108 protein-coding genes, 1 tRNA gene, 1 other RNA gene and 1 pseudogene (2 of these 111 cut by a window edge) are annotated in these 112,615 nt (G+C 65.7%); 38 read left to right on the top strand and 73 right to left on the bottom strand.

Annotated elements, in window-relative coordinates:
• Both hisD and hisC read left to right on the top strand, forming a co-directional pair.
• Positions 1-964 carry the 3' portion of a histidinol dehydrogenase gene (gene hisD / locus TK90_RS01845; protein WP_012981791.1) on the top strand. The gene continues 341 nt to the left of window position 1, outside the view, so the window shows 964 of its 1,305 coding nt (coding positions 342-1,305); its start codon lies beyond the left edge, outside the window; the stop codon is at positions 962-964.
• On the top strand, positions 961-2,058 hold the full coding sequence (gene hisC, locus TK90_RS01840) for a histidinol-phosphate transaminase (protein ID WP_012981790.1): 1,098 nt from the start codon (positions 961-963) through the stop codon (positions 2,056-2,058). Before hisD ends, hisC begins: the two co-directional genes overlap by 4 nt.
• Before the next feature lie 50 nt (positions 2,059-2,108).
• Here the strand turns inward: hisC and TK90_RS01835 are convergent, their stop codons facing one another.
• From TK90_RS01835 to aceE, 26 genes are all read right to left on the bottom strand, one after another.
• Positions 2,109-2,378 carry an HPr family phosphocarrier protein gene (locus TK90_RS01835; RefSeq protein ID WP_012981789.1) on the bottom strand — a complete coding sequence of 90 codons (270 nt, stop codon included), beginning with the start codon at positions 2,376-2,378 and terminating at the stop codon, positions 2,109-2,111.
• A complete protein-coding gene (locus TK90_RS01830) occupies positions 2,350-2,775 on the bottom strand; it encodes a PTS sugar transporter subunit IIA (RefSeq protein WP_012981788.1) in 426 nt (141 codons plus the stop codon). The genes TK90_RS01835 and TK90_RS01830 overlap by 29 nt, the downstream gene beginning before the upstream one ends.
• Before the next feature lie 4 nt (positions 2,776-2,779).
• Complete coding sequence (rapZ, locus tag TK90_RS01825; protein WP_012981787.1) at positions 2,780-3,664, bottom strand: RNase adapter RapZ; 885 nt, start codon at positions 3,662-3,664, stop codon at positions 2,780-2,782.
• A complete protein-coding gene (gene hprK, locus TK90_RS01820; protein WP_012981786.1) occupies positions 3,665-4,696 on the bottom strand; it encodes an HPr(Ser) kinase/phosphatase in 1,032 nt (343 codons plus the stop codon).
• Positions 4,697-4,763: 67 nt separating this feature from the next.
• On the bottom strand, positions 4,764-5,234 hold the full coding sequence (locus tag TK90_RS01815; RefSeq protein WP_012981785.1) for a PTS sugar transporter subunit IIA: 471 nt from the start codon (positions 5,232-5,234) through the stop codon (positions 4,764-4,766).
• Positions 5,235-5,238: 4 nt separating this feature from the next.
• A complete protein-coding gene (gene hpf, locus TK90_RS01810; RefSeq protein WP_012981784.1) occupies positions 5,239-5,577 on the bottom strand; it encodes a ribosome hibernation-promoting factor, HPF/YfiA family in 339 nt (112 codons plus the stop codon).
• 2 nt (positions 5,578-5,579) lie between these two features.
• Entirely contained in the window at positions 5,580-7,073 is a 1,494-nt protein-coding gene (locus TK90_RS01805; protein WP_012981783.1) for an RNA polymerase factor sigma-54, read from the bottom strand.
• Between the two features lie 58 nt (positions 7,074-7,131).
• A complete protein-coding gene (gene lptB / locus TK90_RS01800) occupies positions 7,132-7,860 on the bottom strand; it encodes an LPS export ABC transporter ATP-binding protein (RefSeq protein ID WP_012981782.1) in 729 nt (242 codons plus the stop codon).
• Between the two features lie 50 nt (positions 7,861-7,910).
• Complete coding sequence (gene lptA, locus TK90_RS01795; RefSeq protein ID WP_018175359.1) at positions 7,911-8,390, bottom strand: lipopolysaccharide transport periplasmic protein LptA; 480 nt, start codon at positions 8,388-8,390, stop codon at positions 7,911-7,913.
• A 37-nt stretch (positions 8,391-8,427) separates the two neighbouring features.
• A complete protein-coding gene (gene lptC, locus TK90_RS01790) occupies positions 8,428-8,991 on the bottom strand; it encodes an LPS export ABC transporter periplasmic protein LptC (protein WP_012981780.1) in 564 nt (187 codons plus the stop codon).
• A complete protein-coding gene (gene kdsC / locus TK90_RS01785) occupies positions 8,988-9,527 on the bottom strand; it encodes a 3-deoxy-manno-octulosonate-8-phosphatase KdsC (protein ID WP_012981779.1) in 540 nt (179 codons plus the stop codon). The genes lptC and kdsC overlap by 4 nt, the downstream gene beginning before the upstream one ends.
• Positions 9,527-10,504 carry a KpsF/GutQ family sugar-phosphate isomerase gene (locus TK90_RS01780; RefSeq protein WP_012981778.1) on the bottom strand — a complete coding sequence of 326 codons (978 nt, stop codon included), beginning with the start codon at positions 10,502-10,504 and terminating at the stop codon, positions 9,527-9,529. The genes kdsC and TK90_RS01780 overlap by 1 nt, the downstream gene beginning before the upstream one ends.
• A complete protein-coding gene (locus TK90_RS01775; RefSeq protein WP_012981777.1) occupies positions 10,501-11,478 on the bottom strand; it encodes a calcium/sodium antiporter in 978 nt (325 codons plus the stop codon). Before TK90_RS01775 ends, TK90_RS01780 begins: the two co-directional genes overlap by 4 nt.
• Positions 11,479-11,581: 103 nt before the next feature.
• Positions 11,582-12,529: an AEC family transporter gene (locus tag TK90_RS01770; protein ID WP_012981776.1), complete on the bottom strand. Its 948-nt coding sequence runs from the start codon at positions 12,527-12,529 to the stop codon at positions 11,582-11,584.
• A gap of 43 nt (positions 12,530-12,572) precedes the next feature.
• Positions 12,573-12,956, bottom strand: a complete 384-nt coding sequence (gene trxA / locus TK90_RS01765; protein ID WP_012981775.1) for a thioredoxin — start codon at positions 12,954-12,956, stop codon at positions 12,573-12,575.
• Positions 12,957-13,012: 56 nt separating this feature from the next.
• A complete protein-coding gene (locus tag TK90_RS01760; RefSeq protein ID WP_012981774.1) occupies positions 13,013-13,621 on the bottom strand; it encodes an LON peptidase substrate-binding domain-containing protein in 609 nt (202 codons plus the stop codon).
• Entirely contained in the window at positions 13,618-14,256 is a 639-nt protein-coding gene (locus TK90_RS01755) for a flavin prenyltransferase UbiX (protein ID WP_012981773.1), read from the bottom strand. Before TK90_RS01755 ends, TK90_RS01760 begins: the two co-directional genes overlap by 4 nt.
• Complete coding sequence (gene mpl / locus TK90_RS01750; RefSeq protein ID WP_012981772.1) at positions 14,253-15,656, bottom strand: UDP-N-acetylmuramate:L-alanyl-gamma-D-glutamyl-meso-diaminopimelate ligase; 1,404 nt, start codon at positions 15,654-15,656, stop codon at positions 14,253-14,255. Before mpl ends, TK90_RS01755 begins: the two co-directional genes overlap by 4 nt.
• Positions 15,653-16,165: a hypothetical protein gene (locus TK90_RS01745; RefSeq protein ID WP_012981771.1), complete on the bottom strand. Its 513-nt coding sequence runs from the start codon at positions 16,163-16,165 to the stop codon at positions 15,653-15,655. The genes mpl and TK90_RS01745 overlap by 4 nt, the downstream gene beginning before the upstream one ends.
• Entirely contained in the window at positions 16,162-16,947 is a 786-nt protein-coding gene (locus TK90_RS01740; protein WP_012981770.1) for a VacJ family lipoprotein, read from the bottom strand. The genes TK90_RS01745 and TK90_RS01740 overlap by 4 nt, the downstream gene beginning before the upstream one ends.
• A 317-nt stretch (positions 16,948-17,264) precedes the next feature.
• Complete coding sequence (locus TK90_RS01735; protein ID WP_012981769.1) at positions 17,265-19,268, bottom strand: phosphate/phosphite/phosphonate ABC transporter substrate-binding protein; 2,004 nt, start codon at positions 19,266-19,268, stop codon at positions 17,265-17,267.
• 1 nt (position 19,269) lies between these two features.
• Positions 19,270-20,493 carry an argininosuccinate synthase gene (locus tag TK90_RS01730; RefSeq protein ID WP_012981768.1) on the bottom strand — a complete coding sequence of 408 codons (1,224 nt, stop codon included), beginning with the start codon at positions 20,491-20,493 and terminating at the stop codon, positions 19,270-19,272.
• Between the two features lie 58 nt (positions 20,494-20,551).
• Complete coding sequence (locus TK90_RS01725; RefSeq protein WP_012981767.1) at positions 20,552-21,499, bottom strand: OmpA family protein; 948 nt, start codon at positions 21,497-21,499, stop codon at positions 20,552-20,554.
• A gap of 6 nt (positions 21,500-21,505) precedes the next feature.
• The gene (gene lpdA, locus TK90_RS01720; protein WP_012981766.1) at positions 21,506-23,290 is read right to left on the bottom strand and encodes a dihydrolipoyl dehydrogenase; all 1,785 of its coding nucleotides are present in this window, start codon (positions 23,288-23,290) and stop codon (positions 21,506-21,508) included.
• Positions 23,291-23,309: 19 nt separating this feature from the next.
• Positions 23,310-24,734: a dihydrolipoyllysine-residue acetyltransferase gene (aceF, locus tag TK90_RS01715; RefSeq protein ID WP_083767884.1), complete on the bottom strand. Its 1,425-nt coding sequence runs from the start codon at positions 24,732-24,734 to the stop codon at positions 23,310-23,312.
• Positions 24,646-27,309, bottom strand: a complete 2,664-nt coding sequence (aceE, locus tag TK90_RS01710) for a pyruvate dehydrogenase (acetyl-transferring), homodimeric type (RefSeq protein ID WP_012981764.1) — start codon at positions 27,307-27,309, stop codon at positions 24,646-24,648. The genes aceF and aceE overlap by 89 nt, the downstream gene beginning before the upstream one ends.
• A 274-nt stretch (positions 27,310-27,583) precedes the next feature.
• Here aceE and rnt point away from each other — a divergent pair, with 274 nt between their 5' ends.
• On the top strand, positions 27,584-28,270 hold the full coding sequence (gene rnt / locus TK90_RS01705) for a ribonuclease T (RefSeq protein ID WP_012981763.1): 687 nt from the start codon (positions 27,584-27,586) through the stop codon (positions 28,268-28,270).
• Between the two features lie 235 nt (positions 28,271-28,505).
• Here rnt and grxD read toward each other — a convergent pair whose 3' ends face one another.
• From grxD to TK90_RS01660, 10 genes are all read right to left on the bottom strand, one after another.
• Positions 28,506-28,835 (bottom strand): Grx4 family monothiol glutaredoxin, encoded by a 330-nt coding sequence (grxD, locus tag TK90_RS01700; protein ID WP_012981762.1) that lies wholly within the window; start codon positions 28,833-28,835, stop codon positions 28,506-28,508.
• Between the two features lie 81 nt (positions 28,836-28,916).
• The gene (ychF, locus tag TK90_RS01695; protein ID WP_012981761.1) at positions 28,917-30,011 is read right to left on the bottom strand and encodes a redox-regulated ATPase YchF; all 1,095 of its coding nucleotides are present in this window, start codon (positions 30,009-30,011) and stop codon (positions 28,917-28,919) included.
• Entirely contained in the window at positions 30,008-30,619 is a 612-nt protein-coding gene (gene pth / locus TK90_RS01690) for an aminoacyl-tRNA hydrolase (protein ID WP_012981760.1), read from the bottom strand. Before pth ends, ychF begins: the two co-directional genes overlap by 4 nt.
• Positions 30,620-30,651: 32 nt before the next feature.
• Complete coding sequence (locus tag TK90_RS01685) at positions 30,652-31,338, bottom strand: 50S ribosomal protein L25/general stress protein Ctc (RefSeq protein ID WP_012981759.1); 687 nt, start codon at positions 31,336-31,338, stop codon at positions 30,652-30,654.
• 122 nt (positions 31,339-31,460) lie between these two features.
• Positions 31,461-32,417 carry a ribose-phosphate diphosphokinase gene (locus TK90_RS01680; protein WP_026148173.1) on the bottom strand — a complete coding sequence of 319 codons (957 nt, stop codon included), beginning with the start codon at positions 32,415-32,417 and terminating at the stop codon, positions 31,461-31,463.
• 91 nt (positions 32,418-32,508) lie between these two features.
• Positions 32,509-32,633, bottom strand: a non-coding RNA gene (locus tag TK90_RS14560) — RtT sRNA.
• Between the two features lie 33 nt (positions 32,634-32,666).
• Positions 32,667-32,741, bottom strand: a tRNA-Gln gene (locus TK90_RS01675).
• A 636-nt stretch (positions 32,742-33,377) separates the two neighbouring features.
• Positions 33,378-34,268, bottom strand: coding sequence for a 4-(cytidine 5'-diphospho)-2-C-methyl-D-erythritol kinase (ispE, locus tag TK90_RS01670; protein ID WP_012981757.1), 891 nt, complete (start codon positions 34,266-34,268; stop codon positions 33,378-33,380).
• Positions 34,265-34,870: a lipoprotein insertase outer membrane protein LolB gene (gene lolB, locus TK90_RS01665; protein ID WP_041444138.1), complete on the bottom strand. Its 606-nt coding sequence runs from the start codon at positions 34,868-34,870 to the stop codon at positions 34,265-34,267. The genes ispE and lolB overlap by 4 nt, the downstream gene beginning before the upstream one ends.
• Before the next feature lie 44 nt (positions 34,871-34,914).
• Entirely contained in the window at positions 34,915-36,633 is a 1,719-nt protein-coding gene (locus tag TK90_RS01660; protein ID WP_017925988.1) for a tetratricopeptide repeat protein, read from the bottom strand.
• A 262-nt stretch (positions 36,634-36,895) separates the two neighbouring features.
• Here TK90_RS01660 and hemA point away from each other — a divergent pair, with 262 nt between their 5' ends.
• The 4 genes from hemA (at position 36,896) to TK90_RS01640 (ending at position 41,446) form a co-directional block, all read left to right on the top strand.
• Complete coding sequence (hemA, locus tag TK90_RS01655) at positions 36,896-38,194, top strand: glutamyl-tRNA reductase (protein ID WP_012981754.1); 1,299 nt, start codon at positions 36,896-36,898, stop codon at positions 38,192-38,194.
• Positions 38,191-39,276 carry a peptide chain release factor 1 gene (gene prfA, locus TK90_RS01650; RefSeq protein ID WP_012981753.1) on the top strand — a complete coding sequence of 362 codons (1,086 nt, stop codon included), beginning with the start codon at positions 38,191-38,193 and terminating at the stop codon, positions 39,274-39,276. Before hemA ends, prfA begins: the two co-directional genes overlap by 4 nt.
• Positions 39,277-39,282: 6 nt before the next feature.
• Positions 39,283-40,134 (top strand): peptide chain release factor N(5)-glutamine methyltransferase, encoded by an 852-nt coding sequence (gene prmC / locus TK90_RS01645; protein ID WP_012981752.1) that lies wholly within the window; start codon positions 39,283-39,285, stop codon positions 40,132-40,134.
• A 91-nt stretch (positions 40,135-40,225) separates the two neighbouring features.
• Positions 40,226-41,446, top strand: a complete 1,221-nt coding sequence (locus TK90_RS01640; RefSeq protein WP_012981499.1) for an ISL3 family transposase — start codon at positions 40,226-40,228, stop codon at positions 41,444-41,446.
• A 56-nt stretch (positions 41,447-41,502) separates the two neighbouring features.
• On the opposite strand, the gene TK90_RS01635 is transcribed toward TK90_RS01640, so the two are convergent.
• The gene (locus TK90_RS01635) at positions 41,503-41,862 is read right to left on the bottom strand and encodes a hypothetical protein (protein WP_012981751.1); all 360 of its coding nucleotides are present in this window, start codon (positions 41,860-41,862) and stop codon (positions 41,503-41,505) included.
• A 163-nt stretch (positions 41,863-42,025) separates the two neighbouring features.
• Between TK90_RS01635 and TK90_RS01630 the strand changes: the two genes are divergently transcribed.
• Positions 42,026-42,775, top strand: a complete 750-nt coding sequence (locus TK90_RS01630; RefSeq protein WP_012981750.1) for a molybdopterin-synthase adenylyltransferase MoeB — start codon at positions 42,026-42,028, stop codon at positions 42,773-42,775.
• Position 42,776: 1 nt separating this feature from the next.
• Here TK90_RS01630 and TK90_RS01625 read toward each other — a convergent pair whose 3' ends face one another.
• From TK90_RS01625 to gatC, 5 genes are all read right to left on the bottom strand, one after another.
• The gene (locus TK90_RS01625; protein WP_012981749.1) at positions 42,777-43,193 is read right to left on the bottom strand and encodes a hypothetical protein; all 417 of its coding nucleotides are present in this window, start codon (positions 43,191-43,193) and stop codon (positions 42,777-42,779) included.
• A gap of 100 nt (positions 43,194-43,293) precedes the next feature.
• Positions 43,294-44,190 carry an Hsp33 family molecular chaperone HslO gene (gene hslO, locus TK90_RS01620; protein ID WP_012981748.1) on the bottom strand — a complete coding sequence of 299 codons (897 nt, stop codon included), beginning with the start codon at positions 44,188-44,190 and terminating at the stop codon, positions 43,294-43,296.
• Positions 44,191-44,208: 18 nt separating this feature from the next.
• The gene (gatB, locus tag TK90_RS01615; RefSeq protein WP_012981747.1) at positions 44,209-45,642 is read right to left on the bottom strand and encodes an Asp-tRNA(Asn)/Glu-tRNA(Gln) amidotransferase subunit GatB; all 1,434 of its coding nucleotides are present in this window, start codon (positions 45,640-45,642) and stop codon (positions 44,209-44,211) included.
• 10 nt (positions 45,643-45,652) lie between these two features.
• Positions 45,653-47,104, bottom strand: coding sequence for an Asp-tRNA(Asn)/Glu-tRNA(Gln) amidotransferase subunit GatA (gene gatA / locus TK90_RS01610; RefSeq protein WP_012981746.1), 1,452 nt, complete (start codon positions 47,102-47,104; stop codon positions 45,653-45,655).
• 67 nt (positions 47,105-47,171) lie between these two features.
• Positions 47,172-47,459 (bottom strand): Asp-tRNA(Asn)/Glu-tRNA(Gln) amidotransferase subunit GatC, encoded by a 288-nt coding sequence (gatC, locus tag TK90_RS01605; protein WP_012981745.1) that lies wholly within the window; start codon positions 47,457-47,459, stop codon positions 47,172-47,174.
• 142 nt (positions 47,460-47,601) lie between these two features.
• Between gatC and TK90_RS01600 the strand changes: the two genes are divergently transcribed.
• From TK90_RS01600 to rnd, 5 genes are all read left to right on the top strand, one after another.
• Positions 47,602-48,648, top strand: a complete 1,047-nt coding sequence (locus tag TK90_RS01600) for a rod shape-determining protein (protein ID WP_012981744.1) — start codon at positions 47,602-47,604, stop codon at positions 48,646-48,648.
• A gap of 128 nt (positions 48,649-48,776) precedes the next feature.
• A complete protein-coding gene (mreC, locus tag TK90_RS01595; RefSeq protein WP_148216240.1) occupies positions 48,777-49,709 on the top strand; it encodes a rod shape-determining protein MreC in 933 nt (310 codons plus the stop codon).
• Positions 49,706-50,197, top strand: a complete 492-nt coding sequence (gene mreD, locus TK90_RS01590) for a rod shape-determining protein MreD (protein ID WP_012981742.1) — start codon at positions 49,706-49,708, stop codon at positions 50,195-50,197. Before mreC ends, mreD begins: the two co-directional genes overlap by 4 nt.
• Positions 50,198-50,296: 99 nt before the next feature.
• Complete coding sequence (locus TK90_RS01585; RefSeq protein WP_012981741.1) at positions 50,297-50,599, top strand: DUF1244 domain-containing protein; 303 nt, start codon at positions 50,297-50,299, stop codon at positions 50,597-50,599.
• Positions 50,592-51,770: a ribonuclease D gene (gene rnd, locus TK90_RS01580; RefSeq protein WP_012981740.1), complete on the top strand. Its 1,179-nt coding sequence runs from the start codon at positions 50,592-50,594 to the stop codon at positions 51,768-51,770. The genes TK90_RS01585 and rnd overlap by 8 nt, the downstream gene beginning before the upstream one ends.
• Before the next feature lie 30 nt (positions 51,771-51,800).
• On the opposite strand, the gene TK90_RS01575 is transcribed toward rnd, so the two are convergent.
• On the bottom strand, positions 51,801-52,238 hold the full coding sequence (locus tag TK90_RS01575; RefSeq protein WP_012981739.1) for a hypothetical protein: 438 nt from the start codon (positions 52,236-52,238) through the stop codon (positions 51,801-51,803).
• A gap of 28 nt (positions 52,239-52,266) precedes the next feature.
• On the opposite strand from TK90_RS01575, the gene TK90_RS14555 reads away from it, so the two are divergent.
• On the top strand, positions 52,267-52,857 hold the full coding sequence (locus tag TK90_RS14555; RefSeq protein ID WP_012981738.1) for a SprT-like domain-containing protein: 591 nt from the start codon (positions 52,267-52,269) through the stop codon (positions 52,855-52,857).
• Positions 52,858-52,884: 27 nt separating this feature from the next.
• On the opposite strand, the gene waaA is transcribed toward TK90_RS14555, so the two are convergent.
• From waaA to TK90_RS01560, 3 genes are read right to left on the bottom strand one after another with little or no spacing between them, the layout of a single operon-like run.
• The gene (gene waaA / locus TK90_RS01570; RefSeq protein ID WP_012981737.1) at positions 52,885-54,150 is read right to left on the bottom strand and encodes a lipid IV(A) 3-deoxy-D-manno-octulosonic acid transferase; all 1,266 of its coding nucleotides are present in this window, start codon (positions 54,148-54,150) and stop codon (positions 52,885-52,887) included.
• 13 nt (positions 54,151-54,163) lie between these two features.
• Positions 54,164-54,709 carry a D-glycero-beta-D-manno-heptose 1,7-bisphosphate 7-phosphatase gene (locus TK90_RS01565; protein ID WP_012981736.1) on the bottom strand — a complete coding sequence of 182 codons (546 nt, stop codon included), beginning with the start codon at positions 54,707-54,709 and terminating at the stop codon, positions 54,164-54,166.
• The gene (locus TK90_RS01560; RefSeq protein WP_012981735.1) at positions 54,706-55,305 is read right to left on the bottom strand and encodes an SIS domain-containing protein; all 600 of its coding nucleotides are present in this window, start codon (positions 55,303-55,305) and stop codon (positions 54,706-54,708) included. Before TK90_RS01560 ends, TK90_RS01565 begins: the two co-directional genes overlap by 4 nt.
• Before the next feature lie 280 nt (positions 55,306-55,585).
• On the opposite strand from TK90_RS01560, the gene waaF reads away from it, so the two are divergent.
• The 6 genes from waaF to TK90_RS01530 all read left to right on the top strand — a co-directional run bounded on the left by waaF (position 55,586) and on the right by TK90_RS01530 (position 61,305).
• On the top strand, positions 55,586-56,629 hold the full coding sequence (waaF, locus tag TK90_RS01555) for a lipopolysaccharide heptosyltransferase II (protein WP_026148170.1): 1,044 nt from the start codon (positions 55,586-55,588) through the stop codon (positions 56,627-56,629).
• Complete coding sequence (locus tag TK90_RS01550; RefSeq protein WP_012981733.1) at positions 56,629-57,765, top strand: glycosyltransferase family 4 protein; 1,137 nt, start codon at positions 56,629-56,631, stop codon at positions 57,763-57,765. Before waaF ends, TK90_RS01550 begins: the two co-directional genes overlap by 1 nt.
• On the top strand, positions 57,762-58,625 hold the full coding sequence (gene rfaP / locus TK90_RS01545) for a lipopolysaccharide core heptose(I) kinase RfaP (protein WP_012981732.1): 864 nt from the start codon (positions 57,762-57,764) through the stop codon (positions 58,623-58,625). Before TK90_RS01550 ends, rfaP begins: the two co-directional genes overlap by 4 nt.
• Positions 58,622-59,458: a lipopolysaccharide kinase InaA family protein gene (locus TK90_RS01540; RefSeq protein ID WP_012981731.1), complete on the top strand. Its 837-nt coding sequence runs from the start codon at positions 58,622-58,624 to the stop codon at positions 59,456-59,458. The genes rfaP and TK90_RS01540 overlap by 4 nt, the downstream gene beginning before the upstream one ends.
• 114 nt (positions 59,459-59,572) lie before the next feature.
• Positions 59,573-60,277 carry a lipopolysaccharide kinase InaA family protein gene (locus tag TK90_RS14550; protein ID WP_168021570.1) on the top strand — a complete coding sequence of 235 codons (705 nt, stop codon included), beginning with the start codon at positions 59,573-59,575 and terminating at the stop codon, positions 60,275-60,277.
• The gene (locus TK90_RS01530) at positions 60,274-61,305 is read left to right on the top strand and encodes a glycosyltransferase family 9 protein (protein ID WP_012981729.1); all 1,032 of its coding nucleotides are present in this window, start codon (positions 60,274-60,276) and stop codon (positions 61,303-61,305) included. The genes TK90_RS14550 and TK90_RS01530 overlap by 4 nt, the downstream gene beginning before the upstream one ends.
• Here TK90_RS01530 and TK90_RS01525 read toward each other — a convergent pair.
• The 5 genes and pseudogenes from TK90_RS01525 to TK90_RS01510 all read right to left on the bottom strand — a co-directional run bounded on the left by TK90_RS01525 (position 61,302) and on the right by TK90_RS01510 (position 66,025).
• Positions 61,302-62,495: an O-antigen ligase gene (locus TK90_RS01525; protein WP_012981728.1), complete on the bottom strand. Its 1,194-nt coding sequence runs from the start codon at positions 62,493-62,495 to the stop codon at positions 61,302-61,304. The two genes, TK90_RS01530 and TK90_RS01525, sit on opposite strands and share 4 nt — an antisense overlap.
• Before the next feature lie 4 nt (positions 62,496-62,499).
• Positions 62,500-63,696, bottom strand: coding sequence for a glycosyltransferase family 4 protein (locus TK90_RS01520; RefSeq protein WP_012981727.1), 1,197 nt, complete (start codon positions 63,694-63,696; stop codon positions 62,500-62,502).
• 63 nt (positions 63,697-63,759) lie between these two features.
• The gene (locus TK90_RS15330; RefSeq protein WP_244406385.1) at positions 63,760-64,443 is read right to left on the bottom strand and encodes a glycosyltransferase; all 684 of its coding nucleotides are present in this window, start codon (positions 64,441-64,443) and stop codon (positions 63,760-63,762) included.
• Positions 64,444-64,929, bottom strand: a pseudogene (locus TK90_RS15480) (hypothetical protein); the annotation flags it as partial.
• A gap of 256 nt (positions 64,930-65,185) precedes the next feature.
• The gene (locus TK90_RS01510) at positions 65,186-66,025 is read right to left on the bottom strand and encodes a glycosyltransferase family 2 protein (RefSeq protein ID WP_012981725.1); all 840 of its coding nucleotides are present in this window, start codon (positions 66,023-66,025) and stop codon (positions 65,186-65,188) included.
• A 204-nt stretch (positions 66,026-66,229) separates the two neighbouring features.
• Between TK90_RS01510 and msbA the strand changes: the two genes are divergently transcribed.
• Complete coding sequence (msbA, locus tag TK90_RS01505; RefSeq protein WP_012981724.1) at positions 66,230-68,008, top strand: lipid A export permease/ATP-binding protein MsbA; 1,779 nt, start codon at positions 66,230-66,232, stop codon at positions 68,006-68,008.
• Positions 68,009-68,027: 19 nt separating this feature from the next.
• Here the strand turns inward: msbA and TK90_RS01500 are convergent, their stop codons facing one another.
• Positions 68,028-68,693 carry a serine/threonine protein phosphatase gene (locus tag TK90_RS01500; RefSeq protein WP_244406384.1) on the bottom strand — a complete coding sequence of 222 codons (666 nt, stop codon included), beginning with the start codon at positions 68,691-68,693 and terminating at the stop codon, positions 68,028-68,030.
• Positions 68,694-69,173: 480 nt separating this feature from the next.
• Between TK90_RS01500 and TK90_RS01495 the strand changes: the two genes are divergently transcribed.
• The gene (locus tag TK90_RS01495; RefSeq protein WP_012981722.1) at positions 69,174-70,142 is read left to right on the top strand and encodes a lysophospholipid acyltransferase family protein; all 969 of its coding nucleotides are present in this window, start codon (positions 69,174-69,176) and stop codon (positions 70,140-70,142) included.
• A gap of 7 nt (positions 70,143-70,149) precedes the next feature.
• Positions 70,150-71,274, top strand: a complete 1,125-nt coding sequence (locus tag TK90_RS01490) for a glycosyltransferase family 9 protein (protein WP_012981721.1) — start codon at positions 70,150-70,152, stop codon at positions 71,272-71,274.
• Here the strand turns inward: TK90_RS01490 and TK90_RS01485 are convergent.
• The 7 genes from TK90_RS01485 to glnE all read right to left on the bottom strand — a co-directional run bounded on the left by TK90_RS01485 (position 71,241) and on the right by glnE (position 79,866).
• Positions 71,241-71,987 carry a 3-deoxy-D-manno-octulosonic acid kinase gene (locus TK90_RS01485; protein WP_041444132.1) on the bottom strand — a complete coding sequence of 249 codons (747 nt, stop codon included), beginning with the start codon at positions 71,985-71,987 and terminating at the stop codon, positions 71,241-71,243. The genes TK90_RS01490 and TK90_RS01485 overlap by 34 nt on opposite strands.
• Before the next feature lie 2 nt (positions 71,988-71,989).
• Positions 71,990-72,910 carry a Kdo hydroxylase family protein gene (locus TK90_RS01480; RefSeq protein ID WP_012981719.1) on the bottom strand — a complete coding sequence of 307 codons (921 nt, stop codon included), beginning with the start codon at positions 72,908-72,910 and terminating at the stop codon, positions 71,990-71,992.
• Between the two features lie 15 nt (positions 72,911-72,925).
• Positions 72,926-73,879: an ADP-glyceromanno-heptose 6-epimerase gene (gene rfaD / locus TK90_RS01475; protein WP_012981718.1), complete on the bottom strand. Its 954-nt coding sequence runs from the start codon at positions 73,877-73,879 to the stop codon at positions 72,926-72,928.
• An 88-nt stretch (positions 73,880-73,967) separates the two neighbouring features.
• Positions 73,968-75,401, bottom strand: coding sequence for a bifunctional D-glycero-beta-D-manno-heptose-7-phosphate kinase/D-glycero-beta-D-manno-heptose 1-phosphate adenylyltransferase HldE (hldE, locus tag TK90_RS01470; RefSeq protein WP_012981717.1), 1,434 nt, complete (start codon positions 75,399-75,401; stop codon positions 73,968-73,970).
• A gap of 76 nt (positions 75,402-75,477) precedes the next feature.
• Positions 75,478-75,702, bottom strand: a complete 225-nt coding sequence (locus tag TK90_RS01465) for a zinc-finger domain-containing protein (RefSeq protein WP_012981716.1) — start codon at positions 75,700-75,702, stop codon at positions 75,478-75,480.
• Between the two features lie 302 nt (positions 75,703-76,004).
• The gene (locus tag TK90_RS01460; RefSeq protein WP_012981715.1) at positions 76,005-76,925 is read right to left on the bottom strand and encodes a branched-chain amino acid transaminase; all 921 of its coding nucleotides are present in this window, start codon (positions 76,923-76,925) and stop codon (positions 76,005-76,007) included.
• Positions 76,926-76,938: 13 nt separating this feature from the next.
• Positions 76,939-79,866, bottom strand: a complete 2,928-nt coding sequence (glnE, locus tag TK90_RS01455; RefSeq protein WP_012981714.1) for a bifunctional [glutamate--ammonia ligase]-adenylyl-L-tyrosine phosphorylase/[glutamate--ammonia-ligase] adenylyltransferase — start codon at positions 79,864-79,866, stop codon at positions 76,939-76,941.
• Between the two features lie 138 nt (positions 79,867-80,004).
• Between glnE and TK90_RS01450 the strand changes: the two genes are divergently transcribed.
• The 5 genes from TK90_RS01450 to TK90_RS01430 all read left to right on the top strand — a co-directional run bounded on the left by TK90_RS01450 (position 80,005) and on the right by TK90_RS01430 (position 90,087).
• On the top strand, positions 80,005-81,042 hold the full coding sequence (locus TK90_RS01450; protein ID WP_012981713.1) for a Fe(3+) ABC transporter substrate-binding protein: 1,038 nt from the start codon (positions 80,005-80,007) through the stop codon (positions 81,040-81,042).
• 127 nt (positions 81,043-81,169) lie between these two features.
• A complete protein-coding gene (locus TK90_RS01445; RefSeq protein ID WP_012981712.1) occupies positions 81,170-82,939 on the top strand; it encodes an iron ABC transporter permease in 1,770 nt (589 codons plus the stop codon).
• Position 82,940: 1 nt separating this feature from the next.
• Positions 82,941-84,056: an ABC transporter ATP-binding protein gene (locus TK90_RS01440; protein ID WP_012981711.1), complete on the top strand. Its 1,116-nt coding sequence runs from the start codon at positions 82,941-82,943 to the stop codon at positions 84,054-84,056.
• Positions 84,057-84,151: 95 nt separating this feature from the next.
• Positions 84,152-85,942: an autotransporter assembly complex family protein gene (locus TK90_RS01435; protein ID WP_012981710.1), complete on the top strand. Its 1,791-nt coding sequence runs from the start codon at positions 84,152-84,154 to the stop codon at positions 85,940-85,942.
• Positions 85,939-90,087 carry a translocation/assembly module TamB domain-containing protein gene (locus TK90_RS01430; protein ID WP_012981709.1) on the top strand — a complete coding sequence of 1,383 codons (4,149 nt, stop codon included), beginning with the start codon at positions 85,939-85,941 and terminating at the stop codon, positions 90,085-90,087. Before TK90_RS01435 ends, TK90_RS01430 begins: the two co-directional genes overlap by 4 nt.
• A 31-nt stretch (positions 90,088-90,118) precedes the next feature.
• Here TK90_RS01430 and TK90_RS01425 read toward each other — a convergent pair whose 3' ends face one another.
• The 5 genes from TK90_RS01425 to TK90_RS01405 form a co-directional block, all read right to left on the bottom strand.
• Positions 90,119-90,619 (bottom strand): thioredoxin fold domain-containing protein, encoded by a 501-nt coding sequence (locus tag TK90_RS01425; protein WP_012981708.1) that lies wholly within the window; start codon positions 90,617-90,619, stop codon positions 90,119-90,121.
• A 189-nt stretch (positions 90,620-90,808) separates the two neighbouring features.
• Positions 90,809-91,450, bottom strand: a complete 642-nt coding sequence (locus tag TK90_RS01420; RefSeq protein ID WP_012981707.1) for an OmpA family protein — start codon at positions 91,448-91,450, stop codon at positions 90,809-90,811.
• Between the two features lie 412 nt (positions 91,451-91,862).
• A complete protein-coding gene (gene groL / locus TK90_RS01415) occupies positions 91,863-93,521 on the bottom strand; it encodes a chaperonin GroEL (RefSeq protein WP_012981706.1) in 1,659 nt (552 codons plus the stop codon).
• Between the two features lie 51 nt (positions 93,522-93,572).
• Positions 93,573-93,863 carry a co-chaperone GroES gene (groES, locus tag TK90_RS01410; protein WP_012981705.1) on the bottom strand — a complete coding sequence of 97 codons (291 nt, stop codon included), beginning with the start codon at positions 93,861-93,863 and terminating at the stop codon, positions 93,573-93,575.
• Between the two features lie 135 nt (positions 93,864-93,998).
• Positions 93,999-94,484, bottom strand: a complete 486-nt coding sequence (locus TK90_RS01405; RefSeq protein ID WP_012981704.1) for an FxsA family protein — start codon at positions 94,482-94,484, stop codon at positions 93,999-94,001.
• Between the two features lie 190 nt (positions 94,485-94,674).
• Here TK90_RS01405 and TK90_RS01400 point away from each other — a divergent pair, with 190 nt between their 5' ends.
• Genes TK90_RS01400 through TK90_RS01375 form a run of 6 tightly spaced genes read left to right on the top strand, consistent with a single transcriptional unit; the run spans position 94,675 to position 100,780 of the window.
• Entirely contained in the window at positions 94,675-95,229 is a 555-nt protein-coding gene (locus TK90_RS01400; protein ID WP_012981703.1) for a thioredoxin family protein, read from the top strand.
• 8 nt (positions 95,230-95,237) lie between these two features.
• Positions 95,238-96,632 (top strand): TolC family protein, encoded by a 1,395-nt coding sequence (locus TK90_RS01395; protein WP_012981702.1) that lies wholly within the window; start codon positions 95,238-95,240, stop codon positions 96,630-96,632.
• A gap of 39 nt (positions 96,633-96,671) precedes the next feature.
• A complete protein-coding gene (locus TK90_RS01390; RefSeq protein ID WP_012981701.1) occupies positions 96,672-97,499 on the top strand; it encodes an efflux RND transporter periplasmic adaptor subunit in 828 nt (275 codons plus the stop codon).
• A 13-nt stretch (positions 97,500-97,512) separates the two neighbouring features.
• A complete protein-coding gene (gene cutA / locus TK90_RS01385; RefSeq protein WP_083767882.1) occupies positions 97,513-97,860 on the top strand; it encodes a divalent-cation tolerance protein CutA in 348 nt (115 codons plus the stop codon).
• The gene (dsbD, locus tag TK90_RS01380) at positions 97,848-100,217 is read left to right on the top strand and encodes a protein-disulfide reductase DsbD (protein ID WP_012981699.1); all 2,370 of its coding nucleotides are present in this window, start codon (positions 97,848-97,850) and stop codon (positions 100,215-100,217) included. The genes cutA and dsbD overlap by 13 nt, the downstream gene beginning before the upstream one ends.
• A complete protein-coding gene (locus tag TK90_RS01375) occupies positions 100,214-100,780 on the top strand; it encodes a TlpA disulfide reductase family protein (RefSeq protein WP_012981698.1) in 567 nt (188 codons plus the stop codon). The genes dsbD and TK90_RS01375 overlap by 4 nt, the downstream gene beginning before the upstream one ends.
• Here the strand turns inward: TK90_RS01375 and TK90_RS01370 are convergent.
• Complete coding sequence (locus TK90_RS01370) at positions 100,777-101,655, bottom strand: carbohydrate kinase family protein (RefSeq protein ID WP_012981697.1); 879 nt, start codon at positions 101,653-101,655, stop codon at positions 100,777-100,779. The two genes, TK90_RS01375 and TK90_RS01370, sit on opposite strands and share 4 nt — an antisense overlap.
• A gap of 116 nt (positions 101,656-101,771) precedes the next feature.
• Here TK90_RS01370 and TK90_RS01365 point away from each other — a divergent pair, with 116 nt between their 5' ends.
• Positions 101,772-102,182: a nuclear transport factor 2 family protein gene (locus TK90_RS01365; protein ID WP_012981696.1), complete on the top strand. Its 411-nt coding sequence runs from the start codon at positions 101,772-101,774 to the stop codon at positions 102,180-102,182.
• On the top strand, positions 102,182-102,619 hold the full coding sequence (locus TK90_RS01360; RefSeq protein WP_012981695.1) for a nuclear transport factor 2 family protein: 438 nt from the start codon (positions 102,182-102,184) through the stop codon (positions 102,617-102,619). Before TK90_RS01365 ends, TK90_RS01360 begins: the two co-directional genes overlap by 1 nt.
• A gap of 27 nt (positions 102,620-102,646) precedes the next feature.
• Here the strand turns inward: TK90_RS01360 and TK90_RS01355 are convergent, their stop codons facing one another.
• The 6 genes from TK90_RS01355 to TK90_RS01330 all read right to left on the bottom strand — a co-directional run bounded on the left by TK90_RS01355 (position 102,647) and on the right by TK90_RS01330 (position 108,195).
• Positions 102,647-103,189, bottom strand: a complete 543-nt coding sequence (locus tag TK90_RS01355; RefSeq protein ID WP_012981694.1) for a shikimate kinase — start codon at positions 103,187-103,189, stop codon at positions 102,647-102,649.
• A gap of 103 nt (positions 103,190-103,292) precedes the next feature.
• Positions 103,293-105,413, bottom strand: coding sequence for a type IV pilus secretin PilQ (pilQ, locus tag TK90_RS01350; protein ID WP_168021583.1), 2,121 nt, complete (start codon positions 105,411-105,413; stop codon positions 103,293-103,295).
• A gap of 31 nt (positions 105,414-105,444) precedes the next feature.
• Positions 105,445-105,987 (bottom strand): pilus assembly protein PilP, encoded by a 543-nt coding sequence (locus TK90_RS01345; RefSeq protein ID WP_012981692.1) that lies wholly within the window; start codon positions 105,985-105,987, stop codon positions 105,445-105,447.
• Entirely contained in the window at positions 105,987-106,568 is a 582-nt protein-coding gene (locus tag TK90_RS01340) for a type 4a pilus biogenesis protein PilO (protein WP_012981691.1), read from the bottom strand. Before TK90_RS01340 ends, TK90_RS01345 begins: the two co-directional genes overlap by 1 nt.
• Entirely contained in the window at positions 106,568-107,131 is a 564-nt protein-coding gene (locus TK90_RS01335; protein ID WP_012981690.1) for a PilN domain-containing protein, read from the bottom strand. Before TK90_RS01335 ends, TK90_RS01340 begins: the two co-directional genes overlap by 1 nt.
• Complete coding sequence (locus tag TK90_RS01330; protein WP_012981689.1) at positions 107,128-108,195, bottom strand: pilus assembly protein PilM; 1,068 nt, start codon at positions 108,193-108,195, stop codon at positions 107,128-107,130. Before TK90_RS01330 ends, TK90_RS01335 begins: the two co-directional genes overlap by 4 nt.
• Before the next feature lie 143 nt (positions 108,196-108,338).
• Between TK90_RS01330 and TK90_RS01325 the strand changes: the two genes are divergently transcribed.
• Both TK90_RS01325 and TK90_RS01320 read left to right on the top strand, forming a co-directional pair.
• On the top strand, positions 108,339-110,711 hold the full coding sequence (locus tag TK90_RS01325) for a penicillin-binding protein 1A (protein WP_012981688.1): 2,373 nt from the start codon (positions 108,339-108,341) through the stop codon (positions 110,709-110,711).
• Positions 110,711-111,340: a hypothetical protein gene (locus TK90_RS01320; protein ID WP_012981687.1), complete on the top strand. Its 630-nt coding sequence runs from the start codon at positions 110,711-110,713 to the stop codon at positions 111,338-111,340. The genes TK90_RS01325 and TK90_RS01320 overlap by 1 nt, the downstream gene beginning before the upstream one ends.
• A gap of 21 nt (positions 111,341-111,361) precedes the next feature.
• Here the strand turns inward: TK90_RS01320 and hemE are convergent, their stop codons facing one another.
• Together hemE and TK90_RS01310 are read right to left on the bottom strand one after the other, a co-directional pair.
• A complete protein-coding gene (gene hemE / locus TK90_RS01315) occupies positions 111,362-112,420 on the bottom strand; it encodes a uroporphyrinogen decarboxylase (protein WP_012981686.1) in 1,059 nt (352 codons plus the stop codon).
• An 8-nt stretch (positions 112,421-112,428) separates the two neighbouring features.
• A protein-coding gene (locus tag TK90_RS01310; RefSeq protein ID WP_012981685.1) for an FAD-dependent oxidoreductase crosses the window boundary here: on the bottom strand, positions 112,429-112,615 show its 3' end. The gene runs 1,217 nt beyond the window's last position; only the last 187 of its 1,404 coding nucleotides appear in the window; its start codon lies off the right edge, out of view — the gene reads right to left on this strand; its stop codon occupies positions 112,429-112,431.

The raw sequence follows: 112,615 nt of genomic DNA, 5'->3' as shown, positions 1-112,615 counted from the left end.
CGAAGACGGAACGGTGCTCGGCCAGCGCGTAACCGCGCTGGATTCCGTTGGCCTGTATGTGCCCGGCGGCAAAGCGGCCTACCCCTCCTCCGTGCTGATGAACGCGATACCGGCGAAGGTCGCCGGTGTGGAACTGCTGGTAATGGTTGTGCCCGCCCCGGGCGGCGAGCTGAACGATCTGGTGCTGGCCGCCGCCGCGGTGGCGGGCGTCGATCGCGTCTACACCATCGGCGGCGCCCAGGCGGTGGCCGCGCTGGCCTACGGCACCCAGACCATCCCGGCGGTGGACAAGATCGTCGGCCCCGGCAACATTTTCGTCGCGGCGGCCAAGCGCGAGGTGTTCGGCACGGTCGGGATCGACATGATCGCCGGCCCCTCGGAGATCCTGGTGGTCTGTGACGGTGAAACGGACCCGGACTGGATCGCGGCCGACCTGTTCTCGCAGGCCGAACATGACGAACAGGCCCAGTCCATCCTGCTGTCCTGGGACGAGGCCTTTCTCGACCGCGTGGCCGAGGCGATGGACCGCCTGCTGGCCGAAATGCCACGCGCCGAGATCATCCGCACCAGCCTCGACAAGCGCGGGGCACTGGTGAAGGTACGCGACTCCTCCGAGGCCATCGCCGTCGCCAACCGCATCGCCCCGGAACACCTGGAGCTGTCCGTGGCCGACCCGCAGGCCATGCTGGACGCCGGCCTGCGCCACGCCGGCGCGATCTTCATGGGGCGCTACACCTCCGAAGCCCTGGGCGATTACTGCGCCGGGCCCAACCATGTGCTGCCAACCTCGCGCACCGCACGCTTCTCCTCGCCGCTGGGGGTGTACGACTTCCAGAAGCGCTCGAGCATCATCCACTGTTCGGCCGAAGGCGCGGCGAAGCTCGGCCAGACCGCCGCCGCCCTCGCGCACGGCGAGGGGCTTACCGCCCACGCTCGCTCCGCCGAACTGCGCGGCGGGCAATGAGCCTGCCGCACGAAAGCCGCAGCCCGGACGCCCTGATGCGCCCGGAAGTGCTGGCGCAGCCGGCCTATCAGGTGGCCGATGCCACGGGTCTGATCAAGCTGGACGCGATGGAGAACCCGCATCCCTGGCCTGGCGCGCTGGAAAACGCCTGGCTGGACGCCCTGCGCGAGCCGCAACTGAACCGCTACCCGGATGCCGGGGCACGCGAGCTGGAGAAAAAGGTGCGCGCGGCCCACGGCGTGCCCGAAGCGGCCGGACTGCTGTTCGGCAACGGCTCCGACGAGCTGATCCAGATCCTGATTATGGCGGTCGCCGCCTCCGGCCGTCCGGTCCTCGCGCCCGAGCCGACCTTCGTGATGTACGGCGTGCTGGCCCGGGCAATGGGCGTGCCGTTCATCGGCGTCCCGCTGAACCGCGATTTCACCCTGGACCTCGACGCGATGCATGCCGCCCTGTCCGAGCACAACCCGGCGGTCGTCTTCCTGGCCTACCCGAACAACCCGACCGGGACCCTGGACGACGCGGCCGCGGTGCAGGCGATCGTCGAGGCCAACCCCGGCGTCACCGTGGTCGACGAGGCCTATGCCCCGTTCGCCGCCCACAGCTTTCTGCCGGAGGTCGGCCAGCACGACGGACTGATGGTGATGCGCACGGTATCGAAGCTGGGGCTGGCCGGCGCGCGGCTGGGCTATCTTGCCGCCTCCGCGGGCTGGATCGATGCGCTGGACCGGCTGCGCCTGCCGTACAACATCAACACACTGACCCAGCGCTCGGTCGCCTTCGCCCTGGACCACCGCGAGGCACTGGATGATCAGGCACGCGGCATCATCGAGGAACGCGGGCGTTTGTCCGACGCACTCGCGGCAAACGACGGCGTCGAACACGTGTTCCCGAGCCAGGCGAATTTCATCCTCTTTCGAGTGCGCGAGGGACAGGGGCATGCGAGCTTCGCGGCCCTGCGCGACGCCGGGATCCTGATCAAGGATGTCGGGCGGGCCCATCCCCTGCTCGCCGACTGCCTGCGCGTCACCGTCGGCCGCCCCGACGAAAACGACGCATTCCTTGCGGCCCTGCGCAACGCCCTATCCGGCTGAAGCCTGATTCCCGAGGCTGGGCCTCGAACAGGCGTGGAGGATGGAGGGGGCTAGGCGTCCTCGCCGAAGCGGTTGGCGACGAGTTCGGTGAGGGCGTCGAGGGCCTCTTCGGCATCCTCGCCGTCGGTGGTAATGGTGACCTCGGAGCCCTGCGCCGCCGCCAGCATCATCACCCCCATGATGCTCTTGCCGTTCACTTCCTGGGCGTTCCGGGAGACGGTCACATCGGACGCGTACTGACTGGCCAGACTCACAAACTTGGCCGCCGCACGCGCATGCATCCCCAGACGATTAACGATGGGGACTTCGCGCTGCGGCATCCGAACACTCCTGGTCACAAAGAAGGATGCCATCGTGCCCGCCGGACAGGGCCTTGTTGACCAGTTCCGTCAGTGGCAGATGGCGGTAGTTCAGCACACGGATCAGCATCGGCAGGTTGATCCCGGCGATGACGCGAGCGTTCGCCCCCCGCGCCACGCGGCTGGCCACATTAGAGGGGGTAGAACCGAACATGTCGGTCAGAATGAGCACACCGGAGCCGGAATCCAGCTCTCCGAGGCGCGCCCGCGCCCGCGCCAGCACCTCGTCGGGGTCGTCATTCTGCGACATCGCCATGGACTCGCAATCCTCGGGCAGGTCGCCCAGCATGCTGCGGGCCGTTTGCAGCAGGGTGTCGCCGAGGTTTTGATGCGTGATCAAGATCAGACCAACGCCCATGGACTCACTCCGATTCGAGGGGCAGGGATAGCTCGCGGTGACGGGTGCTAACAGTAACATGTTCGCGCCCGCGCCAGGCAGCCGCCAGCCGCTCCACGAGATAAACCGAACGGTGGCGACCGCCGGTACATCCGATCGATACGGTCACATAGCTGCGGTGATCCTGACGAATACGCGGAACCCATTGCTCGAGGAATCCCTGGATCCCGTCGTACATCTCTTCGACCTCGGCGTGGCCCGCGAGAAACTCGCAAACCGCGGCGTCGCGTCCGGTCAAGGGCGCGAGATCGCGCTCGTAGTGCGGGTTGGGCAGGCAGCGCACGTCGAACACGAAGTCGGAGTCCAGCGGTGCCCCGTGCTTGAACCCGAATGACTGAAACAGCAGCGACAGGCGCTCCTCGCCCAGCAGCCCGACACGGTCGCGCAGGGTGCGCGCGAGGTCGTGCATGGACAACCGGGAGGTATCAACGGTCAGATCGGCCTCGGCCGCGACATGCCCGAGCCAGTCGCGCTCGCGCTCGATCGCATCGACCAGCGGGACGCCGTCGCGCGCCAACGGGTGTCGCCGGCGTGTCAGGTGGTAACGGCGCAGCAGAACCTCGCTGGAGGCCTGCAGGAACATCACCTCGACCTGCAGCCCCTTGCCCCTGAGTTCGCGCAGCAGGTCGGCAAAGCCCTCCAGCGCCGCCAGCCCGCTGCGGACATCCACCCCGACTGCCAGATGCCGGTCTTCGTCCGCGTCGTAGTCACCACTGCGGACCTGTTCGATCAGTCCGGGCAGTAGCGGCAGGGGAAGATTGTCGACGCAGAAATAGCCGGCGTCCTCCAGGGTGTGCAGGGCGACCGTCTTGCCGGAACCCGACAGACCACTGACCAGCAACAGTCGCATTCAGCCCTCCGGGTCCGGGTTGGGGACCGTGGTGGCGGGGATCGCACGATGGTAGGGCGGCTCCTCGGGCTCACCGCTCATCTGCCGGCGCTGGCGCGCGCGCAGGTCGTCCCCGGCAACGTAGCCCTGCATGTGCAGCATGTGGTTGCGTACCGCCGCCTCGATCATCACGGCGATGTTGCGCCCCGGCGCGACCGGCAGGCTGATCAGCGGGATGCGCAGTCCGAGGATGTCGATCTCCCCGCGGCGGCCGTTCAGGCGGTCGTCCGGCACCGGCGAGGGCTCGTTGTGATCACGCAAGTCGATGATCAGCCGCAGGTATTTGCCGCCCTTGATCGCGGAGTCCCCGTACATCGCGCGGACGTTCAGCACCCCCAGGCCGCGGACCTCGAGCAGGTCCTGCAGCAGGGCCGGGCAGTGCCCACGCACGATATCCGGGGCGATACGGGCGAACTCCGGCGCATCGTCGGCAATCAGCCGGTGCCCGCGCGAGATCAGCTCGAGCGCCACCTCGCTCTTGCCCACGCTGGAGGCCCCGCTGATCAGCACGCCAATGCCGAGGATCTCCATGAACACGCCATGGCGCACCTCGAAATGGGCCAGCCGCTGCTGCAGGAAATAGCGCAGCAGGGAGATAATCTCGTGGCTGCTGGTCGAGGAGCACAAGATCAGCGGCAGCTGCTCATCGGGGACGTCCGGCATCTCCGAGAACGGGCAGGTGTCCTCGGCGAAGATCACCGCGGTCGTCCCGGTGCGGGCCATCTCCAGGATCAGTTGCTCGCGCTGATCATCGCTCAGCCGCGCGATATAGCGCGCCTCGAAATCGCCGATCACCTGGATACGGTTAGGCCGGATCAGGTTGAGGTGCCCGGCGAGGGGCAGGTCGTCGCCGTCACCGCCGACCAGGTTGCGATCCGGTGCGACCTGCTCGCCGTGTACGTAGCGCAGATCCAGGCGATTGCCCATCGCCTGGATCAGGACCTCTACGGTGATGTCGCGCGCGATGCCGCCCTCTCCCAGTGCCTCGTTCATGCACGAATCTCCGGCAGTGCTGGCACGGGGCGTCGTAAGAGAGAAAGTACTGCCGGGAGAGCCATGTTCAGGCGTCGCCGAAGGCCCGGGTCAGTTCGCGTTCCAGGGCGTCCGCGTCGCCGGCACGGCGCAGCGAGGCGATATTGTCGGGCTGCGAGAGACCGCGAGCCAGCTGCGCCAGCAGGTCCAGGTGCGCGCTGGTCGCCGCCTCGGGCACCAGCAGTGCGATCAGGATGTCCACGGGTTCGTGGTCCATGGCGTCGAAGTCGACCCCCTGGTCCAGCCGCAGGACCGCGACCCGGGGGGCATCGAGCTCGGCCAGACGCCCATGCGGGATGGCCACGCCATGCCCCAGACCGGTGGAGCCAAGCTTCTCGCGGGCAGACAGGGCCTCGAAGATGGCCCCGCTGGCCGGGCCGGCGGACTCCTCGCCGCCGACGGCCAGCAACTCGGCCAGGGTCTCGAGCGCCCGTTTCTGGCTGGAACACTCGGGCTCCAGCCGGATACGGGCGCGGGTGATCAGCTCGGCAATGGTCATTGCGTTAAAGGGCCTGTTCGCGGTTGCGCTGGGCACCCTCGGCGCGGTGATGGTCCTTGACCTTTTCCTTGTGCTTGATCAGCTGACGATCCACCTTGTCGATCAGGCCATCAATCGCCGCATACATATCCTCGTGACTGGCTTCGGCGTGGATGTGATTGCCGCTGACCTGGAGATTGGCCTCCGCCTTGTTGTTCAGGTTCTGGTTTTTCTCGTGGGTCAGCACCACATGCACGTCGATCACTTTGTCGAAGTGGCGTTCCAGCTTCGCGAACTTTTCGTTCACGTAGTCGCGCAGGGCGTCGGTGATATCGACGTGATGGCCGGTCAGGTTGATCTGCATGGTCAGGCTCCTTTTTGCTTGGTTCCACTGGGCATACTCGCCATCTGCCGGCGTTCGCTGGAAGACGGTATGTGCATAGCCTCGCGGTACTTGGCCACGGTGCGTCGGGCCACATTAATGCCCCGATCCGACAGGATCTGGGCCAGTTTTGCATCACTCAGTGGCTTGTTCGGGGTCTCGCCACCAATCAATTCCCGAATCATGGCACGGATCGCGGTCGCCGAGCATTCGCCGCCATCGGCTGTGCCAACATGACTGGAAAAGAAGTACTTGAACTCGAATACCCCACGCGGGGTGTGCATGTATTTCTGTGTAGTCACCCTCGAGATGGTCGATTCGTGCATCTCCAGGGTCTCGGCGATATCGCGCAGGATCAGCGGTTGCATGGCAACCTCACCATGCTCGAGAAACCCCTGCTGGCGCACGACGATGGCCTGGGCGACCCGCAGCAGGGTGTCGTTCCGGCTGTGCAGGCTCTTCAGGAACCAGCGCGCCTCCTGCAACTGATCGCGCATAAACGCGCTATCACGCGCATCGGAGACCTGCCGCACCATGCCCGCATAGAGATCGTTGATGCGAATGCGCGGCGCAATCTCCGGGTTCAAGTCCACGCGCCAGCCATCGCGGTCATGGCGGACATAGACATCCGGCACCACATATTCCGAAGTGGACTCGCTGATCTGGGCACCGGGCCGCGGATTCAGGGTGCGGATCAGGTCCAGCGCCCGCGCCAGCTCGTCCGGGTCGCGCACGCCGGACTGGCGCTGCAGGGCTCGGTAGTCCCGCTTGGCCAGGCTCTCCATGCCGTTTTCCAGGATGGCTCGAGCCGCGTCACGCGCCGGGGCATCCGGCGCCAAATGGCGCAGCTGGATCTCCAGGCACTCGCGCAGGTCCCGCGCACCGACGCCCAGCGGGTCGCACTGCTGAATCCAGTGCAGCACCGCCTCGACCTCGTCGACCCCCACGGGCTCGTCTTCGCCCTGGCTGATCATCTCCGCCAGCGCCTCGAGTTCACTGTCCAGATAGCCGTCCGGGCTGATCGCGTCGATCAGCGCCGCCCCGATCCGTTGGTCTCGTGGGGTCAGGTGGCTCAGATGCAGCTGCCAGAGCAGGTGGTCCTGCAGGCCCTCGTCCTCGCCGTCGGAGGTATTCTCCAGCGGGTCGCGGTCGTCCAGGCCGCGTGGGCTCGGGGCGGGCTCGTAGATGTCGTCCCAGCGACTGTCGGTGCTCAACTCCTCGGGGATCACGTCATCGCCAGCCGTGTCGGCCTGCATGCGATCCCCGTCGACCCGTTCGCCCCCTTCCTCCGGGCGCTCGGGCGGGGCCTCCTCGCCCTCGTCCTCCACCTGCTCGAGCATGGGGTTGCTTTCCAGCGCCTGCTGGATCTCCGCCTGCAACTCCAGCGTGGAAAGCTGCAGCAGACGGATCGCCTGTTGCAGCTGCGGGGTCATCGTCAGCGTCTGCCCCAGCTGCAGATTAAGCCCGGGCTTCAGCATCGCGGTTTGAGGTCCATGGTGACCATCAAGATCATCTTAAGGAAACACTGATCAATGTTCACAGTCGAAAGTTTTCTCCGAGATACACGCGGCGCACCTGGGGGTCGTCCAGCAGCTCCTGCGGGGTCCCGGCGCTCAGGATGCGGCCCTCACTAAGAATATAGGCCCTGTCGCAGATTCCGAGGGTCTCGCGCACGTTGTGGTCGGAAATCAGCACACCGATCCCGCGCTGGGCCAGATGCCCAATCACGGCCTGGATATCACCCACGGAAATCGGATCCACGCCGGCAAACGGTTCGTCCAGGCAGATAAAGCGCGGGTCACCGGCCAGTGCCCGCGCGATCTCGGCGCGACGACGCTCGCCCCCGGACAGGGCAATCCCAGGGCTGTGGCGCACGGTCTCCAGCTGGAACTCCTCGATCAGGGCATCGCCGATGCGGCGTCGCTCGTGGCGGTCGAGCTCCGAGCGCAGCTCCAGCACCGCCTGCAGGTTGTCCCAAACACTCAGCCGACGGAAGATCGAGGCCTCCTGCGGCAGGTAGCCCAGCCCGGCTCGGGCCCGCGAATGAATCGGGGCCCGGGTGATGTCCCGGTCACCCAGCGTGATGCGGCCACGATTGGGCCGGATCAGGCCGACCAGGCTGTAGAAACAGGTGGTCTTGCCTGCGCCGTTCGGTCCCAGCAGGCCCACGACCTCCCCTGGTGCCAGATCGACGTCGACACGATCCAGCACCGTACGCTTGCCATAGCGCTTGGTCAGCTCGCGGCCGGTCAGATAGCCGGCCATCGGCGCAGATTCGCCACCGGCCGCGGCGGGCGCGCTGGTGTCGAGCTCGTTCATTCGTCGTCTTCGCGGGGCTGGATCCTGATACGTACACGCTCGTCATCGGCCTCGCCACGCTCGGCCTCGATCACATCCGTCTCCAGGTCGTAGACGATGCGCTTGCCGCGCGCTTCCTCGGCTGCCGTGATCACATGCGCCTGGTCGGTCAGGATCACCCGGTCCTCGTTCAGCAGGTAGTCGATGCGCAGCGCGGTGGCGATGCGCATCTCGCCCGTCTCCGGGTCCGGGGACTCCAGCCGCGCGGGCTCGCCGTGGGCCTCCATCTCGTAAGGGCGTCGATCGCGGCTGCGCACATAGACCTTGTCGGCCTCCAGTGTCATGTCCCCGCGAATCACCACCACATCACCGGTATAAGTGCTTACGCCCCGCCGGTCGTCCATCTCCGCACGATCGGCGGTAATCTCCACCGGCAGGGGCTGCTGCTGGGCAATGACCGGCGCGGCCAGCAGCAACAAGGCACTGCCCAGCAGCACGGACCATCCGGCCCGGGCGAGCGACGACCCACCACGTTCAGTCATTTGCGGCTTCCTCCTCGCCCGACTCGCTGTAGAGCGTGTACACGTCATGGAACAGCTCTATGGTATCCCCTCGCGAGTCGACGCGCAGACCCGTTCCCCGCTGGAAAAGGCCAGGCTGCTCCAGCGTCGACGGGGCATCGGAGGTGGCGATCATGGTGTCGGTCGCCACCGTCACATCGGCGGATTCAATCACCGTGCGCACGCGCTCGCCACGCTCGGGCTGCACCCCCCGCGTGGGGCCGATCAGGTCCAGGATCTCGTCCATCGGTCGGTGCAGCGCCTCGGGCGCAGTCCAGTGCCATTCGATACCGCCGGCGTCAAAGATATCCAGGTCGGGGTCGTCGATCAGTTGAGGGCCGTCACGGCCAAACTCGCGCAGCCGCGTCCCGCGCAGGCGGTGACTCAACTCGCCGTCCTCGCCAGTCGCGTGCAGCGTGAAGCCCTCGATCTCCAGCGTCACCTCGCCCTCCGGCTCGTGCTCGCTGGCAACAGCGCCGGCCACCAGCGCCGCCATTGGCAACAGGATCAGCGCCACCGGTCCGGCCACCCACTTCATCCGTCGACATACTCCGCGAACAGGGCCTCCAGCCGCCCCTGGGCCGCCAGCAGGCCCTCGCAGACCTCGCGCACCGCGCCGCGACCGCCGGGGGCCTGCGTAACCCAATGTGCATGCTGCAATACCAACGGGTGGGAATCCGCCACCGCGATGCCGAGCCCCACACGGCGCATCGCTGGCAGATCAACGATGTCGTCGCCCACGAAGGCGGCCTCGTCGGGCGCATGGCCGCTCTGCTCCAGCAACTCGTGCAGTGCGGCCCCCTTGTCGCGCCGCCCCTGCACCAGATGCTGCACACCGAGGTCCCGCATGCGGTGCTCGACCACCCCGGAGGTGCGTCCGGTCAGGATCGCGACCTCCAGCCCTCCGTCCAATGCCAGACGGATGCCGTGCCCGTCGCGCGAATGAAAGGCCTTGTACTGCTCGCCGGCATCTCCCATGAACAGGCTGCCATCGGTCAGCACGCCGTCGACATCCAGGATCAGCAGACGCACCGCCGCCTGGCGGCTGTGCAGGGCCTCGTCGTGACGGTCCATCAGGCCACCCCCGCGCGCAGCAGGTCGTGCATGTTCAGCACCCCGACCAGCCTCTGGTCGTCATCCACCACCGGCAGGGCATTGATCCGCTTGCTCTCCATGGTCTCCAGCGCCTCTACGGCCAGCCACTGCGGACGGGCGGCATGCCCGCCACGCGTCATCACCTGGCCGATGGTCAGCGCCTCCAGGCTTTCGCCACGATCCAGCGTGCGCCGGAGGTCGCCATCGGTAAACACACCGAGGATATGCGCCTCGGGATCGGCGACGATCACCAGCCCCAGCCCCTTGCGCGTAATCTCGAACAGGGCGTCCTTCAGCGGGGCCTCGGGACCCACGCGCGGGATCGCGTCACCGGTATGCATGATGTCCGCGACATGGACCAGCAACCGCCGCCCCAGTCGGCCGCCGGGATGCGAGCGGGCAAAATCGTCGGCGGTAAAGCCGCGCGCATCCAGCACCGCGACCGCCAGGGCATCGCTCATCGCCAGCGCGGCCGTGGTGCTGGAGGTCGGGGCCAGGCCCAGCGGGCAAGCCTCGCGCTCGACCGAGACATCCAGGTGCACGGTGGCATCCTGCCCCAGCCGCGACCCGGGATTGCCGGTCAGCGCGATGAGCGGTACGTCCAGCCGCCGGATCAACGGCAGGATGGTCAGCAGCTCGTCGGTCTCGCCGGAATTGGACAGGGCGATCACCACGTCGTCACGGGTAATCATGCCAAGATCGCCGTGGCTGGCCTCGCCGGGGTGGACGAAAAACGCCGGGGTCCCGGTGGAGGCCAGGGTGGCCGCCAGCTTGGAGCCGATATGGCCGGACTTGCCCATGCCGGTCACCACGACCCGGCCGCGGCATTCGAGGATGTGGCGACAGGCCTCCAGGAACGCATCGTCCACGCGGTCGGCCAGTCGACGCACGGCCTCGGCCTCATCGTTCAGGACCGCCAGGGCCAGCTTGCGAGTGGTATCAGGATTGAAATTCATGCGGTTGCCGTCATTCCGAGATGGACAAGGTAGCCCGCGAACACCACGAGCAGAAGCCCCCCCTGCCAGCGCCGCAGCTGGCTGCCTCGCGCCAGGGCAAAGACGAACAGCGTGGCGGTCATGCCGAGCATCACCGGGTAGTCGCGGACCAGCACCTCGGGCTCGATCGCCAGCGGCGCAATCAGCGCGGGGACTGCCAGCACGGCCAGCAGGTTGAACAGATTGGAACCGATCACGTTGCCGATCGCCAATCCCGCCTCGCGGCGAAAGGCCGCCACCAGGGAAGTCGCCAGTTCCGGCAGGCTAGTCCCGATGGCCACGATGGTCAGGCCAATCACCAGGTCACTGATGCCCAGTTGCTCCGCAATCCCCACCGCGCCCCAGACCACCAGCTGGCTGCTGGCAATCAGCAGCGCCAAACCAAGCCCCAGCCAGCCCAGGGCGCGACCGGTAGAGGTGGTCGCCGGGATGGCCTCGACCATGCCACGCACCTCTTCAGGCGCCTCGGCCGGATCCAGCGCCTGCGCACGCCGCGCGATATGGATCACCCAGGCGGTCACCAGCAGCAACCCCGAAATCAGAAGCCCGCCCTCCAGGCGGCCCAGCTCGCCGTCCAGCAGCAGAAACAGGACAGCCAGACTCACCCCCATCAGGATCGGTAGCTCGCGGCGCACCAGGCCGTGCCCGATAACGAGCGGCGCCACCAGCGCCGCCATCGCCAGCACCAGCCCGATATTCGCGATGTTCGAGCCGATCGCATTACCCACCGCGAGGCCCGGGTTGCCCTGCAGCGTCGCCAGTACGGACACGACGATCTCCGGGGCCGAGGTACCGAAGGCGACAATGGTCAGCCCGACCAGCAGCGCACTCACGCCCACGCTGCGCGCGAACGCCGAGGCACCGAACACGAAGCGGTCGGCACTCCAGGTCAGCAGGACCAGACCGGCGATGACCGCAATAACGGGAAGGACCATCAGCGAGTGCCAGGACCTGAGGTGGGTAGAGCGGGGTGTCTCTTCACCCGCCAATTGTAGCCGATCGCTGTAACCGATCGCCGAGCCCGACCCGCGCGCACTGTCACCCCCCAGGGATCAGATACCCGGCGATGGCGAACCACAGCGGGAGTGTCACCAGCGACAGCGCCGTCGTCAGCGTGACCGCGGCCGCATACAGGCCGGTATCGAGCCGGAAGCGATCACAGAACACGAGCCCCAGGACCATCGCCGGCATCGCCGCCTCGAGCACCGAACCAATCCCGGGCACACCCTCCAGCCCGACCCACCAGACCAGGCCGAGCGCGAACAGCGGTGCGATCAGCAACTGGATGACGGACACCATCACCAGGGGGCGCAGATCGCGGCCGCGGAAACGGTCGAACACCAGCGCCAGCCCCAGCGAGAACAGCATCAGGGGGGCGACCGAGTCAGCCAGGAAGCCGAGCCAGGTATCCAGCCAGGTCACCAGCGGCAGACCGGCCAGGTTCAGCGCCACGCCCAGGACCGCCGCCCAGATCGAGGGGACAGCGACCAGCCCGCGAATGGCCCCGCCGCCGCCATACAGCCGGACCGCCTCCGGGTCCCCGTAACGCCTGGCCAGCAGGATCCCCAGCGTCAGCACCAGGGGCAGGCAGGCGAACAGGTCGTACTGGATCGCCACCGCCCGGCCGGCATCGCCGAACAGACTGTCGAGTACGGGGAGCCCCAGGTAGGTGGCATTCGGCCAGGCCGCGGCCAGCAGCATCGCCCCGACCGCCGCGCGTTCTGCCAGGCAAAGTCGGCAAGCGAGCAGGGTCACAGCCACCATCGCCAGCACGGTCGTGCCGGCCACCAGGGCGATGCGCAGCGAGTCGAGTCCCAGGGGGGCGGTCCACAGCACCTGCAGCACCAGCGCGGGCAGCAGCAGGTAGTAGACCAGGGTGGTGAGCACCCGGCGGGCGGTGTCGGCGTCCAGCCCGCCGGGGCGCAACAGGCGCCAGACGACGCCCGCAACGATGAGCGCCCCCATCTGGGTCATGACCGTCAGCATGGGGGCGCTCGTTTAGGACTATAGGTTTCGCGTCAGAAGGTAATCAGGCCTGGCCAGCCTGCTGCTCCTGCTGCTGGCGTTCGACGTCGGCACGCACCTGGTCCATGTCCAGCTCGCGCACCTTGCCCAGCACCTCGTCCAGTTGCCCGGCGGACAGCACGCCCGGCTGGGAGAAGACAATGATCTGCTCGCGGAAGATCATCAGCGTCGGGATGGAACGGATCTGGAACGCCCCGGCGATCCCCTGTTCCTCGTCGGTGTTCACCTTGGCGAAGACGACGTCGGAATGCTGCTCGGAGGCCGCCTCGAAGGTCGGGGCGAACTGCTGACACGGGCCGCACCAGGGGGCCCAGAAGTCCAGAATGACAATGTTGTTGCCGGTGATCGTGGATTCGAACGTATCCTGCGTGAGTTCCTGAACGGCCATGATGGCGGGCTCCAATGAAAGTGTGTGCGAAACCTTAACAGCCCCGCCGCAGGGTTTCAGGATTTCGATGCCGCGAGCATGGCCGCTCGCAGGCGCTCCAGGCGCTCGATCGGGTCGTCCGCCTCCAGCAGCTGCTGCTTGATCTCGAGATCGATCGGCAGCAGCTCCGTCAGCCGTCCGACCACCCAGGAGGAATCGTCAAAACGACGCTCCAGGTGTGACCAGGGCGTGCCGAGCTGGTCCAGCAGCCGCTCGAGCAGATCCGCCAGTGAGGCATAGTCCACCGGCAGGCTGACATCGGGGCGCTCCTGCAGAGGCTCGACCTCCGCCAGCCAGAGGCCGTCCTCGGCGCGGCGCGGGTTGTGAAGCTGGTGGCGACGCTCGCCCTTGACGAGGATCCCGAGCAGGCCGTCCGGCCGCTGGTCCCAGTCGACGATCGCGACCTCGGTCCCGATCGGGTGGAAGCCGACGGACGGGTCCGTCTCCGCCTCCGGACGAGGCGCACCGGACTCGGTGTCCGGCTCGATCGCGACGATCACGAAGCGGTCATCCTCGCGCAGGCAGCGGCGCACCATGTCGAGATAGCGCGTCTCGAAGATCCGCAGCGGCAGCAGCCCCTCCGGAAACAGCACGGTATTCAGCGGGAACAGTGGCAGAGTTGTCATGCCGGGCCCTCCGGCGGCAACGACGCCTCGCCCCAGCGCGGGCCCAGGGCATGTTCGATGTCCAGATGGTCCAGTACTCGCGCCACCATGAAATCAACCAGATCGTCGATGGATTGCGGCCGATGATAAAAGGCCGGGTTGGCCGGCATGACCACCGCACCCATGCGCGCCAGGCGCAGCATGTTCTCCAGGTGGATCTCGGAGAACGGCGTCTCGCGTACCACCAGCACCAGCCTGCGCCGCTCCTTGAGCACCACATCCGCCGCGCGTTCGATCAGCCCGCGCGAGGCCCCGGTCGCGATGGCCGATACGGTCGCCGTAGTGCAGGGGCAGACCACCATCGCCTCAGGCACCGCCGAGCCGCTGGCCACCGGTGCGGTCCACTGCTCCGGGCCATAGCAGCGGATCTGTCCATCGGCAGCCCCATGACGCTCGGCGAAAAAGCGAGCGATCTCGGCCGGACGCCCGGGTACGTCGAGATCAGTCTCCAGCCCCAGCACCACTTGTGCCGGTTTCGACAGCATCAGATGCACCTGCACCCCCGCCTGTACCAGGCACTCCAGCAGGCGCAGCCCGTAGGGCGCGCCGGAGGCACCGGTCAGGGCCAGGGCGATCGAACGCGGCTTTCCACTCATGCGGGGGTCCCCGAGGGTTCACGTGACTGCAACCCGGCGATCAGGCGCTGGTGCAGGCCATCGAAACCACCATTGCTCATGATGACCAGCGTATCGCCAGGGCGTGCCGTGGCAAGAATCCCCTGCAACAGGGATTCGATATCACGCGCCACGGCCAGCTGTCCGCCGAGCTGTCTCTCCAGGTCGTCGGTGGACCAATCGATATCCGGGGCATGATAGAGGTGCGCCGCGTCCGCGCGCTCCAGGGCCGCCCCCAGGGCCTCGGCATGGATCCCCATGCGCATGGTATTGGAGCGCGGCTCCAGTACGGCAATCAGCCGTCCACCGGGCACGACCCGGCCCCGCAGGCCTTCCAGGGTCAAACGAATCGCGGTCGGGTGATGGGCGAAGTCGTCGATCACGCGGATCCCGTCGATCTCGGCGCGCAGCTCCTGACGCCGGCGCACACCGCGGAAGGCCGGCAGGGCCGCGATCCCCGCGGCCAGCGGTACCCCGGCATGGCGGGCCGCCCCGAGCGCGGCCAGGGCATTGGACAGGTTGTGCTGCCCCGTCATCTCCCAGGCCACCCGGCCCTGGACGACCCCGTTGACCAACACCTCGAACTCCGAGGCATCTTCATTCAGAGGCCGTGCCGCCAGGGCCACCGTATCCCCGGTGTCCGGGTCGGTCGTGATGCGCTCCACCGGCGTCCAGCAGCCCATCTCCAGCACGCGCTCCAGCGCGGCATCGCACGCGGGCAGCAGGATCAGGCCCTGCCCGGGGATGGTTCGGACCAGGTGATGGAACTGACGCTCGATCGCGGCCAGGTCCGGATAGATGTCCGCGTGATCGAACTCGAGATTGTTCAGCACCAGGGTGCGCGGTCGGTAGTGGACGAATTTGGCTCGCTTGTCGAAGAAGGCAGAGTCGTATTCGTCCGCCTCGATCACGAAGAAGGGGGCCTCGCCCATCCGCGCGCTGACACCAAAGTTGCCGGGCACGCCCCCGATCAGGAATCCCGGGCTCAGCCCGGCATGATCCAGGATCCAGGCCAGCAGGCTCGCGGTGGTGGTCTTGCCGTGGGTACCAGCCACCGCCAGCACCCAGCGGTCATGCAGCACATGCTCGGCCAGCCACTGCGGTCCGGAGGTATAGCTCAGACCGCGATCCAGCAGGCTCTCGACAATCGGCATGCCGCGGGTCATCACGTTGCCGACAACCACCGGGCCCTGTTCCGGCAGAGTCGCCGGGTCGTGACCCTCGTGATAGGCAATACCGGCCTGTTCCAGCTGCTCGCTCATCGGCGGGTACAACTTCTGGTCGGAACCGGTCACGCGGTAACCCCGCGCCCGCGCGAGTTGCGCCAAGCCGCCCATGAAGGTTCCGCCGATTCCGAGGATGTGCAGGTGATCCGCGCTCACGACAAAACTCCAAGGGCCGTCTGGGTGACCACGCTGGAGACCACGACATAGCCCAGCGCCATCAGCATCCCGACCAGGCGGCTGCCCAGTTCCAGTGCCTGCTGCAGGATATGGCCGAACACCAGCAGCAACCAGGCCACCAGCGTCAGCAGGGCTAGCAGCGCCCCGGTGGAGACCTCTTCCGGATCGGCCGGGGCATCGATCAGCATCAGCAGCGCCATCAGCAACCCCAGCAGGGCGCCGGTACCGGCCATTGCCGTAAAGGTCTGGCGCCAGCGATCGGGCACGCCGCCCAGACGCAACACCACGACGATGAACAGATAGAGCACGGCCAGGTCGAGTACGTTCAGGATAAGCGCCTGACTCGTGCCGTACATCGGGATGCCCACCGCCATGCCCGTGACCAGGGCGATCCCGAGCCAGAAGATCAGCGTACCGCCGTCGGCGGGAAGATCCTGCGGCCCGCGCCGCAGCCGCAGGATGTCCAGCATGGTCCAGAGGCTGTTCAATCCGTACCCTCCTCGGCCTCCATCGCCTCCAGTGCTTCGAGCTCGTCGAGTTCGTCCAGCATCTCGGTGGCACGTTCGTCCGATGCCCCGCGGACCAGGAAGTCGCGGCGTTGCAGATAGGCCTCACGCAGCGCGATGTAGCGGTCGTCGGATAGCTGCGCCAGCATGCGTTCGGTCGGGATCAGCCCGGCGCGCATATCCACCACGTCCAGCGCCATCAGGCCCACCCACCAGCCGGTGTGATCGCTGCGCAGGTTGGTGTGATAGAGGGGGTTGGTATAGCCGTCCACCAGACGCGCCGGAGCATCACGAGCCGTGCTGGGCCCCAGCAGCGGCAGTTGCAGATAGGGCCCGCGGGCCACACCCCAGGCCCCCAGGGTCTGACCGAAGTCCTGATTGTTCTTCTCGAGCCCCATGGGCGAGGCGACATCGATCAGGCCGAGCAGCCCGAAGGTTGTATTGAACATGATGCGCCCAGTATCGGAGGCGGCATCCTCCAGGTTGCCCTGCAACAGATTGTTGAACAGGACGGTGAAGTCATTGAGGTTGGAGAAGAAGTTGCCCACCCCGGTCTGCACCGGCTGCGGCAGACGCCGGTACTGTACCGCGGTCGGACGCAACAGGGCCTGGTCAAAGTCGTCATTGATCTCGAACACCACCCGGTTATACGACTCCCAAGGGTCGTCCGGATGACGATCCTCGCTGGGTACGCTCGCACAGCCGGCAAGCCCCAGTACCATCAGGGCCGCGAGCCCTATGCGCAAATGGGAGAAAACAGACATACGATTCCTTTTTCGTCGCGCCCGACCCAGGGAAACACTGATGAATGTACACGCTCGCGCTCGAGTCGCTTTTGCGTGCGAACAAGGCGCGGTGACTGCCGTGCAGTCATTCTGCACAAGGGAGCCGCAACGCCGTGCGCGCGCAAAAGCGGCCGAGCCCCTGCTTTCAATGGTTTGCGGGGTTGGCACCCCAGGTTCCCCAATCCTGCGTTGCGCCGCTTACGGGTAGAACCACTACCCGCCGCACGACGCGCCTTGTCTCGGAAAACCTGGGGTGCCAACGCGAGTGTGTACATTAATCAGTGTTTCCCTAGGCGTCAGGAACCGGTAATGGGGTGAATATCCGCCTTGCGCGCCACGCCAACCTGGCCGCGGCCCTCGCTCTTGGCGCTGTAGCAGGCCCGATCGGCCGCCACGAAGGCCGCATCCACGCCGGCCAGGCCCGCGCCCAGCTGCACCACGCCCACGGAAGCCCCAATGGTGACGTCCCGCGCCTCCACCTGCAACGGGCGGTCCCCCAGGGCACTGCAGATCCTCTGGCCGAGGATGCGGGCCTGTTCGGCGTCAGTATCAAAGGCCACGACGGCGAACTCGTCGCCGCCGATCCGGGCCACGGCATCGCGCGACCGCGTCAGCTGCCGCAGGATCGTCCCCACGCGGCGCAACAACTCGTCACCAACCTGATGCCCGTGACGATCATTGACCGCCTTGAAGTAATCCAGATCCACCAGTACCAGGCTCGCTACCGACGAGTATTCACGGGCATTGTCCATCGCGCGCTGCATCTCGCGCTCGAATGCGCGCCGGTTCAACAAACCGGTGAGCGGATCGTGACTCGCTTCATGCACCAGCCGATCCACCAGCTCGCGCTCCTCGGAGATATCGGCCAGCACCAGCAGGGTGCGCACCGAACTGCCCGCCACCGGGTCCAGCGCCGTGCGGTCGATACGCACGATCCGCTCCTGGCCGCTCGGGGTCACCAGCCGGGCCTCGGTATGCTCCCCCAGATTTGCGGCGAGTGGCTCGGATCGCTCTGCACCCAGCGGCCGATCCGTCCCCATCTCGCGCAGGTCCAGGACCTGCTCCAGGGTGCAACCCAGTGCCTGCAGGCGGACCAGCCCCGCCATCTGCTCGGCCGCAGGGTTCATGTAGACGATCCCGCCACGGGCGTCCAGCGTGATCACCGCATTCGGGATCGCACACATCGCCCGGCGCAAGTTGTGCCCGGCGATGCGCATGCGGGCATGCACTCGCAGCACATACAGGAGAATCGCCGCGATGCCTGCCGCCAGGACAGCGAGCAGCACCGCCAGGTTGTCGCGCGCCCATCGCAGCACGGCGAACGGCTCGGGGGCGTAAAGCCCCACGCCCAGGTCGTACATCAGGCCCTGCACATCCTCGTAGGAACGCGGCGCGGACCAGCCCGCAATCCCGGCCGCCTGGCTCACCGGGTGCTCGGCATCCAGCGCCAAAATGGCGCGCAGCACGGCCTGCGCGATCTCGGCATCGAGATCGCCGCGCATTGCCAGCGGCCACTCCGGGTACAGGCGGGTGGAGGTTCGGTAGGGGAAGCGGGGCACGGCCCGCTCGCCGATCAGGCGCACTTGTTCGACCCGTGGGTCGCCCTGCTCACGCAGATCTTCGAGGATCCCGGTGCGAAAGGTCGCGGCATCCACCTCGCCCGCCAACAACAGATCCAGTCCCCGGGAGACCGGGAAGCCCGTGAATACCACGCGATCCAGATCGTCCTCGACATCCAGCCCGGCCGCCTGCAGTTCGCGCCAGGCCATCCACCAACCGCCGAAGGCGTCGGGGTGGACCGCGGAGATCCGCTGCCCGACCAGGTCACCGAGCTCGACCAGGTCCACACGGCCCTCGCGCGCGACGATCACGGCGCCAAAGCGGTCTTCCTCGCGTCCAACTTCGGCCGGGAGCATGGTCGCGATACGGGAGATACCATGACGCTGCTCCAGCATCACATAGGAGCCGGGGTTGGTCAGCACCAGATCGAAGCGGTCCTCGGCCGCCCCTGCTTGCAGGGCATCGTTGTCGACCGGCAACAGGCGGACCTGAATGCCCTCCAGCGTCTGCTCCAGGTACTCGGCGAAAGGCGTCCACTGCTCGCGCGCGGCATCCTCGCCCCGGTGCGCGAGCACCGCGAAGATCAACTCGCGCTCGGCCGCCTCGGCCTTCGCACCCGCAGGCGTTGCCAGCAGCGCGCCAAAGAACAGCCCCCACAGCAGAACGACACCCCCGAGACCGCCCCTGCCGAACCAGGACAGGCAGCCTGGCGATCGCCGGAAGTACGCACGCGGGCTCATCTCATATGGGCTTCCGATTGCGGCTGGCGGCGATGCGCAGACGCAGTGCGTTCAGGCGAATGAAGCCCTCGGCATCCTTCTGGTCGTAGGCGCCGGCATCGTCTTCGAAGGTGGCGATCGCGTTGTCGAACAGGGTGTCCTCGGAGCGGCGGCCGGCGACGATCACGTTGCCCTTGTACAGGCGCAGGCGCACCTCGCCGTTGACCACGCCCTGGGTGTCATCGATCGCGGCCTGCAGCATGCGCCGCTCCGGGCTCCACCAGTAGCCGTTGTAGATCAGGCTGGCGTAGCGCGGCATCAGCTCGTCCTTCAGGTGCGCGGCCTCGCGGTCCAGGGTGATCGACTCCAGCGCGCGGCGCGCCTTGAGCAGGATGGTGCCGCCCGGGGTCTCGTAGCAGCCGCGCGACTTCATGCCGACATAGCGATTCTCGACGATGTCCAGACGCCCCACGCCGTGGGCCCCGCCGCGCTCGTTGAGTTTCGCGAGCAGCTCTGCGGCGCTCATGCGCTCGCCGTTGATCGAGACCGGGTCGCCCTTCTCGAAGCCGATGGTCAGCGTCTCCGACTCGTCCGGCGCCGCCTCCGGGGAGACCGACCAGCGCCACATGTCGTCCTCGGCCTCGGTCCACGGGTCTTCCAGCGGGCCGCCCTCGTAGGAGATGTGCAGCAGGTTGGCATCCATCGAGTACGGCGACTTGGTGCCCTGCTTCTTGTAGTCCACCGGGATGTTGTGCTGCTCGGCGTAGGCCATCAGGCGCTCGCGCGAATTCAGATCCCATTCGCGCCAGGGCGCGATCACCCGGATCCCCGGCTTCAGCGCATAGGCGCCGAGTTCGAAGCGCACCTGGTCGTTGCCCTTGCCGGTCGCGCCGTGGGCAATGGCGTCGGCGCCGGTCTCCTCGGCGATCTCCACCATGCGGCGCGCGATCAGCGGCCGCGCGATCGAGGTACCCAGCAGGTATTCGCCCTCGTAGATCGTGTTCGCACGGAACATCGGGAACACGTAGTCGCGCACGAAGGTCTCGCGCAGGTCTTCGATGTAGATCTGCTTGACTCCCAGGGCTTCGGCCTTGGCGCGGGCCGGCTCGACCTCCTCGCCCTGGCCCAGATCGGCGGTGAAGGTGATCACCTCGCAGCCGTACTGATCCTCCAGCCATTTGAGGATCACGGAGGTATCCAGGCCACCGGAATAGGCCAGCACGACACGGGAAATCTTCGAACTCATGGGAATACCAATCCTTCTTTCTTCTTGAGAGTTATAGTCGGTTTTGTGACGGGCTTCACTACCAGCCCGCGGAGCCTGGCACGCCGGGGGCCGACTCCGGCACCGCCTGCGGCTCGGTCTCGGTAGCGGTTTCCGCAACGGAAGATGGCCCGGCTGCGGCATCTGCCCCGCCCAGCCACCAGATATCCACCCGGCGCGAACCCTCGCGCTCGCCGTCCGCCTCCGGGTCGACGCCACCGGCCTCGACCGTCAATCCATCACCCGGCACACCCGCCTCCACCAGCGCCGCGCGTACGGCCTCTGCGCGCTGGCGGCTCAGACGCTCGTTCAGCTCGCGCGGGCCCTCGGCGTCGGTCAGCCCGACCAGGCGCACCCGCGGGCGTTCTACGGTGCGCAGGGTCTCGGCCGCACGGGCGACGGTCTCGCGCCCCCTGGAATCCAGTTCGCGGCTCCCGGTTGCGAAGTACACCGACCAGCGATCCAGCGCCCCGACATCCGGCCCTTCTGCCCCGGTGTAGCAGGCCTCGAAGGCCTCGGCGCGCTGGGCAAAACGGATGCCGCGAAAATGCACCGCGTCCTCGGCACCGGGGAAATCGATCCGCACGTCGTGGCCCACCAGAAGGCGGGCCTTGAGCGCCTGAACCTGTGCGTCCGGAACCCGGAAGCGATCCGGCCTTTCGGCGCGCATTTCGAGATCCAGGGGCGACTTCGGACTCGCCCCCAGCCACTCCGGGGCACCGGTGCGCAATCGCGCCGTGGCGCCCTCGGGCATTGCGTAGGGTGCATGCCAGAAGGCGCGAAGGGCCAGGCCTGGCTGAGTCTCGAAGCGCAGCGTACCGCCGTGACGAACGCCCTGCTCGATGCGGCAGGCATCGTCCAGCTCGATTACCTGCCAGTCGCTGCGCTCCAGCGATTCCCGGTGGGGGACCACCCCCGCCTGGGCCACTCCGTGCGTCAGCCACAGCCCCCCGACGAACAGGGGAAGAACATGGCGCAGCACGGACATGCGGTACTAGCGCTTCTTTGGAGGCAGGATATCGGTGATCGAGCCGTGCGCGACCTCGGCGGCGAAGGCCACCGTCTCGCTGAGGGTCGGGTGCGGATGCACGGTCAGGCCGATATCTTCCATCTCGGCGCCCATCTCCAGCGCCAGCATGGCCTCGCCGATCAGGTCGCCGGCGGACGGGCCCACGATGCCGGCCCCGATCACGCGCCCATCGGCATCGAACAGCAGCTTGGTCATGCCGTCCTCGGCGCCCAGCGCGATCGCGCGGCCGGAGGCGGCCCAGGGGAACACACCCTTGGTGTACTCGATGCCGTCGGCCTTGGCCTGCTCCTCGGTCACGCCCATCCAGGCGACTTCCGGGTGGGTGTAGGCCACCGACGGGATCGCGCGGGCGTCGAAGTGCACCTTGTGCCCGGCGATCACCTCGGCCGCCACCTTGCCCTCGTGGGTCGCCTTGTGCGCCAGCATCGGCTGGCCGACCACGTCGCCGATGGCGAAGATGTGCTCGACGTTGGTGCGCTGCTGGCTGTCGACCTCGATGAAGCCGCGCTCGCTCACCTGCACGCCCGCCGCCTCAGCGTTGATCTTCGCGCCGTTCGGGCTGCGCCCCACGGCGACCAGCACGCGGTCGAAAGTATCATCTTCCGGCAGGCCCTTGGCCTCGCCCTCGAACTGGCAGACGATCCCGGCCTTGGTGGCCTTGGCCTCGGTCACCTTGCTCTTGAGAAAGATGTTCTCGAAGCGCTTCTTCGCGCGCTTCTCGAACGGGCGCACGATGTCGCGGTCCGCGCCCGGCATCAGAGTGTCGGACAGCTCGACCACAGTCACCTTGGTGCCCAGCGCCTCGTACACGCAGGCCATCTCCAGGCCGATGATGCCGCCGCCGACCACCAGCATGCGTTCCGGGATCTCCGCGAGATCCAGGGCATCGGTGGAGTCCATCACCCGCTCGTCGTCCCAGGGGAAGCCGGGCAGCTTGATCGCCTGTGAACCGACCGCGATGATCGCGTGCTCGAAGCCGATCACCTCGCGGCCGCCATCGCCCTCGACCGCGATGCTGTTGGCACCGACAAACTCGCCCGCGCCCTGTACCACGCGCACCTTGCGCTGCTTGCACAGCTGCTTGAGCCCGCCGGTCAGCTTCTTGACCGCGTTGCCCTTGTAGCCGCGCAGCCCGTCCAGGTCGATCTCCGGCTCGCCGAACTTGATGCCCAGCGCGGCGAAACGCTCGGCCTCGTGCAGCACCTCGCCAGCGTGCAGCAGCGCCTTGGACGGGATACAGCCAACGTTCAGGCAGACCCCACCGATCTGCGGGTAGCGCTCGACCATCACCACGTCCAGCCCAAGGTCCGCCGCGCGAAAGGCGGCGGTGTAACCGCCGGGGCCGGAGCCCAACACCAGCACCTGGCACTGGCTGTCGGTGTTCGGGTCGGCGGCCGCCTTGGGGGCCGCCGCCTTTTTCGACTCACTCGCGGCGCCGGACTCCGCCTTCGCGGATTCGGCCTTTTCGCCGCCGGACGCCGGCGCATCCTCGCCGCCCGCGGCCTCACCACTGGCCTCGAGATCCAGGAGCTTGCTGCCCTTGGACACCTTGTCTCCGACCTTCACATGCAGCTTCTTCACCGTGCCGGCCTCGGGGGCAGGCACGTCGATGGTCGCCTTGTCCGACTCCAGCGTAATCAGCGGGTCTTCCGGCGCGATCTCGCTGCCCGGCTGTACCAGGACCTCGATGATCTCGACGTCCTTGAAATCCCCGATATCCGGGACCTCGATGGTCTTCGTCTGGCTCATCCAGTCACTCCGGTTGCGATTACAAAAGCATGCGGCGCATGTCGGACAGCAATGCGCTCAGCGTGGTGGCGAAGCGGGCGCCCAGGGCACCGTCAATCACCCGGTGATCGTACGACAGCGCCAGCGGCAGGATCAGGCGCGGCTCGAACTCCTGGCCATTCCAGACCGGCTTCATGCTGGAGCGCGACACGCCGAGGATCGCGACCTCGGGGGCGTTCACGATCGGGGTGAACTGGGTGCCACCGATCCCGCCGAGGCTGGAGATGGTCAGGCAGCCGCCCTGCATGTCCGCGGGCTTGAGCTTCTTGTCGCGGGCGCGCTGGGACAGGTCCATCAGCTCGGAGGCGATGTCCACCAGGCTCTTGCGGTCGACGTCGCGCACCACCGGGACGACCAGACCGTCCGGCGTATCCACGGCGATGCCGAGGTTGTAGTACTGCTTGATGATCAGGTTCTCGCCGGTGGCATCCAGCGAGGCGTTGAAGCGCGGATACTGCTTGAGCGCGGAGACCACGGCCTTCATCAGGAACGGCAGGAAGGTGACCTTCACGCCCTTCTTCTCGTACTCGGCCTTCAGCGACTTGCGGAAATCCTCGAGTTCGGTGATGTCAGCCTCGTCGAACTGCGTCACGTGCGGGACAGTGACCCAGTTGCGGTGCAGGTTCTTGCCGGTGAGCTTGTTAATCTTCGACAACGGCTGGGTCTCGACCGGGCCGAACTCGGAGAAGTCGATCTCCGGCATCGGCTCCACGCCCAGGCCACCGCCGGCGCCCTGGCTCAACGCACGCTTGACGAAGCCCTGCACGTCCTCGCGCAGGATGCGCCCCTTGCGTCCGGAACCCTCGACCTTGGCCAGGTCCACGCCCAGCTCGCGCGCGAACTTGCGCACCACCGGCGAGGCATGCGCCTTGCGGAAGGCCGACTCGTCACGGATGTGCTCGGTGGGCGACGGCCGCGGGTCGGCCCGGTCGGCGGCTTTCGGCGCCTCGGACGGTTTCTGCTCCTCGGCCTCGGGGGCCGGTTCGGCCGGCGCTTCCTCCTTCGGCGCTTCCTCCTTGCCGGAGGCCTCCTCGGCGGCGCCCTCGTCGGAGGGCTCCAGTTCCAGGATCGGGTCGCCCTCGTTAACGCGGTCGCCAGCCTTCACCTTCAGCGTCTTCACCGTGCCACCCTGCGGGGCGGGGATCTCGATGGAGGCCTTGTCGGATTCCAGCGTGATCAGCGGGTCCTCGGGGGAAACGGTGTCCCCCGGGCTGACGATGACCTCGATGATCTCGACGTCCTTGAAGTCGCCGATATCCGGGACGTGCACAGTAGTCGTGTTGCTCATGTCTGCTCCTGCCTCGGGTCCGGCGGCCTCAGGCCTGCAACGGGTTGGGCCGTTCGACGTCGATCTTGTACATCTTGATCGCGTCGGCCACGGTCTTGACCTCGACGGTCCCGGCATCGGCCAGGGCCTTCAGGGCCGTGACCGCGATGTGGTAGCGATCCACCTCGAAGTGGCGGCGCAGCGCGGCACGGGTATCCGAGCGGCCGAAGCCGTCAGTGCCCAGCACGCGGTAGTCGGCCGGCACAAAGGCACGGATCTGGTCGGCATAGGCCTGCACATAGTCAGTCGCGGCGACCACCGGCGCATCCGAACCGCCCAGGCATTCCTCCACCCAGGACGTGCGTGGCTTGGCCTCCGGATGCAGGCGCGCATGGCGCTCGGCATCACGGCCGTCGCGTGCCAGTTCGTTGAAGCTGGTCGCGCTCCAGACCTCGGCGGCCACGCCGAAGTCCTGGTCCAGCAGTTCGGCGGCGGCCATGGCCTCGCGCAGGATGGTGCCGGAACCCAGCAGGCGCACCTTCTTTTTCTTGCGGCCGCCGGCCTGCAGACGGTACAGCCCGCGACGGATGCCTTCCTCGGCGCCCTTCGGCATGGCCGGCTGCGGGTAGTTCTCGTTCATCACGGTGATGTAGTAGAAGACGCTTTGCTGCTCCGCGTACATACGGCGCATGCCGTCCTGCACGATCACCGCCAGCTCATAGGCGAAGGTCGGGTCGTAGGCGATGCAGTTGGGCACGTTGGCGGCCATCATCAGGCTGTGGCCGTCGTCGTGCTGCAGGCCCTCGCCGGCCAGCGTGGTACGCCCGGCCGTCGCCCCCATCAGGAAGCCGCGGGCACGCATGTCGCCGGCGGCCCAGATCAGGTCGCCGATACGCTGGAAGCCGAACATCGAATAGAAGATGTAGAACGGCACCATCGCCACGCCATGCGTGGAATAGGACGTGGCCGCCGCGATCCAGGAGGACATGGAGCCGGCCTCGTTGATCCCCTCTTCCAGGATCTGGCCCTTCTTGTCCTCCTTGTAATACATCACCTGGTCCTTGTCCTGCGGCTCGTAGAGCTGGCCGACCGAGGAGTAGATCCCCAGCTGGCGGAACAGCCCTTCCATGCCGAAGGTACGCGCCTCGTCGGGCACGATCGGGACGATGTTCTTGCCGATCTTCTTGTCGCGCGCGAGCAGGGTCAGCAGGCGCACGAAGGCCATGGTGGTGGACATCTCGCGCTCGCCGGAGGCCTCCAGCAGACCGTTGAAGGCGTCCAGCCCCGGGATCTCCAGCGGGGTGGCCAGCGGGCGACGCACCGGCAGGTAGCCACCGAGGTCCTTGCGCCGCTCGTGCATGTACTTCATTTCTTCGGAGTCGGGGTCCGGCTTGATGTACTCGGCCTTCTCCACCTGCTCGTCGGAGAGCGGGATGTTGAAGCGGTCGCGGAACTGCTTCATGTCGTCCGCGTCCATCTTCTTCTGGCTGTGGGTGCGGTTCTGCGCCTCGCCCGCCGATCCCATGCCGTAGCCCTTCACGGTGTGCGCGAGGATCACGGTCGGCTGGCCCTTGTGCTCGGCCGCCGCCTTGTAGGCCGCATAGACCTTGACCGGATCATGGCCGCCGCGGTTGAGGCGCCAGATGTCCTCGTCGGACATGTTGGCCACCATGCGCTTGAGCTCGGGGTACTTGCCGAAGAAGTGCTCGCGCACGTAGGCGCCGTCGCGCGACTTGTAGTTCTGGTAGTCGCCGTCGACCGCCTCCATCATGCGTTTCTGCAGCAGCCCGTCGGTGTCCTTGGCCAGCAGCGGGTCCCAGTAGCGCCCCCACAGCACCTTGACCACGTTCCAGCCGGCGCCGCGGAAGATCGCCTCCAGCTCCTGGACGATCTTGCCGTTGCCGCGCACCGGACCGTCCAGACGCTGCAGGTTGCAGTTCACCACCCAGGTCAGGTTGTCCAGCTTCTCGCGCGAGGCCAGCGTGATCGCGCCCAGGGTCTCCGGCTCGTCCACCTCGCCGTCGCCGACAAAGCTCCAGACGCGACGGTTCTCGGTCTGCGCCAGGCCGCGATCCTGCAGATAGCGCATGAAGCGCGCCTGGTAGATGCTCATGATCGGGCCCAGGCCCATGGACACGGTCGGGAACTGCCAGAAGTCCGGCATCAGCCACGGGTGCGGATAGGACGAAAGCCCCTTGCCATCCACCTCGCGGCGGAAGTGGTCCAGCTGCTCCTCGGTCAGGCGACCTTCCATGAACGCGCGGGCGTAGATCCCCGGCGAGGAGTGCCCCTGGGCAAACAGCAGGTCGCCACCATGATCGTGCGACGGGGCATGCCAGAAGTGGTTGAAGCCGACGTCATAGAGCGTCGCGGCGGATGCAAAGGTCGCGATATGCCCGCCCAGCTCGGCCGAGACGCGGTTGGCCTTGACCACCATCGCCATCGCGTTCCAGCGGATATAGGAACGGATGCGGTGCTCCACCGCGCCGTCGCCCGGATACTCGGGCTCCAGGTGCGTGGGGATGGTGTTCACGTAGGCGGTATTGGCCGAATACGGGAGGTAGGCCCCGCTGCGGCGCGCCTTGTCGACCAGACGTTCCAGCAGGGCGTGCGCCCGTTCGGGGCCGTCGGTCTCCAGCACGGAGGCCAGGGCGTCAATCCACTCCTGGGTCTCCTGCGGGTCGATATCGTGTTCGGTCGCGTTCGGGTCCATGCGTCTACCCCTGAAAACGGGTTGGGAATCAGGATGCCATCACGGCTCCAGGCCACCGGGCGGGCGGGCATTTGCTACCATGCGCCGGTGTTGGGCGGGCATAAAAGGCGCAAGTATCCCGACTGTGCCGCCAACAGGTCAAGCGAAAGCCGCCTATGGCGCCGATCTTCGGGGAAATCTGCGGTAAAAGCCGCAAACATCAAGAAAGCCCGCCCTTGTGCCGCCAACACCCGCGAATACCGCCCGCCGCCCCCATTCAGGACCGAGTACACCGATGGCCGAACCCGTCCAGCTGGACCCGCAGCACCGCCCCATGGCAAACCGATTTCGCGGCTTTCTGCCCGTCGTCGTGGATGTCGAGACCGGGGGCTTCGATTGCCGCCGCCACGCCCTGTTGCAGGTGGCGGCCGTATTCCTGCGCCGCGACGAAAACGACCACCTGGTGCGCGACCGCACCGTCAGCCTGCATGTGCGTCCCTATGAAGGGTCGGAGATGGATCCGAAGTCGCTGGAGGTGAACGGGATCGACCCCTACCACCCGCTGCGCGCGGCCTACCCCGAAGATCAGGCCATGGGCCGGCTGTTCAGCGAGGTCCGGCGGGAGGTAAAGATCAACCACTGCAAGCGGGCGATCCTGGTCGGGCACAATGCCCACTTCGATCTCGGCTTCGTGCATACCGCCGCCGAGCGCTGCGGGATCAAGCGCAACCCGTTCCACCCATTTTCCAGCCTGGACACCGTGTCCCTGGCCGCATTGGCGTTCGGCCAGACGGTCCTGGCACGGGCGGCCGATGCCGCAGGGCTCGGATGGGATGCGGAGGCCGCCCACAGCGCGGCCTTCGATGCGGAAAAGACGGCGGACATCTTCTGCCAGATCGCGAACCGCTGGCAGGACGGGGTCGGAGTGCCGCAGAACGCCCTGCGCCTGCCCGACCCGGAAGAGCTGCCGCCGGGGAGCTGACGGAAACACTCGCCCCGCGACCATCCCTGAAGATCGCCACGGCGCTGCGCACCTCGCGATGACACAGCCCCAACCCCGTCATTGCGAATCCCGAACGGGGCGAAGCAATCTCGCAACGCTGGCACGACAGCGGGATCCGGTGGTTGCATCAGGGGGTCGCAACGGCCCCTTGCGGGGCCTCGCGATGACGGTTTTAGGGTGTGTGGCAGCCCTTCGGGCTGCCACACCGCGTGCTTTAACTCGCGGCGCGCTTGGCGTGGGCCTCGTCGACCGCCTTTTTCAGTTCGCCGCTTTCGAACATCTCGAGGGTGATGTCGCAGCCACCGATCAGTTCGCCATCCACATAGACCTGCGGGAAAGTCGGCCAGTCGGCGAAGCGCGGCAGGTTCTGCATGACTTCCTGATCCGCGATCACGTTCACGTAGGCAAACTCCTGCTCGCAGCGCTTGAGCGCTTCGACCGCGCGGCTGGAGAACCCGCACATCGGGAACTGCGGCGTGCCCTTCATGAAGATCACCACCGGATTGTCTTCCACCTGCTGGCGGATGCGGTCCATTACGTCCATCGAAGTACTCCCAAAGATTCGGTGCAAAACAGGGCGGGCACCAGCGGCACCGCGCCCGATCATCAATTCGCAGTGTAATGCTCAGACATTGAAGCGGAAATGTACCACGTCACCTTCGTGCATTAGGTATTCCTTACCCTCCAGGCGCCATTTCCCGGCGTCCTTCGCACCCTGCTCGCCATTGTTCGCGACGAAGTCGTCATAGCCCACCACTTCGGCTCGGATGAAGCCGCGCTCGAAATCGGTGTGGATGACGCCCGCGGCCTGCGGCGCGGTGGAACCCCGACGTACGGTCCAGGCGCGGACCTCTTTCTCGCCGGCGGTAAAGAAGGTCTGCAGGTCCAGCAGCCGGTAAGCGGTACGGATTACCCGATCCAATCCTGGCTCCTCAAGCCCCAGATCGGCCAGGAATTCGACCCGTTCCTCTGGGTCCAGCACGGCGATCTCCGCCTCGATGGCTGCACAGACGCTGACCACCTCGGCGCCCTCCTCGGCCGCCTTGGCCTGCACCGCCTCGACCATCGCGTTGCCGCCGGCCAGCGAAGCCTCGTCGACGTTGGCGATATACATTAACGGCTTGATCGTCAGCAGGTGCAGATCATAGAGCAGGCGCCGCTCGTCCTCGTCCAGATCCTGGGCCCGCGCCGGGACCCCCTGATCCAGGCCGGCCGCGACCTTCTCGGCTGCCTTCAGCTGCGCGATGGCCGTCTTGTCCTGCGACTTCGCCGCGCGCGCCAGGCGGGTCAGCGCCTTGTTGGCGGTTTCGAGGTCCGCCAGCATCAACTCGGTGCTGATGGTCTCGATATCGGCCAGCGGATCGACCTTGCCGGCCACATGCACGATGTCGTCGTCCTCGAAACAGCGCACCACCTGGGCGATCGCATCCGTCTCGCGGATATGGGCCAGGAACTGGTTACCCAGCCCCTCGCCCTGCGCGGCACCGGCCACCAGACCGGCGATGTCGACGAACTCCACCGTCGTGGCCAGCGTACGCTCGGGCTTCACGATCTCGGTGAGTCGCGCCAGGCGCGGATCCGGCACCTCCACCACTCCCACGTTCGGGTCGATGGTGCAGAACGGGTAGTTCTCCGCGGCGATCTCTGCGCGGGTCAGGGCATTGAACAGGGTCGACTTGCCGACATTCGGCAGGCCGACGATCCCGCACTTCAGGCTCATCGGGTTTCCTCGGATGTTGCGTGGGCCGCCTTCGACCCGCCGCCATGCAGATTGCGTACAGCCTCGTCCCAGCGCCCGGCAATCAGCGCCGGCACCTGGTCCAGCGCGGCATCGATGGCATCCTCGATCGCACGCGCATCGTCCCGACCGGGACGGTCCAGCACGAACGGGACGACGTCGTCGCGGTGCCCGGGGTGACCGATACCCAGACGCAGACGCGCATAGTTTGGCCCGCCCATATGGCGATGCAGGTCGCGCAGACCATTGTGACCGCCATGCCCGCCGCCCATCTTCAGGCGCGCGACACCGGGGTCCAGGTCGAGCTCGTCATGCACCACGAGAATCTCTTCCGGCGCAATACGATAGAAATCCGCGCACTTGCGCACCGGGAGACCACTCTTGTTCATGAAGCTCATGGGCTTGAGCAGCCAGCAGTCGCCCTCGGGCAGGGTCAGCCGCGCCCCTTCGCCATCGAAGCGGCTCTCGCTACGGAACTCGGTGGAATAGCGCCGAGCCAGGGCATCCACAAACCAGAAGCCCGCGTTATGCCGGGTCTCGGCATAACGCGGGCCCGGATTGCCCAGCCCGACGATCAGGCGAATCGCCATGGGTCAGAAGGGCTCAGGAATGGCCGTGAGGCTTATTCCTTGTCCTCGGACTCGCCTTCGTCGCCGGAGGCTGCCTCTTCGCCACCCTCGGCCTCGGCGGCTTCGACTTCCTCGCCGTCTTCCTCTTCGGCCTTCGCGGCACGCGGGAGCAGGACACTGACCACGGCGTAGTCGTAGTCATCGCCATGCATCAGGGCCACGCTCTCCACACCCTTCGGCAGTTTCAGCTCGGAGATGTGGATGGTGTCACCGACGTCCATCTCGGCCACATCGATGTCGATGGACTCGGGCAGGTCGCCCGGCAGGCACTCGACTTCGATGTCGTTCAGCATACGGCTGACCATGCCACCACCCAGCTTCACGCCCTTGCACTCTTCCTCGTTGTGGAAGTGCAGCGGCACATGCACGCGGATCGGCTGGTTCGCGGACACACGCAGCAGGTCAACGTGATAGATGGTCGGCTTGAACGGGTGACGCTGCACGTCGCGCAGGATCGCCTTCTCGCTCTTGCCATCCAGCTTGACCGTCAGGATGTGCGAGTAGAACGCATCATGCTTCAGGTTGTGCACCATCGCGTTGTGGTCGAGGGTGATCGGCTGCGCGTCATTCTCGCCACCGTACAGGATGGCGGGCAGCTTGCCGGCGCGACGCAGGCGGCGGCTCGCACTCGATCCCTGCTCGTCCCGCTTTTCGGCTTCAATGGTAAAACTCATGCTCATCGTTGCTTTCTCCAAATGAACACGCCTCATCCGCGACCAGATGAGGCGTGAGGTTGGGGGACAATCCCCCGAAATCGTGGCGCCAGTATCGCCTTGCGCCCAGGGCGTCAGCCCACAACGCGTCAATCTACAAACAGCGAACTGACCGACTCCTCGCGGTTGATCCGGCGAATGGTCTCGGCCAGCATCTCCGCCACTGACAGCTGCCGGATCTTCGCACAGGCCTGGGCATTCGGCTGCAGGGCCAGGGTATCAGTCACCACCAGCTCGTCCAGCGCCGAACCGTTAATGTTATCAATTGCCGCACCAGAAAGCACGGGGTGCGTGGCATAGGCGCTCACCGACGCTGCACCGTGCGCCTTCAGGGCCTTGGCCGCCTGACACAGCGTGCCGGCAGTATCCACCAGGTCGTCGATGATGATGCAGGACTTGTCGCGCACATCACCGATGATATGCATCACCTCGGACTCGTTCGCACGCGGACGGCGCTTGTCGATGATCGCCAGATCGGCATCGTCCAGGCGCTTGGCGATCGCGCGCGCGCGCACGACACCGCCGACGTCCGGCGAAACCACGGTCAGATTGCCGGAGACGTGCCGCCAGACGTCGCCCAGCAGCACCGGCGAGGCATAGATGTTGTCCACCGGGACGTTGAAGAAGCCCTGCACCTGATCCGCATGCACATCGATGGTCAGCACGCGATCGGCACCCACCGCCTCGATCATGTTCGCGACCACCTTGGCCGAGATCGGCACCCGCGCCGAGCGCACCCGGCGGTCCTGGCGGGCATAGCCGAAATACGGGATCACGGTGGTAATACGGCCAGCCGAGGCGCGCCGCAGCGCGTCCACCATGATGACCAGCTCCATGATGTTCTCGTTGGTCGGTTGCCCGGTCGGCTGGATCAGAAAAACGTCGCGCCCGCGAACGTTCTCCAGGATTTCGACCTGCACCTCTCCATCGCTGAAGCGCCCCACAATCGCCTTGCCCATCGGCAGGCCCAGGTGCTCGGCGACGCTCTGCGCCAGGCGGGGGTTCGCGTTCCCCGCGAAGACCATCATTCGGCTCTTGTCGACCACGGTTTTTTCCGGTCTGGGTGGTGCGGAACGGGCGGCCAAGCCGCCTGACTCCAACAATGGACCCCGGCTTGGCGTCGGGGCTTGTAGTGTATGGCTGGGCTGGCAGGATTACGGCGCTTCGCGCCGCCCTTCGGGCCGCCGCCTGCAGTGGCGCTCTCTCGCGGCTGCGCCGCTCGAGTCGAACCCGGTTCTCATCCTGCCGGCCCTTTGGCCGGTGCCGCGGCGCCGAGCGCCGCGGGTTTCGTTGTATGGCTGGGCCGGCAGGATTCGAACCTGCGCATGACGGGATCAAAACCCGTTGCCTTACCGCTTGGCTACGGCCCAATTACTCGTTGTTGCCTGCCTCGACCCTGCCCGGGTCCCGCTTCCGGAACCGATGGCGGATCGGCTGCCGCCGATCCGGGCCGGCAGGATGATGGCGCTACGCGCCACCCTTCGGGCCGTCACCTGCGGCGACGGTCGGTCGCGGCTGCGCCGCTCGCGTCGAACCTGCGCATGACGGGATCAAAACCCGTTGCCTTACCGCTTGGCTACGGCCCAATTGCTCGTTGTTGCCTGCCTCGACCCTGCCCGGGTCCCGCTTCCGGAACCCATGGCGGATCGGCTGCCGCCGATCCGGGCCGACAGGATGATGGCGCTGCGCGCCACCCTTCGGGCGCCACCTGCGGTGGCGTGCTCTCGCGGCTGCGCCGCTCGGGTCGAACCTGCGCATGACGGGATCAAAACCCGTTGCCTTACCGCTTGGCTACGGCCCAATTGCTCGTTGTTGCCTGCCCCGACCCTGCCCGGGTCCCGCTTCCGGAACCCATGGCGGATCGGCTGCCGCCGATCCGGGCCGGCGGGATGATGGCGCTGCGCGCCACCCTTCGGGCGCCACCTGCGGTGGCGTGCTCTCGCGGCTGCGCCGCTCGGGTCGAACCTGCGCATGACGGGATCAAAACCCGTTGCCTTACCGCTTGGCTACGGCCCAATAACTCGTTGTTCGGCACCCTCGGCGGCGCCCCTGCCCGGGAGCCACTGCCGCAGGGGCGAGACATTCGTCAGCGACGTCACCCAGCTCCGCCACGGTCTGGGCTGTGCGGCCTGCGCCTGGCGGGCGGCGGCCTTGTTCGGGAACATCCCGAATATACAGCCCCCGGTGCCGCTCAGCCGCGCGCGCTCCGTTTGCCCGCCCATCCAGTCCAGCGCCTCGCCAATGGCGGGGTACTGCCGGCGAACCAGCGGCTCGAAGACATTACGAAAGCGCGCGGCATCGATTTCGGGCGAAATTGTCTCGGCGGGACAGTCGCGTGTCAATTCCGCCGCGCCAAAGATGGGGCCGGTGGCGACCGAAACCCCGGGGTCCAGCAGCAGCAACCAGGCCAGATCGGGCTCCACCGGCACCAGGCGATCCCCCACGCCTTCGGCCCAGGCCGCCCGGCCGCGCACAAACACCGGCACATCGGCCCCCAGTCCCAATCCGATCGCGGCCAGCTCATCCTCCGACCGCCCGAGGTCGAACAGATGGTTCAGTGCCACCAGCGTGGTCGCGGCATCGGAGCTGCCCCCACCCAGGCCGCCCCCGATCGGGATGCATTTATCGAGGTGCACCCGCACGCCAAACGGTGAACCGGCGGCATCCGCCAGCGCCCGCGCGGCACGGAGGCACAGGTTGTTGTCCCCGTCGACTCCCTCGGTCGACATTTCGAATCGCCCCCGCTCCAGCGGTTCGAAACGCAGCGAATCCGCCAGCCCGACAAACTGAAACACGCTCTGCAGCTCATGGTAACCATCGGGACGGCGCCCCGTGATATGCAGAAATCGGTTGATCTTGGCCGGCGCAGGGAAGGCCACATCGAAATCGCCGTTCATCGCGTCGCCATGTGCCAGTTGGCGATTCGCACGCGCAGTTCCACGCCCTCGCGCTCGAGGTCCATGCGCACCGGCAGCGCCATGCCGTCAACCTCATCGAACTCGCCGAACTCGATCACCCAGCCGGACTGCTCGATGCGCCGGGGCAAGCCGTCCTCGTCCGTCTCGAGATCGTAATCGGCGCCCGGCGCGAGCAGACCTCGCACCCAGTAGCGCATGCCGGACACCGGTATCGACTCGTTCGTCAGGTAGGCGACCAGGGCATCCGGGTCCTCGGCCTGATACTGCTCGCCGGCCCGTGTCACCAGCACCGCGGGTTGATCCGGGGCCAGCGTCAGGCGGCCACCCCCGCGCCCCATCGGGCCGGACAGGTCGAGGACATGGCGCTCCTGCTGCACGCGCCAGTTCAGCTGCGCGGACCAGTACTCCGTCTCGGTGGAGAGCCCCAGACGGGCCGCCAGGCGCCACTCGTCAAAGGCTTTCACGACTTCGGCGCGCTCGTCGAAGGCCTGCCGTGCAGCGGGATCTTCAGTACGGGGCATTGGGGCCGTACAACCGATCAGCACCAGCGCCACGACGACACCCGACACCCAGCGGGTCACTCCCGCCCACGAGGGCGCACGGGACTCTGGGGATCCAGACAACATCACTCGAGGAGTTCGTCACGCACCCGCAGCAGGCGCTCGTGATCCGGCTCGCGCTCCAGCGCCGCCTCCAGAATGGAGCGTGCCTCGTCGCGTTCGCCCCGCTCCCAGAGCACCACGGCGAGGTTGCTCGCGATCTCGCCGTCGTCGGAGAGATCGTAGGCGCGACGCAGGAAGTCCTCGGCCTCGTCCAGCCGCCCGAGGCGATAGAGGACCCAGCCATAGCTGTCGATGATCGCTGCGTCGTCGGGCTCCTGCGCGTAGGCCCGTTCGATCAGGTCCAGCGCTTCCTCGTAGCGGTCGGTGCGGTCCGCCAGCGTATAGCCCAGCGCATTCAGCGCGGCGACGTTCTCCGGATCGTTGTCCAGGATCGCGCGAAAATCCGCCTCGGCGGCCTCGATGTCATCCTGGCGCTCGTGCACCAGGCCGCGCATGTACAGCAACCGGGTATCGCCGGGGAACTGCACCAGTCCCCGATTCAGGCGTTCGCGCGCCGCCGTGTACTCGCCCTTTTCACGCAGCAGGTTCGCCTCGCCAACATAGGCACGTCGGGCAAGCTCGGTATCCGGACCCTGCTGCATCTGCTCGAAGCGCTCGCGCGCGGCCGACTCGCCCTCGATCTCCAGCGTCATGCGCGCCGCGCGCAGGCGGGCATCATCGGCGTGGCCGCCACCCCCGACCCGCTCGTAGGCCTGGCGCGCGCCTTCCGGGTCGTCTTCCATCTCGTGCAGCCGCCCCAGGTAGTAGGCAATGTCGTCCTCGCGCTCGCCCAGGGCGTCCAGACGCTCCAGATAGGTCCGGGCCGGCCCCAGTTGTTCGGCCTCGAGGTTCATCAGTGCCAGGGCCAGCAGCAGCTGCACATCCTCCGGGTCCTGCTCGACCAGGCGGTCCATCTCTTCGCGCGCCATCTCGCGATCATCGTGCTCCGCCAGCATACGGGCATAGCCAAAACGGGCCTCGCGGCTCTCCGGATGGTTGGCCACCGTCGCGCGCAGCTCCTCCAGCGCCTCGTCGGACTGCCCCGCCTCGTCCAGGGCGCGGGCGCGCAGCAGCCGCAAAGACACGGATTCCGGGAAGCGCTCCACACCCCGCGCGGTCGCCTCCAGTGCCGGATCGCCGGGCGCGAAGCGCAGTGCCGCCTCGGCAAATACGCGATGCACACCAACGTCGTCCTGACGCTGATCCGTCAGCTTTTCCAGGGCCTCCAGCGCGGCCTCGCGGTTGTGTGTCTGCCCGACAACCGCGCCAAGCGCCGCGTAGGGGTCTCCACCCTGCACGGCCTGCAGGTCGATCACCGTTCCCATTTGCTCGGCAGCCGGATCCGGCTGCCCGAGGTCCAGACGCAGCACCGTGGACAACTGCAGGGCATCCAGGCTCTCCGGTGCCAGCTGGCGCCAGCGCTCGGAAGACTGCAGGGCCTGGTTGCGATCCCGGGCGAACAGCGCAATGCGGGTGGCCCGTTCGGCGATGGCCGGGTCGTCGCTGAGCAGGGCCGCGGCGCCGTAGTAGCGCGCGGCCTCTTCGTACTGCCCGGAGCGCACGGCGATCTCGCCGACCAGCACCCCCAGCATCAGGGCCGCTTCCGGGTCCTGCGCCGGCATGATCGGGAGGATCACGGGGCGATCCGTCTCCAGGGCCTCGCCCTCCGAGGCGCCCAGGGGCATGTGGGCGCAGCCCACCAGCACGAGCGCGGCCAGTGCCACAAAAAGGGGTCGAATCATTTCGGGTCCGATCGGATTACTCCATTTCATGAACAGTGAGACTCGAGCGCGAGCGTGTACGTTACTCAGTGTTCCCCTAGTGGGACGCTCGCCGTGCGCCGCGGTTCCAAACCGGCAACCGTGCGGCACAGCGGCTGGACACTGTAACGGACGGCACGGGCCAGTACACTACGCTCCCACCACCAAGGGAATGCACTCCTCTCCCGGTGGCTTGTATGTTTTGGGGGCCTTTTCCGGGCATTTGCGGCACAATAGCGTCAGCATGCTGTTCACTCTTGGTATCAATCACAAGACCGCCCCGGTCGCGATCCGCGAACGGCTGTCGGTGAATGAAAGCCAGCTCGGCGAGGCTCTGCACTCGCTGCGCTCGGGCGTCCTGTTGCCAGAAACCGCGATCCTGTCGACCTGTAACCGCACCGAGGTGTATTTCCGCGAGGGTGGCAAGCAGTCGGAACACCGCGTTCTCGACTGGCTGGGCGGCTACCACGGCATTGACCGCGACGAACTCAGGCCCTACCTCTACCTGCACCACGACGGCTCGGCGGTACGCCACACCCTGCGCGTGGCGAGCGGCCTGGACTCGCTGGTCCTCGGCGAGCCCCAGATTCTCGGGCAGATGAAAACGGCTTACCAGCATGCCCACGACGCCGGCACGCTGGGCCGCTCGCTGGAGCGCCTGTTCCAGCATGCCTTTGCCACCGCGAAGGACGTGCGCACGCAGACCGCGATCGGCCAGAGCGCCGTCTCGGTGGCCTTTGCCGCGGTCTCGCTGGCGCGCCAGATCTTTGGCGACCTGAAGCCGCTGACCGCGCTGGTGATCGGTGCCGGGGAGACGATCGAACTGGCGCTGCAGCACCTGTCCGGCCACGGGATCGGACGGGTGATCGTGGCCAACCGCACCGAGGAGCGCGCCCAGGCCGTAGCCGAACGGTTCGACGGCGAGGCGATCAGCCTGAACCAGTTGCCGGATCGCCTGGCCGAGGCCGACATCGTGATCTCGTCGACCGCCGCACCGCTGCCGATCCTCGGCAAGGGGGCAGTGGAGCGTGCCCTGCGCAAGCGCCGGCACAAGCCGATGTTCATGGTCGACATCGCCGTCCCACGCGACATCGAACCCGAGGTCGGCCAGCTCGAGGACGTCTACCTCTATACAGTGGACGACCTCCAGGAAGTGATCGACGAGAACATGGCCTCGCGCCAGGCCGCCGCCGCACAGGCCGAGGAGATCATCACCCAGCGCGCCAGCGAATTCATGCGCTGGCTGCGCGCCCGCGACTCTGTCGACAGCATCCGCCAGCTGCGTCAGCGCGCCGAGGCCGTCAAGGCCGAATCCCTGGCCAGGGCCGAGGCGATGCTGCGCGCCGGCAAGTCGCCGGAAGAGGCCATGCAACTGCTGGCCCACAGCCTGACCAACAAGCTGATGCACGCCCCCTGCAAGTCGCTGAACACCGCCGCCCACGAGGGCGACGCGCGCCTGCTCGATGCCGCCCACCGGCTGTTCCAGCTGCCCAGCCCGGAAGACGATCCCGGCCACGACCCCGAATCCGGCTCCCGTTCGTGAAGGCCTCGTTCCGCAACAAGCTCGAGGGCCTGGCCGAGCGCCATGCCGAGATCGCACAACTGCTGGCCACCCCGGACGCCGCCGAAGACGCCGATCAACTGCGCCGGCTGTCACAGGAATACAGCCAGCTCGAGCCCGTCGCCGAAGCCTGGAAGGCCTGGCACGACAACCAGGCCGCGCTGGAAGAGGCCCGCGCGATGCTCGCGGAGGATGACCCAGAGTTGCGCGCAATGGCCGAGGCCGAGATCGAGACCCTGGCGGACCAGGCCGAGGCACTGGAGGCCGAGCTCCATCGTCACCTGATCCCGAAGGACCCGCACGACAATGCCAACGTGTTCCTCGAGATCCGCGCCGGCACCGGCGGCGACGAGGCCGCGATCTTCGCCGGCGACCTGCTGCGTATGTACACCCGCTACGCCGAGCAGCAGAACTGGAAACTGGAGATCCTCAGCGCCAGCGAGGGCGAGCACGGCGGTTACCGCGAGGTAATCGCGCGCCTGGCCGGCCAGGGCGCCTACTCGCGACTCAAGTTCGAATCCGGCGCCCACCGTGTGCAGCGCGTCCCCGAGACCGAATCCCAGGGCCGCATCCACACCTCGGCCGCCACCGTCGCCATCCTGCCGGAGCTGGACGAGGTCGAGATGCCGGATATCAACCCGGCCGACCTGCGCGTGGACACCTTCCGCGCCTCCGGGGCCGGTGGCCAGCATGTCAACAAGACCGACTCCGCGGTCCGCCTGACTCACCTGCCGACCGGCATCGTGGTCGAGTGTCAGGAAGAACGCTCGCAGCACAAGAACCGCGCCAAGGCGATGACCTACCTCGCCGCCCGTCTGTTCGAGGCCGAGCGCGAGGCCCAGGCCGCCGCGCAGAGCGCCGAGCGCAAGAGCCTGGTCGGCAGCGGCGACCGCTCCGAGCGCATCCGCACCTACAACTTCCCACAGGGCCGCGTGACCGACCACCGCATCAACCTGACCCTCTACAAGCTCGAACAGGTGATGGCCGGCGACCTCGACCCGGTGATCGACCCGCTGATCCACGAATACCAGGCCGAGCAGCTCGCCACCCTGTCCGAGGGCTGATCCGGAGTGACCACCACGCTGGACGCCCTGCTGCGCGAGTTGCGCGACCGTCTGCAGGCAGCCGGATCGGAAGAACCGGGGCTCGAGGCCCGCCTGCTGCTTGGCGCGGCGACCGGCCTCGACACCAGCGCCCTGATCGCCCGCGGACTTGAGGCACCCACCGCGTCGCAGCGCGAACGCGCCGACGCCCTGTGCAGACGCCGTGAGACGGGCGAGCCGATCGCCCACATCCTCGGCCGTCGCGCCTTCTGGACCCTCGATCTCGGGATCTCCCCCGCCTGCCTGATCCCGCGCCCGGAGACCGAACTGCTGGTGGAACGGGCAATCGCGGCCATTGACGCCTGCGAGCGAGCGCATCCCCGGGTACTGGATCTGGGCACCGGCAGCGGCGCGATCATCCTTGCGCTGAAGGCGGAACGCCCGGCCATTGAGGCCGTCGCCACCGACCGCAGCCCGGACGCCCTGCGCCAGGCCCGCGCCAACGCCGACGCCCTGGGACTGGACGTGGCCTTCCTGCAGGGGACGTGGCTCGACCCGTTCAAGCCCAGCGACGCCTTCGACGTGATCGTCAGCAACCCGCCCTACATCGCGCCGGACGACCCCCACCTGACCCGCGGCGACCTGCGCTTCGAGCCGCGGGAAGCGCTGGCCGCGCCGGAAGCCGGGCTTGGCGACCTGTACACCATCATCGATACCGCACTCACCCACCTGCTCCCGGGCGCCCCGCTGCTGCTGGAGCACGGGTTCGATCAGGCCCGCGACGTTCGGGTCTGCATGGAACAGGAGGGCTATCGCGAGGTGCAGAGTTTGCGTGATCCCGCCGGACACGAGCGCATCACGATTGGGGTACACGCATAAAAAAGGTTCATCGAAGGATACCGGGGAGGTATTCGTGCGCTGAAGGGCATCGTAATCTCGCGTGGAGCCGGGTTGGACACGGGAGAGGGGGATGCTGGACAAGAAGACGCTGCAGAAGCTGGGCGGCTGGGAAGGCTATCGGCTGGAACGTGCGGTATGGCCGGACGAGGCGGGCGGCACGCTGGAGTTGCACCTGAAGCCGACGCGGCAGTGGATGCACTGCGAACGCTGCGGCCACCGGACGCGTCAGGTGCACGAGACGACGCTGCGGCGGGTTCGGGATCTTCCCCTGTTCGAGTACCGGGTGGTGCTGGTGGTGCCGCGTCGCCGGGTGTGGTGCGAGCACTGCGGTGGTCCGCAGCTGGAGCGGCTGAGTTGGCTGGGGCGCTATCAGCGGCTGACCAACCGTCTGGCGGATGCCTGCAGTCAGTTGCTGCGTTCGGCCAGCATCCAGGCGGTGGCGGCCTTCTATGGCCTGGGTTGGCATACGGTGAAGACGGTGGACCGGCATCGGCTGGCGGCTTCGTTGCTGGAGCCGGACTGGGCGTCGATCCGCTATCTGGCGATGGACGAGTTCGCCCTGCACAAAGGCCACCGCTATGCCACGGTGGTGATCGAGCCGATCCGGCGCCAGGTGCTGTGGGTCGGGGAAGGCCGCTCGCGCGAGACCGCTCGGGCCTTCTTCGAGCAACTCCCCGAAGGCGTGCGCGAGCGCATCGAGGCGGTGGCGATCGACATGACCACGGCCTTCGAGCTCGAGATCCGGGCGCAGTGTCCCCGGGCCGAGATCGTCTACGACCTGTTCCATGTGGTGGCCAAGTACGGTCGCGAGGTCATCGACCGGGTGCGCGTCGACGAGGCGAAGCGTCTGGGCGAGGACCGTCGGGCCCGTCGCGTGATCAAGTCCAGCCGCTGGTTGCTGCTGCGTAACCGGGCGTCGCTGAACGCCGGCCAAGCGGTCCACCTGGACGAGTTGCTGCAAGCCAACCAGGCATTGCTGACAGTCTATCTGTTACGCGACGAGCTCAAGCGGCTCTGGTTCCAGCGCCGTCCGGAACAGACCTGGCAGGCCTGGCGACACTGGGTACAACAGGCACAGGAGAGCGGCATCCATGCCCTGCAGCGCTTCGCGCGGTTGCTGGAGCCCTATCTCCCCGGCATCGTCTCGCGCTGCCGGCATCGGCTGAACACCAGCGTCGTCGAAGGCATCAACAACACCATCAAGGTCATCAAGCGCCGCGCCTACGGCTACCGCGACCAGGACTACTTCTTCCTCAAAATCCGCGCCGCATTCCCCGGTAATGCTCGATGAACCATAAAAAAGCCCCGGCGCGAACGCCGGGGCCAACCGTGTGATGCGGGTAATGCCTAGAACGGCAGATGCAGGTGCAGGTTCATCGAACCACTGGGCGAGCGGTGCCGCGGGCGGCTGTGATAGTGGTGATGATGGTGCTCCTGGTAGCTGTAATAGTGCCCCCGCTTATGGCCCCGCCCACGGTTATGCGAGCGTTTGGAATACTTGTGGCCGCGATAGCCAGGGTGGCTGCGGGCATGCGGCGGGCCACCATAGTGGCCCGGACGATGATGCACATGCTGCAGGGCATCAGGGTCGAACGCTGCGGCACCGGTGTGCACAAAGCCGGAGACCGGCTGGGCCGCATGCGCCGGGGCCGTCAGGGCAAACGCCAGCAACGCCGCCGGCGCCAGGGCGATCATCATGCGTTTCATCGTGTACCTCCTTGAACTGCGCAACTGGCAGAATTGCCACGGTCCAGATTACGGACGCTTCCTGAACGGTTCCTAACCGAGCCACCCGAGGAGCGCGACCCCGGTTACACTTTTCCGGACTACATGACCAAGCCTTGACCCGATTCACACTGGAGAACGCCCCGTGGATGACCCGGAACTGCTGCGCTACAGCCGCCAGATCATGCTGCCCGGTGTCGGGGTCGAGGGGCAGCAGCGCCTGCAGGAGGCACATGCGGTCATCATGGGCCTGGGCGGGCTGGGTTCGCCGGTCGCGGCCTATCTCGCGGCCGCCGGGGTTGGGCGACTCACGCTCGTCGATCCGGATCACGTCGAGGTCACCAACCTGCAGCGGCAGATCCTGCACACCGATGCAGATATCGGTCGTGACAAGGTGGAGTCCGCGGCGCGGCGCCTGGCGGCGATGAATCCGAACTGCCGGGTCGAGACCCGCGCCGAACGCCTGGATGTGGATGCGATGACCACCCTGTTCGCGAAGGCCGATGTGGTCCTCGACGGCACCGACAACTTCGCCAGTCGGGGCGCGATCAACCGCGCCGCCGTTGCCAGCGGCACACCGCTGGTCTCCGGCGCGGTGATCCGCTTCGAGGGACAACTCACCACCTTCGACTACCGCGACCCCGAGGCCGCCTGCTACCACTGCCTGTATGGCGAGGGCGGCGGGGACGAGGACACCTGCGCGGCCAATGGCGTACTGGCCAGCCTCCCGGGCGTCATTGGCAGCCTGCAGGCCACCGAGGCATTGAAGCTGCTGATCGGGCTCCCGACCCTGAGTGGTCGGCTACTGATCGTCGATGCGACCAACATGCAGTTTCGCGAGATTCGTCTGCGCCGCGACCCTGACTGCCCGGTCTGCGGCCAGCGTCCGGCCTGAGTCAGGCGCTGGAACGGGATCGGAAGGCGATCACCTGGCCACGGGGGATACGCTGATCCTCCTGGGCCAGGGCAACGGTCAGACGGTCGGCCATGCAGGCCAGGGCGCGATTGGTGACCATGGTCGCCATGGAGTGATAAAGGCGCAGCTCGCAGGCCACCGGGCGATGCAGGTTATGACGGTGGGCGGCGCGGAAGGCCGTCCAGGCCACCACCGGCATGTCGTTGAGCACACGATCCACCACAACCCAGGCATCCGGCTGCAGGATCAAGTCCAGGTGCTTGAGAATCGGCAGGGGCAGACGGATCTCGGGGCCCAGCCGCCGCAGGGCCAGGGCCGCCTGGTTGTAATAGCGGGCCTCGACCTGCCATCCGGGCCGGGTATCCAGGGTGGGAATCTCGGTATGCCGGGAATACATGACCAGCCCCCCGCTAGGGAAACACTGCTGCCTTTGCTATCTCTATAGCAAAGACCGCCGCTCGGCGGGAAGATTCCGCGCCCGATGGTTCCGCAAGCGGTTACTGGCGCGTATCGGGTGTCGGCGGCTGGACCGTCTGGGTGGCACAGAGGGCCTCGGCGTCCACCGGGTCGAAGTGGTACTGCGCGTTGCAGAACTCGCAGGTCACCTCGATCTGACCCTGCTCCTCGATGATGCCGCGGATCTCGTCCTGCCCGAGACCACGCAGCGTCTCGGACACCCGTTCGCGCGAGCAGGGGCAGTGGAACTGGACCGGGGTCCCGTCGAACAGGCGCACGCGCTCCTCGGCGAACAGCCGGCCGAGCAGCGTGCCGGCATCCAGCTCCAGCATCTCCTCGGGAGTGGTGGTATCGGCCAGGATGTTCGCGCGGTTCCAGTCCTCGGGGTCACGCGTGACTGCATGACCACCCTCGCCCGGTACCGCCTGCAGGAGCATTCCGGCGGCTGACTGCTGATTGGCCGCGAGCCACAGCCGGGTGGGTAATTGCTCGGAACGCTCGAAGTAGACATTCATTGCATCCGCCAGGGTCTCGCCCTCGAGCTCGACCACGCCCTGGTAGCGCTCGCCGCCATCGCCCGGGTCCAGCGTCAGCATCAACCGGGCGTTATCGCCGGCACATTCCGCCAGCGTCGCGCCCTCCGGCGGGGTTTCACGAAAGCGGGCCAACCCGCGCAACCGTCCCTGCCCATCGGCCTGGGCCACGATCATGTGCACCGGACCGGTGCCGGTCACCTGCAAGATCAGCGAGCCATCAAACTTGAGTGTGGCGGCGGTCAGCGCCACGGCCGCGTAGGCCTGACCCAGCAGGTCGCGCACCACTGGCGGATACTCGTGGCGCTCCAGCAGGGCCTGCCAGGCGGCGTCCAGGTGCACCCATTCGCCACGCACCCCGGCCTCCTCCAGCATGAAGCGGTGCAGAGTGTCGGGTTCACGCATGGAATCCGCAGCCCTGCATCAGCCGTCCAGCTTGGCCTTCAGGCGCTCGTTCACCTGGGCCGGGTTGGCCTTGCCCTGGGTGGCCTTCATCACCTGGCCGACAAAAAAGCCGAACAGCTTGTCCTTGCCGCCGCGGTACTGTTCCAGCTGCTGCGGATTATTGGCCATCACCTCGTCGATGATCGCATCGATCGCCGCGGTATCGGTGATCTGCTTGAGCCCCTTGGCCTCGATCACGGTGTCAGCATCACCCTCGCCGTTCCACATCGCCTCGAAGACCTCCTTGGCGATCTTGCCGGAGATGGTCTCGTCCTGGATGCGGGCCAGCAGCCCGGCCAGGCCTTCTGCGTTCACCGGGGCGTCGGCCAGCTCAACCTCGGAGCGGTTCATCGCCGCGGAGAACTCGCCCATTACCCAGTTGGCGGCGAGCTTGGGCGCGCCGCAGCCGGCGGCCACGGCCTCGTAGAAGTCGCCCATCTCGCGTGCAGCGGTCAGCACACCGGCATCGTAGTCGGACAGACCGTACTGCTCGACAAAGCGGGCGCGCTTGGCACCCGGCAGCTCCGGCAACCGCTCGCGCATCTGGTTTACGAACGCGGCATCCACCACCACCGGCAGCAGGTCCGGATCGGGGAAATAGCGATAGTCGTTGGCCTCTTCCTTGGTGCGCATGGAGCGCGTCTCGTCGCGATCCGGATCGTACAGGCGGGTCTCCTGGACCACGCTGCCGCCACCCTCGATCACGTCGATCTGACGCTCGACCTCGTGATTGATCGCGCGCTCGACGAAGCGGAAGGAGTTCAGGTTCTTCAGCTCCGCGCGGGTGCCGAACTCGGTCTGGCCCTTGGGCCGGATCGAGACGTTCGCATCACAGCGGAAGCTGCCCTCCTGCATATTGCCATCGCAGATATCGAGATAGCGCACCAGCGAGTGCAGCTTCTTCATGTAGGCAACGGCCTCTTTCGCCGAACGCAGTTCCGGCTCGGAGACGATCTCGATCAGCGGGGTACCGGCACGGTTGAGGTCGATTCCGGTCATCGACTCGAAGCCCTCGTGCAGGCTCTTTCCGGCATCTTCCTCCAGATGCGCTCGGGTCACGCCGATGCGCTTGGTCGTGCCGTCCTCCAGCTCGATGTCCAGATGCCCCAACCCCACGATCGGCAGCTCGTACTGCGAGATCTGGTAGCCCTTGGGCAGATCCGGGTAGAAGTAGTTTTTACGCGCGAACACCGAGCGGGGGGTGATCTCGGCGTCGATCGCCAGCCCCAGCATCACGGCCTTCTCCACCGCGCCCTGATTCAGCACCGGCAGCACGCCAGGCATACCCAGGTCCACCGCGCAGGCCTGGCGGTTGGGCTCGGCGCCGTAGGCGGTCGGCGCCCCGGAGAAGATCTTGGAGACGGTGTTGAGCTGGGCATGAATCTCCAGCCCGATGACGGTTTCCCATTCCATGCGGCGATCCTCAGGCGAAGGCCGCCGGCACACGGGTGTGCCAGTCGGTTTCTTGCTGGTACTGGTGGGCGACGCCGAGCAGGCGCGCCTCGTCGAAATAGTTGCCAATCAGCTGCAGCCCCACCGGCAGGCCGTCGATCTCGCCGGCCGGCAGCGACATCGCTGGCAGGCCCGCGAGGTTCGCGGCAATGGTGTAGATGTCCGACAGGTACATGCTGACCGGGTCGGCCTTGGCGCCCAGCGCGAATGGCAGCTCCGGCGTAGTCGGGCCGAGCAGGACGTCGACGTCCTCGAAGGCGCTGCGGAAGTCGTCGGCGATGATGCGCCGGACCTTCTGTGCCTTCAGGTAGTAGGCGTCGTAGTAGCCGGCGGACAGCACGTAGGTGCCGACCATGATGCGGCGCTTCACCTCGTCGCCGAACCCCTCCCCGCGCGAACGGGTATAGAGGTCCATCAGATCCTCGGGGTTGTCGCAGCGGTGGCCGTAGCGCACGCCGTCGAAGCGGGCGAGGTTCGAGGAACACTCGGCCGGGGCGACCACGTAGTAGGCCGGCACCGACAGGTGGCTGTAGGGCAGGCTGACCTCGCGGATCTCGGCACCGCGGCCCTTGAGCACCTCGACGGCCGCGTCGATCACGCCACGCACCTTCTCGTCCAGGCCCTCGCCGAAGAACTCCTTGGGCAGGCCGATACGCAAACCCGTGAGGTCCTGGTTCAGACCGGCGGTGAAGTCCTCGGCCGGGCGCTCGACGCTGGTGGAGTCGCGCTCGTCGAAACCGGCCATGGCGTTCAGCATCAGACCGCAGTCCTCGGCGGTCACGGCCATCGGCCCACCCTGGTCGAGACTGGAGGCAAAGGCGATCATGCCGTAGCGCGACACGCGCCCGTAGGTCGGCTTGAGCCCGGTAATGCCGCAGAACGCGGCCGGCTGGCGGATCGAGCCGCCGGTATCGGTCCCGGTCGCCCCCGGCACCAGACGCGCGCCCACCGCCGCGGCGGAACCGCCGGAGGAGCCGCCCGGGACACGCTCGGTATCCCAGGGGTTACGCACCGGGCCGTAGAAACTGGTCTCGTTGGACGAACCCATCGCGAACTCGTCCATGTTGGTCTTGCCCAGCATCACCGCCCCGGCGGCGTTCATGCGCTCGACGACGGTAGCGTTGTAGGGCGAGATGAACGGATCGAGCATGCGCGAGCCGCAGGAGGTACGCACGCCCTCGGTGCAGAAGATGTCTTTCTGCGCGACCGGCACGCCGAGCAGCGGCGTCTGCTCGCCATTGGCCAGACGTGCATCGGCGGCATCAGCCTGCGCCAGCGCGGACTCGGCGGTCACGGTAATAAAGCTGTTGAGCTGGGGATCGAGGCGCTCGATCCGCTCCAGATACAGCTGAGTCAGCTCGCGCGAGCTGATCTCGCGGGCCTGAAGCTTGCGCACCCAGCCGGACAGGGTTTCCTGGGACATGGTTTCGGGAACTCTTGTCGAATAAAGCGTGATGAAATCGGCGAAATCGGCCAGCGGTGCCCGCGGCTTACTCGATCACGCGCGGCACCAGATAAAGCCCGCCCTCGACGGCCGGCGCAATCGCCTGAAAACCCTCGCGATTGTCGGGTTCAGTAACCGCGTCCGAACGCAGACGCTGTTCGGCATCCAGCGGATGGGCCATGGGTTCCACGCCCTCGATCGGGGCACCGTCGAGCTGCTCGACGAAGGCGAAAATATCGCTCAGACCGCCGGCAAACTCGCGGGCCTGCTCGTCGCTCATGGCCAGACGAGCGAGATGCGCGATGCGCTGAACTTCGGAAGCTTCTACAGACATGATCGGCAAGGATCCTGTATCAGTCGATGATGATGCGGAATGCGGCCGGCAAACTTACCACAAAGCCGTTATTGCCCAAACCCCGGGCAGTTGCTAGAGTCTCGGGCTTTCCCGCCCGACCATCAACGCAGGTTTCCTCTTCATGTTCAAACGCCTCCTGGGGTTGTTCTCCAACGACATCTCCATCGACCTCGGTACCGCCAACACCCTCATTTACATGCGCGGCCAGGGGATCGTCCTGAACGAGCCGTCCGTGGTCGCGATCCGGCAGGACCGCGGTCCGGGCGGCCCCCGTTCCATCGAAGCCGTGGGGATCGAGGCGAAGAAAATGCTCGGGCGCACGCCGGAGCACGTGGTGACGATCCGCCCGATGAAGGACGGCGTGATCGCTGACTTCACCACCACCGAAAAGATGCTGCAGTACTTCATCAAGAAGGTGCACGAGCGGCGGATCTTCCGCCCCAGCCCGCGGGTGCTGGTCTGCGTGCCCTGCGGCGCGACCCAGGTGGAGCGCCGCGCGATCCGCGAATCGGCGTTCGGCGCCGGCGCGCGCAAGGTGTACCTTCTGCAGGAGCCGGTGGCGGCCGCGATCGGTGCCGGCATCCCGCTGGACGAGGCGGTCGGCTCCATGGTGCTGGACATCGGCGGCGGGACTTCCGAGGTCGCGGTGCTGTCGATGAACGGCATCGTCTACTCGGAGTCCGTGCGCATCGGCGGCGACACCTTCGACGAGGCGATCATGTCGTATGTGCGCCGCAACTACGGCGTGCTGATCGGCGAGGCCACTGCCGAGCGCATCAAGCACGCGGTGGGCTCCGCCTATCCGGGCAAGGAACTGCTGGAGATCGAGGTCAAGGGCCGCAACCTGGCCGAGGGCGTGCCGCGTTCGTTCACGCTGAACTCCAACGAGATCCTCGAGGCCCTGCAGGACCCGCTGTACGGGATCGTCTCCGCCGTGCGCACCGCACTGGAACAGACCCCGCCGGAACTGGGCTCCGATGTCGCCGAGCGCGGCATCGTGCTGACCGGCGGCGGCGCGCTGCTGCAGCAGATCGATCGCCTGCTGATGGAAGAGACGGGCATCCCGGTAGTCATCGCCGACGATCCGCTGACCTGTGTGGCGCGTGGCGGCGGCCGCGTACTGGAGATGCTCGACGAGAAGCAGGTGGACTTCCTGTCCATGGAGTAGACTCCGGGCTGGATCGGGGGATGGGGCGTCGCCCCGCATCCTGGAAGTTTGGTGGGGCCCTTCCCATCGCACCTGCCAGCCGTGGCGCGCCCCTGACCCAATCACGACCCGCAACCGGAGGTTAAGCCATCAGCAAGCCGCTGTTCAGACTGGGTGTATCGCCCACTCTGCGCCTGCTCGCGGTGATCCTGCTGGGTGTGGCGCTGATGGCGCTGGATCACCGACTGAACGAGCTGCAGACGGTGCGCAACGCACTGTCCACGGTGGCCTACCCCCTGCAGGTTGCGGTCGATGCGCCGATCCGGGCAGGCAGCCGGCTGCTCGAATCCTTCACCAGCCGCGAAGACCTGATTACCGAGAACCGCATCCTGCGCGAAGAAAACGCGGAGCTGCGGGCCCGCCAGCTGCGCTTCGATGCACTGCAGATGGAAAACGACCGCCTGCGCGCCCTTCTGAATACCGCCGAGCGTGCACAAGAGCGCGTCGAGATCGCCAAGCTCCTGGCCGTGGACCTGGACCCCTTCCGCCAGCAGATCGTACTCAGCAAGGGCAACCGACACGGTGTATACCCGGGGCAGCCGGTCATCCACCCCGATGGCGTGATCGGACAGGTCCTGTCCACCCAAATGGTCAGCTCCACCGCGCTGCTGATCTCCGACCCCGGCCATGCCCTGCCTGTGCTCAGTGCCCGTACCGGTCTGCGTGGCATTGTCGTTGGCACCGGCAACCCGCGGCGCCTCGAAATGCGACACGTCCCGCCCCAGGAGGACATCGAGGAGGGCGATCTCCTGCTGACCTCCGGGCTCGGTGGACGTTTCCCGCCGGACTACCCGGTCGCCCGGGTGATCTCGGTCGAACGCCAGCCAGGGCAACCGTTTCTTGATATCCAGGCCGAGCCTCTAGCGGCCCTGGACCGCTCGCGTGAGGTCCTGCTGCTGTGGACCAGAGAACGTCCGGACGCGGACACCGATGCCCACCCGGAAGAAGAAGGGGAGACGACCGGGCGCGAAGCAGAACCGGAGGGCGAGGCCGATATGCCGGAGGCGGCTGACAACCCATGAACCGCGCGCTGGGCATCCCCTGGCTGATCGCCCTGACCCTGGTCGTCGCGCTGGCCCTGTCCATCGTGCCTATCCCCGATGCGCTGCCCCCGGCCCGGCCTGAATGGCTCCTGCTGGCGCTGGTGTACTGGATCATGGCCTTCCCCCAGCGCTTCGGGGTGCTGACGGCCTTTATCATGGGGCTGCTACTGGACGCCCTTTACGGCCAGTTACTCGGACAGAACGCCATCGCCCTGGCGGTGGTGGCGTACATCGTGCTGCAGATTCATCCACGCCTGCGGGTTTACCCCGTCTGGCAACAGACCATCGTGGTGGCCGTCCTCACAGCGCTGTACAAGCTCCTGGCCCTGTGGCCGCAGGGCGCGATTGGGCTGCCGCCCGGTAGCGCCTGGTACTGGGCGCCAGTGGCGACCAGCGCACTGGTGTGGCCGTTGATCTTCGTGCTGCTAAGGGATATGCGTCGGCGCTGGCTGCTCCACCTGAGCTGAACACCGTCCGCCCGTTCTGGTCGAACGCCCCCAAAAGCCACGCGTGCGCGAACGTGTACATTTTGATCAGTAGTTCACTAAAGAATGGAGAGACACACCATGGACCCGAAGACCCGTACCGAAATCGAGGCCGCCGTATTCCAGCGGCTGCTGCAACACCTGGATGAACGCAAGGATGTGCAGAACATCGACCTGATGAATCTCGCCGGCTTCTGCCGCAACTGTCTGTCCAAGTGGTACGTCGCGGCGGCCGAGGAACGCGGTGAGTCGATCGACTACGAGGGGGCCCGCGAGATTGTCTACGGCATGCCCTACAGCGAATGGAAGGAGCGCTACCAGAAGGAAGCAACCGCCGAGCAGAAGGCGGCATTCGAGGCGAGCCAGAAATCGAGCCATGCATGACCACGGGCTGATCGAGACGCCCGAGGCCCTGCAGGCGTTCCTCGATTCCATCGCCGGGACGGACTGGATCGCGCTGGACACCGAGTTCCTGCGCGAGAAGACCTACTACCCGCAGCTCTGTCTGGTGCAGGCCGCCACGCTGGATCAGCTCGCCTGCATCGACCCGCTGCGTCTCGACATCCAGCAGCTCGCCCCGCTGTTCCGGGACCCGGGCATTACCAAGGTCTTCCACGCCGCCTCGCAGGACATGGAGTTGCTGTATCGCGAACTGGGGTTTGTGCCCAGCCCTGTGTTCGACACCCAGATCGCGGCCAGCATGCTCGGCTACGGCGAGCAGGTCGGCTATGCCAACCTGGTCAAGACCGTACTCGAGCGCGATCTAGACAAAAGCCAGACGCGTACCGACTGGTCCCGTCGGCCGCTAAGCGCTGAACAGATCCGTTATGCCGCGGACGATGTCCGTCACCTCGCGACACTGTTCAACCGCCTGCTGCACGAGCTGGACACCCACGATCGCATGCACTGGCTGCGCCCGGAGATGGAGGCCCTCAGCAATCCGGCCCTGTACGAACCGGACCCGGAACAAAGCTGGCAGCGCGTATCGGGCGTCAAGCGACTGAAACCCAAAGAGCGCGGCGTACTCAAATGCGTCGCGGCCTGGCGCGAGCGCACCGCGCAAAGCAGCAATCGCCCGCGGCGCTGGGTCCTGTCCGACGACCTCCTGCTGGATATCGCCCGCCGCACACCGGCTGATGCCCAGGGCTTGCGCGAACTGCGCCAGTTCCCCGGCGGGATGAAGCCGGAACACACCGAATCGCTTCTGGCCGCCATCCGGGAAGGCCAGGCCCTGCCGCGTGAACAATGGCCACAGCTGCCGGAGAAGCCGCGCCTGGATGAGCGCGACGAGGTGCTGGTCGATATCGGCATGGCGCTGCTGCGCGAATGTGCACGCGAGCACCAGATCAGCGCCGCGGCGATCGCACAACGCAAGGATGTGATCGAACTACTGAAGAGCGACGGCAAGAGTGGCCGCCTGTCGAGTGGCTGGCGCCGGGAGATTGCGGGTCAGACCATCCAGCACTGGTTTAGCGGCGAGAGCCGCCTGGCGTGCAAGCCCAGTGGCGAGCTTGATATGGAACCCGTTAGCGAAACGATCGCGGCGTCTCCCTAGACGCCGCAATCGTCGCCAGCTGCAACCCGCTTATGCCGCGGACTTGTACACACCGCGGCGCGGGGATTTCAGTCGGCCCTGGCGTTTCAGGTAAGCGAGCGTCTGCGAGATGTTCTTGGTATCCAGGCCGGCCTTCTCGGCACGCTCCTTGATCTCCTTGGTGGCCATCTCGGACTTCTCCGCCACGATCTCGACCAGCTGCTGACTGACCGAGCTGCCGCCCCGGCCACTACGCCGGCCACCGCCAGCACGACCCACACGGCCGCCCAGCTCACGGATCTGGCGCTCAAGCTCGTTGAGTTCCTTGCGATGACGCGCGATCATCTCCTTGCGCTTTTCCATCAGCTTTTCGCGCTTCTTGCGGCGCTCGGCTTCCTGGCGCTCGGCTTCTTCCTTTTCCCGCTGCCGGGCCAGTGCATACAGCTCTTCGGCGGAAAGTTCGGAGGCCTTCTTGCTATCCAGACTCATTACTCGTCTCCTTGTTCGGAACTTCTCAATGACCAGAACGGCTTCCAACCCCTCGCACGCCCTGGACGGCACATATCGCACGGGTGAATATGATAAAAATGGAAGTAAATTACAAGAGCCGAGAAATATATTAACACCTGAAGAGGAAGCGAAAATCCGACAAAAGGTGTGCGCGTTTTACATCAAGGCATGCCCCGAACAGCCGAACACGACTCCAGAAGTTCTTTTTAACCTGAAGGGAAAAGCCGCCGGGCAATGGCGACTGCGCAACGGGCACGAGCAGCTTCGTTTCAACGCCCAGGCCTTCCTCCAGGACTGGGATGCGCACTTCCCGGAAACCGTCGCCCACGAGGTGGCGCACTCACTCGTATACCGGACGTTCGGGTTACGCCGCGTACGCCCGCACGGTCCGGAATGGCGGTCCTGGATGGAAGCGTTCGAGTGCGAACCGCGCGTCACGCACAGCACCCCCCTGAAAGGCAGAAGCGTCAGGACCTATACTTACCGTTGCGCATGCCAGACCCACGCGCTGAGTGCGCGGCGGCATTATCTGATTCAGCGGCGCCGATACCGCTATGAATGCCTCGAATGCGGGCAGCGACTACGGCGGGAAAAATAAAGATCCGTACAAAGCCTGGCGGGGCGGTCAACGCAGATCATGCAACCGGTTTTCCAACTCGGCCAGGACACGCTCCACTGCACCACGCCCCTCGTCGATCACCGTGCGCGCCGCATCACCCATGGTTTTCCGACACTCGGAATCTCCCAGCAACTCCGCGACGGCGCGGCCCAGCGACTCGGCATCCTGCACACGCCACAACGCACCTCGATCCTCAAGGCGCTCGACGGCAAATGTAAAGTGCTCGGTACTGGGCCCTACCAGCACCGGCAGCCCGAGCGCGGCGGGCTCGAGTACATTTTGCCCCCCCAGGGGAACCAGGCTGCCGCCTACAAAAGCGGCATCCGCCGCACCCAGATAGGCTCCGATCTCGCCGATCGTATCGCCCACCAGCACATCCAGCGGCGGCCCCGGACATTGCGTGCGCCTCCCGACAGACAACCCCGCTGCCCGGGCCGCCGCGAACGCCACATCAAAGCGATCGCGGTGGCGTGGCACCCAGAGCAATACAGCGTCGGGATGGGATTCGCGCACCACAAGATGCGCCTCAAGCACGGCCTCTTCTTCACCTTCACGCGTACTGACCGCCACCCAGACCGGCGCCCTCTCGGGCGCAACCGACACACGCAGCCCCCCCGCCTCTTCATGCCCAGGCGGCAATGCGCGATCGAATTTCAGATTCCCCATCACCTGAACGCGCGCGTTCGGTGCCCCCAGCTCGCGAAATCCCCGGGCGGCCGACTCGTCCTGGGCCAGGACCTTCTCGGCACGCGCAAGGGTTTCCCGCACGAGCGGCTGCAGACGCCGGTACCGCTTGAGTGAGCGTGGCGACAGCCGTGCACTCACCACCCAGAGCGGAACACCGGCCTGTTCGCAGGCACGGTAGAGATTGGGCCAGAGTTCGGTCTCGACGATCAGAGCGACGGCCGGGCGCGTCCGCCGCAAGAATCGGCGAACGGCCCCGGGCAGGTCCAGCGGCAGATAAGCGTGCTGGACATCGCTTCCGAGAGCCGCTTCCACCCGGGCCGCCCCCTCCGGTGTCGTGGTCGTCATCAGGAGCGCACGCTCCGGATAGCGGCTGCACAGGGCACGTGCGAGCGGTACCGCCGCCTCCACCTCGCCCACCGAGGCGGCATGGACCCAGATGGAGCCGGGTGTTAGCGACTCCCCGGCTCCCAGCCATTCACGCCATCGGGCCACCGGTACCGCGTTCGCCCGCGCGCGGCGCACCAGCCGCGCCAGCAAGGCCGGAGCAGCCAGTCGCAGCAGGGCGGTGTACACAATGTGGCACATCGCGGCTAGCGGCTCAGTCGAGCCACGCAATGGCCTCGGGCAAGGCGCGGATACGGATGGCTCCGTCTTCAGCGGGTAGCGGTTCCGTGCCCAAGGGGTCAAACAGCAACCGGGCGCCGACCCCGGCGCGCCGCGCGGCCTCGAGGTCGGAAGCGCGGTCCCCAACGAGCACCGAACCGGGGAGGTCCAGATCCAGATCATCCCGCGCCCGCAACAGCATGCCCGGCTCCGGCTTGCGATCCGGACAGGCACGACGATAGTCGGGCTGCGCATCATGGGGATGATGGGGGCAGTGGTAGACGGCCTCGATGCGGCCGCCGCGCTCGGCAAAGCGCTCGCGCATCCAGTCCGTCAGCTGCCGGAACTCGCGGTCACCGTAATAGCCGCGGCCAATGCCGGACTGGTTGGTAACGACCACCACCGGCCACTGACGGGCGGTCGCAGCCGCCACCAACTCGAAGATGCCGGAGACGAACTCGACCTGATCGGGCCGATGCACATAGCCATGGTCGACATTGATTACCCCGTCGCGGTCGAGAAACAGGGCACGCGCACTCACACCGACCCCGAACGGTCCTGATCGGCCACCAGCGCATCCTCGACGATCCCGCACAACAGATGCCCGATCAGCCCGTGCACCTCCTGAACCCGCGCGGTCGCGGCATCGGGCACCCGCAGCACATGATCTGCGGTATGCGTCTCGGGCAGCCCCTTCTCGCCGGTCAGGGCAACGGCAACGAGCCCATGCTGACGCGCCATCTCGAAGGCCTCGAGTACATTCGGCGAACGCCCAGAGGTGGTAATCCCGACGAATACATCCCCCGACTGCCCCAGCGCCTCGACCTGACGCGCGAACACATGCTCGTAGCCAAAATCATTCCCGATCGCCGTCAGCACCGAGGTGTCGGTCGTCAACGCGATCGCCGCCGCACCCGGCCGCACCGCCCGATAACGACAGACAATCTCCGCCGCAATATGCTGCGCATCCGCCGCGCTGCCGCCATTGCCCGCCAGCAGCACCTTGCCGCCGTCACGGATGCACTGCAGCCAGCGCTGCCCAACCGTCTCGACCTCGGCGACAAACGCCCGGTCCTCTGCCAGCCGCCCGAACAGCCGGCTGGCCGCCGTGAGCTCCTCGATAATTCCTTCCCGCACTTGCGCTCTCCGCCAGGGAAACACTGAACAATGTAAATGGTCAGCAGGACACACCCGCCGTTGCCGGGCAAAGTACACCGCGTATCCTCGAGGCCACAAGCCACCGCACGTCGCGGTATCACAGCGCCATGTACAATTTGGGAATGCTTCTCAGCGCCAGTTCGAGTTTCGTGCCAGCTGCAAGCCATATGCCGGGCAGCTTTGTCCCATGTTCCGCGGCCCCTGCCGCCCAGCAAGCCCCGGGCGCGACCGGGTGTGCTTTCGTGCTGGCCGGGGGATCGTGTTGAGTTCAAGCGGCGCCCACACCCCGGCTGTCCTGGTCGTCGGCCCGGCCTGGGTTGGCGACATGGTGATGGCACAGAGCCTGTTCATGACGCTCAAGCAACGTGAGCCCGCACCCGCTGTGGATGTGATTGCGCCCGCGTGGAGCCTGCCGATTCTCGAGCGCATGCCCGAGGTGCGCCGCCCCATTCCGCTGCCCGTGGGCCACGGGGAGCTTGCACTCGGCCGGCGCTGGCATCTAGGACGGTCACTACGGTACGCGCACTATCAACAGGCGATCGTACTGCCGCGTTCAGCAAAGGCGGCCGTACCGGCCTTCGCCAGCGGGATACCCCGACGGACCGGTTACCGCGGCGAGCTCCGCTACGGTCTGCTCAATGACATCCGCCCACTGGATCGTCAGCGCCTGTATCGCACGGTCGATCGGTTCGTCGCGCTCGGGCACGCCCCGGATGCACCACAACCGCCCCCGATTCCGGAACCCAGGCTGGAGATCTCCGAACGTGGACGGGACGAGGCACGCATTGCACTGGGACTGGGCAACCAGGACGCACCCGTTCTGGCACTCTGCCCCGGCGCGGAGTACGGCCCCTCCAAGCGCTGGCCTGCCGAACACTATGCAGAAGTTGCTCGGGCCCGCCTGACAGCAGGCTGGCAGGTCTGGCTGTTCGGTTCGCAGAAGGACCGCCCAGTGACCCAGGCGATTGCCGAGGCCGCCCCGGGCTGCGCAGACCTGGCCGGGCGCACGCAGCTGGGCCAGGCGATAGACTTGCTTGCCTGCGCAGACCTGGTCATCACCAATGACTCGGGGCTCATGCACATTGCGGCCGCCACCGGCCGCCCGGTGATCGCTGTCTACGGGTCCTCCGACCCTGGCTACACGCCGCCGCTCACCTCCCACCGGCGCATCCTGCATCTAGGCCTGGAATGCAGCCCCTGCTTTCAGCGCGAGTGCCCCCTGGGACACCTGAACTGCCTGCGCAAGCTGGCGCCCGAGCAGGTACTGGAGGCCGCCGATGCCCTGCATGGGGAGAGGCGCTGATGCATCTGGCATTCGTGTTGTTCAAGTACTTCCCGCATGGCGGGCTGCAGCGCAACTTCCGCCGCATCACCGAGCTCGCGCTGGAGCGCGGCCATCAGATCGACGTATTCACACTCGCATGGGAGGGCTGGACCCCGGAGCACCCGCAGCTGAAGCTGCATGTACTGCGGGTGCCTGGCTGGCGCAACCACACACGCTATCGCCATTTCGCCCGCCGCGTTCAATCGGAGGTCCAGGCCCTACAGCCCGATCGCGTCGTCGGGTTCAACAAGCTGCCCGGGCTGGATGTCTACTACAACGCAGACCCCTGCTTCATCGAACGGGCGCAGGCTCGCAGCCGGTTCTATCGCCTCTCCGGGCGCTACCGCGTACATGCGGCCCTTGAGCGGGCGGTCTTTCGCACTGAGGCGAACAACCGCATCCTGCTGCTTTCCGAGGCCGAGAAGCCCCTGTTCCAGCGCTGGTACGCGACTCCCGAGGATCGCTTCCACCTGATGCCACCGTATGTCTCGGCTGACCGCTTCGCCAATGCCGACACCCCGCAACGAAGGCGCGCTCTTCGCAAAGAGCTTGGCCTGGGGGACGACTCGCTCATGCTCCTGATGGTCGGGTCGGACTTCCGACGCAAGGGTGTCGACCGCAGCATCCGGGCACTGGCCGCCCTGCCGGACGGCTTGCGCGAACGCGCCTCGCTGTACGTACTGGGCAAGGGGCGTGCGGCCCCGCTGATGCGGCTGGCGCGCCGTCTCGGTATCGCCGGACGGGTGCATTTCCTGCAGGGGCGGGACGACGTGGCCGACTTCCTGTTTGCGGCCGACCTGTTGCTGCACCCCGCGTATCAGGAGAACACCGGGACCGCGATCGTCGAGGCCATCGCCGCCGGTCTGCCTGCCCTCGTTACAGCCAATTGCGGATACGCTTTCCACGTCGAGCGCGCTGGCTGTGGCGAGGTGCTGACCACGCCGTTCGAGCAGCCCATGATGGACGCCGCCCTGGCCCGCATGCTGAGCCAGCCCAAGCTGCAGGCCTGGCGTGATGCGGCCCTGTGCTACAGCGAGCGCACCGAGCTTGGCGCACGCGCCGAGCACGCGCTGCGGGTCATCGAAGCCCCCCGCTATGGCGAGACGGCGGCATGAGCGTGCTCCGGCGCAACGAACTGGTGATGGACGACGCCTTCCGCGCGGCGCTGACCGCACGCTGCGGCCCGGGAGACCCCTTCGAGCAGGCCATGGCGCTGGATGGCGAGGTCGTCCGCAACGTCGACGGGCGGCGCACATTCCGTTTCGAACTGGGCGGGCAGCACTACTTCGCCAAGGTGCACAACGGCATGCCCTGGCGGCGCATCCTGCGCAAACTGAGCCAGTTCCGTATCCCGGTGCTGGGCGCCGAGCCTGAATGGCGCGCGATCCACCGCCTGCAGGAACTCGGCATCCCGACCACGCCGCCCGTCGCATTCGGCATCCGGCGTGGACTGAACCCGGCACGGGAACGCTCGTTCGTGATCACCCGCGACCTGGGCCGCACCCGCACCCTGGAACAGGAATGCCTGAGCTGGCCCGAACAGCCACCGGCATTCGCCTTTCGCCTGCAGTTGATCCGAGAGGTCGCCCGCATTGCCCGCACCCTGCACGGGAGCGGCATGAACCACCGCGACTTCTACCTGTGCCACTTCCGACTCGACCTGAACACGAACGAGGACGCCACCCGGTCGGGCCGCATCCCGCCGCGCCTGCACTTGATGGATCTGCACCGCGTGCAACACCACCGCCGCCTTCCGGCCCGCGCGCGCATCAAGGACCTCGGGGGGCTTTACTTCTCTGCGCTGGACATTGGTCTTGGCCACCGCGACCTGCTGCGCTTCATCCGCGAGTACCGCCACAGCTCCATCCGTGTCACCCTCAACTCCGACTCCACCCTGTGGCAGCGCGTCACACAACGCGCCCGCTGGCAGTATCAACGCGAACACGGCCGCGTGCCCGAGGGGTTACCGCGATGATCCGTCACCATATCTTCAAGTCGCTGGGATTCGCCCCACGCTACCTCGCCGCCACCAACCGCTGCCCGGAGCTCGCCGCCGTGGCGAACGCGATCGCGTGTAGTCGGCAATTCGACGGCTGGCGGGTACTGAGCAGCTCCGCTCAAACCAGAGTGGCCAAAGGCGAGTGGAACGAGCGACCGGTCTTCCTAAAGTTATTCATCCCCAGAAGCCGGTCAGAGCCTGTCAAGGCACTGGTGCGGGGGAGCCGTGGTGTACGAGCAGTGGATCAATCCATTCGGATGAACGAATCTGGCTTTGCCACACCCACTTCCCTGTGCCACGGCTGGATCCGAGGCTCAATCGAGTATGTTGCAACCGACGCCCTCCCGCATCCCACGGTGAATGACCTGGCAACCCATGAGGGCGGCGCCATCGCGCTGGGCACGAGGGAACGGTGGCAGCTCCTGAACCTGGTCGGCGCCGAGATCGCCCGCCTGCATACCGCTGGGTGGATACATGGCGATCTCCGCCTGGGCAACATCCTGTGCGAATGGCATGGCCCTGATGGCGCACCCAAGTTCTGGTACCTGGACAACGAGGGCAATCGGCGCTCGCGACGGACCAGCGACCGCATGCGAAACCTCGTCCAGCTTCTAATGACCCCTCGCAACCTACTCAGCCGTTTCGATCAGTACCGGCTGCTGCAAGGCTACGCCAAGGCCCAGGAATTGAGCCGCGAGCAATCCCGTACATTGGCTCGGGCCGTCGAGCAAGCGCGGACCCGCCGCTGGAAACGCCGGCTCGCACGAGGAGGCCCCAAGGCGCGTTACTCGTCCCAGGCCTCCGATTAGATGGACCGGCTCGTCCGTATTTCCGGTAACCGCAAGGCCCATGGCCTTCCGAGCTCCACCGTGGCAACACGCCTGTCTACTGGCGACTGGCCTCCTGCGGATCACGAACTGCGAGTGATCAAGCGCAATCGAAAAGTGGTTAGCGGCTTCCTTCAAACCGCACAACAGAATCTGCCGGGTTTGTTTTTCAAGCACTACTTGACCCGCCCCAGTCTGTTCTCTCGCCGAGCCGCGAAACGCATCTGGAGAATCAACTGGTCCCTGCATAACCAGGGTGTGCCGGTTCCACGCCCCCACGCTCTCATTACCGGCAACTCGGGTGTATGGTTCATCACCGAGGCCATAGAAGACGCAGCGGCATTAACCGAGCGCCTGGCAGACAACGCCCTGACACCAGGCCAAATGCAAACTGTCACGATCGAGGCCACCCGAGCCATTGCACACATGCACTCTCTGGGCGTCATCCATGGCGACCTGAAGTGGGGGAATATACTGGTCACCGAGGAGCTGACGCCCGTACTGGTGGACTTGGACAGCGCCAGACAGCGCTGGCGCGTCAGTGCGCGCGCAGGGGCCAAAGATCTGGCGCGTTTCATAGTCGGTGGCCTGGAGCAGGGACTGAACACCGCCTGGGCGGCCCGAATCTGCAGCGTGTACTGCGAAACCCGTGTTCTCTCGGAGACCACCATCTACGAGACCATGCGCCCGGTCGTTCGACGCATCAGTCTCCGCCACCAGCGGCGCTACGGTCGGCGGCCCGTGTCCTTGGATACCGATCCGGAGTATCCGCCGAACGATAACGTACCGAACAGCAAATGAAGACCAACAACCAATCCGCCGTCCTCGTAATGCTGGACCGCCACCTGGGCAACTTCCTGGTTGCCAGCCCGGTGCTTCGGCACCTGGCCCGCCAGTTCCAGACGGCGCAGCTGATACTGCACAGCCCCCATGCCGCATTGGCTCAGAGAATCCCCGGGTTACCCAAGCCACACCTCATTTCCGCCGCTAGAGACAACCTCTGGTCTCGGGCGCGACTCTTTCACCAAACATTATCGGCCATACGCCAGCATCGCCCGCAGATGGTCATCGACTTCGGCGGCAGCAAGACCGCAGCCCTTGCCGGCGGACTGTCGCGAGCGACGTGGCGCATCTGCCACCAGGGAGCACCTCACGCTCGACTATATAACCGCCACGCCGACCCTGGGGGGCTCGGCCATCACCGGATCGATACATACGGCGCCCTGGCCGCCGCCGCAGGTCACGGCTACGGCTGGGGACACCCCAGCCTTCAGGCCACCGAGGAGGACCACGCAGACCTGGCAAGCCGGGGCTTGGGCGATCCGGGTGACATCGTCTGTCTCCACGTCGCAGGGGGCAAGGGCTACAAGCACTGGCCGCTGGAAAAATACGCTCGGATCATCGACTGGCTAGCGAACCAAGGCCTGCGCCCCGCGCTGATCGGCGCCGCACCCGATCGCTTGGCCGCAAATCAGGTACTCGAACACTGTCAGCAGCGCCCGCTGGACCTGGTGGAACAGCTACCGATCGGCACCTTGATCGCGCTTCTCAGCCAGTGCCAATTGTTCGTCGGTAACGATAGCGGCCCCATGCATGTTGCCGCCGCAGCCGGCAGTCCTGTCGTGGCTCTGTTCGGCCCTACCGACCCCAGCCGATGGGGTCCACTCAGCAACCGCACCACGATCGTACGGGGAACGCAAGCTGTTGCGCCCGGGCAAGGCAAAAGCGCATACGCCGAAGGACGAACAATGGAGAGCATCTCGCTCGATTCCGTCTTGGCCGCCATCGCTCAGCAACTCGAAACCAATACGCCATCGCTCTTTAACTAACTTTGTACCGCCGCCTTCGCTCTGCGTGCTCGAATTTCGACCGACACCGCCAAAGCCAGAGGAAACCAAATCAACAACCACGACAACGCTGGGTACCGAACTATATGCTCGAATTCAACCATGTAATAGACCATCGAGAAACCGATCAAACCCACCACCAACGGGCTAATCGGACTCTTCTCCCTTACCGCTACCCACATCCCATAAAGCAACGACCCCACCAGAAGAGCAGCACCCACCAATCCACCTACGACTGCTATCCCTATGTACAGGTTGTGCACACTCCCTGTTTGGTACGATCCAACCTGATAACTCTGCGAAAACGCCATACCATGCCCAAACACCGGCGCTTCCTTTATAAGAGCAAGACCCGCTTTCCATAGCTCCAGTCGCATCTCGATGGCGCTTGTCCGATCGAGGAACCCTCGCGCCTCAAGACCACCCCCACCGAACAGCCACAGCACGAGCGCCCCAAGCAGGGCGATCCCCAGCAGGGCCATCCAGCGCCTCGTCAGCACGAACATCAAACTTAGCCCACACAACAACCCGACCAGTGTACCGCGACCCTGCGTCAGCACCGCGGCGGCCAGAAGCGTCCCCCCCACAATCCACAACACAGCAGTCCAAACCCGCCCACGAGTCCAGCCGATCAAGCACCCTGCAATCAGAATCACGCTAAACCCCAGCAGCGCTCCAAACTGATTCGGATTGGACACTCGCCCCAACCCCGACAACCGTCTCAGATCAAACAGTGACCCCACCCCATAAGCCTGAAGCGCCACCAACGAAGACAAAAAGACGGATCCCGCCACAACCAGCACCACCCACCATACAAATCGGTCGTAGTTCAACGCGAGTCTTACAGTGACCCACACGAAGACGAGCACCATGAACGCGCGCCACCCGTATCGGCGGTAGTCGTCAATGTCGCCCCCCTCTCCCCAAGCCACAGAAGCCCAGAAATACACCAACAGAACAAGAATGAGCGTCAGAAGCCCACTTTCGCGCAGGAATCCGAAATGCTCACGCCGAACAACCGCCAAAAACGGTGCCACCACCAGCAATGCGTATATCGTGCTATGGCCTCCCGACGACGAAAGAAACACAAAGCCGGAACAGAACAATAAATACGCGACGAGAAAGTATCCGTCTGCCGTCCATTGTCGAGTGAACTCGCTTACCTTAGTCATTCACTCAACCCACAACGTCATGCAACACTTTGCAGACCCTCGAAACATGAACGTCGAACGAAAACTCTTCCCGAGCGAACGACGCTGCACGCCGGCTCATCTTCGAGAAATCGGGTGAGGTGATCATCTTCGCAATACTCTCGGCCAAATCGTCGGCAGAAACCACTCTTGGCGGCCCTATAACATCCCGATCCGGAAAATACGAGAACTCTGGGAGCGGCGACGTCGAGCCACCTAGGGATTCGAGATAACCTACAGCTTCACTCGGCCTAACGGCCAAGCCCGTTTTCTCGACGTCGATAGTTTCGGGAAGCCCATCCACCTCGCTGACGATTACCGGGCGACCCGACGCCTGCGCCTCGATGCTGACGAGCCCAAACGGTTCTCGGATCGAAGGACATACGACCAAATCGCATCCACGGTAAAAGCGGGACATATCGTCTTCGAACCCGACCACCATTGATACGTCAGAGAGACCAAGCCTTCTGATCTGAGCAACAATGCCTTCTTTCTCGGGGCCCTCCCCCGCGATTCTCAGAGTAACGGGCACACCGGACTTTCGAAGGAGACCGAGGGCGTGCACCAGCACCACGGCTCCTTTGGCCGGTACGAGGCGGCCCGCAAAACCGACCGTCACTTCGGCATCACCCTCGAATTCGCGGACCACTGGTGCTGCGACGCTGCACTCTGGCCTGAGGCCGTTGGGGACCACCGTCGTTTTGCCTCCTTGCCTCCAGAAATGGCCAATCATCCTCGCCGAGGCACTCGAGTTGCAGATAATCCTATCCGCCTGCTCCAAAAGGGTCGCATACACCCGGCTGGGGCGGCTCGCCTCCTCCCACGCGCGCCCGTGCTCCCAGTAGATAAACGGCGTGTTGCTGCGCGCGCACCAGTCGAGCGCCGATACACTGGTCGCACTACTCCACGATATGACAACATCCGGGTTGACTTCTGACAGCCTCTTTTTGATCTCTCGATCGATACCTCGACGCGGCACTAACGGAAAGCGAGAGCCTCGCCATACTCCAGGGGTAAACACTCTTTCGCAGTTCTTATGAAGCGTTCCAGCCAGCCGGGAGCTTACACCCCGACTTGCCACATAATGCTGCATAGAGCTCATCTTTTCGGCGGAGACGAACGCACAGAAAGCACGTTCAATTCCAGCGACGGTCTTCAGGTTCACAATGTGAAAGATGCGCATCTACCCATAACCTTTAACACAACCATCCAAAGAAATGACCGGAGCAAGAGGAACTGCATCGTGTCAGCGGGAGAGAAGCCCTTTGAGCGTATCGGCGTAGGCGAAGAAGCGGGAGGCCGCTACCGATGGGTGCATTGGTGGCACCACCACACCCGCGGTCAACAGAGTTTCCACTCGATCAGCCAGTTCTGCACCATCGATGGCCCTAGGGGCAGTGAGGAAGTCGCCAGCTGGATCATAGACCCGTGTTGGCACTCCACGGAGAGAGCTCCCCATTTGAGCGTAATCCGACATGGGCACCGTGGGGCGCACCACATCCGAGCCAACCACCTCGGAGAGAGCCTCGGGGATTCCGTCGACGTCCGATCCTATCACCGGTAGTCCATGGGCCGAGGCCTCCAAGGCAACCAAGCCGAATGGTTCACGAATCGACGGCACGACGAACACATCAAGTGTCCGGTAGAACTCGGACATCTCGCCAACCGAACCTAAAAACACGAAGCGATCACTCACGTTGTACTTCTCGGCCAGCGCCCTAATGGCCGGGCCTTCGGGGCCGGTCCCCGCGAGCCGCACTTCTACGTCCAGGCCCTTGTCCAGAAGACGCCGTAACATGGGCACTAGGGAGAGGAACCCTTTGAGAGGAACAAGACGTCCGGCGGCACCCACGATCTTTCGACCGCCAGAGTCCGGGCGACCACCGGCGGCCGTCTTCAGCATTGATGGCAACAGCACATTGGGAAGCACATGAACCTCCCCCTTGTAACCCCAACGCTCCTGCAGAAGGCGCTTCGCTGCCAACGATATACAGACTACCGAGTCAACCCCCGCTAGGTAGCGCATCCCTTGGTCATCGGAACAATTCCAGGCTGCTCCGTGTTCATAGTGGATAAGGCGGGCACCCGAAGCAGATGCTGCAATCCCTGGAAATCGCGAATTGATTCCATTCCAAGAGATCACCCTATTGGGCCGTACTGCCCGGGCAACCCAGCGCGCACGGAAATCTCGAGCTGATGCCGGCTTCCGGGGGACTGGGAACCACTGCGCAAAGGCCTTAAGGGGATAGGCACGGCAGCCATGTTCGCTCCACGCTTCTCGCAAGAAAGGGTGGACAGATGTGGCCAACAGAAATGCGGCTTCTTTGCGATCACAAAGGGCTGCTCGCTGCACAAGCTCGGTAAGGATCCTCTCAACACCACCCAAGACGTTAAGTCGAACAAAGTGCAAATTCATCTAATGACTCAGGTTCTACGGAGACCAGCACAGGTACCACAAGATCAATCGACAATGGGCGTCGGGCGCTTAATCATTCTGGCTCGCCAGCTGAGAGGAAATCGGCAGTAGCAATACCCCGAGAAGAGCCGACGGAAGACAACCTGTGGCTGACTACGCTCGGACTGCGAAGGGCTGTATCCGTGGCCTCGGGGGGCTTGCGCATGACCTCACTCTAGCCGCGCCTCAACCGCTCGGTTGTCAGAGATAGCTGCAATTAACGATCTAGAGCGACGTTGCTTTGTAGCTCCTGAACCCACGGTTCATCAAAGAGGGTGTCACGCCGGGTTTCAAGCTTGTGCTGGTTTCGACGGTGGGCCTTTTCCGGTGAGACAGCCGCAGTACCATGGCCGAGATGCACAATCCTGGGGATCATGGTGCGAACGGGGATGACTCGAGTGGGGTACCCCTTGTCCCACAGCTGAGCCGAGATGGAGTAACCACCACTCTGGTCGTAGAAGCCTTTTTTGCCCTCGATACTGCGGAAGGTGAGACCTTCGTCCAAGAGGATCTGGCGGCGGTACATCGCGCAGAAGTCCTTCGGATAGTGGCCCTGCTTCCACTCGTAGCGCTTCTTGCGCAGGCCCAGGGCGTACTTGATATTGCTGCGGATCACGTGGAAGACACGCTTCTGGAACTCGTAGACCGGGTTCTTCAGCTCCAGCTTCCAGGTGCCGACACCCCCCAGACGGGGGTTCCCTGCCATCGCCTTTAGATATTCGTCCAGCCAGTCTCCGCGCTTCACGAACAAGTCCGTATGCATCGTAACCAGAAACTCCCCCGTAGCTTCCTTGAGTGCGATGTCGTGCGAGGTCCAGACGTTGTCAGGAAAGTTGAATAGCCCCTCTTCCGGTCGCTCGATCAAGCGGATCCACTCCAGGGAACGCAGGTAATCCAAGCTTTCGTCTTTCGAACCGTTGTCGATCACGATGACTTCGACATCTTTGCCGCTCGTGTTCTTGCGGATCGAACGCAGGCATGGCAGCAGCAGGGGCAGCACCTGCCAATGAGGGATCGAAATACTAATACGACCAGGGACGATGGTGTGGCTGGACATTGCAGGCTCCAAACAGGTAGCGCGAACATACGGGGCAAAGTGACAATCCAAGTAAGCTCATGCTACCACGCAGCCTTGGCGACGTGCCCGCCCCAGGGCGCCGAGACACGGTCTGGTATCATCCGCCCCCTCGCACTTCCGACATTATTTTGCGGCGCGGAAATGTGCGGTCAGCGGCAGCACCAGCCAGGCAAGGAACCCTCGATGGGTAATCGCTCGATCGACCAGAACCCGAAGCACCCGACAGCCGGCGAATCCTGGCAGCTGTACAAGCGAATCTTTGCGTTCGTCAGGCCGTACTGGCGCCTGGGGGTGCTGGCGATTGCCGCGATGATCCTGGCGGCGGCCGGTCAGGCGGCCTTTGCCTGGATCATCCAGCCCCTGGTGGACGGGACATTCATCGAGCAAGATCCAACCGCGCGGGTCTGGGTACCAGCCGCGCTGATCGGGATTTTTCTGTTCCACGGCATCACCATGTTTGCGTCGGACTACAGCGTCGCCTGGATCGGCCGCAAGGTCGTCAAGGACGTCCGGCAGGCGGTGTTCGAGCAGTACCTGCGGCTTCCGGCAGCATTCTTTGATCGCCACTCCCCCGGCACCCTTCTGGCGAAGCTCACCTACAACGTCACGCAGATCAACGCCGCGGCATCCAAGGCCATCATCGTGTTGATCCGCGACTCCTTTACGGTGATCTTCCTGCTGGCCTATATGACCTATCTCAGCGGATGGCTGGTGCTGATTGTGTTCAGCATCGCGCCGCTGGTGGGGCTGGTGGTGGTTGGTGCCAACAAGAAGTTCCGCAAGGTGAGCCGGCGTATGCAGAAATCCGTCGGGGATTATGCCCAGATCGCGGAGGATGGCATTCGCGGGCAGGCGGAAGTGAAGATCTTTGGTGCAACGGACTACGAGGCCCACCGCTTCGAGCGCACCAACGAGCGCTACCACCGCCAGCTGATGCGGCACAAGGCCGTACAGGCGATCAGCCAGCCGCTGTCACAGCTGGGGGCGATCATCGCGCTCGCAATCATCGTCTATTTGGCCACGATGGATATGGTCCTCCAAACCATCACACCCGGCGGGATGATCTCGTTCATCGTGGCCATGCTGCTGATGCTGCCGCCACTGAAACGCATTGTCGGGGTGAATGCCGAAATCCAGAAGGCCCTGGCCGCTGGCGAGAGCGTGTTCGAAATACTGGACACGCCCCCCGAGCCCGATCACGGCCAACGCCCCCTGGATCACGCCGAGGGGCGGATCGAGTTCGACCACATCTGGCTGCGCTACCCACAACAGAGCGAATGGGTGCTGAAGGATGTCAGCCTGAACATCGCCCCCGGTGAAACCGTGGCGCTGGTCGGCCGTTCCGGCAGCGGCAAGACCTCCCTGGCACGCCTGCTGCCCCGCTTCTATGAACCCGAGCAGGGCGAGATCCGTCTGGATGGCTACCCGATCCGCGAGTACCGACTGCGGGATCTGCGCTCGCAGATGGCGCTGGTCAGCCAGCACGTGGTGCTGTTCAACGACACCCTGGCCAACAACATCGCCTACGGCCTGCCGGAAAAACCGACTGACGACCAACTGCGCGAGGCCACACGCGCCGCCAATGCCCTGGAGTTCATCGAACAGCTGCCCGAGGGCTTCGATACGGTGGTCGGTGAAAACGGGATCATGCTCTCCGGCGGACAGCGCCAGCGTGTTGCCATCGCCCGAGCGCTGCTCAAGGATGCCCCGATCCTGATCCTGGACGAGGCCACCTCCGCGCTGGATTCGGAATCCGAGCAGAAGATCCAGGATGCGCTGGAAGTCCTGATGCGAAACCGTACGACACTGGTTATCGCCCACCGCCTGTCGACCATCGAGGATGCCGATCGCATTGTGGTCCTGGACGCCGGGCAGATCGTCGAAACGGGCACCCATGCCGAGCTGCTCGAAAGAAACGGCGCGTATGCGGCCCTGCAAAAGGTCCAATTCGCGGAGGACTAAAGTCGGAGGAGACTGGACACTAAACCCCACCCTGCGGAACAACCTCGGCCAGAACCGCTGACGTCACGAACAGACGCCGCGCATCCTTGCTGACCGGGCGGGCAAACCAGCCACCCCAGGTCTCCAGTGCCCCCAGCACGCGCCGGCCCCGTTCCAGATATTCAAGCGCCGCGGGCTCCGGGGCTCGCACATCAAGATAAGCCCGAACCATCCGCCCACACAGGGCGCGCATGGCAGCCTCGGAATACCCCTTGAGGGCCGTGGTGGAATGGATCAGAAGATAGAGATCCACGACCTGACGCGCCGCCAGGGGCATCAGCCGATCCAGAGGCTCCTCGAAGTCGATGCGCACAAGGTCCCGCTCCCCATTGGCAAGGAGATGATTGCGCAGCTGCGCACCTCCGTGCCAAAGACCCCGGCCGTGAAACCGGGCCAGATCCTGCGCGACCCAGCATAACAGTGCAGCCTGGGCCTCCCGCGTCTTGTCGCGCAGCACGCGCCCCAGGGGTTGCCCGCCTTCGGCCAGCACCAGGTACCCGGGTTGCAAGCTGACCACGGCCGGCACGGCCTCGCCGGCCTCGCGAAGTGCCCGCAGACGAGCCGCCTCGTACTCGATCTGTTCTTGTCCACCCAGCATCAACGGGGACAGAGACGGCCATTCGCCAAGCATCAGCCGGGCCAGCATCCTCCCACCCAGGGCCCGAATACGACTTCTCCCGGGCACGGCCTTTTTGGCAAACCACTGCTGGCCGTCTTCCCGTACACGAAAGGCCCGCCCGCGCGCCGCGGCGGCGGCGGCCTCAAGGGCAGCCTTCGTCGGTGATGGAAATTCTGTCGAGACTGAGTTCATCGTCAACCGATCCGCAAAAACTTTCCTGATGAGCAATGGCGTTCAGCCAGCTGCCGGGTCGCAGGATGGGATGAGCGCAGCGAATCCCATCAAGGGACTGGCACGACGCGGGAAATGGTGCGTTTCGCTGCGCTCAACCGCACCCTACCGCGGCGGCGGGAGCCGATCCTTGGGAGAACATTCCCATAAATTGGCTGAAGCTCGTTGCCAATCGGGAAAACTTTTGCAGTCTACCTGGCACAAGCCGGCCTCGTATCCGGGCCGTTCAAACGAGCCTGATATAATCGCGCGTTTGGAACGCCGCGACACCTACCCATGCCAAAGCCGAAAAGCGCGCATCCGGCACACCCGTCCAACTGGGGCTACAGCCTCGGCATCGGCTTGCTTTGGCTGCTGGGCCAGATGCCGCCGAGACTGGTCCTGCGTCTGGGCGAAGCACTGGGTCCGGTGAGCTATGCCCTCGCTCGCCAGCGCCGCCTGATCATCCGGCGCAACCTCGAATTGTGCTTCCCGGAACAATCGAAACTGGAACGGGAGGCCCTGGTTCGCGAAAACTTCCGCCACACCACACGGGGTTTCATGGAGCTGGCCCTGTCATGGTTTGGCGGGCGGGCGGTCGACCGGCTGCCCCTGCAAGTCGAGGGCCTGGAACACCTGGAAGCCGAACGCCGCGCAGGCAACCCCGTGATCCTGCTATCCGGACACTTCACGTCCGTGGAGATCAGCGGACGGCTGCTGCGGCAGCTCTCCGAGATGGCGGTCATCTACAAACCCATGGACAAGCATCCGCTGGCCGACGCAACCATGCGCCACGGGCGCGAGCGGGCGATCGGTCCCGTGCTCTCCAAGGACGATCTTCGCGGTATCGTGCGAACGCTACGCAAGGGGCTGCCTGTCTGGTACGCAGGCGACCAGAACTACCGTAGCCAACAGAAGGTGTTTGTCCCGTTCTTCGGCACCCCCGCTGCCACCGTAACGGGTCTCTCCCGCCTGGCGCGGATGGCGCGCGCCCGCGTGATACCGATCTTCTACTATAAACTGGATGACGGCCCCGGTTACCGGGTTGTTTTTCACCCCCCGCTGCGCGGCTTTCCCTCTGGTGACGACACCGCCGACGCCGCCACCATGAACCGCATCATCGAGGAAGCAGTCCGCGAGGCCCCCGGGCAGTACTTCTGGGCTCACCGCCGTTTCAAGGATCAACCGGACACGACCGCGGACATGTATCCCGGCGTCAAGGATCACCGCCGCGACCGGCGCCAGCGCCGCCAGGGCTCGAGTTGATCCGGCAATGCGCCCTCGACTTCCCCTGAACGAACCGCCGGCATCGTTGTGCATCCTCCGCTTTTCCGCGCTGGGCGACGTCACCCACATGACACCGGTAGTGCGCACACTCCAGCGCGAGTGGCCACAGACCCGTCTGACCTGGGTCGTCGGCAAGGCCGAACGCGCCCTGGTCGGCGACATCCCGGGCGTGGAATTCGTCATCTTCGACAAGACCGCCGGCTGGGCCGGCTACCGCGCACTGTGGCAACAATTGAAAGGGCGGCGCTTCGACGTGCTGCTGCACAATCAGTTCGCCCTGCGCGCCAATATCGCCAGCCTGGGTATCCGCGCAGGCCTGCGCCTGGGGTATGACCGTGCCCGCTCGCGCGATCTGCACGGCCTGTTCATCAACGCGCGCATCCCCCCGCACCCCGGGCAGCACGTAATCGACATCTACTTCAGCTTCATCGAGACGCTGGGGATCCGGCGCCGGCACATGGTCTGGGACATCCCTGTACCCGACAACGCCGCGGAGAGGGCCCGCGACGAGATCCCGGATGGCACCCCGACGCTGGTGATCAGCCCCTGTTCCAGCCACCACCTGCGCAACTGGACCGCCGAGGGCTGCGCACAGGTCGCCGACCACGCAGCGCGGGAACATGGCCTCCAGGTCCTGATCACCGGAGGCCCCTCCGCGCTGGAGCGCGAGATGGGCGAGGCCGTGGCAAGACAAAGCCAGCTCGCCCACCGAAACCTGGTCGGGGCGACCTCCATCAAGGAAATGCTGGCGATTCTCGGACGTGCAACCGCTGTGGTCAGCCCGGACTCGGGTCCGGCACACATGGCCAATGCGATGGGTACGCCGGTCATCGGGCTGTACGCCTGCACCAATCCCGGCCGTGCACGCCCCTACTACAGCGGTCAGTGGTGCGTGGATCGCTACGACGAAGCCGCCCGCCGCGAGCTGAGAAAGCCGGCAAGCGAGATTCGCTGGGGAACCAAGATCGAGCGCCCCGGCGTAATGGAACTGATCCGCCCGGAGGACGTAATTGAGCGGCTGGATGCCTTGATGGCCGCCGGGGCCCCGCGCGCCCTGCCGCCGGCGGAGACGACCGTTCACCCCTCGCCAGAGATTGCCCCCGCCTCGTAGCCTGCGCGCAACCGATCAAAACATACGTCGGTATACACCCAGCGGTCGCGAATCCGCAGGCGTTTGTCCAGATCCCGCCGCAGCCGCTGAAGGTTGGCCTCCCGCCAGTCGCCATCCGTGCCTGCACGATGCCGTCCACGGTCCCAGTCGATGATGGAGACCGCGCCATCCGGGGCGATCAGGATATTGCGGCTGTTCAGATCCGGATGCCAGTGTCCGGCATCGTGGAAACGCCGAATGCATCCACCGATCGCCCGCCAGGTAGCATCCGAAACCCCGGCCTCGCCAAGGTTCTCGTCCAATGAACGCGCCCCAGGCACCCGCACCGTAATCAGATCGGCGGCGTACAGCGGACCAGTCCTTACCACTCGACCGGCCACCGGGCGGGGCACGGGCAGCCCTTCCTCGAACAGTCGCGCGGTGTAGGACCACTCGCGCCAGGGCCGCGTGTCGTCGACCCCCTGCCACAAGTAGCGATCACCGAGGATGCGCGCGATGGTGCCGCCACGCATGTAGTGGCGCAGCACCCATTCGTCGTCGCTTTCGAGCGGACTGTGGAAGAACACCACGCTGCCGCGCCCGCCCCCGCGCCCGGTCACCAGGCCACGGCGTTCCAGCGCGTCAAAATCGAACCACCAGGGTTCCGGTGAAGCGGGGAGCGCGGCATCAAAGAGCACCCGAATGCGTCCGCGACGCCAGTGGCGGGCCTCCACGCTCAGGCGGCCCGGCCGGCGGCCTCCAGCACCCCCCAGGGGGAACGCTCGGGCATATGGCAGGCCTCGGGACGCACGTAGAAGGTCGCCACCAGCGCGTGCTGGCCGGCAAGCGCGGCATGGCTGACCTGGTCGGTCAGCACACACCAACTGTGGTAGGGCTCGAAGGCCAGCTCGGTCCCGCGCCCGGGGGCATTCTGGAAATCGTCGCTGTCCTTCATCCAGTTGTGCATGCGCCGCATCGCGCGATCATAGGGCGAGGTGTCGCCGACCACTTCCAGTTGCGGAAGATTCAGGGCGGACAACGCCCGGAGGCTGCCGGTCCAGGCGCGCTCCGCCAGCCCCTGACGCAGGCGCGGTGGCGGGGCGATGCCGGCCGCGGCGCCAAATTGACGATAGAGTTCGCCGAACTCCTCGGCCACCCGCCAGATGCGCGCCTCCTCGGGGTTGATGTTGGTAAAAAAGCGCAGCGGCCGCCAGCCGTGGGTGGCCCCGGCCGGAAACGCGTCCACATGCAGCAGTTCGTTGTTGGAATGCCGCTTGATTACCCGGCCCTTCTCCTGCACCGGACGGAAGTTGACCTTGCGCGGGCTCCAGCCACTGGTAAACCCCGGCAGCAAATGCCCCAGAAAGCCCTCCACGCGCTGGCCATACTCGCTCAGGATCCGGCGCACGCGCTCACCGGCGTCGCCCTCGTTCTTCAGGCCGCTGATAAAGTCGCCATGCGGGTGATAGCTGATGTTCTTCAGACTGAGCAGCCGACCGACCTCGTCACGCAGAAAGACCAGATCCTCCTCATCCGGCAGCGGAAGCCGCCCCGGTTCGAACAGCAACACGCGCCCTTCCTCCAGCGACCGCTCCAGGCGATCACCGGGGCTTTCGTACTCATCCGCGCGAACGCGATGCAGGGGCTGGTCACTCATGCTGCTTCTCCGGGGTCAGTCGGCCTGATCAACCGCGACCGCATCGAGGTAGGCGCGCACACCGTCCTCGATATCGTGAAATTCCAGGTCACAGCCGGCCGCGCGCAGCTGTGACAGATCCGCCTGGGTATAGCTCTGGTAACGGCCCTTCAGGTGGTCCGGGAACGGGATGTACTCGATCTCGCCGCGACCGAACCAGTCGATCGTCGCCCGGGCCATGTCGTTGAAGGTCCGTGCGCGCCCGGTCCCGCAGTTATAGATGCCATTCACCTCGGGATGTTCCAGCAGCCAAAGCTTCAGATTTACGCAATCGCGAACATCGACGAAGTCGCGGCGCTGTTCGCCATCGGCGTAGCCGTCACAGCCCTCGAAGAGCCTTACCGTGTCCCCTTCGCGTAGCTGGTTACTGAAGTGATGGATCACGCTGGCCATCCCGCCCTTGTAACCCTCGCGCGGGCCGTAGACGTTGAAGTAGCGAAGTCCCACGACCTGCGCGGTGAGCGCATCCATATGCCGGCGCAGATACTGGTCGAACGCGAGCTTGGAGTAGCCGTAGGCGTTCAAAGGACGCTCGTGGGCCGGCTCCTCGCGAAAGGTGTCGTTGCCGCCATACACCGCCGCCGAAGAGGCGTAAATGAACGGGATGCGACGATCCTGGCACCAGTGGAACAGCTCACGGGTGTAGGCGAAGTTGTTACGCATGATGTAGCGCCCGTCCCATTCCGTGGTTGCCGAGCAGGCGCCCATGTGGAATACCGCCTCCACCGGCCCCAGATGAGCATCGGCCTCGATCAGGTCGCGGAAGTCTTCCTTGTCATGATAGTCGGCGATGATGCAGTCGGTCAGGTTCAGCGCCTTCTGGCCGTGGGTCAGGTTGTCGACCACGACAATGTCGGTGCGACCACGACGATTGAGTTCCTTGACCAGGTTGCTGCCGATAAATCCGGCACCGCCGGTAACGATGATCACGGGGACGACTCCTGAAAAAGCTGGGGTTGCGCCGCATTGTACGCGGCGCACGAAAGGCGGGGAAAGCGACGTGCAGGGTGGCGGTGCGTCAGGAGCCCGCGGGCTTGCGCATGCGTTCGATCATCGACGAGGTCGAACAGCCATCGAGGAAGTCGAGGATCTCCACGCGTCCGCCATGGGCAACCACCGCGTCGTGCCCGGCGATGTCCTGCGGACGATAGTCACCACCCTTGACCAGCCGGTCGGGCAGGACCTCGCCGATCAGCCGCGCCGGGGTATCCTCGGAAAACGGCACGACCCAGTCCACCGAGGCGAGCCCGGCCAGCACCGCCATGCGTTGTTCGACCGGATTCACGGGACGCCCTTCCCCCTTCAGCCGGCGTACCGAGTCATCGTCGTTGACCGCCACGATCAGGCGATCACCCAGGCTGCGCGCCCGTTCCAGATAGGCCACATGCCCGGCATGCAGAAGATCAAAGCAGCCGTTGGTCATCACGATACGCTCGCCATGCACCCGGGCATCCGCCACCGCATGCAGCAGCTCGTCCTCGGTCAACACGCCGCGCCCGGTCTGCTCCTGATCCTGCAGGGCTCGGCGCAGCTCTGCCACGCTGACCGTCGCGGTACCCAACTTGGCCACCACGATACCGGCCGCGATATTGGCCAGGGCCATTGCCTGAGGCAGTTCCAGCCCGGTCGCGAGCCCGGCCGCCAAGGTGGCAATCACGGTGTCGCCGGCACCGGTCACATCGAAGACCTCGCGCGCCCGAGCCCCCAGATGCACCGGGGCGTGGCCCGGACGAATCAGGCTCATGCCATCCTCGCCGCGCGTCACCAGCAACCCGTCGATCCCGCAATCTCGGGCCAGCGCCTCGCCACGTGCGACCAGATCGGCCTCGTCAGCACAGCGCCCGACCACGGCCTCGAACTCGGTCAGGTTCGGAGTAATCAGTGTCGCCCCACGATAGAGGGAAAAATCGCGCCCCTTGGGGTCCACCAGTACGGGCACACCGGCGGCGCGCGCAACCTCGATCAAGGGTTGGGGTTCGCGCAGAGCGCCCTTGGCATAGTCCGACAGGACCACGGCACCTGCGCCCGTCAGCAACGGCTCCATCTGCGGCAGCAGGTCGGAGGCGCGAATCCCCGGAAAGCCGTCCTCGAAATCGAGACGGATCAGTTGCTGATGGCGGCTGATCACGCGCAGCTTGGTGATGGTGGCCGCGCCCGGCTGGCGGCGGAAGTGGCAGGCGACGCCCGCCCCTTCGAGCAGACCGGCCAGTTCGGAGGCAGCCTCATCCTCGCCGGTGATGCCGACGAGATCCGCGTGGCCGCCGAGGGCGGCAAGGTTCAGGGCGACGTTGCCGGCCCCGCCCGGGCGCTGCTCGATCTCGCGCACATGGACCACCGGGACCGGGGCCTCGGGCGAGATGCGGTCGGTGCCACCGTGCCAGTAGCGATCCAGCATCAGATCGCCGATCACCAGCACACGGGCCTGATCGAACGGGGGCAAGGAAAGTTTCATCGGATGCGTGCGCGGGAACGCCCGGGGCGGGCGCGCTGCGCTCCGGCACAGGTACCGGGGCGCGGGTCCCCGGTGATCAGGCGTCGCCCTTCAGGATGAATTGGGTACCGCAGTACGGGCACTGGAAGCGGCCGTCCGGGGTCTCGTCGATCGGCAGGAAGACGCGCGGATGCGAGGCCCACAGCGCCATCTTCGGCGTCGGGCAGTGCAGCGGCAGATCTTTCTTGGTGACCGTGATCTCCGGCTGCGCGTTCGCGGTCTCGTACTGGTCCTGGTGATGGGCGGTATCGGGATTGACCATGGTTTTCGTCTCGCGTGTTGGGGAAACACTGATTAATGCACGCGCTCGCGCTCGAGTCGCTTTTGCGTGCGAACAAGGCGCGGTGACTGCCGTGCAGTCATTCTGCACAAGGGAACCGCAACGCCGTTCCCGCGCAAAAGCGGCCGAGCCCCGTCTTTCAATAGCTTGTGGGGGTTGGCACCCCAGGTTCCCCGATCCTGCGTTGCGCCGCTTGCGGGTAGAACCACTACCCGCTGCACGACGCGCCTTGTCTCGGAAAACCTGGGGTGCCAACGCGAGCGTGTGCATTAATCAGTGTTTCCCTAGAGGTAGGTCAGCCAGCCGTCGTGCTGACGGTCGCGGCCCTGTACGACATCAAAATAGCGCGATTGCAGGCGTTCGGTAATCGGCCCGCGGGTCCCGGAGCCGATCGGGCGGTCGTCGACCTCGCGGATCGGTGTCACCTCGGCGGCGGTGCCGGTAAAGAAGGCCTCGTCGGCGATGTAGACCTCGTCGCGGGTGATGCGCTTCTCCACCACGCGCAGGCCTTCCTCCTCGGCCAGGGTGATCACCGTGCGGCGGGTGATGCCGTCCAGCGCGGAGGTCAGGTCCGGGGTGAGCAGCACGCCATCGCGCACCAGGAAGATGTTCTCGCCACTGCCTTCGGCCACGTAGCCCTCGGTATCCAGCAGCATGGCCTCGTCGTAGCCGCAGCGGGTCGCCTCCTGCAGGGCCATCATCGAGTTCATGTAGTTGCCGTTGGCCTTGGCCTTGCACATGGTCACGTTCACGTGGTGCCGGCTGTAGGACGAGGTGCGGATGCGGATGCCCTTCTCCATACCCTCGTCGCCCAGATAGCTGCCCCAGTGCCAGGCCGCAACCATCGCGTGAACCTTCAGGTTGTCCGCGCGCAGGCCCATGCCCTCGGAGCCGAGGAAGCACATCGGGCGCAGGTAGGCGCTCTCGAGGCCATTGTCGCGCACCGAAGCGACCTGTGCGTCGTTCAGCTCGTCGGCCGAATACGGGATGGTCATGCCGAGGATCTTGGCGGAGTTGAACAGGCGTCGGGTGTGGTCCTGCAGCCTGAAGATCGCCGGACCGCGCCCGGTCTTGTAGGCACGCACGCCCTCGAACACGCCCATGCCGTAATGCAGGGTGTGGGTCAGTACGTGGGTCTGCGCCTCGCGCCAGGGCACCATCTGCCCGTCCAGCCAGATCACCCCGTCGCGGTCGGCCATCGACATGTCGTGTATCCCTCTAGGCGTTCTTGTTGGCGACCGAATCCGGCGCGCCGAACAGGTCATTCCAGGTTTCGATTACGCGGTCGCGCACCGCCAGCAACTCTTCGTCCGGCTCCTCGACCCGGGCGTCCCGGCCCGCCAGCGTCAGGCGGTGGATGCGGTTGCGCAAATCCCGATAGGCATCCGCCAGCGCCTCGCTCAGATCCTCGCTGATCACGCCCTCGCAGCCCAAGGCGTCCAGCGTGCGAATCTTGTCCGGCCAGTCGCAGACGGCGGGATGGTCGTGGGCGGATACCAAAACCCAGTATTGAACCATGAATTCGATATCAGTGATACCGCCCCGGTCGCGCTTGAGATGGAAGCCCTGGCCCTTTTTCGAAGCATGCTCGGCCAGCATGCGCTGGCGCATCTCGATCACCTCGGTCCGCAGGGCAACAGCATCTCGTTCGCGGGTCAGCACCTCGCGACGCAGGGCATCGAACTCCTTGCCCAGCTCGGCGTCGCCAGCGACAAAGCGTGCCCGCACCAGCGCCTGATGCTCCCAGGTCCAGGCGGACTCATCCTGATAACGGCGAAAGGCCTGCAGCCCGCTGACCAGCAAACCGGAGGTTCCACTGGGCCGCAGGCGGGTGTCCACTTCATACAGTCTTCCGGCCGGAGTAAATGCCCCCAGAAGGTGCACAATCCGCTGCGCGACACGGGCAAAGAACTCCGCATTATCGATGGCTTTAGGCCCAACGGTTTGGGCCTCTTCGCCCTCGGAGTCATGCAGGAACACCACGTCCAGATCTGAGCCGTAGCCGAGCTCGAAACCACCCAGCTTGCCGTAGCCGATCACCGCAAAGCGCGCCGGACGCAGATCGTCACCCTCGCCACAGCGCGGCTCGCCGTGACGCTCGACCAGCTTGTCCCAGGCCAACTGGAGCACTCGTTCGAGCATCACCTCCGCCAGCCAGGTCAGGTGATCGGAGACCTTCATCAACGGTAAAAACCCCATGATGTCGGCCGCCGCCACACGCAGTGTCTGCACCTGCTTGAACTGACGCAGGCGATCCAGCATCTGCTCGTGATCCTCGCCCGGGAACTGCGCGAGTTCCGCCTCCAGCTCCTCGCGCAGCCCGTCCCGGTCCGGCGGGGCGTACAGGGCACGCGGGTCCAGCAACTCGTCCAGCAGCACGGGAAAACGCGTCAGCTGTTCGCTGATCCAGGGGCTGGCCGCGACCAGCTTGACCAGCTGCGACAGCGCCAGCGGGTTCTCGACCAGCAGCGACAGATATACCGAGCGTCGGGCGATCGTGCGCACCATCTGCAGCGCACGGGGCAGCACCGTATCCGGGGCGTCCAGCTCGGCCAGGGCCCCGACGAGCAACGGCATCAGCCGATCCAGGCGTTGACGTCCAGTGGTGCTCATCGCACGTACGCCGGGACTCTCGCGCAAGGCCACCAGTCCTTCCAGGGCTGCCCCGGAATCGTCGAAGCCGAGGGAGGAAAGAACCTCCCGCGCCACGTCGTCGTCCAGCGAGCCCTGCCACAGGCGATGCAGCTGCTGCTCGCGATCCGCCTCGGGCGAGCTGTCCATGGTTTCGGCGTCGTCGCGTTGCGGGGCGGTAAACACCTGCTCGAAGTGCGCATGCACCCGACGCTGCTCGCGCACCAGCGCCGCCTCGAATGTCACCTCGCTGTCGAATCCCAGCGACAGGGCCAGGCGAGTCCGGTCGCCGGCAGAGCGCGGCAGACGGTGGGTCTGCTGATCGTTGAGCATCTGCAAGCGATTCTCGACCCGACGCAGAAAGCGATAACTGCGCTCCAGCTGGTCGACCGCGTAGCCCGGCAGCAGTTCGCGCGCACGCAGCACTTCCATCACACCCAGCAGATCCCGGCGCTGCAGGGCCTGGTCGCGCCCACCGCGAATCAGCTGGAACGACTGGGCAATGAACTCGATCTCGCGGATGCCGCCCTCGCCATGCTTCACGTCCTCGTAGCGCCCGCGCCGCGCGGATTCGTCGTTGATCATCTGCTTGAGCTCGCGCAGGTTCGCGAGCGTGCCGTAGTCCAGATAACGGCGGTAGATGAACGGACGCAGGCGTTTCATCAGAGCATCCCCCGCAGCCGCGTCCCCCGCCAGCGGGCGTGCCTTGATCAGGGCGTAGCGTTCCCATTCGCGGCCATGCGCCTGGTAGTAGTCCTCCATCGCGTCGAAATGCATCACGAGCGGGCCCGAGTCGCCGAACGGCCGCAGACGCATGTCGACGCGATAGCAGAAGCCGTCCGCCGTCACCTCGGATAGCGCTGCGATCAGGGCACGCCCCAGCTTCTGAAAATAGGCGCCGTTATCCAGCACCCGTTCGCCATCGGTCTCGCCGGATTCGGCGTAGGCAAAGATCAGATCGATATCGGAGGAGAAATTGAGCTCGCCACCGCCGAGTTTTCCCAGACCCAGCACGACGAGCGACTGCGCTGCGCCATCGCCCCCCCGCGGCTGCCCGTGACGGCGCTGGTAGTGTCGGTCGAGCCACCCCAGCGCCCCCCGAATCAGGCCCTGAGCGAGTCGGCTGAGGTCGTGCATCACCTCGTCCAGGCCCGCACGCCCCTCCAGGTCCCGCCAGCCGATGCGGATCATCTCGCGATGGCGGATCTCGCGCAGTGCCCGTTTCAACTGCCCTTCGCTGTCAACGTCTTCCAGCGCGGTGCGAAGCATCGCGGCAAACGCGTCGTCATCCCGCTCGGGCACCCGCCCCTCGTCATCCAGACTGTCGAGCAGATAGTCCGGATGCCGCCGCACCATCTGGGCAAGGTAGTGGCTGAAGGCCAGCGGAGTGGCCGCCTGGCCCGACAGGCTACCGGGCCAGGCGGCCTTTTCGCCAAGATCTTGCAACAGATGCCCGACTTCCTCTTCCAGGAAGGGGGGCAAGGCTTCGGGGGTCTCGGGCAGGGGCTTGTCCATGGGCCAAGCTTAGGGAAACGCTGATCAATTTACACGGCGCGACTCAAAACCCGAACCGGCCGCAGAAAATCGTTGACAAGGATGAGAACACAAATAACAATCGTTCTCGTCCAATTCACAATCGATGGAAGATTCAGCATGTCGTTTCGCCCCCTTTCCTGGCTGGTGATGGCCGCCGCGGCCGTGGCCGTCTCCATGCCCCTGGTCGGCTGCAGCCCGGCTGACGAAGACGAAGTCAATCTCTACTCGGCGCGGCAGGAGAACCTGATCCAGCCCCTGCTCGAGCAATTCACCGAGGAGACCGGCATCAAGGTCAACCTGGTCACCGGCAGTGCCGACAGCCTGCTGCAGCGCCTGCGTCACGAGGGGCGCAATTCGCCCGCGGACGTGCTGATCACCGTGGACGCCGGCCGCCTGCACCACGCCCAGCAGGCGGGTGTGCTGCAGGCTGTGGAATCCGACACGCTGAACGAGAACATCCCAGAGCGCTATCGCGACCCCGAAGGCGAGTGGTACGGCCTGTCGCTGCGCGCGCGCCCAATCCTCTATCACAAGGACCGGGTCGATCCGGATGACCTGTCCACCTACGAGGCCCTGACCGACGAGCAATGGGAAGGCCGCATCTGCATCCGCTCGTCCGACAACGTCTACAACCAGTCGCTGGTGGCCGCGATGATCGCGACCGAGGGCGCGGAGGCTGCCGAGGCCTGGGCCGAGGGCATCGTGAACAACATGGCGCGCCGGCCGCAGGGCGGCGACCGCGACCAGATTCGCGCAGTGGCCGACGGGGTTTGTGATGTTGCGATCGCCAACACCTACTACCTGGGGCTGATGCTCGACGGCGACGGCAGCGACCGCGATGTCGCCGAACAGATCGGCGTCTTCTGGCCCAACCAGGACGACCGCGGTACACACGTGAACATTAGTGGTGCGGGCGTGACGGCGCATGCCCCGAACCGCGACAACGCCATCCGCCTGATCGAGTACCTCACCTCGCAGGAGGCGCAAGAGTGGTACGCCGAGGCCAACCAGGAATATCCGATCCGGGATGATGTGCCGGCCAGCGAGATCCTGCAGGGCTTTGGCGAGTTCAAGTCCGACGACATCGAGCTGCACCTGCTGGGCGACAACAACAGCGAGGCAGTGCGAATCATGGACCGCGTACGCTGGCGCTGATGCCCTTCGGGCCCACGCGTTTCGCAAGCCCCCGGCTCCGCCCGGGGGCTTGCTGTTTCTGCGAAGCCTTTAATGGGGGAGCGGTCTTGGTGGTATTCGAAACAAGAACCTTTATTATTCGCACTCCATGAGCGCCCAGCCCTCCAACCCAGCCCTGCCCGCTACGCGAACCATTTCTTGGGGCAGACCGCGACTATCGTTCAGTCTGTGGTCGGTCGTGGCGATCACGGTGGCGCTGGTGCTCGCGCTCCCGGTGCTCGTGATCTTCGGGCATGTATTCATCCCGGCAGGCGAGGTCTGGGAACACCTGCGCCAGACGGTACTGGCCGATTACGTCACCAACTCCCTGGCGCTGGTGGTCGGCGTCGGCATTGGGGTGCTGCTGATCGGGGTTCCGGTCGCCTGGCTGGTCAGCATGTGCGAGTTTCCCGGACGCGGGATCTTCCAGTGGGCGCTGATGCTGCCGCTGGCGATGCCGGCCTACATCATTGCCTACACCTATACCGGCATGCTGGACTTCTCCGGGCCAGTGCAGAGCCTGATTCGTGACCTGACCGGGCTGGGCTACGGGGAGTACTTCTTTCCCGAGATCCGCTCGCTGGGCGGGGCGATGGTCATGCTGATGCTGGTGCTCTACCCGTATGTGTACCTGCTCAGCCGCGCGGCGTTTCTGGAGCAGTCGGTCTGCGTGCTGGAAGTCTCGCGCACGCTGGGTCAGGGTCCTTTCGGCGGGTTTCGCCGCGTGGCCCTGCCACTGGCCCGCCCAGCGATCATCGCCGGGCTGACCCTTGCGCTGATGGAAGTGCTCGCGGACTACGGCACGGTCGCCTACTTCGGCATCAGCACCTTTACCACCGGCGTGTTCCGCACCTGGTACGGGCTGGGCGACCCGGCCGCCGCCGCGCAGCTCTCGGCGGTGCTGCTGACCTTCGTGTTCATACTCATCGTGCTGGAGCGCTGGTCGCGCGCGAAGGCCCGCTTCCATCACACCAGCCGCCGCTATTCCACCCTGCCGCGCTATCGCCTGCAGGGCTGGAAGGCCGCGGCGGCGTTCACCGCCTGCCTGCTGCCGGTGGTACTCGGCTTCCTGCTGCCCGCCGCGCAACTTTCGATCTGGGCGGCACAAACCACCGACCACTGGATGAACGCCCGCTTTGCCGAGCTGGTGTTCAACACCTTCTGGCTGGCGGTCGCCGCGGCCGTGATCGCCGTGGTTCTGGCCCTGGTACTGGCCTATGCCAAGCGCATGCAGGGCGGCCCGTTCACCAACCTCGCCGTACGCGTGGCGGGCATGGGCTACGCGATCCCCGGCACGGTGATCGCGATTGGGGTGATGATCCCGTTCGCCGCCTTCGACAACGCCCTGGACGGCTTCATGCGCGACACCTTCGGGCTGTCGACCGGGCTGCTGCTGTCCGGCACCGTGTTCGCCCTGCTGTTCGCCTACGCGGTGCGCTTTCTCGCGGTCTCGCTGCAGACGGTGGAGGCAGGCCTGGGCAAGATCCAGCCGAGCATGGACGACGCCGCCCGTTCGCTGGGCATGCGACCGCTGCAGACCCTGACCCGCGTGCACCTGCCGATCATGCGCGGCACGCTACTGACGGCGCTCTTGCTGGTCTTTGTCGATGTGCTCAAGGAGCTGCCCGCGACACTGATTCTGCGCCCGTTCGACTTCAACACCCTCGCCGTGCGCGCCTTCGAGCTGGCCGGGGACGAGCGGCTGGCCGAATCCTCCAGTGCCGCACTGGCCATCGTGCTGGTCGGACTGGTTCCCGTTATCCTTCTGTCAATGACCATCGGCCGCTCGCGGCCTGGTCAGGGTGCACCCAACCAGCGCCCGGACGCCGAGGCCGATGCGCCGCAAAAACCGCTTCCCATGCCTGCCGGTACGACCTGACATGACACAAGCCGCCACCTCCAACGCCGCCATCCAGGTCGCCCACACGCCGCTGCTGGAACTCGACGATATCGACATCGGCTACGACGGCAAGGCCGTGGTGCACGGAGTCTCGCTGGCCCTGCCCGAGGGGCAGATCGGCTGCCTGCTGGGCCCCTCCGGCTGCGGCAAGACCACCCTGCTGCGCGCGATTGCGGGCTTCGAACCGGTGATGCGCGGGGCCATCCATCTGGGCGGACGCGCCGTCAGCGAGCCCGGGCATACGGTGCCCCCTGAGCGCCGCGGCGTCGGCATGGTCTTTCAGGATTTCGCGCTGTTTCCACACCTGAGTGTCGCTGACAACATCGCCTTCGGCATTCGCGACTGGAGCCGCGATGCGCGCGCCGATCGCGTGCAGACGCTGCTGAAACTCGTGGGCCTGCCCGGGTACGGCGAGGCTTATCCGCACGCCCTGTCCGGCGGCCAGCAGCAGCGCATCGCGCTGGCACGCGCCCTGGCGCCGAAACCCGCGCTCCTGCTGCTGGACGAACCTTTCTCCAGCATGGACGTAGAGCTGCGCGGTGACCTGGCCCGCGAGGTGCGCCGCATCCTGCGCGCGGAGCACACCACCGCGATCCTGGTGACCCACGACCAGCACGAGGCATTCGCCTTTGCCGACCGCATCGCGGTCATCAACCAGGGGCGCATTGCCCAGTGGGATACCGCCTACAACCTGTATCACCGCCCCGCGGACCGCTTTGTCGCCAATTTCGTCGGGGAAGGCACGTTGATCCCCGGCATGGTCTGCACCGAAGATCGCGTGGACACCGCCTTTGGCGAGCTCCAGGGTTCGATGTCCGAACATCTCCCGCCCGGCACCGCAGTGGACGTGCTGGTACGCCCCGACGATATCGCCATCGACAACGAACAGGGTACGGTGCAAACCGAGATCCTCGACAAGGCCTTCCGCGGGGCCGACTTTCTCTACACCCTGAAGTTACCCGACGGGATCAGCGTGCTGTGCATGGCACCCAGTCACGACAACTTCGTGATCGGCGAGCATGTGCGCCTGCGCCTGGACTTCACCCATCTGGTGGTGTTCTCGCGCGGGAGCGGAGTGGACTGCCCGAGCGTCTAGTTCTCACCCTGCCGGGGAACTCGTACCCGCGTACGGGACACTGATAGGGACGCGCTCTTTGCCGAATCCACGCGGGTAGCCGGTATCATCGTTTCATGACCCTTTTCTCTCGCCCGCATCCGTTTTCCCTGTCGCATGCGCACGCGGTTCGGCAGGTGAGATGGATCGGGATCCTCCTGGTGCTGCTGGCGTTTCCCCTGGCGGCCGACGAGGACGATGGCCCGGTACCGGGTCTGGTGCTGGAAGGCGGCACGGAGTTCCAGCGCGAGAACATTCGCAACAGCCTCAACCTGGCGCGTCAGCCCTGCGACCTGCCCGGCTTTCGCGAGCGCCGCCTGCTGCGCGATACAAAGGAGCGTGCCCGCAATGCCCTGCGCGCCGTCGGCCATTACGACGCGGAACTGGACCTGAGTCTGGAACACGACGACGACGGCTGCTGGGACCTGCACCTGACGTTCGACCCCGGCCCTCCGACCACAGTGGAAACCATCGACATCCAGGTCACTGGCGAGGGGGTCGGCGATCTGGCGTTCGAGGCCGTGCTCAGCCAGACCGACATCCAGGAAGGTGATGTCCTGCGTCATGACCGCTACGACACCCTGCGCAATCGCATGACACGGATTGCGGCGGATCGCGGTTATTTCGACGCGGACCTGCACACCCGCCGCCTGGAGGTCGACCGCGAGAACCGCACCGCGACCATCCGGCTGCACATGGATACGGGGGATCGCTACCGCATCGGCCGGGTCACGCTGGACCAGGACATCCTGGCGCCGGAGTTCGTCGAACGCATGATCCCGTTCGAGGAAGGCGATCCCTACAGCTCCTCGCAGATCATCGCGCTGCAGCGAAACCTGAATGACTCGGGGTACTTTTCCGGCGTACGGGTACGCCCCCTGCGCGACCAGGCGGAGGACCGACACGTCCCGATCGTGGCCGAGTTCGAACCCCGTCGGCGGCACAGCTACGAGGCCGGCATCGGCTACTCCACCGACATTGGCCCGCGCCTGCGCTTTCGTTTCGAGAATCGCTACGCCAACCAGCTCGGCCATCGCTATCACGCAGAGCTGGAGGCCTCGCCGGTGCGCTCCGGTGTGGGCTTCAACTACGCGATACCGCTGCGCGACCCGCTGCGCGAGCAGCTGAACCTGTTCACAACCTACCGCACCGAGGACACCGATACCCAGCAGTCCGACCGCTTCCAGGTCGGGGCCAACCGCGTGCTGCAGCGAACCGGCGGCTGGCAGACCACTGAGGGCCTGCGCTACGAGTACGAGGACTACACCGTCGGCGAGGAAACGGACCGCAGTCGTCTGCTGATCCCTTCCTACCGAATCGGCCGCATGGAGGCGGACGACCCGATGACCCCGCGTCGCGGCTACCGCTTCGACATCACCGTGCAGGGGGCCCAGGAAGAACTGCTGTCCAGCACCTCGTTCGCGCAGGTACTGGCCAGTGGGAAGTTCGTACGTGCCATCGGCCCGGGACGGGTCCTGGCCCGCGCCGATGCCGGATTCACCGAGGTGGATTCGGTCCGCGACCTGCCCAGCTCCCTGCGCTTCTTCGCCGGCGGGGACGCCAGCATCCGCGGCTACGGCTACCAGAAGGTCGGCCCGACCAACGAGGACGGCGACGTGATCGGCGGACGCCACAAGGTGGTCGGCAGCCTGGAGTACGACATCCCGGTACGCGGCAACTGGAGCGCCGCCGCGTTCGTGGACGCCGGCAACGTCGTCAACGAATGGACCGAGTTCGACCCGGTCTACGGTGTCGGCATGGGCGTGCGATGGCGCTCGCCGGTGGGACCGATCCGCGTCGACATCGCCCACGGTCCGGACTCCGATGACGACTTTCGCATCCACTTCTCCATGGGACCGGACCTGTGAGGCGCCTGGGCAAGGCACTGCTGTGGCTGATCGGCGGGGTCCTGCTGCTCCTGGTCCTCGCAGTGGGGTCCGTGGTCGCGCTGCTGGCCTCCGAGAATGGCACGCGCTGGCTGGCCGAGCAGGCCGAGCGACACGCCCCGGTGGATCTGCGCATCGAGCGCGTCGAGGGCACGCTGTTCACCGAACTCGCAATCCACGGCCTCTACCTGTCGCTGCCGGACGGCCCTCACATCGAACTGGACGAGGGCCTCCTGAGCATCGACGCCCGCGCGGGCCTGCGCGGCGAGCTGAGGATCCCGGTCGTTCACGCGACCGGGCTGCTGATCGACCTGCCGCCCGAGGCGATCGATGACGACGAGGAGCCATTCGAACTGCCCGATGCGATCCGCCTCCCGCTGGCCGTACAACTGGAGGATGTCCTGCTGAGCGACCTGCGGGTGTACCGCGAAGGCACGCCCCTCGTCGCCATCACGCAGATCGCGGCCCGGGCCCGCGCCAGTGGCGCCCTGATCGAACTCCAGCAACTCGACCTGGACATGCCGGAGATCCAGGCGCAACTGCAGGCGCGGGTCGAGACCGAAGGCGACTACGCGGTGACCGCCCAGGGCACCTGGACCGCGCCCCTTCCGGACGCGGTGGCCGAAGGCCTCGATACCAGTGAGGCACAGGGACGGCTGGACCTGGACGGACACCTGCGAGAGCGCCTGCGGCTGCATCATGCCCTGAGCGCCGGAGTGGATCTGACCCTGCAGGCCGAGGTGGTCAATGCGCTGGGGGACCCGCGCTTCGACGTCGAGGCCACCTGGACCCCATTCGCCTACCGGATCGCCCCGGACCGGACCGCGCATGTCGCCACGGGACGGCTCCATGCCTCCGGCGAGCCCGGCGACTGGTCGCTGGGCCTGGATGGCGGCGCCCGGCTGGACGAACTGCCCGCAATCGAACTCGTGCTACAAGCCCATGGCGATTTGTCCATGGCCGAGATCGAGACACTGAGGCTGGATTCCGGGGCTGGCCGGCTGACGCTCGCCGGACCCGTCCGTTTCGACGAGGCCCTCGACTGGGACCTGCAACTGGCGCTCGACGACCTCGACCCCACCCCCCTGGGTCTGGAAATGGACGCCGGCCTGGAACGCCTGCGGGCCAACCTGCAGGGCCGCCTCCCGCTGGATACCGAACAAACACCACTCGCGGCCCTGGAAGCCGCGATCGACATCCACGAACTGCGAGGCTATTTCGAGGACCATGTCCTGACCGGGCAGCTGGGCCTGACACTCGCGGACGGGACGGCTCGCCTGCGCGAGAGCCAACTCAACGTCGACGAAGACGCCCTGACGGCTACCCTCAGCGGTCAGGCCGCGGGGCTGGGCGGGGACCTGGCTGATCCGGAGCACGCGCTGGATCTCGAAATGGATCTGGCACTGACCGCACCGGATCTTGCTCGCCTGCAGGAGGAGCTGGAAGGCCACCTGGAGCAGCTGCGCATTGCCGTATCCGGTCGCTATACCCCCGCCTCGGGACAGCTCCAGGCCCAATTGCACCTGGACCCCCTGCGGGCCGAAAGTCATGGCATTGGCGTGACCGGCGACGGGCGCGTGGACCTGACCGAGACCGGCGCCCGGATCGATCGCCTGCGCCTGGCGATGGACGACGGCGGGCGCCTGGATCTGGCAGGGGATGTGGGCTGGGCCGAGGGTCTCGACTGGGACCTCGCGCTGCAGGCCGAGGCGCTGGACCCGGCCATCATCACGCCCGAGGCGCCGGGCCGCCTCGACCTGACACTCACCACCCGCGGCCGGCAGGCCGAGGATGGCGTACTGCATCTGCAAGCTGAACTGGAACGCCTGACCGGCACCCTGCGCGAGCAGCCGGTCGAAGGGCACGGCCGGGCCGAGCTGGAAGGCGATGCCCTGACCGTCGAACAGCTGGAGCTGGCACTCGGCGCCAACACCCTGAGCGCACAGGGCCGCTGGACCGAGGTACTGGATTTCCGCCTGCGGGTAGACGCCCCGGAACTGCACCAGCTATGGCCCGACCTTGCGGGACAACTGAACCTGGACGCGCACGTCACCGGATCGCCCGAGGCGCCACAGGTAGCGGCCGAGGGCGACGGTGCCGGGCTCCGACTGGGAAACATTGCGCTGGCACGGGTTCAGCTGAGTGCCGAGGCCGGGCTCGCAGAAGATGCCCCCGCCCGGCTGGACCTGCGGCTGGAGGACCTGGAGCCGGCCACCGGGATCCACCTGGCCAGCGTGCGCCTCGGCGCCACGGGGACCATCGATGATCATCGCCTGGATCTGGACGTAGACGGTCAGGAACTGGGGACACTGGCACTGGCGCTGACGGGAGGCTTCGACCTCGAGACTACGCACTGGAGCGGTCGACTAACCCGCCTGGATATGACGCAACCCCAGGCGGGCGACTGGTCGTTGCCCGCCCCGGTCGCCCTGGAAGGCGGCCCGGAGTCCGCACGCCTCGAGCGCCTGTGCCTGACGCGGGAAGGCGGGCGCATCTGCGCAGAAGGTCGCTGGCAGGAGGCGACGGGCGGAGACTTCAGTGCACTACTGGAGGACCTGGAGCTTGGCTGGCTGGAGCCTCTGTTGCCGCCTGAACTGGGCATCGAGGGGCAAATCAATGCCGAGGCCAGTGGCCGCCTGGATGGCGAGGGGCGTATCGACGCGGACCTGGCCGTGCGCCCGACGGATGGGCGTCTGATGGTGCGCGACGAGGATGGGGAGCTGCAGGATGTGCCCTATCGCGACGCCTACCTCGATGCGCGCGTACGCGACCGCGACGTGGATGTCGGTTTTCGGCTCGGTTTTCTCGATGGCGGTATTGCACGCGCGACCCTCGAACTGCGCCCCGACGGCGACGATATGCGCATCGATGGCGACCTCGAGGCCCGCCTCGATGATCTCTCCTGGATTGCGGCGGCAAGCCCCGACATCCAGCGCCTTCGCGGCGTGCTCGATGCCCGGCTGACCTTCGGCGGACGCCTGGACGCCCCGCTGGTCGAGGGCGCTGTGCGCTTCACCGACGGGGGCGTGCTGATCCCGGATGCCGGGATCGACATCCTGATCCCCGAGGTCACCGCCAATGTCGTCTCCGCCGAGGAAATGACCCTGGACGGGCGACTGGAATCAGGCGATGGTGCCATCGACCTCGCGGGTCGCGTAGACCTGGGGGACGATGGGCCGCGTGCCGAGATGCAACTGCGTGGAGAAGACTTCCTCGCCGTGAGTCGAGTGGACGCCGAGGCGACGATCACCCCGGACCTGGAACTGGTGTTCACCCCCGAGGACGGCATCCGCGTTCGCGGGGAGGTGTTGCTGCCCTGGGCCCGGATCCGCCCACCGGACCTGCCCCCGGGTGCGATCCGGGTCTCCGGAGACGAGATCATCCTGGGTGAGGAACTGGAAGAGGCACAGGCGCTGAAGACGGACATCCGCATCCGCATCCGGCTGGGTGACGACGTGCGCTTTGACGGCCATGGGCTTACCGCCCGCTTTGCCGGCGAGGTCGATGTCGAGGAGATCGCCGGGCGCCCGACCCAGCTGTTCGGGGAGATCCGCATCCCCGAGGGCCGCTTCAATGCCTACGGCCAGGATCTGCGGGTCGACCGGGGCATCCTGCTGTTCCAGGGGCCCGCGGAAACACCGGAACTGGACCTGCGCGCCGTGCGCACGGTACGCGAGTACAACGTGACGGTCGGGCTCGAGATCGGCGGGACCCCGGACAACCTGCGCTCAAGGGTCTTCTCGGAACCCGCGATGGACGAGACAGAGGCCATGGCCTTCCTACTGACCGGACGACCGCTGTCGGGGGCTTCGGAGTCGGACGGCAACATGATCGCCTCGGCAGCCGCCGCCTACGGACTGGAGCAAAGCGCGCTGATCACCCAGCGGATCGGGACGGAGCTGGGGCTGGACGAGGTCACAATTGATACCGAAGGCGGCATCGAGGAGAGCGCCCTGACCCTGGGGCTGTATCTGTCCCCACGCCTGCTGCTGCGCTACTCGGTGGGCCTGTTCGACAACACCTCGAGGGTGTTGCTGAGCTATGAGCTCAGCCGGCGGCTGACGCTGGAGACCTCCTCCGGCACCACCGAGCAGACCGTGGACCTGATCTACCGGATCGAACGCTGACCAGCGCTGGAGTAGCGAGGTCAACGCCTTGCTAGCTTGATCCCCCGTTGTGGCGGATGGCCTGCTGGATGCGCTGACGAATCTGGCTGCGGTAGAGCTGCTCGTTGGGGATACCGACGAGCGGCTCGCCCACCGGATTGCCCTCGGCGTCAAAGGCCATGATGGTCGGGACCACACGCGCCCCGTAGGCACGGCCCAGTTCATGGCCGCGGCGCACCTGGCCGTCGAAGTCGCGCACCTCTTCACGGTCGAGGATGACCTTTCGGATATGGATACCCTCGTAGCTCGCGTCCTCGCTCATCGGACCCAGGTGCTGGTGTTCCGCCCGGTCACAGTAGGGGCAACTGGTCGAGGCAAACATGATCAGGGTCGGCTTGCCGTCCCCATTCTGCGCCAGAGACTGCAGATCCGTGGCCCGCTCGATCCCGTGCGCGGAGGCGGCGCCAGACAGCAACATGCCGCCGAGCACCAGGACGACCGTCAGGCCGGCCAGCCGGATGCCCTTGCGCAGCTTGAACGTATGCAGATTCATGATTGGTACGGTCCTCCGGTTTTGGACTCAGTCTAGGACGAGAGGCTTAACCGAAGCTTAACGACCCCCGCGCCACCACCACACGACCAGTGCTCCACTGCCCTTCATAAAAAAGGCCCCGCCGAAGCGGGGCCTGATTCCCGGGCCATCGGACGGACCGATGGCCGGATACCGACAGGTATGGAGACCTTAGTCGGCGCGCTGACGCACGTCGGAGGTCACTTCCACGCGACGGTTGGCCTCGCGGCCTTCGCGGGTGGAGTTGTCGGCGGTCGGGCGGTCCTCACCGTAACCCACGGTGCGGATGTCGTCTTCACGCACACCTTCGCTGGCCAGGAAGTCGGCCACGGACTGGGCGCGACGCTCGGACAGGCCCTGGTTGTAGTCGGCCGGGCCGATGGTGCAGGTGTGACCTTCGACCAGCACCGAGCTGTACTCGACGTCATCGGCGGTCAGGCTGCGGGCCAGTTCGCGCAGGGCATCGCGGCCTTCCGGACGCAGATCGGCACTGTCGAAGTCGAACAGGGCCTGCGCACTCAGCGTGGTGGTTTCAAACTCGGGCTCGGGCTCGGGCTCGGGCTCGGGGGCCGGATCCGGCTCGGGGGCCTCTGCGGTTTCCTGGATGTAACCGGCGCACTCGGAATGACGCACGTTTTCCGGTGCCCAGGAGCGGGTACGCACGCACTCGCCGGAGCGGTCCATCACGACATTGCCGCTACGGTCGGTGACGTTGGCCGCCGGCGGCTCCTGAGCCACTGCCTGGCTCGCGGTACCGATCAGCAGCGTGGCCACGGACGCGGCCAGAATATTCTTAACCAGCTTGTGATTCATGTTCATAGCCTCCTTGTAAAAACAAACGACGACTGATCAGAGACAAGCGCGTTGCCGAACGGTTGACTCCCGACCGGAATCTGGAGCAGCGAGCGCCAAGCCCTCTACAGCAGCTTGATAGTGGCACATGCTTTCCGGTTTTGCACGCATTCCAGTCAAGAATTGTATCGGCATCACAACGTTGTCACATTAAGGAAACACCTGTCTGCGATCAGGCGACTCCCTTCTTCTGTCTGGCCAGGGCAACTACCTGCCCATAAAAACGCCAACCTCACCAAGAACCTTGTTCCCTTAAGGACACACAGATTACTTGTGGGTTCCGGTGCACAAGAACAGCCTGGCGCGCCCCAGACAAAAAGACCCCGCCGCAGCGGGGTCTCCTGTTGCTTGGCGTAACAAAAGGCCGAGCGGCTTACATCATGCCGCCCATGCCTCCCATACCGCCCATACCACCCATGTCGTCCATGCCGCCGCCGGCACCGCCGTCGTCCTTCTTCGGCAGCTCGGCCACCATGGCCTCGGTGGTGATCAGCAGGGCGGCCACGGACGCGGCGTTCTGCAGCGCGGAACGGGTCACCTTGGTCGGATCCAGGATCCCCATCTCGATCATGTCGCCGAACTCGCCGGACGCGGCGTTGTAGCCGTAGTTGCCCTTGCCTTCCAGGACCTTGTTCAGGATCACGGAAGGCTCTTCGCCGGTGTTGTAGACGATCTGGCGCAGCGGCTCTTCCATCGCGCGACGAGCGATGTTCACGCCGGCGGTCTGCTCGTCGTTCTCACCCTTGAGCTTGGCGATCGCCGCGCAGGCACGCAGCAGGGCCACGCCACCGCCAGGGACCACGCCTTCCTCGACGGCCGCACGCGTGGCGTGCAGAGCATCCTCGACGCGGGCCTTCTTCTCCTTCATCTCGACCTCGGTGGCGGCACCGACCTTGATCACCGCAACACCGCCGGCCAGCTTGGCCACGCGTTCCTGCAGCTTTTCCTTGTCGTAGTCGGAGGTCGCTTCCTCGATCTGGGTACGGATCTGGTCGACGCGGGCCTTGATGTCCTTGTTCTGACCCATGCCATCGATGATCGTGGTGTTTTCCTTGGTCACCTGCACCTTCTTGGCACGACCCAGGTCTTCCACCGTGGTCTTCTCCAGCGACAGACCGACCTCTTCGGAGATCACCTGGCCGCCGGTCAGCACCGCGATATCCTGCAGCATGGCCTTGCGGCGGTCGCCAAAGCCCGGGGCCTTAACGGCGGCCACCTTCACGATGCCGCGCATGGAGTTCACCACCAGCGTGGCCAGGGCCTCGCCCTCGATGTCCTCGGCGATAATCAGCAGCGGCTTGTTGGACTTGGCCACGCCTTCCAGGATCGGCAGCAGATCACGGATGTTCGAGATCTTCTTGTCGAACAGGAGGATGTAGGCGTCGTCCAGCTCGGCGCTCATGTTCTGCTGGTTGTTGATGAAGTACGGCGACAGGTAGCCGCGGTCGAACTGCATGCCTTCCACGACATCCAGCTCGTTTTCCAGCGAGGAACCTTCCTCGACGGTAATCACGCCTTCCTTGCCGACCTTGTCCATCGCATCGGCGATGATCTCGCCGATCGCCGTATCGGAGTTCGCGGAGATCGAGCCCACCTGGGCGATCGCCTTGTGCTCGGTGCACGGCTTGGACAGCTTCTTCAGCTCTTCGGTCGCGGACTTCACGGCCTTGTCGATACCACGCTTCAGGTCCATCGGGTTCATGCCGGCGGTGACCGCCTTCATGCCTTCGCGGACGATGGACTGGGCCAGCACGGTTGCGGTGGTGGTGCCGTCACCGGCGGCGTCGGAGGTCTGCGAGGAGACTTCCTTGACCAGCTGGGCGCCCATGTTCTCGAACTTGTCATCCAGTTCGATCTCCTTGGCCACGGACACACCGTCCTTGGTCACGGTCGGGGCGCCGAAGGCCTTGTCCAGGACCACGTTGCGGCCCTTCGGACCGAGGGTGACCTTCACGGCGTTGGCCAGAGTGTTCACGCCCTTGGCCATGCGGGTGCGGGCGTCGTTACCAAAACGGACTTCTTTAGCACTCATGTCTCGTTCTACTCCTGCAAAAAATGGGGATAGGGGCGGATCGCGCGGGGCTTAGCCCTCGATCACGGCCATGATGTCGTCTTCGCGCATCACCAGGACGTCTTCGCCTTCGACCTTGACCTCGGTGCCGGAGTACTTGCCAAACAGCACCTTGTCACCGGCCTTCACGTCCAGGGCGCGGACTTCGCCGCTCTCCAGGATCTTGCCGTTACCAACCGCAATCACCTCGCCGCGAATCGGCTTCTCGGCCGCCGAGTCCGGGATCACGATGCCGCCGGGGCTGGTGCGCTCTTCTTCCATACGCTTCACGATGACGCGATCGTGCAAAGGCCGCAGGTTCATGGTGCGAACTCCTTATATCGATGTTCTTAACAGGTTGGAGGATGTCGGGTAGGCGCCCTGTTAGCACCCACCCCGAACGAGTGCTAATAATAGGGGCACACCGAGCCGAGTCAAGGGCACGGGGAAGGAGAATTCTCAGCGGCGGTCGTCGTGGTCCAGACGTTCGTCGGAGGCAGATTCGTCACCGGCGTCATGGCGGCGGAACTCGCCTTCGATCGGGTCGCCCGGCCCGGCCGCACCCGGGCCACTCGCCCGCGCCCGGATCATGCCCCGGCGCAGGATGCCCTCGGCCGCCCAGCGCCGCAGCGGCGGCACCAGCAACACGAAGCCCGCCGCGTCGGTGAAAAACCCGGGCAACAGCAGCAGGACCGCCGCCGACATCAGCAGCCAGCCCTCGACCAGCCCGCGCGCAGGCATCTCGCCTCGGGCCAGGCTCTGCTGCAGGCGCCGCCAGTGGTAGAACCCCTGCAGACGAAACAGCAGCAGACCCGCCGCGGCCGTCGCGATCACCAGCGCCACCGTGGCCAGCGCCCCGACGGCGTCGCCCACCCAGGCGAAGCCGAAGATCTCGAGCAATACCAACCCGAGAAAAACAAACAACGGGAGGAAGGGACTGCGCATGAATAACGGGTTCCAGACAAGACGAGCGAATTATTGGAACACGCCCCCAACCCCCTGTCGAACAGCCCTTCGATGGGCATGCCGCGGCCACTCGGACCCGTTCTGTTTTTCCTTGCATTCGGGAGGGAATTGAGGGACGCTCTTGCCCGTCTGATTTGTGAATGACGTCCGAGAATCGGAGCCCAGCCGCATGAGAGCAAGCCGCATCATTTCCCTGTTCCCCACCCTGCTGGCTGCCCTGCTCCTGGCGCTCCCGGGGCTGGGCAGCGCCGGCGTGGAAGACCCGCGCGACCCAACCCACCACTTCTTCGACCCGACCTTCGGGGATTTTCCCGAGGAGCTGGAGGAGGCCCGCGAGGCCGGCAAGAAAGGCATTTTGCTGTTCTTCGAAATGGACGACTGCCCGTTTTGCCACCGCATGAAGAATCAGGTCCTGAATCAGCCCGAGGTCCAGGAGTTCTACAAGGAACGCTTCCGCATCTTCGCCGTAGACGTGGAAGGCGCCATCGAGGTCGTCAATTTCGAGGGCGAAACCAAGACGATGATGGACTTCGCCACCCGCGACTTCCGGGTGCGTGCGACGCCGGTATTCCAGTTCTTCAACCTGGATGGCGAACCGATCACACGTTTCACCGGGGCGACCCGGGATGTTGACGAATTCCTCCTGCTGGGCGAGTTCGTCGCCGAGGGGCACTACGAAGACGGCAATTTCACCCGTTTCCGTCGCGAACGCGCTGGACGATAGGTACCCCGATGCATCCAGGACATGCGGTGCCCCGGCACGCACGGCTTCGAATCGCGGCGCCCCTTCTGGCCACCTTCATCGTATTCACGCTCGCACTGTTGCCCGCCATCAGCGCCGCGCAGGGCCTCCCGGCGGATGGCGTAATCGATCCCGAACCACTGCCCGAGCCACTGCGGTTGCAGAACGCGCTGACCGCCGTCGATGCCCTCCACCCTCAGGTTCAACGGGCGCGGGCGGAACGCGAGATCGCCGAACAGGAACTCGCCAGCACCCAGGCCGGACGCGACGTCACGGTGAATGCGCGCCTGGAGGCTCGCTGGATCGAGCCCAACGACCTCGCCCCGGATCAGAGCCGCAACGACTCGCGTGCCACCCTCGTCGCCCGCAAGCTGCTGAGCGACTTCGGCCAGTCGAACGCGCGCGAGGCCGCCAGCACCCAGCGCCTCGAGGCCGCCCGCGAGATGGAGATCCTGGCGCACGCCCGCCACTCGCTGCATGTCATGGAGCGGTATTTCAACGTCCTGCTCGCCGACCTCGGTTTTGCCCGCGACACCGAGGCCATGGCGGCCGCATTCGTCAGCAAGGAGCGTGCGGAAGAACGTGCACAACGCGGACAGGTCTCGGATATCGAGGTCTTCCGCCTGGAGTCGGAATACCAGACGCTGCGCGTGCAGCGCCAGCGCGCCCTGCAGAATCAGCGCCGCGCCCGCGACGAGCTCGCCGAGGCCCTGAACCGCCCCGGCGAGCGCATTCGTACCGTGCTGGCACCCGCCCTGCCGCTGGATCTCCCGGAACTCCCGGGGCTGGACGATCTGATGGCTGAACTCGACAGCGCGAATCCGACCCTTGCCGCCGAGCGCATGCAAGTAGAGGCCGCCGCACGCGGCGTGGATGCGGCCCGCGCCCAGCGCCGCCCACGCCTGTATGCGGAGGCCGAGACGGGCTACTGGAACCGTGAGTTTGGCGGTGATCGCAACCCCTTCGCCGCCGGGCTCGTGCTGGAGGTACCGCTGTACGAGGGGCGCCGCCAGGACAGCCGGGTCGGGCATGCGGTCGCGGCCCGCCAGCGCGCGGAGGCCGATCTGGGACAGGCCCGAATCGAGGCGCGCAACCGCCTGCGCGAGCTTTATCACGAAGCCCAGGCCCTGCGGATGCAGCGTGACGAGGCCGAATGGCGCATGGACTATCGCCAGCTCTACATCGACCGCGCCCGCTACCTGTACGACATCGAGGACCAGGCCGATCTCGGCGACTCGATGGTTCAGCAAAGCGCCGCAGCCTATTTTAATGCCCAGACCGAGTTCGAGCTGGCCATGGTGTACGAGCGCCTGGCCCTGCTCACCGGGCGCGGTGACCTGAGCCCCTTCCGCCTGGCCGGTACGGCCGTGGCGGAAACGGAGTAACAAAAGCGCGTCCACGGACGCCCCGACGGAGTACACGCGATGTCCATCGATCGCCTGAACCAGGGCAACTCGACCCGACGGCTGTTGCTCTCGGCCGTCGCCTGCTGTGCCTTTCTGGCGCTGACTCCCGCTGGGTCGGCGGCCGAGGAAAACGGCGCGCTGGAAGGCCATCTGGACTGGGGCCAGACCTACCGCATCACGGCCCCGGTGGCCGGCAAGATCGAGGCGATCGAGGTCCGCCCGGGTGAGCATGTCGACCAGGACACCGCCCTGTTCCGCCTGGATACGCGCAGGGTCGAGGCCGACCTGCGTGCCGCGCAGGCCGCCATCGAACGTCTGCAACTGGAACTGAACGAGGCCAATCGCGAGGTCGAAAAGGCGGAGGACCTGTACGACCAGACCCTGATCGCCCTGCGCGAGGTGGAACTGGCACGCATCCAGCAGGCCACTGTCGCCGCACGCCTGGCCGAGGCCCGCGCCCAGCGCGACCGTGCACGCGCCGATCGCGACGACGCAACAATTCGCGCCCCGGCCAGCGGCCGCATCACGCGCATCGATGTCTCCCCCGGCCAGTTCGTGAATCCCGCTCTGGCGCCGGCCGTGCTGGCGGTACTTGGAAGCGGCGACTCCATGCGTGTTCGGGCACTGGTGACACCGGATCGTATCGGGTCGCTCAGCGAGGGCCAGGACGTCACGATCACCGTTGGCGAACACGAGTTTTCCGGAACAATCGATCGGATCGGCTGGGAACTTGTGGGCAAAGACGAGGATCAGAGATACCGGGTCGAGGCCGAGTTCTCGCCGGGCGATGATGCCGTACTGCGCCCCGGCCAGCCGGCCCGGATCGAACTTCGTACAAATTCCTGATGCCCAAGAGTCGATGATGCCGGAGAAGGAACCCGACAACACGAACGTGCGCGCCTGGCTGGTACTCACCACACTGGACGACCCCGCCGAGGCGGAGAATCTGGCCGGCGAGCTGGTCCAGCGCGGGCTTGCGGCCTGCGTGCACATCCTCCCGGCCGGACGCTCAATTTATGTGTGGAAAGGGAATATCGAAACCGATTCCGAAGTCACACTGCTGATCAAAACCTCCGTCGATGCCCGCGACGACCTGCAGGCCCACCTGACGGAACATCACCCGTATGAAACCCCGGAGATCATTGCCGTGCCGATCACGCACGGGTCCCCGGATTACCTGAACTGGATAACGCAATGCACCTCCTGAACCTGCGCAACTGGCTGGCGACCCTCCTGGTCGCATTCCTGCTGACCCCGGGGCTGGCACATGCCATCTTCGATGATGATCTGCTGGACCCGGATGACGCCTTCAGCCTGAGCGCCGAGGCCATTGACGCGGACACCATTCGCCTGACCTGGGAGATCGCGGACGGCTACTACATGTACCGCGAGCAGTTTGAGTTCGAACCCGAGAGCGAAGGGTTGGAGCTCGGCGAACCGAACATCCCCGATGGCGAGAAGAAGACCGACGAGTTCTTCGGCGAGGTCGAGACCTATCGCGACGAGGTCAGCATCGAGCTTCCGATCCTCGCGGCCGACAGCACCGAGATCGAACTGACCGCGCGCTCTCAGGGTTGCGCCGACCTCGGCGTGTGCTATCCGCCCCATTTCCAGACCGTCTCGCTGGAGCTTCCGGGCCTGCCGGGCGAGAACGGTGAAGAGGCGGCCGAAGAAGAGGCCACAGAAGACGAAGCCGCCGACGAGGAACGCAGCGCCCTGGACGAGATGGGCGACCTCTCGGGCGACGTGGGCGCCGCCGGCGATCTGCTCGAGCCGGAAGAGGCCTTTGCCGCCTCTCTCGAAGCGATCAGCCAAAACGCGGTCATCCTGCGCTTCGAAATCGCCGAGGACTACTACCTCTACCGCGATCAGCTCGACGTGCGCATCGCCGAAGGCGACGGGATCGAGCTGGGACCGGTCAACCCGCCCGAGGGCGAACGTCACGAGGACGAGTTCTTCGGCGAGACGGAGATCTATCGCGATCAGGTCGAGATCCTCGTCCCCGTGCTGCGCGACGAGGACGACGTCTCCGAGATCACCCTGGCGATTGACTACCAGGGCTGCTGGGACGGCGGTGTGTGCTACCCGCCGCTGACGCAGGAGGTCTCGGTCAGCTTCGACGCGGATCTGGCCACCGAAGTCGACGAGGACGCCCTCCCGGAGACCGGCGACGAGGCCCTGGACGAGATCGACACCGCCGAGGCCGCCCCGGAAGAGGCGGACGACGAGACCGCCGCACCCGTCACCCAACAGGACCGCATCGCGGCCCAGCTGGCCGATGGCCAGATCTGGCTGGTGGCGCTGGCCTTCTTCGGCTTCGGTCTGCTGCTGACGTTCACCCCCTGCGTGTTCCCGATGATCCCGATCCTGTCGAACATCATCATCGGGCAGAAGAACCTGACCACACGCAAGGCATTCCTGATCTCGCTGGTGTTCGTGCTGGCGATGGCGCTGACCTACACCATCGCCGGGGTCTTCGCGGGACTCGCTGGGGCCAACCTGCAGGCGGCCTTCCAGAACCCCTGGATCATTGGGACCTTCGTCACCATCTTTATCGCGCTGGCGATGTCGATGTTCGGCTTCTACGAACTGCAGATGCCGGCCAGCGTGCAGAGCAAGCTGTCGCAGATCAGCAACCGCCAGGAAGGCGGCACCTACATGGGCGCCGGGATCATGGGCTTCCTGTCGGCCCTGATCGTCGGTCCGTGCGTAACCGCGCCGCTGATTGGCGCCCTGCTCTACATCAGCCACACCGGCGATGCGGTACTGGGCGGCATCGCCCTGTTCTCCCTGAGCATGGGCATGGGCGCCCCGCTACTGGCGATCGGCACCTCGGCCGGCCGCCTGCTGCCGAAGGCCGGTCCGTGGATGGATGCGATCAAGGCGGTGTTTGGCGTCGGCCTGCTGGCCATGGGCATCTGGCTGCTTGAACGGGTGATCCCGGGCGAGGTCGCGATGTTCCTGTGGGCGACCCTGCTGATCGTGACTGCGATCTACATGGGGGCCTTGCGCTCGCTGCCGGAGGGCACCTCGGGCTGGTACAGCCTGTGGAAGGGCCTGGGCGTGGTGATCCTGATCTACGGCATCCTGCTGATGATTGGCGCGGCAACCGGCGGCAAGGACGTGTTCCGGCCGCTGGCCAGCCTGAATCAGCCGGTGGCCTCGACCACCGGCGAACAGGGCCCGACGGAGATGGAGTTCACCAAGATCAACAGCCTGGAGGACCTCGAGCGCGAGGTCGAACGCGCGCGCGAGAACGGACAGCCGGTGTTCGTGGACTTCTACGCCGACTGGTGCGTGGACTGCGTGCGCCTGGAACGCACCACCTTCCAGGACCCGCGCGTGATCCGGGCGATGGCCGATGTTCATCTGCTCAAGGCGGACGTAACCGAGAACACCTCGGAACACCGCGAGTTGATGCGCAACTTCAGCCTGTTCGGCCCTCCCGCGATGATCTTCTACGACAGCGATGGCAACGAGTTGCGCAACTACCGTAATGTTGGCTACCTGAATGCCGATCGCTTCCTGGCCCATGTGGAAAGCGCCATCGGGGTAACGCCATGAAGCATCGCTCGCACGGGTTTGGCTGGGTCGCCCTCGTGGCCGCCAGCGCCTTTGTACTGGCGGGCTGCGAGGAACCCACACCCGAAATGGATACGGCCGAGGCCAACGGGGCCGAAGCGGCGGATACCGCCGCCGAAGAGACCCAGGGTGACCGCCGTATCGACTTTACCCTTCCGGACCTGGACAGCAACGACCGCCAGCTGAGCGAATGGGACGGCGACCTGATCGTGCTGAACTTCTGGGCGACCTGGTGCCCGCCGTGCAAGAAGGAGATGCCGCTGTTCCAGGAGACCTGGGAAGAACACCGGGACGACGGTTTCACCATCGTCGCGGTCGCCGTGGATGAACTCAGCGCGACCCAGCACTTCGTGGACGACTTCGGGATCGAATTCCCGATCCTGATCGGTCAGGACGAGGCCGTGGCAGTCGGTCGCGAGTACGGAAACCGGATCGGCGCTCTGCCCTACACGGTGCTGATCGACCGCGATGGCATCATCCGCGACACGCATCGCGGCGAGGTCGAGGAGGAAGACCTGCAGGCCTGGCTGGACGATTACCTCTAAGGGCGTGCGACGTCAGCGGCGGCCAGGCCATCGAATCCCGCCTGCTGGAGCTTGCGCTCCGCCAGGCGCACGGCCGCCACGAGCGCCTGCTCGGGGGGCTCGCCCGAGACCAGCGCGTTGATCAGCCCGGCATTGAAGGTATCGCCGGCCCCCACGCTGTCGACGACACTCAGACCTGGGGTCGGCGCGCAATAGACCTGTAGTTCATCCTGTGCGAGCCAGGCCCCCTCGGCTCCGGCTGTCACGGTCACGATGCGCCCGGGGTAGCGTCGGGCCAGATCGGCCGCGGCCTCTTCAGGGCGTGCGGCAATCCCCGCTGCCCAGTCCCGGGACAGCATGAAGACATCCGCCCACTCGAGACACGCCTCCAGACCCGGGCGTCGCTTCTCCAGTTCCAGTGAGATCGGCTGGTCCGTCACGGCTTCACGGACCCGGGGCAGGACTGTTCGCAGGGTCTCCGGCTGGCGTCCCTCGAAATGCAGCCAGTCGTACTCCTCCCACGCGATCCGCCGCAGATCGGCTGCACTCAGCTCGGGCAGGTCACGGTGGTGCACGATGGTACGGCTACCCGAGTCGCGCGAACGCAGGATACAGGACGTCGGGGTCGCGCCCGGATATCGCGCACAGGCGGTAGTTTCGACGCCGCCCGCGGCGAGACGATCACGCAGCCAGTCGCCCGATGCGTCCTCCGCAAGCACGGCCGCAAGGGCCGCGCGGTGACCGAACTGCGCGAGGATACGGGCCGTGTTCGCGGCATTGCCCCCGGGCTGAGAGGAACTGGCCAGCGCCCGAATCTCGTCGTCCTCGCGCGGATAGCGCTCGACGTCCAGGGTGTGATCCAGGGTTACGATGCCCGTTGTCAGGATGCGCGCCATCGTTGCTCTCGTCATTCGACCGGGGCGTATTGTGCGGGCCGCGACGGTCGGCGTCATCCGCGACATCCCGGCGACAGCCTGCGACAATGTGGCCTCACCCGATTACGGCAGGCGGCATGGCAACCTTCCCCTCCCCGGAAACCGCCGAGACGGCGTTCTACGAGGCTTTTCAGGCAGGCGACTCCGACGTCATGCGCCGGATCTGGCTGGACAGCCCCCGATGTGTCTGCATTCACCCTGGCGGCGAGCGCCTGGTCGGCACCGACGTCATCCTCGAGAGCTGGGATGACATCCTGCCGAACATGCGTGGCGTCGTGATCCATCGCACCGAGCTCAATGTCATCCCGGGGCAGAACCTGGTGATCCACACCCTGCGCGAAAACCTCTACGTCAGCGGCGAACGCCGCGGCGTAATGCTGGCCACGAATGGTTACTGCCTTGAGGGCGAGAACTGGCGGATGTGCCTGCACCATGCCAGCCCCGACCCGGACCCGCCGCCGGCCTGGGATACGGGACGGGTGCACTGATGGGCGGGGCAAGCGACGAATGCCTGACGGCCTACTACGAGGCCTTCCGTGCCGCCGACATCGAGCGGATGATGCGGTTATGGGCAGAACGTCCGGATATCGTCTGCGTGCACCCGGGCAGCCCTCGGGCCCATCGCGGGGTTTCCGAAGTAATGGAAAGCTGGCTGCTGGTATTCGCACGCGAGCTGAACATCGGGATCGAGCCGCGCATCGTCGGGCGCCAGGAAACGACCGAAAGCCTGAGCGTCGTGATTGAGGAGGCGATTACCCGTCCCGGTGATGTCGCGGCCACCGGAACCATCCTGATCAGCCAGACCTGGCGCCGCAGTGGTAATGGCTGGCGGCTCCAGTTTCACCACGCCTCGCACGGACGCCGTGCCCCGCCCTCGCAGCAGGGGATGTTTGTACCGGATGGGGGCGGCTCCACCCGGCACTGACGTACAAGCGGCCCTGGCGCGAGAAATTCAGCCCTCTGAGCGGGGCTGACACAGATCCGGGCGCTGGACCTTCAGGGCATCACAGACCCCGCGAACGGCATCGCGTACGCGTCGTCCCCGCCCCTCCAGCGTCATACTCGCAATCTCCCGATAAAGCGGATCACGGCGCTCGAACAGCTCCTGAAGCTTGGCCCTTGGGTCTGCCACCTCGTTCAGCAGGGGGCGTTTGCGATTGCGCCGCGTGCGCCGGAACTGTTCATCCACCGGGACGCGCAGGTAGATCACGAAATGCTCGCGCAAGCGCTCGCGGTTCTCCGGGCGCTCGACGATCCCGCCACCCGTCGCGATCACGATACCGTCACGTTCCAGCAACGATTCCAGCATCGCCGATTCGCGCTTGCGAAAGCCTGCCTCGCCCTCGAACTCGAAGATCGTGGGGATATCCACGCCCGTACGCCGCTGGATCTCCTGATCCGTGTCGAAAAACGGACGGCGCAACAGCCCCGCCAACCCGCGCCCGATCGTACTCTTGCCGGCCCCCATGGGCCCCACCAGGACAATATTCTGCATGGCGGCAAGGCTACTGGCCTCGCCGAACAAAGAAAAGCCGGGGACAAACCCCGGCTATTCTGGCCACCCCGACGGATGCTTGCACCCGCCGAATGGATTGCCCCTAGTCGAGCACGCGCGGCGTCACAAAGATCAGCAGCTCGGCCTTGGTGTTCTCGGTGGAGCGATTGCGGAAGAGATTGCCAAGGAACGGGATATCCCCGAAGAACGGCACCTTCTCGAGGTTGGTACGGCTGTCAATCTCGTACACCCCACCCAGCACCACGGTCTCGCCGTTGCCGACGAACACCTGCGTGTTGACCTCGCGCTTGTTGATCCCGGGCACGCCCAGCACCTCACGCTGGCTGGGCTCGTCCTTGGTGACCCGGATATCGAGGATCACGTTGCCATTCGGCGTGATCTGCGGCGTAACCTCGGTCGAGAGCACGGCCTCGATGAACTGGGTGGACGTCGCACCGGAGGCGGTGGCCTCCTGGAACGGGATCTCCTCACCCTGCTTGATCGAGGCAGTCTGGCCATTGGCCGTAATCACACGCGGGCTGGAGATGATCTCGCCACGTCCCTCGACCTGCAGGGCCGACAGCTCGAGATCGAGCAGCACACCACTGCGCAGGAGACTGATGCCGGCCCGGCCTGCGTCGCCACTGGCCGGCAGCGAGCTGTTGAGCCGGTCGCCGATCGCGATACCGCCCACCCCGGCGGTGGACGCATCCCGGGCGGCATCCGCCCCTTCGATGGAACCGGCACCGCCAACCCGCGTGCGACGATCACCGCGCGTCCCGGAGATACCGAAGCGGGCCCCTAGTTCACGATTAAAGGTATCCTCAGCGATCACGATGCGCGTCTCGATCAGCACCTGCTGCACCGGTACGTCGAGCGTCTGCACCAGACGGCGCACGTCCTCAATGCGACTCTGCGTGTCCTGTACCAGCAGGGTGTTCGTGCGGCTGTCGATGGTGATGCTGCCGCGATCGGACAGGAACTGGCCGGTCTCGTCACCACGAATGAGCGAGGCAATCTGTTCGGCCTGAGCAAAGTTGATCTGGACGAATTCGGTGCGCAGCGGCTCCAGCTCCTGGCGGTCACGCGCGGCCTCCATCTCCAGGCGCTCGCGGGCCGCAATCTCTTCGCTCGGGGCCACGTAGAGCACGTTTCCGTCCATGCGCTTGTCCAGACCACGCGAGCGCAGGATGATGTCCAGCGCCTGATCCCAGGGCACGTTGTTCAAGCGCAAGGTGATGTTGCCACCGACAGTATCGCTGACCACGATGTTGAGATCGGTAAAGTCGGCCAGCAGCTGCAGGACCGAGCGCACCTCGATGTCCTGGAAGTTCAGCGACAGGCGCTCGCCCTCGAACTGTTCTTCCTCACGCCGCCGGGCCTCGCGTTCGGCCTCGGTAATGGGCGCCACCTCCAGCACAAAGCGCCGGTCGCTCTGATAGGACAGGACCTCGTATTCGCCGTGTGCGTCCACTTCCATGCGCACACGCTCGCGCTCGGCCACAGTATCGATGGTGCGAACGGGTGTGGCGAAATCGAGCACGTCCAGGCGGCGCTCCAGGGATTCGTCCACACGAGCGCGCGGGAACGTCAGCTCGACCTTGCCGGCCTGCTCGCGCACATTGACCTCGGCCCCCGAGCGCGACAGGTCGATCTCGACCCGGCCTTCGCCCTCGGAACCGCGACGAAAATCGATGCCGGTAATCTCGACCGGGCGCGCACTGCGCGTCGCCCGTTCGGAGGGCTCGCCGGCACGATCGACCACCTGCTGTACATCGCTGTCGGCCTCGGAGACCCCGCGGCCGAGGGTCAGAATCAGGTTGTTGCCTTCGACCCGGGTCTGATACTCGGAGGGCTGGGTCAGGTTCAGCACCACGCGCGTACGATCACCGGACTCGACCGCTGTAGCGGTCAGCAGGGGCCCCACGTTGAGGTCCGTCTCGCGGCTGCGCAGCGCATTGCCGGCATCCGGGAGATCCAGTGCGATCCGCGGCGGGGAGTCGATGGCGAAGGCCCGGACATCTTCGGGCGGAGTGCCGGAAAAGCGCAGATTCACCTGCACCCGGTCACCGCTAATGCTGGCCGCCCGAATCTCTTCCAGTTCGGTCGCCGCCACCCCCTGCGAAACCATGAACAGCAAAGCCGCCATCACGGTGCCCGCCAGCGCGCGCATGGAAGAACCCATGTGTAATCCCCTGTAGTTGTTGCCGGTCTTGCGGCCCATTCGCTTCATCATTGTTCTGCTCCCCCAACCGCTAGTCGGCCAGCGCCACGGAGTTTTCGCGTTCCACGTACCCGCCGAAGGCATCCGGAACCACCTCGACCAGCTTCACCCGAGTGGCAGTGATCTCGACGATACGACCGTGGTTTTCGCCCATGTAATTGCCAACCGTCACGCGCTGAATACCCCGATCGGGGGTACGCACCAGGGCATAACGCACCTCGTCCTGCTCCAGCGATCCCACCATGCGCAAGGAATCCAGAGGGAAGCTCTCGAGGAATTCGCGCGGGCGATCCGGGTCGACCTCGGCATCGCCGGGCTCGCCCTGGGCCACGGCCAGCTCGGGTTGCGCAATCACGGAGGAGTCGAACGGGGAGCGGGTGTGACCCGGATACAGGTAGGGCTCGTGCGGCTCCAGCGTCGGGATCGGGTCTATACCGCTGCCCGGGCGCTCATTGATCTCCGCGATGTAACGCTCCAGATCGCTCTTGTCCGGTGCGCAACCCGACAATCCGAACGTAGCCAGCAGGCCAAGCGCAAAGGCCGCTCCCAGGGATCGCTGTGCAGGGTTCCGCATCAGTGGTCCTCCAGGTAGCGGTAGGTACGGGCGGTGGCGTCCATCAGAAGGTCGTCATCGGAATTGCCCCGACGAATGTGCATGTCATGCATGGTCACGACACGCGGCAGCGCCGAGGTGCCGCTGACGAACTCCGCCAGTTCCTCGTAGTCGCCACGTACCCGCAGACGGATCGGCACCTCGGCGTAGAAATCCCGCCGGTTCTCGCCACGCGGTTCGAAGAGCTCGATCTCGAGCCCGGCCTGCAAGCCGGTCTGCGAGATATCCACCAGCAAGCTGGGAATCTCGGCACTGCTCGGCAAAAGCTCCAGCAACGAGGCGAACATGCGTTCCATCTCTTCGAGCTGTTCCTCGTAGGCCTCGAGATTCGCGGCGCGCTGCTGCTTGTCCTCGAACTCGACTCGCAACTGCTGCTCGCGATTCTCGGCGCGTTCCAGGTCGGTGCGCTGATCGCCGATGAAGAAGTAATAGGACAGACCCAGGATGACCAGCACGATCACGACCAGGATCAGTACCTTTACGGCCCAGGACGCCTCGCCAATGTTATTGAAGTCGATCTCGTTGAGTTCCTTGATATTCATCAGGAATCCTCCTCGACATCCGAAGGCCGCGTCTGATTGGCGTCGAGGCGGAAGTCACGCACCTGCAGGCTGCCGTCTTCACGCGTCTCGATAATCTGCAGGTTGGAATCGGCCAGCCAGGGCGAGCCATCGATGCGGCGCATCAGCGTCGAGATCCGGGTGTTGGATTCGGCGCGCCCCGTCAGGCGAATACGCTCGCCTTCCTGTCGAACCTCGTTGAGGTAGGTGCCGTCCGGCAACGTCTCGACCAGCTGATCGAACAGGTGCACGGCCTCCGGGCGACGCGCCTGCAGGGTCTGGATCACTTCCATGCGCGCGATCAGGGCCTGACGCTGCTCGTCCAGATCGCGGATGCGGGCAATCTTGCGGTCCAGCTCGCGGATCTCGCTCTCCAGCATCTGGTTACGCGACTGCTGGTGATCGATCAGGGCATTCATGTAGGTGTGCGCACCGAACGCCAGCAGCACTCCGACCACGACCGCGCCACCTACCGCGCCGAAGAACTGTTTGCGCCGCTGTTCACGGGCCTTCTCGCGCCACGGGAGGAGATTGATGTAGATCATGACGCGTACCCCCGCATAGCCAGGCCGCAGGCCGTAAGCAGCGCGGGGGCATCATTGGCGAAGCGCTGCTGGTTCACTCGGCGCGACAGCGCCATGCCCCGGAATGGGTTGGCGACCGATACCGGGGTCCCGGAGCTCTCCTCGAGCATCTCGTCAACACCCGCGATCGCGGCACAGCCGCCACCCAGCAGGATGTGGTCGATCGAATCCTGCGGACGGGTCACGTAGAAGTACTGCAGCAGACGCTGGATCTGATCCATCATCGTCTGCTTGAACGGTTCGAGGATATTGCTGACGTAGTCGGCCGGAAGGTCGCCACTCATCTTGGCGGAGCCCGCCTCCTGATAGTTCATGCTGTAGCGGCGCATGATCTCCTCGGTCAGCATGCGTCCGCCAAAATTCTGCTCGCGGGTATAGATCACGCCCTCGGTCTGGCTGACGACATACACCGCTGTCACCGAGGAGCCGACGTCGACGATCGCAACGATGGGCTTGTTCTCGCGATCGGGGATCTGCTCGACCAGGCGCTCGGAGGCGTGCTCGATCGCGTAGGCCTCGACGTCCACCAGTTCGGGGGTGAGCTTGGCGGATTCGGCGATCGCCACGCGCGAATCGACGTTCTCGCGCCGCGAGGCGACGACCAGGACGTCGACCAACTGGGGATTCTTTTCGTTCTTGCCGAGGACCTGGAAGTCGAGATTGACCTCTTCCAGGGTGTAGGGGATGTACTGATCGGCCTCGACGAAGACCTGGCCCTCGAGCTCGGTGTCGCTGAGCGTGGCCGACATCTGGATGGTCTTGGTGATCACCGCCGAGGACGGCACGGCCATCGCACAGTGCTTGAGCTTGGTGCCGGAGCGTTTCACCGCGCGGGCGAGCGCGCTCCCCACGGCCTCGGTGTCCTGGCAGACCTTGTCCACCATCACACCATCCGGCAACGGCTCCACCGCAAAGGCCTCGACCCGGTAGCCCTTACCTTGCCGAGCCAGCTCCAGCACCTTCACGGCAGCGGAGCTGACATCCACGCCCAGCAGTCCCTGCTTGCTCTTTCCGAGACTCAGCACACATCCCCCTGTATACCCCAATGAAAGTAACTGGTAGCGTTACAATCAAGTATGCTAGCTCGTTCACAATATACACTCCGAAATCCGGGTTGCAAGTTGCTTTGAAAGCTGATTCTTAACTTGGCCCCACTTTTTCTACAGTCATGAAGCCGATTCTCAAGATTTTTGCGGCGTTGCTGGCGCTGATCCTGGCGGCCGGAATCGGCGTATCCGCAGCCATTGCGGCCCTGTACGTGCACTACGCCCCGACCCTCCCCGAAGCGGAGGCGGTGCGCGACGTGCGCCTGCAAACCCCGCTGCAGGTCCGCACCGCGGACGGCCTGCTAATGGGCGAGTTCGCAGAAGAACGCCGCATCCCCCTGCCGATCGAGGACATCCCCGAGCGCGTCCGCCAGGCCTTCATCGCGGCCGAGGACGAGCGCTTCTACGATCATCCCGGGGTCGACATCGTTGGCCTGGCCAGAGCGGCGATCAACGAGATCTCCACTCGCGGCGAACGCAGCCAGGGGGGTTCCACGATCACCATGCAGCTGGCGCGCAACGTGTTCCTGACGCGTGACCGCACCTACGAGCGCAAGCTGCGCGAGATCTTCCTGGCCATTCGCATGGAACAGGAGATGACCAAGGACGAGATCCTCGAGCTGTATCTGAACAAGATCTACCTGGGCCAGCGCGCCTACGGGATCGAGGCCGCCGCCCGGGTCTATTACGGACGCTCCATCGACGAACTGGAGCTGGACGAGATCGCGGTGCTCGCAGCCCTGCCGAAGGCCCCCTCCACGACCAACCCCGTCGCCAGCGCCCAGCGCGCCGAGATCCGCCGCAATTACGTGCTGCGACGTATGCTGGACACCGGCGCGATCAGCGACTCGGAGTACGAAGAGGCGGTGGCGCGCCCGGTTTCGTCCGAGCGACACGTGGCCGCGACCGAGGTCGACGCCCACTGGGTGGCGGAGGCGGCCCGCCAGATCGTCTTCAATCTCTGGGGCGAGGACGCCTATCGGCGCGGCCTGCAGGTGCATACCTCCATCGACTCCCGCTACCAGGAAGCCGCCAACCAGGCCCTTCGCGAAGGTCTCCTCGAATACGACGAACGCCACGGTTACCGCGGGCCCGAGGGTCGACTTGGCGACGAGGTGATGGCCGACGCCGAGGCCCGCGAACGTGCGCTGAAGGCACAGGGCGTGCATGGGCGCCTGTTGTTCCCAGCGGTCGTCATGGAACGCGAAGGTGACGGCACGCTGCAGGTCGACGGCGGCCAGATCGGCGAGCTCACCATCGAACCCCGCGACCAGGAATGGGCACGCACCCCCGAGTTCGAACGGGGCGACGTGATCCGCGTCAGGCCCTATACCGACGGGCGCTGGCGCCTGGCGCAAAAACCCGAGGTGACCGGCGCGGTGATCGCCCAGTCGCCGGCCGATGGGGCTATCGTTGCGCTCGCGGGGGGCTTCGATTTCTTCGAGAATCGCTACGATCGCAGCACCCAGGCGCAACGGCAGCCCGGCTCCGCATTCAAGCCGCTGGTGTACGCGCTGGCATTGCAGGATGGCTACCGCCCGGATGGCGTCCTGGTCGATGCCCCGATGGTTTTTGACGATCCGGCACTCGGGGCCGAGTGGCGTCCACAGAACTACTCCCGGCAGTTCCAGGGCGAGATGAGCATGCGCGATGCCCTTGCCCAGTCACGCAATCTGGCATCGATCCGCCTGCTCAACAGCCTGGGACCGCAGCGCGTGCACGAACAGCTGCCGCGCTTCGGCCTGGATCCGGACAAGCACCCGAGCAACCTGTCGATGGTGCTCGGCACCGGTGCGGTCACACCCCTGCAACTGAACAATGCCTACGGGGTGTTCGCCTCCGGCGGCAAGCTGCACAGCCCGTGGATCATCACGCGCATCGAGACGGACGACGGCGAGGTCCTCTACACAGCCCCGACCGAACGCGCCTGCCCCGAACCCTGCGAGAACCCGGCCGGCCAGGACCTGTACCTGAACGCCAGCGGGGGTCCGCTGCAGTATACCGACCCGGCACAGGTGCTGGACCCGGGTGCCGCCTGGCAGATGAGCAACATGCTGGGGCACGTAATCACCGCAGGAACCGGGCGTCAGGCGCAGCAGCTGGGACGCTCGGATCTCGCCGGCAAGACCGGCACGACCAACAGCTATCGCGATGCCTGGTTCTCGGGGTTCAACGCCGACATCGTCGCGACCGCCTGGGTCGGGTTCGACGACAACCGCGAACTGGGCCGGCGCGAGAGTGGTGGGCGCACGGCGCTCCCGCTCTGGATTCGATTCATGGACTCAGTGCTGACCGACACACCGGAGCGCCCCGTGGAACGTCCCGATGACCTGCAGCGCGTGGCAATCCTGCCAGACGGCCGCCGCGCACCAAGCGAGGAGACCCCGGGGGCGAATATCCAGTGGCTGATCCCGCAGCAGGTACCGGAACGCGGCCAGGCCCCGGCGGGCCCCCGCGGGGAGAATGGTCAGGGCCCGGCCGAGTCGGTGTTCTGATGAGCCCCTCGCGTATTCGCCAGGAACTGGCACAGGAGGCCGCGCGGATCCTGCTCGACGATGGCATCCGCGACTTCGCGCTGGCCAAGCGCAAGGCTGCCGAGCATCTGGGTGTCGAACCGCGCCACGAGATGCCGCGCAATATCGAGATTCAGGAGGCTGCGATCGAACGCAGCCGCCTGTTCGCAACGGACGACAGCCGCCAGGCCTACCGCGAACGCCTCGAGGCCGCCCGGATCGTCATGGAGCGGCTTTCGGCACTGGAACCCCGCCTGGTCGGCCCGCTGCTGGACGGCATCGTCGAACGCCAGCCGCTGGTCAATCTGCATGCATTTGCCGAGACGGTGGAGGAGGTCATCCTCGACCTGGGCGAGCGCGGAATCCGCTGCCAGACGGGCGAACGCCGCTATCGCAGCCGGCAGGGGCGTGAGCAGCGGGTACCGTTTCTGAGTTTTCGCGGGCCGAATGACACGGACATTGAACTGACCGTATTCCCGCTGGATGGGCTGCGCCAGGCGCCGCCGTCGCCGGTAGACGGCAAGCCCATGGCCCGCGCAGGGCGCGCGGACGTGGACAGGCTGCTGGCCGCCGCGAACGCCGACGCACCAGCGGCGGCCGACGCGTCCTGACGCCAGGAAGGCGCCGCTGCCTTAGTCGCGGCGGTAGGAGGTGACGGTCTCAACCAGGGTTGCCACCCGTTCCGGGTCGATCCCCGGATGAATCCCGTGCCCCAGGTTGAAGACATGACCGGTGTCCCGGTCGAAGCCGTCCAGCACCCGCAGGGCCTCCTCGCGCACCACCGCATCCGGCGCGTACAGCACCGACGGATCGAGGTTGCCCTGCAGCGCCACGCGATCGCCCACACGACGGCTGGCCTCGGCAATCTCGATCGTCCAGTCCAGCCCCAGCGCATCGGCACCGGTCTCGGCCTGCGCCTCGAGCCAGGCATCGCCACCCTTGGTGAACAGGGTAACCGGCACGCGGCGGCCGTCGTGGTCCCGAATCAGGCCATCCACGATGCGCTGCATGTAGGCCAGCGAGAATTCGCGATAGCCGCGCGGCGTAAGCGAACCGCCCCAGGTGTCGAAGACCATCACGGCCTGCGCACCGGCGCGAATCTGCGCGTTCAGGTATTCGGTAACCGCGGTGGCGACCTTCTGCAGCAAGGCGTGCATCGCCTGCGGTTCGCCGTACATCAGCCGCTTGGTCTCGGCGAAGTCGCGCGAGCCCTGACCCTCGACCATATAGGTGGCCAGCGTCCACGGGCTGCCGGCAAAGCCGATCAGCGGCACTTCGCCATTCAGTTCACGGCGGATGAGGCGCACTGCATCCATCACATAGCGCAGCTCCTGCTCGGGATCCGGCACCGGCAGGTTCTCGATCGCCTCGAGCGAACGGATCGGGTCGCGGAAACGAGGGCCCTCGCCGGTCTCGAAATAGAGTCCCAGGCCCATCGCATCCGGGATAGTCAGGATGTCCGAGAACAGGATCGCCGCGTCCAGCGGGAACCGGCGCAGCGGCTGCATGGTGACTTCGCAGGCCAGCTCCGGGTTCTGACACAGATTCATGAAGCTGCCGGCCTGGGCGCGGGTCTCGCGGTACTCCGGCAGGTAGCGCCCGGCCTGGCGCATGATCCAGATCGGCGGGCGATCCACGGGCTCGCGCAGCAACGCACGCAGCAGACGGTCATTCTTCAGGGTCTGGGACATCGAAAAACTCAAACGCCGAGGTATTCAAGGATGCCTTCGGCGGCCTCGCGGCCCTCGAAGACGGCGGTCACAACCAGGTCCGAGCCACGCACCATGTCGCCGCCAGCAAAAACCTTCGGGTTGCCGGTCTGGAAGGCGTGCTCACCGACGGCCTGTACACGCCCGCCCTCGTCCACGCCGATCTTGTATTCGGCG

This window comes from Thioalkalivibrio sp. K90mix (assembly GCF_000025545.1).
Classification (GTDB): Bacteria; Pseudomonadota; Gammaproteobacteria; order Ectothiorhodospirales; family Ectothiorhodospiraceae; genus Thioalkalivibrio.
Note: the sequence above shows the minus strand (reverse complement) of the source record. Positions and strands in the feature narration are given on the sequence as shown.

What these genes read in the sequence shown, in the direction of transcription:
- hisC (WP_012981790.1), top strand. Translation starts at nt 961, where the DNA reads ATGAGCCTGCCGCACGAAAGCCGCAGCCCGGACGCCCTGATGCGCCCG.
- TK90_RS01835 (WP_012981789.1), bottom strand. Translation starts at nt 2,378, where the DNA reads ATGCCGCAGCGCGAAGTCCCCATCGTTAATCGTCTGGGGATGCATGCG.
- TK90_RS01830 (WP_012981788.1), bottom strand. Translation starts at nt 2,775, where the DNA reads ATGGGCGTTGGTCTGATCTTGATCACGCATCAAAACCTCGGCGACACC.
- rapZ (WP_012981787.1), bottom strand. Translation starts at nt 3,664, where the DNA reads ATGCGACTGTTGCTGGTCAGTGGTCTGTCGGGTTCCGGCAAGACGGTC.
- hprK (WP_012981786.1), bottom strand. Translation starts at nt 4,696, where the DNA reads ATGAACGAGGCACTGGGAGAGGGCGGCATCGCGCGCGACATCACCGTA.
- TK90_RS01815 (WP_012981785.1), bottom strand. Translation starts at nt 5,234, where the DNA reads ATGACCATTGCCGAGCTGATCACCCGCGCCCGTATCCGGCTGGAGCCC.
- hpf (WP_012981784.1), bottom strand. Translation starts at nt 5,577, where the DNA reads ATGCAGATCAACCTGACCGGCCATCACGTCGATATCACCGACGCCCTG.
- TK90_RS01805 (WP_012981783.1), bottom strand. Translation starts at nt 7,073, where the DNA reads ATGCTGAAGCCCGGGCTTAATCTGCAGCTGGGGCAGACGCTGACGATG.
- lptB (WP_012981782.1), bottom strand. Translation starts at nt 7,860, where the DNA reads ATGGCCGGCTATCTGACCGGCCGCGAGCTGACCAAGCGCTATGGCAAG.
- lptC (WP_012981780.1), bottom strand. Translation starts at nt 8,991, where the DNA reads ATGAAGTGGGTGGCCGGACCGGTGGCGCTGATCCTGTTGCCAATGGCG.
- kdsC (WP_012981779.1), bottom strand. Translation starts at nt 9,527, where the DNA reads ATGGACCGTCACGACGAGGCCCTGCACAGCCGCCAGGCGGCGGTGCGT.
- TK90_RS01780 (WP_012981778.1), bottom strand. Translation starts at nt 10,504, where the DNA reads ATGAATTTCAATCCTGATACCACTCGCAAGCTGGCCCTGGCGGTCCTG.
- TK90_RS01775 (WP_012981777.1), bottom strand. Translation starts at nt 11,478, where the DNA reads ATGGTCCTTCCCGTTATTGCGGTCATCGCCGGTCTGGTCCTGCTGACC.
- TK90_RS01770 (WP_012981776.1), bottom strand. Translation starts at nt 12,529, where the DNA reads ATGCTGACGGTCATGACCCAGATGGGGGCGCTCATCGTTGCGGGCGTC.
- trxA (WP_012981775.1), bottom strand. Translation starts at nt 12,956, where the DNA reads ATGGCCGTTCAGGAACTCACGCAGGATACGTTCGAATCCACGATCACC.
- TK90_RS01760 (WP_012981774.1), bottom strand. Translation starts at nt 13,621, where the DNA reads ATGACAACTCTGCCACTGTTCCCGCTGAATACCGTGCTGTTTCCGGAG.
- TK90_RS01755 (WP_012981773.1), bottom strand. Translation starts at nt 14,256, where the DNA reads ATGAGTGGAAAGCCGCGTTCGATCGCCCTGGCCCTGACCGGTGCCTCC.
- TK90_RS01740 (WP_012981770.1), bottom strand. Translation starts at nt 16,947, where the DNA reads ATGTCTGTTTTCTCCCATTTGCGCATAGGGCTCGCGGCCCTGATGGTA.
- TK90_RS01735 (WP_012981769.1), bottom strand. Translation starts at nt 19,268, where the DNA reads ATGAGCCCGCGTGCGTACTTCCGGCGATCGCCAGGCTGCCTGTCCTGG.
- TK90_RS01730 (WP_012981768.1), bottom strand. Translation starts at nt 20,493, where the DNA reads ATGAGTTCGAAGATTTCCCGTGTCGTGCTGGCCTATTCCGGTGGCCTG.
- TK90_RS01725 (WP_012981767.1), bottom strand. Translation starts at nt 21,499, where the DNA reads ATGTCCGTGCTGCGCCATGTTCTTCCCCTGTTCGTCGGGGGGCTGTGG.
- lpdA (WP_012981766.1), bottom strand. Translation starts at nt 23,290, where the DNA reads ATGAGCCAGACGAAGACCATCGAGGTCCCGGATATCGGGGATTTCAAG.
- aceF (WP_083767884.1), bottom strand. Translation starts at nt 24,734, where the DNA reads ATGCCGGGACCGTCGAGGTCAAGACCGTGGCCGACGCGATCAAGATGT.
- aceE (WP_012981764.1), bottom strand. Translation starts at nt 27,309, where the DNA reads ATGGACCCGAACGCGACCGAACACGATATCGACCCGCAGGAGACCCAG.
- rnt (WP_012981763.1), top strand. Translation starts at nt 27,584, where the DNA reads ATGGCCGAACCCGTCCAGCTGGACCCGCAGCACCGCCCCATGGCAAAC.
- grxD (WP_012981762.1), bottom strand. Translation starts at nt 28,835, where the DNA reads ATGGACGTAATGGACCGCATCCGCCAGCAGGTGGAAGACAATCCGGTG.
- ychF (WP_012981761.1), bottom strand. Translation starts at nt 30,011, where the DNA reads ATGAGCCTGAAGTGCGGGATCGTCGGCCTGCCGAATGTCGGCAAGTCG.
- pth (WP_012981760.1), bottom strand. Translation starts at nt 30,619, where the DNA reads ATGGCGATTCGCCTGATCGTCGGGCTGGGCAATCCGGGCCCGCGTTAT.
- TK90_RS01685 (WP_012981759.1), bottom strand. Translation starts at nt 31,338, where the DNA reads ATGAGCATGAGTTTTACCATTGAAGCCGAAAAGCGGGACGAGCAGGGA.
- ispE (WP_012981757.1), bottom strand. Translation starts at nt 34,268, where the DNA reads ATGAACGGCGATTTCGATGTGGCCTTCCCTGCGCCGGCCAAGATCAAC.
- TK90_RS01660 (WP_017925988.1), bottom strand. Translation starts at nt 36,633, where the DNA reads ATGATTCGACCCCTTTTTGTGGCACTGGCCGCGCTCGTGCTGGTGGGC.
- hemA (WP_012981754.1), top strand. Translation starts at nt 36,896, where the DNA reads ATGCTGTTCACTCTTGGTATCAATCACAAGACCGCCCCGGTCGCGATC.
- TK90_RS01640 (WP_012981499.1), top strand. Translation starts at nt 40,226, where the DNA reads ATGCTGGACAAGAAGACGCTGCAGAAGCTGGGCGGCTGGGAAGGCTAT.
- TK90_RS01635 (WP_012981751.1), bottom strand. Translation starts at nt 41,862, where the DNA reads ATGAAACGCATGATGATCGCCCTGGCGCCGGCGGCGTTGCTGGCGTTT.
- TK90_RS01625 (WP_012981749.1), bottom strand. Translation starts at nt 43,193, where the DNA reads ATGTATTCCCGGCATACCGAGATTCCCACCCTGGATACCCGGCCCGGA.
- hslO (WP_012981748.1), bottom strand. Translation starts at nt 44,190, where the DNA reads ATGCGTGAACCCGACACTCTGCACCGCTTCATGCTGGAGGAGGCCGGG.
- gatB (WP_012981747.1), bottom strand. Translation starts at nt 45,642, where the DNA reads ATGGAATGGGAAACCGTCATCGGGCTGGAGATTCATGCCCAGCTCAAC.
- gatA (WP_012981746.1), bottom strand. Translation starts at nt 47,104, where the DNA reads ATGTCCCAGGAAACCCTGTCCGGCTGGGTGCGCAAGCTTCAGGCCCGC.
- gatC (WP_012981745.1), bottom strand. Translation starts at nt 47,459, where the DNA reads ATGTCTGTAGAAGCTTCCGAAGTTCAGCGCATCGCGCATCTCGCTCGT.
- TK90_RS01600 (WP_012981744.1), top strand. Translation starts at nt 47,602, where the DNA reads ATGTTCAAACGCCTCCTGGGGTTGTTCTCCAACGACATCTCCATCGAC.
- mreD (WP_012981742.1), top strand. Translation starts at nt 49,706, where the DNA reads ATGAACCGCGCGCTGGGCATCCCCTGGCTGATCGCCCTGACCCTGGTC.
- TK90_RS01585 (WP_012981741.1), top strand. Translation starts at nt 50,297, where the DNA reads ATGGACCCGAAGACCCGTACCGAAATCGAGGCCGCCGTATTCCAGCGG.
- rnd (WP_012981740.1), top strand. Translation starts at nt 50,592, where the DNA reads ATGCATGACCACGGGCTGATCGAGACGCCCGAGGCCCTGCAGGCGTTC.
- TK90_RS01575 (WP_012981739.1), bottom strand. Translation starts at nt 52,238, where the DNA reads ATGAGTCTGGATAGCAAGAAGGCCTCCGAACTTTCCGCCGAAGAGCTG.
- TK90_RS14555 (WP_012981738.1), top strand. Translation starts at nt 52,267, where the DNA reads ATGACCAGAACGGCTTCCAACCCCTCGCACGCCCTGGACGGCACATAT.
- waaA (WP_012981737.1), bottom strand. Translation starts at nt 54,150, where the DNA reads ATGTGCCACATTGTGTACACCGCCCTGCTGCGACTGGCTGCTCCGGCC.
- TK90_RS01550 (WP_012981733.1), top strand. Translation starts at nt 56,629, where the DNA reads ATGCATCTGGCATTCGTGTTGTTCAAGTACTTCCCGCATGGCGGGCTG.
- rfaP (WP_012981732.1), top strand. Translation starts at nt 57,762, where the DNA reads ATGAGCGTGCTCCGGCGCAACGAACTGGTGATGGACGACGCCTTCCGC.
- TK90_RS01540 (WP_012981731.1), top strand. Translation starts at nt 58,622, where the DNA reads ATGATCCGTCACCATATCTTCAAGTCGCTGGGATTCGCCCCACGCTAC.
- TK90_RS01530 (WP_012981729.1), top strand. Translation starts at nt 60,274, where the DNA reads ATGAAGACCAACAACCAATCCGCCGTCCTCGTAATGCTGGACCGCCAC.
- TK90_RS01525 (WP_012981728.1), bottom strand. Translation starts at nt 62,495, where the DNA reads ATGACTAAGGTAAGCGAGTTCACTCGACAATGGACGGCAGACGGATAC.
- TK90_RS01520 (WP_012981727.1), bottom strand. Translation starts at nt 63,696, where the DNA reads ATGCGCATCTTTCACATTGTGAACCTGAAGACCGTCGCTGGAATTGAA.
- TK90_RS01510 (WP_012981725.1), bottom strand. Translation starts at nt 66,025, where the DNA reads ATGTCCAGCCACACCATCGTCCCTGGTCGTATTAGTATTTCGATCCCT.
- msbA (WP_012981724.1), top strand. Translation starts at nt 66,230, where the DNA reads ATGGGTAATCGCTCGATCGACCAGAACCCGAAGCACCCGACAGCCGGC.
- TK90_RS01500 (WP_244406384.1), bottom strand. Translation starts at nt 68,693, where the DNA reads ATGCTGGCCCGGCTGATGCTTGGCGAATGGCCGTCTCTGTCCCCGTTG.
- TK90_RS01495 (WP_012981722.1), top strand. Translation starts at nt 69,174, where the DNA reads ATGCCAAAGCCGAAAAGCGCGCATCCGGCACACCCGTCCAACTGGGGC.
- TK90_RS01490 (WP_012981721.1), top strand. Translation starts at nt 70,150, where the DNA reads ATGCGCCCTCGACTTCCCCTGAACGAACCGCCGGCATCGTTGTGCATC.
- TK90_RS01480 (WP_012981719.1), bottom strand. Translation starts at nt 72,910, where the DNA reads ATGAGTGACCAGCCCCTGCATCGCGTTCGCGCGGATGAGTACGAAAGC.
- hldE (WP_012981717.1), bottom strand. Translation starts at nt 75,401, where the DNA reads ATGAAACTTTCCTTGCCCCCGTTCGATCAGGCCCGTGTGCTGGTGATC.
- TK90_RS01465 (WP_012981716.1), bottom strand. Translation starts at nt 75,702, where the DNA reads ATGGTCAATCCCGATACCGCCCATCACCAGGACCAGTACGAGACCGCG.
- TK90_RS01460 (WP_012981715.1), bottom strand. Translation starts at nt 76,925, where the DNA reads ATGTCGATGGCCGACCGCGACGGGGTGATCTGGCTGGACGGGCAGATG.
- glnE (WP_012981714.1), bottom strand. Translation starts at nt 79,866, where the DNA reads ATGGACAAGCCCCTGCCCGAGACCCCCGAAGCCTTGCCCCCCTTCCTG.
- TK90_RS01450 (WP_012981713.1), top strand. Translation starts at nt 80,005, where the DNA reads ATGTCGTTTCGCCCCCTTTCCTGGCTGGTGATGGCCGCCGCGGCCGTG.
- TK90_RS01445 (WP_012981712.1), top strand. Translation starts at nt 81,170, where the DNA reads ATGAGCGCCCAGCCCTCCAACCCAGCCCTGCCCGCTACGCGAACCATT.
- TK90_RS01440 (WP_012981711.1), top strand. Translation starts at nt 82,941, where the DNA reads ATGACACAAGCCGCCACCTCCAACGCCGCCATCCAGGTCGCCCACACG.
- TK90_RS01435 (WP_012981710.1), top strand. Translation starts at nt 84,152, where the DNA reads ATGACCCTTTTCTCTCGCCCGCATCCGTTTTCCCTGTCGCATGCGCAC.
- TK90_RS01425 (WP_012981708.1), bottom strand. Translation starts at nt 90,619, where the DNA reads ATGAATCTGCATACGTTCAAGCTGCGCAAGGGCATCCGGCTGGCCGGC.
- TK90_RS01420 (WP_012981707.1), bottom strand. Translation starts at nt 91,450, where the DNA reads ATGAATCACAAGCTGGTTAAGAATATTCTGGCCGCGTCCGTGGCCACG.
- groL (WP_012981706.1), bottom strand. Translation starts at nt 93,521, where the DNA reads ATGAGTGCTAAAGAAGTCCGTTTTGGTAACGACGCCCGCACCCGCATG.
- groES (WP_012981705.1), bottom strand. Translation starts at nt 93,863, where the DNA reads ATGAACCTGCGGCCTTTGCACGATCGCGTCATCGTGAAGCGTATGGAA.
- TK90_RS01405 (WP_012981704.1), bottom strand. Translation starts at nt 94,484, where the DNA reads ATGCGCAGTCCCTTCCTCCCGTTGTTTGTTTTTCTCGGGTTGGTATTG.
- TK90_RS01400 (WP_012981703.1), top strand. Translation starts at nt 94,675, where the DNA reads ATGAGAGCAAGCCGCATCATTTCCCTGTTCCCCACCCTGCTGGCTGCC.
- TK90_RS01395 (WP_012981702.1), top strand. Translation starts at nt 95,238, where the DNA reads ATGCATCCAGGACATGCGGTGCCCCGGCACGCACGGCTTCGAATCGCG.
- TK90_RS01390 (WP_012981701.1), top strand. Translation starts at nt 96,672, where the DNA reads ATGTCCATCGATCGCCTGAACCAGGGCAACTCGACCCGACGGCTGTTG.
- cutA (WP_083767882.1), top strand. Translation starts at nt 97,513, where the DNA reads ATGATGCCGGAGAAGGAACCCGACAACACGAACGTGCGCGCCTGGCTG.
- dsbD (WP_012981699.1), top strand. Translation starts at nt 97,848, where the DNA reads ATGCACCTCCTGAACCTGCGCAACTGGCTGGCGACCCTCCTGGTCGCA.
- TK90_RS01375 (WP_012981698.1), top strand. Translation starts at nt 100,214, where the DNA reads ATGAAGCATCGCTCGCACGGGTTTGGCTGGGTCGCCCTCGTGGCCGCC.
- TK90_RS01370 (WP_012981697.1), bottom strand. Translation starts at nt 101,655, where the DNA reads ATGGCGCGCATCCTGACAACGGGCATCGTAACCCTGGATCACACCCTG.
- TK90_RS01365 (WP_012981696.1), top strand. Translation starts at nt 101,772, where the DNA reads ATGGCAACCTTCCCCTCCCCGGAAACCGCCGAGACGGCGTTCTACGAG.
- TK90_RS01360 (WP_012981695.1), top strand. Translation starts at nt 102,182, where the DNA reads ATGGGCGGGGCAAGCGACGAATGCCTGACGGCCTACTACGAGGCCTTC.
- TK90_RS01355 (WP_012981694.1), bottom strand. Translation starts at nt 103,189, where the DNA reads ATGCAGAATATTGTCCTGGTGGGGCCCATGGGGGCCGGCAAGAGTACG.
- pilQ (WP_168021583.1), bottom strand. Translation starts at nt 105,413, where the DNA reads ATGGGCCGCAAGACCGGCAACAACTACAGGGGATTACACATGGGTTCT.
- TK90_RS01345 (WP_012981692.1), bottom strand. Translation starts at nt 105,987, where the DNA reads ATGCGGAACCCTGCACAGCGATCCCTGGGAGCGGCCTTTGCGCTTGGC.
- TK90_RS01340 (WP_012981691.1), bottom strand. Translation starts at nt 106,568, where the DNA reads ATGAATATCAAGGAACTCAACGAGATCGACTTCAATAACATTGGCGAG.
- TK90_RS01335 (WP_012981690.1), bottom strand. Translation starts at nt 107,131, where the DNA reads ATGATCTACATCAATCTCCTCCCGTGGCGCGAGAAGGCCCGTGAACAG.
- TK90_RS01325 (WP_012981688.1), top strand. Translation starts at nt 108,339, where the DNA reads ATGAAGCCGATTCTCAAGATTTTTGCGGCGTTGCTGGCGCTGATCCTG.
- TK90_RS01320 (WP_012981687.1), top strand. Translation starts at nt 110,711, where the DNA reads ATGAGCCCCTCGCGTATTCGCCAGGAACTGGCACAGGAGGCCGCGCGG.
- hemE (WP_012981686.1), bottom strand. Translation starts at nt 112,420, where the DNA reads ATGTCCCAGACCCTGAAGAATGACCGTCTGCTGCGTGCGTTGCTGCGC.